Genomic DNA, 96,135 nt, shown 5'->3' on the forward strand with positions numbered 1-96,135 from the left:
AAAGCGCAGCTCCCCGCTCCAGCAGAGCGCGACTCCCCGCCCCAGCAAAGCGCAGCTCCCCGCTCCAGCAGAGCGCGACTCCCCGCCCCAGCAGAGTGCGTGCGGCTCCCCGCTCCAGCAGAGCGACGCTCCCCGCTCCAGCAGAGCGCGGCAGGGAGTTCGATTGGGCTGGACGCGAGGCCGGAAAGTCACGAAAGTTGGACGGGCGATCACCAGGTAATGGTGGCGGCATCGGCCGAGAGGGTGCCACCACCATTACCTGGTGATCGACTGTCCAGCTGTTCAGCGGACAGCGACGACCTGTTTCAAGGGGCGACAGCCTGTGACAGCGGTGCGCTGCGCCGATTCAGGTAAGCAACACCCGGCTCCAGGTGCAGGCGGCTCCCCACTCCAGCCTTGCGCGGCAACCAGTTCCAGCATTGACCGGCCGCCAGTTCCAGCTGTGGGTGACAAGCCAGTTCCAGCAGTGCGCGGCACTCCGCTTCAGCAGATACCGGCCAATTCCAGCAGCACACCGCAGCCGATTCAGCGGTGCGCAGCAGCCGACTCAACAGCACACGGCAGCCGACCCGACAGCACGTCAACGGCACGCGGCAGCCAACTCAGCGGTGCGCAGCAACCGACCCGACAGCACGTCAACGGCACGCGGCAGCCAACTCAGCGGTGCGCAGCAACCGACCCAACAGCACGTCAACGGCAGGCGGCAGCCAGCCCAGCAGTGCGCAGCAACCGACCCAACAGCACACGGCAGCCGACCCAACAACACGTCAACGGCACGCGGCAGCCAACTCAGCAGTGCCCAGCAACCGACCCAACAGCAGCCAACTCAGCGGTGCACGGCAGCCAACTCAGCGGACGCGGCAACCGACTCAGCGGTGGGCGGCGGCTTGTTTGCGGAGGGCCTGGACGGTGGCTGCGGGGTCGGCGGTGTTGTAGACGGCGGATCCGGCGACGAAGCAGTCGATGCCGGCTTCCGCGGCGGCTTCGATGGTGTTGGCGTTGATGCCGCCGTCGATTTCTACCAGCAGGCGCAGTTCGCCGGCGTCGACCAGGCGGCGGACGGTGCGTGCCTTGTCGAGGACGTCGGCGATGAACGACTGCCCGCCGAAGCCGGGTTCGACGCTCATCACCAGCAGGGTGTCGAACTCGCGCAGGATCTCCAGGTACGGCTCGATCGGCGTGTTCGGCTTCACCGAGAGCCCGGCCTTGGCGCCGGCCGCACGGATGTCGCGGGCCACCGCGATGGGGTCGTCGGTCGCTTCGGCGTGGAAGGTCACGTTGTAGGCGCCGGCCTCCGCGTACGGGGGTGCCCAGCGGCCCGGGTCCTCGATCATCAAGTGGCAGTCGAGCGGGATGTCGGTGGCTTTCAACAGGCTTTCCACCACCGGTAGGCCCAGGGTCAGGTTCGGGACGAAGTGCGCGTCCATCACGTCGACGTGCAGCCAGTCGGCGCCCTCGACGGCTCGCGCCTCATCCGCGAGATGCGCGAAATCGGCGGACAGGATGGACGGGGCGATCATCGGGACGGCCGGGCGCGCGTAAGTCGGGGTGGACACAACGCCGCAGTCTATCGGTACTGGGGGTTGCCCAGCGCGGGAGTGGGTAGCCTGCATAGGGTGATCAACATTTCGGCGGAACAGGGGCTCTACAGCACCCCGGTGGAGATTCGGGTGGCCGCATCGGTCACGCAGCTGCCCATCGTTCGTGGGCTCGCCGAAACTCTGGTCCTACTAAGCGATTTCACATTGGACGAGGTGGCCGATATCCGGCTCGCGGTCGACGAGGTCTGCTCCACCCTCATCGCGGTCGCGGGTCCGGGCACGAGTCTGCACTGCCGTTTCACCGTCGGCGAGACCGAATTGCTGGTCCGGGTGAGCGGCATCGCCGACAAGGAGGGCTTACCCGATCAACGCAGTTTCGGCTGGCATGTGCTGCGCACCCTGACCGATGAGGTCCAGGCCACTCAGGATTCATTCGACTCGGCAGTATCCGGATATCCGACGACGGTCGAGTTCCGTCGGGTCCGGGGGAAAGCGTAGTGCCGGACGAGGAGACCGTGTTCGACTCGGAACGAGATGACGCCGAGACTACCGTCGACGATTCCGGAACCACCTCGGCCGAGGCCGAAAAGATCAGCGAGGAAGACGCCGCCGAGGACAGCGAAACCCTCGAAACCGCAAGCACTGTCGCGGGTTACGACGATGTCGGCCTGCTGTTCCAGCAGTTGGGTGCGAGCACGGCGGGCACCGCGCGGCATGCGGCGATCCGCGCCGAACTGATCAGCCGGTGCATTCCGCTCGCCGATCACATCGCGCGCAAATTCAGCGGGCGCGGCGAACCTTTCGATGATCTGACTCAGGTGGCGCGGGTCGGGTTGGTGCACGCGGTGGACCGCTTCGATATCGAACGCGGCTCCAATTTCCTGTCCTTCGCGGTGCCGACCATCATGGGCGAGGTGCGCCGCTATTTCCGGGACAACACCTGGGCGATGCGAGTCCCGCGGCGGGTCAAGGAAACTCATTTGCGCATCGGCGCCGCGATCGACGCGCTGTCGCAACGGCTCGGCCGCTCGCCGACGGCGAAGGAGATCGCGGCCGAACTCGACGTGGACCCGGACGAGGTGACCCAGGCCGTCATCGCGGGCAACGCCTACCAGCCGAGTTCCATCGACGCGGCCACCCTCGGCCGCGACACCGACGCATCGCTGCTCGACACCCTCGGTGAGGAAGAAACTCAGTTCGATCGGGTCGAAGAGTACGTCGCGATCCGTCCGCTGCTGGCCGGGCTGCCCGAGCGGGAACGCCGGATTCTCACCATGCGGTTCTTCGAGTCGATGACGCAGACGCAGATCGCGCAGCAGATGGGAATCTCGCAGATGCACGTTTCCCGTATCCTCGCGAAAACCCTTGCCCGGCTGCGGGAACAGACCAGCCGGGAGTAGTTCACTCCGGTCGGCGCTGGGTGCGGAGCTTCGGCGGGGCGGTGCGCCACCATGCGTCGTCCAGCAGTTCGCGCAGGTGGTCCCGGTCGATATGTTCGAGGTCGATCAGGATGTAGGGGTGGCCGTCGTAGTGCGGGGTGGTGAAGAACGCCGGGTCACCGGACGCGAGCAGTGCCTCCTTCTCGGCGAGATCGCAGGCGAGCACCAACCCGCCCTCCGCCTCCACCCGCAACCTGCCGAACCCTTTCCCGCCGACCTTCAACGCCGGGCTGCGCCACCACGTCGATTCCTCGACACCGGGCAGCTCGGTCGCCACCGCCACCACATCCTGCCAGGTCAGAGCCATACCCCGAGTATGCCGCACCCCTGCGCCGTCACGATTGGACGAATGGAACCCCGAGTCGCGAGGGCGGACGCGGCCCGGTCCGGCGCGCCCGCCTTACGGGTCGACTTCCGCGGCCGAGCCCCGACACCGGTGGCCATGCGGGCGCAACGACTCCGACGGTCGTCCTCGACCGATCCGGCGGGGCCACCCCTCGTCACGGCAGAGGCGGAGCCCGCGACGCGCGAGATCAGCGCTCGGAAGGGCACCCCGGCCCGCCGCAGCCAACTCGTTCCCGACCGAGCACTCGTCCGCAGGACCGCGCGGCCGATCCCTTTGCGCCGGTACTGAATACGGTGGTGGGCCACGAGCGGCAAACCGCTGTGGAGCAGGTCGGTATGTGGGCAATCCGTGGGTGGCCGGTCCACGGAGGGTGGACGACCCGCGGACGACCGGTGGACCGAGCGACTAGTGGGAGTCCGCCTGCAGGAGTCAGGGGGTGGCGGGTTTGCGGAGGGCGGCCATGAACATGGCGTCGGTACCGTGGCGGTGCGGCCACAGTTGGGCGGTGGGGCCTTCGCCTACGTCGGAGACGCCGGGGAGCAGGTCGCGGGTGTCGAGTTGTTCGGCGCCGGTGCGGCGGACCGCGTCGGCGACGACCGCCACCGTCTCGGGGAGATGGGGCGAGCAGGTCGAGTACAGCAGGACGCCGCCGGGGCGGAGCAGATCCCATGCGGCGGTGAGCAATTCGCGCTGGAGCTGGACCAGTTCGGCGACGTCGGCGGGGGTGCGGCGCCAGCGTGCCTCCGGGCGGCGACGCAGTGCGCCGAGCCCGGTGCACGGGGCGTCGACCAGGATGCGGTCGTAGCCGGGCGTCAGGCCGCTGCTGCGACCGTCGGTGACGTGCACGTCGACGGGCAGGCCGTGCACCGCCTTGCGGACGAGTTCGGCGCGATGCTCGGCGGGCTCCACGGCGTCGACGTGAAAACCGTCGATACCGGCGAGCGCCCCGAGCAGGGCGGCCTTTCCGCCGGGTCCGGCGCAGAGGTCGAGCCAGCGGCCGCCGTCCGGTCCGTCGAGCGGCGCCTTGGTCAGTGCCAGGGCGACCAGCTGACTGCCCTCGTCCTGAACAGCGGCCATGCCGTCGCGAACCGGCTCCAGCTTTCCGGGATCACCACCGTCGAGATAGACCGCGTACGGTGACCAGCGCCCTTCCTCGCCGCCGGTCACCAGCGCCAATTCCTCGGCCGTGATATCGCCGGGCCGGGCGACCAGATGGACGGCCGGGCGCGCGTCGTCGGCGGCCAGTGCGTCGCGCAGTTCGCCCGCTCGCGCGCCGAGCGCGTCCGCGAAGGCCTGTGCGATCCACACCGGGTGCGCGAATTCGAAAGCCAAGTGGCCCACGGGATCTCGCGGTGCGAGGGTTTCGACCCACGCCTCGACGGTCTTCTCCCCCGCGCGTCGCAGTACCGCGTTCACGAACCCCGCTTTACCCGCCCCGGCTTCGGTACGCGCGAGCGCCACCGAGGTGTCCACGGCGGCGTGTGCGCCGATCCGCGTCCGCAACAGTTGATAGACGCCGAGCCGCAACACATCCAGCAGTGGACCGTCGATCTCGGCGATCGGGCGCCCCGCACCGGCCTCGATCACCGCGTCGAGCAACCCCTGCGACCGGCACGCACCGTAGGCGAGTTCGGTCGCCAACGCCGCGTCCCGTCCCGTCACCTTCCGGTCCCGAAGCAGGCCGGGCAGCACGAGATTCGCATACGCGTCCCGCTCCCGCACGGCCCGCAACACATCCCGCGCGACAAGCCGAGCCGCATCCACCCCCTCCGGAACCCGATCCTTCCCACCCCGTTTCGCCACCCCTTCCCCCTTGCCGCCGGACCCGCGCTTGGCCCCCTGCGCCGCCCCACCGGCTCGACCACCCACGCGCGCACCACCATTCGCCGCCCCACCCGAACGACCACCGGACCGCGAAGCACCCACGCCACCACCGCCGCCTGGCCCACCGGACCGACCGCCCACGCGCGCACCACCTTTCGTCGCGCCGCTGTTCGGTTGACCCCCGGACCGCGCACGACGCTCCGTCCCGGCCGCACCATTTTGGTCGGGTTGTGCGCTTGCCGAGTTGTCGGCACGCTTCCACTTCGCCTGGGAAGCAGATTGTTTCGCGCCGGAGCGAGCTGCTCCAGAGCGCTCTTCGTTCCGCGCAGCCGAGCGGTTCGGGCCGGCGGGTCGACCGGAATCGCTGCGGCCACGGGACCCCTCGCGGCCCGAGGCCGCACCGGTGTACCCTCGCCCACTTCTCGAACCGCGAGACTCGTTGCCGCCCTTACCTTCCGGCGGGGTCACGCGACCACTCCGCCGAGCCGGGAGCCGACAGTCCGGCCGGGTACCGAGATACTGCGCCGTGCTGTCATATTCCACCGCTCTGGTCGCGGTCGCGGCGCGACGCCGCGAACCTGGTCTGGCTGCTGCGGCGCGGCCGCGCCGCCGGACTCGTCCCACCGCTGAGTCCGATCGAGGATCCTCACTCGAACTCCGCACCGGGTTGCAGGCGGGCGCCGCGGGCCCAGTCGAGGGCTGCCATCATGCGTTTGCCTTGGGGCTGAACTTGGTCGAGGCGGACCGCGGTGGTCGCGGTGCCGACGAAGACCCCCGCTTTGCGCACCTCGATGGTGCGCGGCGGCAGCTGTTCTTCGACGAGTTCGACGGGGCCGAGTTTCAGTCGGGCACCGCCGATTTCGGTCCAGGCGCCGGGTGCCGGGGTGACCGCGCGGATGCGGCGGCCGATGGCGAGGGCGGGCAGGTCCCAGCGGATGTGCGCGGCCTCGGCGGTCACCTTGGCGGCGTGCGAGATACCCTCGGCGGGTTGTGGAACCGAGTGCAGCGTCCCGTCTTCCACACCGTCCAGGGTGGCTTCCAGCAGCCGGGCGCCGCTTTCGGCGAGCCGGTCGAGCAGCACGCCCGCGGTGTCGGTGACGTCGATCTTCTCGGTGACGGTGCCGAACACCGGTCCGGTGTCGAGGCCGGCCTCGATCTGGAAGGTGGACGCGCCGGTGATCTCGTCGCCCGCGTTGATCGCGGCCTGCACCGGCGCCGCGCCGCGCCAGGCGGGCAGCAGCGAGAAGTGCAGGTTGATCCAGCCGAAGCGCGGGATGTCGAGCACCCGCTGCGGCAGCAACGCGCCGTAGGCCACGACCGGACAGCAGTCCGGCGCCAATTCGGTGAGCTGCTCGATGAATTCGGGTTCGGACGGGCGCCGCGGGGTCAGCACCGGTATGCCGTGCTCGTCGGCGAGCAGCCCGACCGGCGACCGGGTCACCTTGCGGCCGCGGCCTGCGACGGCGTCGGGCCGGGTCACCACGGCGATCACGTCGTGCCGGTTGGATTCGAGGAAGCGACGCAGCGACGGCACGGCCGGTTCCGGCGTGCCCGCGAAGACGATGCGCATCAGCGGCCCCGTCCGAACGGACCGGCCTGGCCCGCTCCGCTCACCGACCGCGACGGCCGGGCGGTGACACCCGCACTGAACCAATCGGATTCGCGAATGGTGCGCATCGCGTCCTTGCGGTCGGCCGGGTCGAGCCGATCGATGAACAGCACGCCGTCGAGATGATCGGTCTCGTGCTGTACGCACCGCGCCAGCAGCCCTTCGGCGGTGAATTCGACTGGCGCGCCATGCATGTCGACGCCGCGGGCGCGTACCCGCAGTGCCCGCCGGGTATCGTGGCGCACCCCGGGGATGGACAGGCAGCCTTCCGGCCCGACCTGCTCTTCGTCGCCGATGACTTCCCACTGCGGGTTCACCAGATGCCCCGCCGCGTCATGAGTGTCGTACACGAACACACGCAACCCCACTCCGATCTGCGGTGCCGCCATTCCGACGCCACCGTCGTCGTGCATGGTGTCGGTCAGGTCGGTCACCAGCTGCTGCAGTTCCCGGTCGAATGCGGTGACCTCCGCCGCGCGGGCGCGCAGAATGGGATCGCCGAACAGGCGAACAGGCTGAATGGTCACGGCAAACTCCCGGAAGCGGACGAACACGGTCGTCTCATTCTAGTGAGACGACCGAATGTCCCCGATTCACCAGTCGGAAGCTGGTAGAACTCGAGTGCGGTCGGGCGGGGTGACGGTTCCTCCGCCCGGCCGCCCGCCGCGAGCAAGTCCTCAGGAATGCCCGGCGACGATCACCTCGGGGATCCCGGTGCCGAGCGCGACCGGCCGGCAGACCGGCGCGGGCGCGCTCGGGTCGAGCACGGTCAGCAGCAGTTGCTGCACGAACGGGTCGTAGACCATGTGGAAGTGCCCGGTCAGGTTCGTCGGGCAGCGGTCCTGCAGCACGATGTTGGTCGCGTTCGCTCCGCGCAGCGCGATATTGCTGAACGGCTGGATCATCTCGTCGACCCGGCTGCCGATCGTGGTGTAGCGCGGACCGGGCACGGTGTCGCCGCCCGCGTTCAACTCGACCATGATCGTCGAGCCCTGCGCCTGCTGCACCGCGGCCAGCGAGGTCACCCGGGCGAAGGCCGCCATTCCACCGGGCACCGCCTGCACGATCGGCACCAGGCCGTACATCACGCCGCCGTAGCTGGGCGACGCGAGCCCGACCCACTGCCCGACCTTGGCTGCTCCCCCGAGCTTGTTGATGTAGTACCGCGTGACGGTCGCGCCTTGCGAAAATCCGACCAGGTCCACCTTTTCGGCGCCGGTCGCGGCGAGCACCTGATCGACGAACGCGCCGATCTGATAAGAGCTGAGCACCACGTCTTCGGTGCCGAAGGTTTCGGCGCCCGGCTTACCGCCGTAGTTGAGCGCGAAGACACAGAACCCGGCCGCGGTGAGTTGCGGTGCGATCCCGGACCAGTCCGAGTAGGCGCTGGAGTCGGTGCCGTGCGCGAGGACCACCGGGCGCGGACGTCCGGCGGTCGGCTTGCAGTCGAAATTGTTGGTGCCGATCGGCACCGCGTTCGGATGTGCTTTCTTGTACCACGCCGCGGCCAGATGATCGGACTGCGACGGGCCGGGTTCGGAAGGCACCTCGGGCGGCAGGTAACCGAGGGGCGCGGCCTGCGCCGGCCCGGAGCCGAGAACTACGGCTCCGGCCAGCGCCACGGCCACCCCGGCCCTGCACAAGAGTGACTTTCCCCAACCCCACGAACCCCTAGACTGTTGCATTTCACAATGATCTACCGGATTCGCTTCAAATGTGCACTCCGGCGCGGTGTTTCACACCCCGTTACTTTTCGGGGGTCTCGTCTTCGGCGAGGATCCGGTAGAGCGATTTGCGGGTCTCGGTGAGCAGTTCCGCCGCTCGCGCCGCCTGTTCGGGGGTGCCGACGGCCGCCACCTGTGCGACCGCGCCCATCACCTGGCCGACCAGACCGCGCAGATCGATCGCCTGCGCGCCGACGTCTTCCTTTACGTCCGCCCACGGGTCGCCCAGTTCGTCCTTGTGCTCGGTGACGTACGCGGTGCCCGCCTCGGTCAGCTGCGCGGTCTTGCGACCGGCGATCTTGTCGATGAGGACGAGTCCCTCGTCTTCCAACTGGGCCAGCGCGGGGTAGATCGACCCCGGGCTCGGGCGCCAGACGTCGTCGCTGCGCTCGCGGATCTGCTGGATGAGTTCGTAGCCGTGCATCGGCCGCTCGGTGAGCAGCAGCAGCACCGCGGCACGCACGTCACCGCGCCTGCCCCGGCCGCCGCGACCACGTCCGCGACCGAAACCCGGGCCGAAGCCGGGTCCGAATCCTGGGCCGAAGCCCGGACCGAAATCGGGTCCGTGCCCATGCCCGTGCCTGCCGCGACGGAACCGCTGGCGGGGATCGAAGTCCTCGCCGCCCGGTCGCGACCAGGGGCCGCGCCGTCCGAAATCTCGATGTCCTTGGTTCTCCATGTAAGCCTCCTCAGGCTCTCGTGTTCGTTTCATAGTATCGACGATATATCGGCAATGCATCGAACGCAAGGGCCTTTCGAGAGCGAGGCGACTCAGCTCACGAGGGAGTCGATCCAGCGCACCAGCCGATCCCCCTCCGCCGCCATCAACGCTGGATCGCGAAACGTGTTGGTGAGCAACGAGATTCCCTGATAAGCCGCGATCAGCGCGACAGCCAGCTCCGCCGCGTCGGGGCGACCCATGGCGGCGAACTGCGCCTCGACCCAGTCGACCAATCGCCGCATGACCTCGGCGAGTTCGCGGTCCAGACCGTCGGCCCGCTTGTCCAGTTCGGTCGCGAGCGTCCCCGACGGACACCCGATCCGCGCGGCGGTCTCCCGCTGATCGACCCACCCGCGAATCAGCGCTTCGAGCCGATCCTGCGGCGCGGGCAACTGCTCGAGCAGAGCGATCAGCTCGGTCAACGTGTGGTCGTGCGCACCGATCGCGGCGCGGACCAGTTGATCCTTGGTCTTGAAGTAGTAGTAGACATTGCCGACCGGCACGTCGGCGGCGTGCGCGATATCGGCGATGGTCGTCTTCTCCACCCCTTGCTCGTGGAACACCCGGGCCGCCGCCGCGCCGAGCCGTTCCCGCTTGCCGCCCCTCGGCCGGTCCCCGATCACTGAGTTAGTCACCCAACTCACTATAGACAAGCTGGGTAGACGCGGCTATGTTCGATTTAGTCAGTCAACTAACTCAGAAGGATTCGACACGATGATCGTGGTCACCGGAGCAACCGGAAACATCGGCGCACACCTCGTACAGACCCTGGCCGACGCCGGCGAGAACGTCACGGCGGTATCGCGGGGCAACCGGCCGACCGAATGGCCGGGCGGCGTGCGGCCGGTGCGGGCCGACCTCGCCGATCCCGGCAGCCTCGCCCCCGCGGTCGCGGGCGCCGACGCGCTGTTCCTGCTCATCACCGGCGAGCAACTGGTCGACGGTCCGGCACCGGAGCGAGTGCTCGAGGTCGCCGCGACAGGCGGGGTCCGGCGGGTGGTGTTCGTGTCATCGCAGGGCGTGGCGACCCGGCCCGGCGCCGCAGGTTATGCCCGGTTGGCCGCGTTCGAAGACGCCATTCGACAATCCGACCTGGAGTGGACCATCCTGCGCCCCGCGGGCTTCTATGCCAACACCTACGCGTGGGCCGAATCCGTGCGCGCAGACCGCACGGTCGCCGCACCTTTCGGCGCCGTCGGCCTGCCGTCGATCGACCCGGCCGATATCGCCGCCGTGGCGGCCGCCGCACTCCGCGAAGACGGGCACGCCGGGCAGACCTACACGCTGACCGGCCCGGCGCTGAGCACGCCACAGGAACAGGCGGCGGCCCTCGGGGCGGCGCTCGACGCACCGGTGCGTTTCGTGGAATTGACTCGGGCGCAGGCGTTTACCGGCATGGCCCGGTTCATGCCGGAACCGGTGGTCGAGCACACACTGGCGATCCTCGGCACGCCAACCGCCGCGGAACTCGAGCTCAGCGCCGATGTGCAGCGCGTGCTCGGCCGCAAGCCGACGAGTTACGCGCAGTGGGCACAACGTAATCGCGCGGCGTTCGCCTGAGCCTGGGTGTTCACACCTGGTCGAAGAAGCGAATGTGCTGCTCGCCCTGACGGTCTCGGACATCGACGCCGAGGGTGAGCAGTTCCTCGTCGAGTTCTTCGACCGCGAGCGGCTTTTCGTCGGACAGCGCCCGCCGCCGCGCACGCAGCACCGCGTCGACGGCGGGGCCGGACTCCGGGCGGCCGTCGACCCAGCGCAGAAAATCGGCGCCGAACGGATCGTCCTGGTCGAGCCAGGGATAGCCGTGATCCCGGAACGCCTGCTCGATATCGTTGCGGGACAGGTCCTTTGCGCCGAACCGGGCCAGCGGGCGCCGCGACCGGTCGGTGAGCACCAGGTCCGCGCCTTCGCGGAACACGGCCGCGACGCTCTTACGCGGCACATGGCGCGCGCGGCCGTTCTGCGACAGCTCGACGTGGTCGTCGGCGACGGTGAGCGTGAGCGCCTCGTGGCGGGCCACCTCGAACAGCACGATCCCGGCGACGACGCCGACGACGGAGGTGACCGGGACCAGCCACACCGGCGGCACGGTCATCGCGATGCGCAGCGGACCCGGCGTCGCGTCGAAGGTATCGATCACCCAGTGCCCGATCGGGCGGACGACGAACCCGAGCCCGACACCGAGCAGCAACCCGCCGATCGAGAACGCCCAGGCCCACAGGACGGAAAAGCGCAGGACAGTGGGCGCGGAAGTAGTGGTCATGGTTACTCCGTTTCGGTCGGTCGCAGCAGCCGCGACACGGTCGCGCGCACCAGCGGGCGCGGATCGTGCGGGTGCGCGGGATCGGCGTTGAGAAAGGCCGCGTCGACGACCGCGAGGATCCAGCGCGCGGTTTCCGCGGGCGGGAAACCGGAGTCCAGCTGGCCCGCGCGCACGCCGCGCTCCAGCAGCGTGGTGAGCGCTTCGGCGCTGAGCCGCGCGTCCTCCAGCACCACCCGCGTCAGCTCCTCGTCCTGATCGATGCGCCGCAGCAACTCGACCATCAGGCCGGGCGCCACCGGGTCGAGCGCCTCGGCGGCCAGCGCGTCCACGAGGTCGAGCACGGCGGCCAGGCAGTCGGTCCGATCGATGTGGCGCGCAATGACTTCCGTGTGTTCGGGAATCGAGGCCTCGAAGATCGAGCGGAAAACGGCGGCCTTGTCCTTGAAGTAGTAGAAGACGCTGCCGGAACTCATCCCGGCGACCTGCGCGATCTGCGTGGCGGTGGTGTTCTCGTAGCCGTGCGAGCCGAACAATTCGGCGGCCGCGGCCGTGATGGCGCGCCGGCGCTCGGCGACTCGATCGGGATCCACGGTGCGTGCCATGCGGCGATCGTATCATTAACTGATCGGCCAGTTAAATAATTATTCGAGCGCAGGGTTGTTACCCGCCCGCGGGCTAGAAAATGAGGGCTCCGTCGCGGACTAGAACACCGGAGTGGTCTTGGCACGCAGTTCGCAACTGTTGCTGAACTGCTTCTCCCACTTCACCGCTTTGCCCTGCCAGGTGCCGGTCGCGGTCGCGGTGACCGGGTCGTAGACCTGCGCGCACATCGTGCCGGGATCGCCGGCGAGCTTGTCGAAATCGCCGCCCGCGCCGATCAGCGCGGCACACGCCCCATCGGGATTCGCGTGATCGCCACCGGCCGGTTCGCAGGTGAGCGAGACCCGCGTGGGCTGCACGCCCAGCGTCTGCCCCGCGCTCACCGCGAGATCGAGGGTGGTCCGAGCCGGCGCGGAATCGGACTTCCCGCAGGCAACGGGCAGGGTGAGGGTGGCGAACGCAAGGCACACGGTCGCGAGGATGCGGCGGAGCGGAGTCGTCGGCACGTGGAGAGTTAAGCACGGGCGATCCGCGCGCGGGACCAACGCGCCGGGGGGTGGAGGGACCGGTTTCGTGAGCTTGTGGGCGTGGATCGGCGGACGTGGGAGTGCGGCACTGCGGCAATGCGGTGCTGCCCGGTTCCGGTTTCCTTGGTGCGGCAGCGCTCAGCCGATATCGACCCGGTTCCGGTTTTCTTGATGCGGCAGCGCTCAGCCGATATCGACCGGATCGATCTGGACGCGCAGGGGCGCGTCGGAACGGTGCGTACTGCGGACCGCCTGAGCGGCGGTGAGGGCACGGGCGAGCGCGGCGCCGGACCTGCGGTCCACCCGCAACAGGATCCGTTCGACCTCGGCCGGAGAATCGCCGGAGGAGAACGGTTTGCGGGCAGCGGGCGGCAGCGGAACCGGGCCCAGCACTACGACATCGTCGGGAAGGGTTGCGGTGGAGAGCAATTCGGCGATCGAATCGGAGGTGCCGTCGATCGCCGCCATCCGCACGGCGGGCGGGAAACCGACCTCGGCGCGACTGGCCAACTCGGCCCGGGCATGGCCGACCGGATCCCAGCGCAGCAGTGTCTGCACCGTGGGAATCGAGGGCTCCGCGACGACGAACACCTGCCCGTGCGAACGCACCAGCGTCGCCGCGGCCATCCAGCGACGCAACGCGTCCTCGGCCGCGCGCAGATCGGCGCGGCCGAGCAGGGCCCAGCTGTCCAGCAGCAGCGCCACCCCGTAACCACCGGGCAGCACCGGTTCCGCGCCGACCGTGGCGACCACCACCTGCGGGCCGGGCTCCACGGTGTCGAGCATCGCGCCGCCACTCGAACCACGGATCGGCACACCGGGAAAGGCGCGGCCGAGTTCCTCCGCCGTCCGGATCGCGCCGATCACCACCGCGCGCAACGCCCGCGAACCACAGGCCTGGCAGCGGAACGCCGCCTCCGTGATACCGCACCAGCGACAGCTCGGACTGTGCGCGGGCTCAGGTGAATGTCGTTGCCCCGCACGGCCGTCCGGTAACGCGAGCGGGCCGTTGCAATGGCGGCAGCGCGCCGGGGTCCGACATTTCGCGCAGGCCAGCGCCGGGACATAGCCGCGGCGCGGCACCTGCACCAGCACGCCCGCGCCCTCCTTCAGCGCGGAGCGGGCGGCGGCGAAAGCGACCGCGGGAATACGGACCGCCCGCGCGACCGGGTCCCGTTCCAGCGCGGCATCGGAATCACCGGGCACGCTGATGCGCGGGGAAGCTTTACGCACCACCGCGCGGTCGGCCACCAGGTCGTGCGCCCACCCGGTTTCCACGACCGCCTGGATCTCCGCCGTCCGCGCGAAACCCGCCGCGACGAACGCGGCACCCGTCTCGTGCGAGCGCAGCATGGCCACCTCGCGCGCATGCGGATACGGTGCGCGCGGCTCGGCGTAGGTGTCGTCCCCGTCGTCCCAGATCGCGATGAGCCCGAGATTGTCGGCGGGCGCGAAAACCGCGCTACGAGTGCCGACCACCACCCGTGCCGTCCCGCGCAACACCGAAAGCCAGCGCCGGTACCGCGCGGCCGGACCCAACCCCGCCGACAATCCGACCGCCGAATCTCCCAGCAGCCGTTCGCATTCCGCCAGCACCCGGTCCAGATCCCGCTGATCCGGCACCATCAGAATCGCGCTACGCCCCGCACCCGCCACCGTCGCCGCCAACTCCGCGAGCCGACGCGGCCAATCCTCCCCCGGCAACGCCTGCCAACCCGCCCGCGGACCTTTGCCCTGCGCCAGCGCCGTCACAAACGCCGGCCCATGCACATACCGATACCAAGCCTCCGGAACCTGCACGCTCGGCGATTCCGCAGAGCCGTTGGAGGTCGAATCCTCTTGCGTCGCATCGCCGACGCCGTCTCCGCTCGCAACGGAAGGGCCGCCGGTCAACGCCCCGGCATCGGGCTCCGCCTGCCCACCCTCCCCCGGTGCTCGAGGCGAAGAATCCGCGTCCGTCCGTACCCCAGCAGTCGAATCCGGCTGTTCGGCAGCATGGTCCGGCACACTGGGCGACTCTGCGTCTGCCTGCGAGAACATGCGCGGCGAAACCCGCTGCGGTGCTGCACCGTGCCGCGCTGCGGGCGAAACCCGTTGCGTCGCCTCGCCAGCCATCTCGGACGAAGCGGGATCAGCTGCCGAGTCGATCGCGGGAGCCGACTCGGCTGTGTCGACCGCGGGCCGATCCGACGGCACAACCGCATCCGATCGGACGCTTTCCGTATTGTCGGATACCTCTGCGGCCCTACCTTCGGCAGCTGAGTCAGCCGCAGCACCTTCCGAGGGCGCGAACGAAACCTGCTGTGGAGCTTGCGGATCGGCGGCAGTGGCCGAACCTGCCGCACCGCTGCCCGCGGCACGCGCCGCCACAACACCGGCGCCGCCGAGCAACTCCGCATCCGAAAACGTAGGCGGCGGAACCTGGTCGGGTACTGCGTCTGACGGTATGGCCGGATCCGTCGACGACCCGGGCGCCGGCGGCGGCGATGTGGCGGCCGAAACCCCCTGCGTCGGCACCGAAGACGACGCAGGCTCGAAATCGGCCGTTGGTGCCGAACCCGGTTGGCCGGTGTCAGTCACGAGAGCAGCCGACGACCCGGGATCGGGGGGCGATTGCGTCGCAGCAGACGCCCGCTGCGGCGGACGAGGAGACGGGACGGCATCGGCATCGGCATCGGCATCGGCATCGGCATCGGCATCGGCATCGGCATCGGCATCGGCATCGGCATCGGCATCGGCATCGGACTCAGTATCGGACTCGGCCGATGGTGCCGAATCCGTCAGTTGTGGATCGGATTCCGGACCAACTGATGAGCCGGATGCGAAGTGCGGCAGCGCGGCGGTGGAACCGCTTTGCGTGCCCCCGGGAGCCGACGCAGCGGAGATCTGCTGCGGAGAAGGCGCGGCACCGTCTTGCTCGTCGCTTGCGCCGAGGTGATGAGTGGAGTCGTCCGTGGGGACGGCTTCTTCGGAAAGTTCTTGGGCGGCAGCGGAGTTCTTCTCGGTGCCAGCGGTTCCGGGGTCGGCAGATGACGTGTTCTCGGAGCCTGCCGGTGCGGCGGCGGTGACACGTGATGGCGGTGCCGGGGGTGATGCGTGCGCGGCGCCACCCTGCTCGTCGCGACCGGGGTCGCCGTTCGAGCTGTCTGCGCGATCGGCTTCTGCGGAAAGTTCCTGTGCGGTACCGGACTGCTTCTCCGATCCACCGGCTCCCAGGTCAGCAGATGACGCGGCCGCGGTGTGTGGCACTGCGGCGGCCGGGACGCGCCGCGGGGGTGCCGGAGGGGATGGGCGCGCGGTCCCGCCGTTTTCCGCGCGGCTGGGATCGTCGGTGGTCTCGTCACCGTCGTCTTCCGCGGAAAGTTCTTGCGCGGTAGCGGATTTCTTTTTGCCGCCGGTTTCGGTGCGGGCATGGCGGGGTGGGATGGCGAGGCGGAGGACGTCGGCTCGGGTGCCGGCGTAGCGGGCGGCTACGGCGGTGGTCAGTTGGCGGATTTCCGGAGTCAGGACGCGTTCGGCGGAGACGACGCGTTCGAGTTTCACCAGTTTGCCGCTGTGGTCGCTGCGCGCGCGGCGCTCCAAGAGGTAGCCGTCGACCAACCGACCGGCGAAGCGGACGCGCACGCGCACGCCCGGTTGTGCGAGTTCGTCCAGTTCGGGCGGGACCAGGTAATCGAAGTCACGGTCCAGATGCGCGGGCGACAGCAATGGAAGCACCCGGGCGATCGGGTACTCCATGCTCGCAGGTCCCACCGGCAGAACCCCTTGCGAGGCAGGGGTATCCGCCGTCGGCTCGCTCACGCAGGTCTGGCCGGCTCAGCCGCCGACCGTGGCACGCAAAACATCCGCTCCACCGACAGGTGAACGCGCACCTCGCTCGACAGCGACTTCTGAGCCGGCCGCCCGACCTTCCGTCGCAGCCCTCGGCCAGCGCAACGCCGATCCGACACCACGGCAGGCACCGCGCAGCGAATCCGCGGCGCATCCGCCCGGTGCCACGACGGCACGTAGCCCTTCGCAACGCGCTGGCAACCTTCGTCCAAGCCGAGCTGACCTGCCTCGATGACAGCCGCTACGCAACCCGTCGGCGAGTCACCACCGCTCGGCCGGTAACAAGAATTTTCCCCCGGATCCGGCCGAAATGAACGGCCAGAGTGCGCTCGAATCACCCACCCGGGGATAGCCCCCCTTGACATCACGTGACGGCTCGAGGACCACCGAAAACCCGCCGCCCGACGCTGAACCCCACGCCCCAACAGCGCGTCAGCCCCCCGACGCACACCGCGATTCCCGCACCCCTCCTGCGCTTCCGCACCCACTGCACCACCCCACAGCCCGTGCGAAAACACAGAACCCGTGCGCGAACCCACAACCAACGCGCCCGACCGCGGCGACGACACCACTCCCCCTCGCCAACAGCGAGAACAACCCAAGCGACAGATAGGTACACCGCAGAGAATCCCGCACCCGTTCTGCGCTCCCGCACCCACTGCACCACCCCACAGCCCGTGCGAAAACACAGAACCCGTGCGCGAACCCACAACCAACGCGCCCAACCGCGGCGACGACACCACTCCGCACCCCTTCTGCGCTCCCGCACGCACTGCACCACGCCACAGCGGGTGCGAAGACGCAGAATCCGTGCGGGAACGGACAGTGGGTGCGACGAGCGGCGGGCTCACTCGCGCCGACGGCGCCAGTGAGCCCGCTCGGCGAACGGGAGGGTCGGTCCGCGCGAAGTTCAACCGCGGGAGGTGGAACGGCGCCCGGACCGACGTGTCCATTTACAGGCCGACGGCTGCGCGCAGTTTGTCGGCGCGGTCGGTGTGCTCCCAGGGCAGGTCGACGTCGGTGCGGCCGAAGTGGCCGTACGCGGCGGTCGGTGCGTAGATGGGGCGCAGCAGGTCGAGGTCGCGGATGATGGCGCCGGGGCGCAGGTCGAAAACCTCTTTGATCGCGGTGGCGATGCGTTCCGGGTCGACCTTTTCGGTGCCGAAGGTTTCCACGAACAGGCCGACGGGCGCGGACTTGCCGATGGCGTAGGCCACCTGGACCTCGACCCGCTCGGACAGACCGGCCGCGACGACGTTCTTGGCGACCCAGCGCATGGCGTATGCGGCGGAACGGTCCACCTTCGACGGGTCCTTGCCGGAGAACGCGCCACCGCCGTGGCGGGCCATGCCGCCGTAGGTGTCGACGATGATCTTGCGACCGGTCAGGCCCGCGTCGCCCATCGGGCCGCCGAGCACGAACTTGCCGGTCGGGTTGACCAGCAGGCGGATCTCGGAGGTGTCCAAGCTGGGTAGTTCGAGGTCGGCCAGCACCGCGTCGACGACCTTCTCCCGGATGTCGGGCGCGAGCAGGTTGTCCAGGTCGATATCGGCGGCGTGCTGGGTGGAGATGACCACGGTGTCCAGCCGGACCGGACGATCACCGTCGTATTCGATGGTGACCTGGGTCTTGCCGTCGGGCCGCAGGTAGGGCAGCACGCCGGACTTGCGTACCTCGGTCAGCTTGCGCGACAGGCGATGCGCGAGCGCGATGGGCAGCGGCATGAGTTCGGGGGTGTCGCTGGTCGCGTAACCGAACATCAGGCCCTGGTCGCCCGCGCCCTGCTTCTCGATCTCGTCGTCGGAGCCGCCGACCCGCGCCTCGTGCGAAGTGTCCACGCCCTGCGCGATATCCGGCGATTGCGCGCCGATCGCGATATTGACGCCGCAGGAATTGCCATCGAATCCCTTTGCCGAGGAGTCGTATCCGATTTCGAGCACCTTTTCCCGGACGATGCGGGGAATATCGGCGTAGGCGGACGTGGTGACCTCACCCGCGACGTGGACCTGGCCGGTCGTCACGAGGGTTTCCACCGCGACCCGGCTGCGCGGGTCCGCCCCGATCAACGCGTCGAGGATGGAATCGCTGATAGCGTCACAGATCTTGTCCGGGTGACCTTCGGTCACGGACTCACTGGTGAATAGCCGGCTGCCGGACGTGCGCACAGTTCTTCCCTCTCCCTCACGGGTCATTCGTACGATTTGCGACAGTAACGCGATGCCGTCGCCGCGCAAACCCTTCGTTCCAGACTATGGCAAACCACTGACGCGCTGGACTCGGCGAGAGCTGGCTCTCCCCCAGCGGGATCGATCGTTCACCCTGACGTCACTCGGTTGATGATAGTTCCTGGGGCATTATCCCAGTCGCACAATGAGTTTCAGCGCAACAGCGGCCCGAGCGCGTCGAGCACCCGGCTGGCGAGCAGCGCTTTCGACCCGTGGTCGAGCGACTGTTCGGTACCGTCCGCACCGAGCAACCAGCCGTTGTTGGTGTCGACCTCGAACGCCTTGCCCTCGCCGACCGCGTTGACCACCAGCAAATCGCATCCCTTGCGGGCCAGCTTGGCCCGCGCGTAGGTGAGCACGTCGCCGTGTTCGTCACCGGTCTCGGCGGCGAATCCGACGATCGCGGTGCCGGGCAGCTGCCCGTCCCGCCGGGCCTGCACCAGGCCGGCGAGGATATCGGTGGTCTTGGTCAACGCGATGACGTCGGGTTCGCCGGCGCCCTTCTTGATCTTGGCCGCGGCCACGTCGGTGGGCCGGAAATCGGCCACCGCCGCCGCCATGATCACCGCGTCGGCGCCGACCGCGTGCTTGTCCACCGCGGTCTTCAACTGCTCGGCGGTGGTGATGTGCACCAGGTCGACGGCCGCGGGTGCGGCCATCTCGATCGTGTTGCCCGCGATCAGCGTGACGTGCGCGCCGCGCTGTGCCGCGACCCGGGCGAGGGCGTAGCCCTGCTTGCCCGAGCTGCGGTTGCCGAGGAAACGCACCGGATCCAGCGGTTCCCTGGTGCCGCCCGCGGTGATCACCACGCGGCGGCCCTCGAGGTCACGCGGAATGGCGTCGGCGCGTTCCAGCAGCAGGGTGGCCAGCCCGAAGATCTCCTCGGGCTCGGGCAGCCGTCCCGGGCCGGTGTCGGTGCCGGTGAGCCGGCCCGACGCGGGCTCCATGACGATCGCACCGTGGGCGCGCAGCGTCGCGACGTTGGCGACGGTCGCCGGATGCTCCCACATCTCGGTGTGCATCGCGGGCGCGAACACGATCGGACATCGGGCCGTCAGCAGGGTCGCGGTGAGCAGGTCGTCGGCGCGGCCCTGGGCCGCGCGCGCCATCAGGTCGGCGGTCGCCGGGGCGATGACCACGAGGTCCGCCTCCTGGCCCAGCCGGACATGCGGCACCTCGGGCACGTCGGTGAACACATCGGTGTGCACCGGGCTCCCGGACAACGCCTCGAAGGTGGCCTTACCGACGAACTGCAACGCCGACTCGGTGGGGATCACCCGAACCCGGTGTCCGGTCTCGGTGAACCGCCGGACCAGCGAGCAGGCTTTGTAGGCGGCGATGCCGCCGCCGACGCCGACGACGATCCGTGTGGTGCTCACTGTGCCTCCGGCTGCTGGTTCATCCCCGCGCCGCGGGGAATTCGGTACCGCGGCGTCCATCGGACGACGCGCACACTCGGGCCTACTCGCCTTCGGAGTGCTCGAGCAGGTCGGAGTGGATCTCGCGCATGGCAACCGAGAGCGGCTTCTCCTGCAGGCCGGGCTCGACCAGCGGGCCGACGTATTCGAGGATGCCGTCGCCGAGCTGGTTGTAGTAGTCGTTGATCTGGCGGGCCCGCTTGGCCGCGTAGATGACCAGGGCGTACTTGGACGAAGTGCGCTCCAGCAGCTCATCGATCGGGGGGTTGGTGAGGCCGATCGGGGTGTCGTATGCGGGAACGGTCTTGAGGTCCGTACTGCTCACTAGGAGGGCTCCTGCGCGTTGGAGGTGGTGGCCGGGCGAGGCCCGGCCGGGCTGGTGAACCCGAGCGTGCCGGACCGGCCGCAGCCGGTCGGGGTCACGAACTCGAATTTGTGCTAACGAACAACGATACCAACTGCTCACAGGCGCTGGTCACCTCGTCGTTCACTATGACGATGTCGAACTCGTCACAGGCCGCCAGTTCGGTCCTGGCGGTTTCCAACCTGCGGGCGATCACCTCGGGCGATTCGGTGCCGCGTGCGGTGAGCCGGGAGACCAGCTCGTCCCAGCTCGGCGGCGCGAGAAACGCCAGGGTCGCCTCCGGTATCGCTTTGCGTACCGACCGCGCGCCCTCCAGGTCCACTTCGACCAACACCGGTAGGCCGTCCGCGAGGGCCGCCCGTACCGGCGCTGCCGGGGTGCCCGAACGCTGCAAGCCACCGTGAATATCCGCCCACTCGAGCAGTTCACCCGCCTCGATCATGGCGTCGAACTCTTCCCGGGACACGAACCGATAGTCGAGACCGTCGACCTCCCCGGGCCGCGGAGCCCGGGTCGTTGCCGACACACTGAAGATCAGGTGCGGCAGTCGCTCGCGGACGCAGCGGACCACGGTGGACTTGCCAACGGCCGAGGGGCCGACCAGTACAACCAGCCGACCCTTCCGCGTGTGTTCGACCACCCTCGTTATCAGGCGTCGAAGTCGAACCGGGCCAGCAGCGCCTTGCGCTGCCGATCGCCCAGTCCGCGCAGACGCCGGGTGGGGGCGATCTCCAGTTCACTCATGATTTCCGCCGCCTTGACCTTGCCCACCTTCGGCAGGGCCTCGAGCAGCGCAGACACCTTCATCTTGCCGAGAATCTCATCGGACTCGGCATCGGTGAGGACCTGCTTCAGGTTGGTGCCGCCTCGCTTCAGGCGCTCCTTGAGCTCCGCCCGAGCGCGGCGAGCGGCAGCCGCCTTCTCCAAAGCAGCGGCGCGCTGCTCGTCAGTCAGCTGGGGAAGGGCCACGGTTCCTCCGTCTCATCGTTCATTGCATCAACTCCTGCCGGTAACCCGGCAGTCTCAGCGACCGTACCCACGGCATCCGCAGATTGCGAACCCACCCCCCAGGTCAGCGCATGATTCCGGATGCCGTAGACGCGAGAGCGATGCGAATCGCAAGGGCCCTCTGCCGCTGCGCAGATCGTACCGCCGAAATCGCGAAATGCCCCTTCAGCAGGGAGTTTTCACATCCGACACACGTTAGCCAGCAGGTTGCGGTGACGTGACATGCGACGCTGGCAAACCCGGACGAGTCCGACCAGGAACTTTCTCGGAATTTTCCGCGTGTCGTGCTGTCTTTCAGCGTGTCGCGCGCCACAGTCCAGTCAAATGACCGGTTGGGCGCCGCCGCGGCAGTGCGCCGGACCAAGCCGCGCACCGCGCGCTGACGCCATTCTGCGCGGTTGAAGGCTTGATCGGGCCGGATAGACCGATCCTGGGGAAAATCCGCCTGGCGGGGCGTACAGGCCCCGCTACGGGCCACATGCACGCGTGCACATGACCGCACCCGAGCAGCGCACTTCCGGCCGCAAACGCACCGAGACCGGCGCTGGTGCGCCGGTCTCGGAGTTCGTTTCATTTATTTCTGGAGAAACGCGAACGCTTCCTGGAATCGGGCCAGCCCCGCCTGTAGCGCGGACACGTCCGGTCCGTCGCGCAGCACCTCGCGCGACACCGCGGGCACGGCCGCCCGGAACATGGCCTCGGGGACCAGCTCACGGATGGTTTCCGGCCCGCCGCCCTGGGCGCCGACGCCCGGCATCAGGATCGGTCCGTTGAGCGCCGACAGGTCCGGGGCGTCGGTCAGGGTCGCGCCGATCACGACGCCGACCGAGCCGAAACCCGCACCCACGTTGCGCGCGGCGGCCTCGTCGACCATCAGCTGCGCGACCGTGCGACCCGCCCCCGTGTCGACCCGTTGCACCTGCGCCCCTTCGGGATTCGAGGTGGCAGCGAGCACGAACACCCCGCGGTGCTCGGCCGCGGCGAGGTCCAGAGCCGGTGCGAGCGAACCGAATCCGAGGTACGGCGACACCGTCACCGCATCCGAACCCAGCGGGCCCGCACCCAGCCAGGCCTGCGCGTACGCGTCCATGGTGGAGCCGATGTCGCCGCGCTTGGCGTCGGCGAGCACCAGCGTGCCGGAGGCCCGCAACACCTCGATGGTGCGCTCCAGCACCGCGATTCCGGCCGAACCGTAGGTTTCGAAGAACGCCACCTGCGGCTTGACCATCGCGACCCGGCCGTCGAAGGCCTCGACGCAGATCTCCGCGAACTGCTCCAGCCCGTCCGCGTCGACGCTCAACCCCCAGGACGCCAAGAGTCCCGGATGCGGGTCGATGCCGACGCACACCGGCCCGAAATGCGCCATGGCGTGCTGCAATCGGTCACCGAAGGTCTTCATCGCGCCGGCCTCCTTCCGTGTCCTGCGGCGCGTCCACCGTCGCGATCAGCCACGCAGCACCGAGTGCAGTTCCTGCAGCGACCGCACCCCGATCCCGCCGTTGATGCTGGCCTCGATGCCCTGCACCGCGGCCGCCGCACCCTGCACGGTGGTGATGCACGGGATGTTCACACCCACCGCGGCACTGCGGATCTCGTAGCCGTCCACGCGCGGACCGGAGTTGCCGTAGGGGGTGTTGAACACCATGTCGATCTCGCCGTCGCGGATCTGCTCGACGATCGTGGGCTGCGGCGTGTCCGACTCGCCGGTCACCGTCTCGGGTTCGGAGTGCTTGCGCACCCGCTCGCACGGAATGCCGTTGCGGCGCAGCATTTCTGCGGTGCCCTCGGTGGCCAGGATACGGAATCCCAGGTCGTGCAGGCGCTTCACCGGGAACACCATGGCGCGCTTGTCCCGGTTGGCGATCGAGACGAAGACCGTGCCCTCGGTGGGCAGCGACCCGTAGGCGGCGGTCTGGCTCTTGGCGAAGGCGGTGCCGAAATCGGCGTCGATGCCCATCACCTCGCCGGTGGACTTCATCTCCGGCGAGAGCAGCGAATCCACGCCGCTGCCATCGGCCTTGCGGAACCGATGGAACGGCAGCACGGCCTCCTTCACGGCCACCGGCGCGTCCAGCGGGACGTGCCCGCCGTCGCCGTCACCGGGCAGCATGCCTTCCTTGCGCAGCTGGGCGATGGTGGCGCCGAGCATGATCCGCGCGGCCGCCTTGGCCAGCGGCACCGCGGTGGCCTTGGACACGAACGGAACCGTCCGGCTGGCCCGCGGATTCGCCTCGAGCACGTAGAGCACATCGTCTTTGAGCGCGTACTGCACATTGAGCAGGCCCTTGACCCCGATGCCCTTGGCCAGCGCGACGGTCGAGCGGCGCACCGCCTCGATATCGCTGCGGCCCAGGGTGATCGGCGGCAGCGCGCACGCGGAGTCGCCGGAGTGGATACCGGCCTCCTCGATGTGCTCCATCACGCCGCCGAGGTAGACCTCCTCGCCGTCGCACAGCGCGTCGACGTCGATCTCGATCGCGTCTTCCAGGAAACGGTCCACCAGCACCGGATGTTCGGGGCTGAGCTCGGTGGCCCGGGAGATGTATCCCTCCAGGGACTGCTCGTCGTAGACGATCTCCATGCCGCGCCCGCCGAGCACGTAGGACGGCCGGACCAGCACCGGGTAGCCGATGCTCGCGGCGATCTTCTTGGCCTGCGCGAAGGTGGTCGCGGTGCCGTACTTGGGCGCGGGCAGTCCCGCCGCGACGAGCACATCGCCGAATTCGCCACGGTCCTCGGCCAGGTCGATGGCGGCGGCACTGGTGCCGACCACCGGCACGCCCGCCTCGGTGAGCCGCTGCGCGAGGCCCAGCGGGGTCTGCCCGCCGAGCTGCACGATCACGCCGGTGACCCGCCCGGACTCGCTTTCGGCGTGGTAGACCTCGAGCACGTCCTCGAAGGTGAGCGGCTCGAAGTAGAGCCGGTCGGCGGTGTCGTAGTCGGTGGAGACGGTTTCCGGGTTGCAGTTGACCATCACGGTCTCGTAGCCGGCCTGCGAAAGGGTCTGCGCCGCATGGACACACGAGTAGTCGAACTCGATGCCCTGGCCGATCCGGTTCGGGCCGGAACCGAGGATGATCACCTTGTCCCGCTCGCGCTGCGGCGCGACCTCGGACTCGGCAGCGGGATCGAGCTCGTAGGCCGAGTAGTGGTACGGGGTCTTGGCCTCGAATTCGGCGGCGCAGGTGTCGACCGTCTTGAACACGGGCCGCACCCCGAGCCGATGCCGCAGCGCGCGAACGCCGGTCTCCCCGGCCAGTTCCGGGCGCAGCGCGGCCAGCTGACCGTCGGACAGGCCGTAGTGCTTGGCCCGCCGCAGCAGCGGCTCGTCCAGCACGGGCGCGTCGATGATCTCGGTACGCAGCTCGACCAGTCCGGCGACCTCGGCGACGAACCACGGGTCGATACCCGATGCGGCGGCGACGGTTTCGATGCTCGCGCCCAGGCGCAGCGCGCGCTCGACCTGATAGATGCGGCCCTCGGTCGGGGTGCGCAGGTCGTCCAGGATCGCTTCCACGTCGGTCCACTTGCCGTCGGCCTGGGTCCAGAAGCCCGCGGCCTTGGTCTCCAGCGAGCGCAGCACCTTGCCGAGCGCCTCGGTGAAGTTGCGGCCCAGCGACATCGCCTCGCCGACCGACTTCATCGTGGTGGTCAGCGTCGGGTCGGCGCCGGGGAACTTCTCGAACGCGAACCGCGGCGCCTTGACCACCACGTAGTCCAGCGTCGGCTCGAAGCAGGCCGGCGTCTCCTTGGTGATGTCGTTGACGATCTCGTCCAGGGTGTAGCCGATGGCCAGCTTGGCGGCGATCTTGGCGATCGGGAAACCCGTTGCCTTGGAAGCCAATGCGGACGAACGCGAGACGCGCGGGTTCATCTCGATGACGATCAGACGACCGTCGGCGGGATTCACCGCGAACTGGATGTTGCAGCCGCCGGTGTCCACGCCGACCTCGCGCAGGATCGCGATGCCCAGGTCACGCAGCTTCTGGTACTCGCGGTCGGTGAGCGTCATGGCCGGGGCGACGGTCATCGAGTCGCCGGTGTGCACGCCCATCGGGTCCACGTTCTCGATCGAGCAGACCACCACGACGTTGTCGCGGCCGTCGCGCATCAGCTCGAGCTCGTATTCCTTCCAGCCCAGGATGGATTCCTCGATGAGCACGTTCGCGGTCGGCGAGGCGGCCAAGCCGCCGCCGGCGATCCGGTCCAGGTCGTCGTGGTTGTAGGCCATGCCCGAGCCGAGCCCGCCCATGGTGAACGAGGGCCGCACGACCACCGGGAAGCCGAGCTCGCCGACCGTCTCGCGCACCTCGTCCATCGTGAAACAGACGCGCGAGCGGGCACTTTCGCCACCCACGTTGGCGACGATGTCCTTGAACTTCTGCCGGTCCTCACCGCGCTGGATGGCTTCGAAGTCGGCGCCGATCAGCTCGACGTTGTACTTCTCCAGCACCCCGTTCTCGTGCAGCGCGACCGCGGTGTTCAGCGCGGTCTGCCCGCCCAGGGTGGCCAGGATCGCGTCCGGGCGTTCCTTGGCGATGACCTTCTCGACGAACTCCGCGGTGATCGGCTCCACGTAGGTGGAGTCGGCGAACTCGGGGTCGGTCATGATGGTCGCCGGGTTGGAGTTCACCAGCGAGACGCGCAGGCCCTCGGCCCGCAGCACCCGGCAGGCTTGGGTGCCGGAGTAGTCGAATTCGCAGGCCTGGCCGATCACGATCGGGCCGGAGCCGATGACCAGGATGTGTTCGAGGTCGGTACGACGTGGCATCAGATTCCCTTCCGCTGCGCGGCCGGGCCGCCTGCCATGAGACCGGCGAACCGGTCGAAGAGGTACGCGGCGTCGTGCGGGCCCGCGGCGGCCTCCGGGTGGTACTGCACCGAGAACGCGCGGCCGTCGACCAGCCGGACGCCCTCGACGGTGCCGTCGTTGGCGCAGACGTGGCTCACCTCGGCCTTGCCGAACGGGGTGTCGAACTGTTCGCCCTGCTCGCCCTCCAGCGCGAACCCGTGGTTCTGCGCGGTGATCGAGATGCGCCCGGTCTCGTGCTCGACGACCGGGATGTTGATGCCGCGGTGGCCGAACTTCATCTTGTAGGTGTCGCGGCCCAGCGCCCGGCCCAGGATCTGGTTGCCGAAGCAGATGCCGAACAGCGGCAGCCCGCGCTCCAGCACGCCCTGGGTCAGCGCGACCGCGCCGTCCTGGGTGGCCGGGTCGCCGGGACCGTTGGACAGGAACACCCCGTCCGGGTTCAGGTCCAGGATCTGCTCGAGCGGCGCGTTCGAGGGCACCACGTGCACCCGCATGCCGCGCTCGGCGAACATGCGCGGGGTGTTGGTCTTGATGCCGAGGTCGACCGCGACCACGGTGAAGCGCCGTTCGCCGGTCGGCTCGATGGTGTACACCGCGTCGGTGCTCACCTCCTCGGCCAGATCGGCGCCGAGCATCGACGGCTGACCGGTGACCCGGGCCAGCAGTTCGTCGGCGTCCGCGAGCGCAGGCCCGGAGAAGATGCCCGCCTTCATCGAGCCGCGGGTGCGCAGGTGCCGCACGAGCGCGCGGGTGTCGACCCCGGCGATGCCGACGATGTCCTGACGCTGCATCGCCTCGGGCAGCGTGGTGGTGGCGCGCCAGTTGGACGCGCGCCGCGCGGGATCACGCACCACATAGCCGGCGACCCAGATCTTGCCGGACTCGTCGTCCTCGTCGTTCCAGCCGGTGTTGCCGATCTGCGGCGCGGCGGCGACCACGATCTGGCGGTGATAGCTGGGGTCGGTGAGGGTCTCCTGGTAGCCGGTCATCGCGGTGCAGAACACCGCCTCGCCGAGTGTCTCGCCCACGGCGCCGTAGGCCGAACCGCGGAACACCCGGCCGTCCTCCAGCACCAGAGCAGCTGCTTGCTGTGTCATCCCTCGTCGTCTCCCGTCGTCGTGCTGGTCTGTTCGCTCGGCAGGCCCCGCGTCCAAGCCGGGTACACCGACTTGTCGTCACCCCGGAAACCGGTATCGATCTCGGTCCCAGTGGGCAGCTGCCAGCGAATCACCAGCACACCATCCTGTGTCATTACTTTCCCCGCGTGCCCGCGCTCGGTGCGCACCGCGGTGACAGACTCCTGCGGAATCCAGATCACCGTCGCGCCGTCGCGCTCGAGTAGAATCCCCCGTTCGAACCGGGTCAGCTCCGCGGTGGCGCGAAAACCCAGGTCGCCCACCGTGATCCGGTCCTGCCAGCTCGGCGCGATGGTGCTGCCGAGGTAGAGGCCGGTGGTCGGCTCCAGCACCTGCGCGCCGAGATCGGCGGGCACGGTGGGCAGTTCGCCGATCCGGTCCGTCTGCCGCGCCGCCCGGTTCTGCCAGCCTCGGTACATCAACCAGACGCACAAAGCGAACAGCGCGAGCAGGCCGACCACCCACAGCGTTCTTTCCACTTACGGACCTCCTGTGCCCTGCGGTACCGCTTTGCCCTCACGGGCGGTTACTCGTCCCCTGAGCAACGTCGTTGTCACTCGGGCCGGAAACGTCATGTCCTCGAACGGGGTGTTGTTCGAGATGCTGGCAAGTTCCTTCGCGCGCACCGTCCAGGTGGCGTCCGGGTCGATCAGCGTCAGGTTCGCGGGCTCGCCGACCTCGATCGGCCGGCCGTGCTCGTCGAGCCCGACGATCGCGGCAGGCTGCTCGCTCATCACGCGGGCCACGCCGCGCCAGTCCAGCAGGCCGGGCTGCACCATGGTCTGCACGATGATCGACAGCGCGGTCTCCAGGCCGAGCATGCCGGGGCGGGCGGCAGCGAACTCGCAGCACTTGTCCTGTTCGGCGTGCGGGGCGTGATCGGTGGCGACACAGTCGATCACACCGTCGGCCAGGGCCTGGCGCAGCGCGGCGGCGTCGGACGCCTCGCGCAGCGGCGGGTTCACCTTGTTGACCGCGTCGTAGGTCTCCAGGCGCGAATCGTCCAGCAGCAGATGGTGCGGGGTGACCTCGGCGGTGATCGAGATCCCTTGCGCCTTGGCCCATTTCACCAGCTCGACGGTGCCCGCGGTGGAGGCGTGGCAGATGTGCACGCGCGCACCGGCATCGCGGGCGAGCAGCGCGTCGCGCGCCACGATCGACTCCTCGGCCGCCCGCGGCCAGCCGGCCAGGCCGAGCCGGGCCGCGGTCGGGCCCTCGTGCGCGATCGCGCCGACGGTGAGCCGCGGCTCCTCCGCATGCTGGGCGATCAGCACGCCGAGCGTGTTCGCGTACTCCAGCGCGCGCCGCATGAGCAGCGGATCGTAGACGCAGTGGCCGTCGTCGGAGAACATCCGCACCGCGCCGGCACCCGCTGCCATGGTGCCCATTTCGGCGAGCTGCTTACCCGCGAGCCCGACCGTGACCGCACCCACCGGGTACACGTCGACCAGGCCGACCTCCTGCCCGCGCCGCCACACATGATCGGTGACCACCACCGAGTCGGCGACCGGGTTGGTGTTGGCCATCGCGAACACCGCGGTGTAACCGCCCAACGCGGCTGCGGCGGAACCGGATTCGATCGTCTCGGTATCCTCGCGGCCGGGTTCGCGCAGATGCGTGTGCAAGTCGACGAAACCGGGCAGCAGGATCTGGCCCGCGGCGTCGATGACCTCGGCGTCCGCACCCGCGGCCAGGTCCGTGCCGATCGCGGTGATCACGCCGTCGCGCACCAGCACGTCCACCGGCTCGCCCTCGCCGTAGACCCGCGCTCCCCTGATCAGCAATTCACTCATGACGCCTTCGCTGTTCGTCCTCATGCGATCGCCTCCTGGGTACCGACCAGCAGCCGGAACAGGACGGCCATCCGCATGTGCACTCCGTTGGTCACCTGCTGCAGGATCGCCGACTTCGGCGAATCCGCCACGGGTGACGCGATTTCCATGCCGCGCAACATCGGGCCCGGGTGCAGCACCACCGCGTGCTCGTCCAGCAGCGCCATCCGGCGCTCGGACAAGCCGTAGTTGATCGAGTACTCGCGGGCCGACGGGAAGAACCCGCCGTTCATCCGCTCCGCCTGCACGCGCAGCATGAGTACCGCGTCCGCGCCGGGCAATTCGGCGTCGAGCGAGTGCGCGACCCGGGCGGGCCAGCTGTCCGCGCCCACCGGGAGCAGCGTGCGCGGCGCGACCAGCACCACCTCCGCACCAAGGGTGTTCAGCAGGAAGACATTCGAGCGCGCCACCCGGCTGTGCAGGATGTCGCCGACGATGACGACCCGCTTGCCTTCGATATCGCCGAGCCGCTGGCGCAGCGTGAGCGCGTCCAGCAGTGCCTGCGTCGGATGCTGGTGGGTGCCGTCGCCCGCGTTGATGATCGCCGGACCCGATGTGCGGCCGGACTGCACGGCCCAGGCATCCATCCAGCGCGCGATCTGGTGTGCCGCACCGGAAGCCGGATGCCGGACGATCAGCGCGTCCGCACCGGCCGCGTGCAAGGTGAGCGCGGTGTCGCGCAGCGACTCACCCTTGGACACCGACGAACTACTGGCGCTCACGTTGATCACATCGGCGCTCATCCACTTGCCCGCCACCTCGAACGACACCCGAGTGCGCGTGGAGTTCTCGTAGAACACCGTCATCACAGTGCGACCACGCAAGGTCGGCAGCTTGTGCACCTCCCGGCCGAGCAGCGCCTGCTCGAACCGTTCGGCCTCGTCGAGCAGGGCCGTCGCGCCGGCCCGATCCAGATCAGTGACCGTCAAAAGATGTCTCACGACTCCCCCTCGCTGACGCTCGGTTCCGTCGTAAGCCATTCGGCCGCTGTGTCGATGGTTCCCTCGCTGCGCTCGCTCACGACTCCCCCTCGCTGACGCTCGGTTCCGTCGTAAGCCATTCGGCCGCTGTGTCGATGGTTCCCTCGCTGCGCTCGCTCACGACTCCCCCTCCTGCCGCAGATAAACCCCGTCCCGCCCGTCGTGTTCGGTGAGCAGGACCGAGATGTCCTCGGCGCGGGAGGTGGGCACGTTCTTGCCGACGTAGTCGGCGCGAATCGGGAGTTCGCGGTGGCCGCGGTCGATGAGTACCGCGAGTTGCACGGCGCGGGGCCGGCCGAGGTCGCGCAGCCCGTCGAGGGCCGAGCGCACGGTGCGGCCGGAGAACAGCACGTCGTCGACGAGCACGACGAGCGCGTCCTCGATCCCGCCCTCGGGTACCGAGGTGCGCTCCAGCGGCCGGTGCGGCCGGGTGCGCAGGTCGTCGCGGTAGAGGGTGATGTCGAGCGAGCCGAGCGCGGGCCGGACGCCGGAGAATTCCTCGATCTTGTCCGTGAGCCGCGCGGCCAGCGAGGTGCCGCGGGTGGGAATGCCGATCAGCACCACGCGCGGGGCGTCGATGGCGCCCGCGTCCAGCGCGGTCTTCTCGATGATCTGATGCGCGATCCGCGCGATGGTCCGACTGACATCGGAAGCCGACAACAGCTCCCGTCCCGCCCCCACCCATTCCGGGGTGTGTCGCTGCGATGTCTCGGCAGCGCCGGACTCGGCGGCCCGATCTTCGGGCACAGCCATGCCGACCTCCTTCCCCGCCTCACGGGACGGTCCGTTAAAGGATGTCTTACGGCAAGCAGCGTAACAGCGCCCGCGACGGGGCTTTCACCTGGTATAGGCGGTGTGAGCGGTGCCACGGGCCGGTTGTGAGCGGTGCCACGCGGTCGATCCGATATGCCGGTTTCACCGGGAGATATATACGTAACCGGCAGTAGCGTTAAACGGGACGATATGTCACGCTACAGAGGAAGCCGCGAACCACGGGAGGGTCAATGGCGACCGATATCTCTGCCGACGAGTCCAGCCGGATCACCACTTTCCAGCGCGCCGGTCTGGTGTTCCCGGTGCGGGACACCGGACCGCTCACCGGCGAACCGGTGCTGCTGCTGCACGGCTGGCCGCAGGATTCGCGCAGCTGGACGCCGGTGGCGGAACTGCTGAACAAGGCCGGTTACCGGACCTTCGCGCCGGATCAGCGTGGCGCCAGCCCGACCGCGGCACCCCGCAGCCGCCGGGCGTACCGGATGGACGAACTGGCCGCCGACGTCGAGGCGATGATCGAGCAGATCGGACGGCCCACGCATGTGGTCGGCCACGACTGGGGCGCCGTGGCGGCGTGGGCGGCGGGGATCACGATGCAGGATCGCCTGCTCTCGCTGTCGGCGCTGTCCGTGCCGCATCCCGGCGCGTTCGCCCGCGCCATGGTGACCAGCAAGCAGGGGCTGGCGTCCTGGTACATGTACCTTTTCCAGCTGCCGCTGCTCCCCGAGCTGCTGCTGCGATCGGGCCTGTTTCCCCAATTGCTCCGGCGGACAGGGCAATCCGCAGAAGTCGCCGCCCGCGACAGCGCGCGCGTGCGGGACCGGGTGATCGCCCGCGGCGGGCTGAACTGGTATCGCGGCATGCCTTTCGGCTCACCCCGGATGCTGCGCGGGCACGTCACCGCGCCCGTGCTGCAGATCTGGAGCGACGGCGACACCGCGGTCCTCGACACCGGGAACAAACTGTGTGCACGCTACGCGGACGGGCCGTTCCGGCTCGAGATCCTACCCGGCGTCTCGCACTGGATCCCCGAGGAAGCGCCGGAACCGACGAGCCGGTTGCTCGTCGAACATTTCGCGACGAGCAGCGCGCGCTGATCCACTGGGGCGCAACAACATCACTCGGCGACACGATTCAGCGCGGCGTCGAGCAGGCACTGCACCAGCTCGTCCGCGATGTCCCGCTCGCTCGCTACGGCGACACCCCGGGCGCCGACCGCGTCGACGCACGCCCATGCACGGTCCACATCCTGTTCGAACCGGCGGTTCTCGCTGCCGTCCTCGATCCGCTGATCGATCTCGTTCTGCACGCAACGCACGAATAAGTCTGTGCGCCAACCGGCCTCGCGTACCTGATGGACGCATAAGCGCGCCGCGGGTTTGAAAACTTTGTCCGGCTCCACGGTTCCGGCCTCGGCCACGGCCGCCGCGGTCAGCAGCATCCCGGTCAGTGCCGTGGCGACGGCGAACGGCACGACGGAAAGTTTGCGACCCGCAGCGGACATCCCGGCTCCTTCATCGACGAGCATTTCGGCGCAGCGCTTACGGCCGCACCACAATTCGGGGAGTGATATCGCGTATTCGATGCCGCGACACTTCCGGATGGGCGCAACCACAGCTTCGCCGTGGGCGAGGTAGGCCCGGTCCGCATCGGGGATGCCATGGCCTACATCTCCGGTATCCCCCGACATACGCCGCTGAGGCGATGCCCCGGACCTGCGTCGTGCACAACACTGAGATCGCCCCGCGAATGGCGCGGCACAGGTACGCAGTCGAACGAGGAGCCGGACCGATGGCACAGCGAGAATGGCAAGGGACCGTGGTCGAGAAGTCGCGCGGACTGCTGGACGGGGCGAATCTCTATCGCCGCCTGTTCGTGCGGCTCGATGACGGCAGCACCATCAAAGTGCGGGTGAATCGGTCACTGTGGAATTCGCTCGAACCGGGCGATTCGGTATCCAAACAGGCCGGAGCGGACCCCACGAAGGACTGATCCGCAGCGGCGTTCTCGGCTTGTTCGACAGTTGCGGCGAGTGTCTTGCGTCAAGCTGGTGGCAGGCGGCGATGGTGAGTTCGGTTGTCTGGGCCGGCTCTCGAGAACGCGCTGTAGCCGATTTGAGCGTGTTCGAGTCTGGTCGGCTAGCTGCGTGCCCCTGCGGGTTCACATTCCCGAGCGGAGAGCCGAAGTGGTTGCGCGGCTTGTCGGTATAGACCCACCGTTGTTCGCCAGGGGCGAAATCCGGCAGTGGGCTGGCCCCGCACAGGTCGTCGCCGTGATAGCGCGGGAAGAGATGCCCATGGTAGTGCCAAACATCCTGTCCGCCAGCAGGTTCGTTGTGTTGACGCGTGGACACTCCATCACAGCGGTGGGTGGCCCGCATCGCGACGGCGATCTCGCGCACCACGTCGTGTACTGCTGTCAACGCGCATGCTGAGGCATCCGCACAGCGCATCGTTGACCCGGATGGCGAGGACCGACTACGCGGTCCCAAGTTCCCGCGCCCATGCCGGAGGGTGCCTGACTGGCGCGATACACCTCTACGTCACGGATTCGGGACGACGGAGAGGAATTGCCATGCGCGCGTTGCAGCTTGGAGATTGAACCGGATATTCATATTGCGTAAGTCGAAGCCGGTGAGTTCACGGATGCGGCCGAGGCGATAGCGCAGGGTGCTGCGATGGATGTGTAACGCGGCGGCGGAATGGTCATAGTTGCCGCCACATTCGAGATATTGGGCGAGGGTGGACACCAGGTCGGAGTTCCGCGCGTCGTCGTAATCCAGGAGGGTGCCGAGCCATTCGCGCACGAAATCCTCGACCTGTCCTTCAGCGTGTGCCAGATCGACCAGCCGATAGAAGCCGAGTTCGTCGAATGCCGTCGCGCCGTCCGGTACACGCGACCGTCGCCGAATGTGGAGCGCACGGTGCGCATCGGCGAAGGATCGCACGAAATCGCTCGGTTGCTCGCACCGGCCGCTGATGCCGATTGTTACCGGTCTCGCGTCGGTGCCCTCGCGGAGCGCGTGGTGCAAGCGGGCCGGATCCGGTCTGCGGTCGGTGATCAGCACGAGCATGCCGCCGTGACGGCCTTGGATTGATTGCAGATTCAGAGCCGCCACGGCGCGGCTCGCGGCCTCGGCGATCGCATCGGCGCGGCCCGCGCTGTGCACCAGGACAACGTAGTGCGGGCCGCGCAGGTCGTGTCCCAGTGCTTCTGCGCGGGCGTAGGCGCTGTCGTTGTCGGTGCCGGAGGCGAGATCGTCGACGAGATCGCGGCGTAGCCGCAGCTCGATCTCGGCGAGATTGCGTTGATGTGCGAGCTCGAGGGCGAGCATGGTGCTGCCGAACACCAGCGCGAACAGCTGAGTTTCAGTCACCTGATCGTCAGGGGCGATCAGTGCGAGTATGCCGAGGACCTCGGCACGCGGCTTCACGAGCATGATCACCCGATCGTGGACCCGCAGCGGCGCGTTGTGGGTCGCGAGCCGATGCAGCAGTTGATCACGCTGCTCCGGAGCGGTTTTGGGATATGGTTCCGGTCGACCGGGCCCAGACCAGGCCCGCAGATTGCCGAAGGGGTCCTCGACCGCGACCGGCACATCGGTCAGCTGGGCGATGGCGTCGGCGATACCCTGTTCGCCCTGTCCATAGGCGGCTGCTCCGGAGAGCACCTCGAATACTCGCGTCTGACGTTCGAGGCGTAGGACTGTGCCGACCAAATGTTGGTTGATTTCGGCGAGTTCGGTCGCGTGGACGGAGAGGTGTTCGTGAGTGGCCGCATTGGCCAACGCCGCACCGGTGACCTGCGCCAGCACTTCCAGCAGGAATATCTCGTCGGGCCGCGGCGCACCGTCGGAGGCAACAATGAGCGAACCGACGGCTCCTGACAAACTCCCCAAGGCGAACGCCCACCCCCATTTCTCGTCGACCAGGGTCACGCTGCCCGCGCCGTCCTGGGCGTTGACCTGCGCGTCCAAGCCGGGCTGTGCGGGTCGCACCTGCGGGTACTGCTCGAATTCGCCGTCCACTCGGCGGTAGCTCGCCAGCGTGCGACACGAGCCGAGGGACGGGACTGCTGCACGTGCTAGACGAAGTATTTCCACGACTTCGTGCTCGCTCGACAGTGCTGCCGACAGCGCGCACAGCCCACGCAGCGACGCCAGTTGGGCATCGGCCAATCCGTCAGCGATGGGATAACTCAAAAGTTTCTGGTTCATAGCGAGGGGTGTGCCCGTCGACGGTCGGACCCGGCGTTGCGGCGGCCTCAGCCACGCCCACCCTGAAATCTTCGGCCGATCAACTCGCCGCCATACGCACCGATCCATTGCGAATGAAAACATCCGGGTGCGGATAATTCTGCGGGCGTTGATCATTGACGTTACACCGATCGTTCCGGCGGTTACAGCTCCGGGCTGATATGCGTCATTGTTGCATCAGAGCAGCAAATGGAATATCTCGAATACCACCGACCATTCGGCGGTTCCCGGATGCTTGGCCTTCGGGGCGATCGCGACGAACGTCTGCGCGAGCGCCACGCTCAGGCCACCGGCGATCAGCGGCAGCCTATGCTCGGTCTCCTGCGCGAGCGCCAAGTCCAGCGGCGGACGGGCGGCGAGTTGGTCGAGCAGCGGCTTCAGCTCGATCTCCTCATCCAGCTTCTCGAACCGATGGATGCTCTGCTGCAGGCCTGCGGTGATCGGCAGATCCCACGGTTCGATCACGTCACGCGTGTTCGCCTTCGCTGACGCCTTGGCGACGAGGAACAGGTCGTAGATCTTGTCGTCGATGAACTCGGTATAGCGCTCGAGATCATTGCGATGCACCTGCAGCCCGGCCGCGGCACGGAAGAAACGCTGAAATTTGACAACGCCCATTACCGGCATTTCGGTCAGCTCCTCTCGAAGTATTCGTGAATGTGGCGTACCGCCATCGCGCCTTCACCGACGGCGGACGCGACTCGTTTGACCGAGCCGCTCCGGACATCGCCCACCGCGAAGACGCCGGGCCTGCTTGTTTCGAGCGACAGCGGCCGACGCCCGGAATCGCGCTGATCCTCGGCCGGGTACACCGCGTCCGGGCCGGTGCGGACGAAACCGTGCGCGTCGAGCGCCACGGAATCGGCCAACCACGCCGTGCACGGCGTCGCGCCGATGAACACGAACAGGGCGCGCACGGCGAGCGTCTCCCGTTCCGCGGTGCGATTGTTCTCGACCACGATGGCGTCGAGCTCGCCGACCCCGATCAGCTCGCGCACCTCGGTGTTGCGGTGCACCGTCACCCGCGGATGCTGCTCGATCCGCTCGACCAGATAGCGGGACATGCTCTTGCCGAGATCGCCGTCCCGGATGAGCAGGTGCACGCGCTCGACGCGGCCGGCGAGAAAGATCGTTGCCTGCCCGGCGGAATTGCCGCCGCCGACGATCGCCACCGGGTCCACGCCGCACCTCGATGCCTCCTGGTGGGTCGCGGCGTAGTACACCCCGGTGCCTTCGAAGCGTTCGATCCCGGTCACGGCGAGTCTGCGATAGCGGGCGCCGGTGGCCAGGACGACGGTGCGACCGAGCACCGCGCCGCCACCGGACAGTCGCAGCAGGTGGTGTCCCTCTTCGGTTTCCAGCCCGGTTACCTCCGCGGACACCAGCAACCGGGCACCGAACTTTCCGGCCTGGATGACCGCTCGCTCGGCCAGTTCGGTGCCCGAGATGCCTGCGGGAAAGCCGAGGTAGTTCTCGATACACGAGGAGGTGCTCGCCTGCCCGCCCGCCGCGATCGCCTCCAGCACCGAGGTATCGAGCCCGTCCGAGGCACCGTACACCGAGGCGGCCAGACCGGCCGGGCCGGCACCCACCACGATGAGGTCGCATACCTCGCGTCGAGTCCGCGGCACCGGTAGGCCGATGAGGCGCGCCAATTCGGCATTCGTCGGATTGCGCAGCACTCGCTCGCCCCGCCAGATGACGACCGGAGTGTCCTCGGCCGCGATACCGAGATCAGCGAGGAGTTGCTCGGCTCGGCTGTCGCGCTCGAGGTCGATCCAGTTGTGCGGCAGCCGGTTTCGCACGGCGAACTCACGAAGCCGCCGGGAGTCGGGCGAGTAGCAGGAACCGATGATCCGGAACCCGGAGACCATACCGAGCAGCAGGCAGCGGCGGATCAGGTACGCGCGCAGAATGAGGTCGCTGAGTATCGGATCGTGTTCGACCAGTGCGCGTATGCGGGGGACCGGGACGACCAGTACCTCGCCGTCCTCGATCATCTGCGCGGTGTAGAACGCGACCTGACCTTCCAGCAGGCCCAGCTCGCCGAGGAACCGGCCCGGTCCGTGGATACGCAGCACCCGGCCCGCATCGTCGTCGACGATAGCGACGGTGCCGGACAGAATCACGAAGAACTCGTCGCTCCGCACTCCGGCCCGAACCAATGTCGCACCGGCACGTACCGCGCGCCGGGTACCGCCGACGGCGAGCGTCACCACCTGCGCCTGCGACAACCGCGGAAACGCGCCAACATCATCCGGGGTTTCGGCGCTCATCAGACGAAGTTCTGGTGGACGTAGCACCAGCGCCAATTCTCGCCGGGTTCCATCGATTCGACGATCGGGTGGCCGACCCCGCCGGCGTGCGCTCGTGCGTGCCGCATCGGGGACGAGTCGCAGCAGCCGACGTGCCCGCAGGTCAGGCACAGCCGCAGATGCAGCCACGGCGTGCCGAGCTGCAGACACTCTTCGCAACCCTGCGGTGTCCGCGGCGCTACCGGCCGGATCGCCGCGACGTGGGGATCAGTGTGGATCGAGGTCATGCACTCACGTCCTTATCCGTTCGGTCGGACAGGTTTTGGTCCAGCCATCTCCGCAGTTCCGGCATCGGAGCGGCGCCGGCTTGCCGGGCCAGCACCTCGCCATGGTCGAGTACGAGCAAGGTCGGTACCGCTCGCACGACGAACCGCTCGGCGGTGCGGGGTGCGGCATCGACGTCGACCTTGACCAGTTTCAGCCGACCGGCACGTTCGGTCGCGAGTTGTTCGAGCGCCGGGCTGACCAGCACGCAGGGCCGGCACCAGGTCGCCCACAGGTCGACAAGGACCGGGACCGGGGACGATCCGGTCACCTCGGTGAAGTCGTCATCGCCTGCCGCGACGATCCACGGCAGCGGTTTGTGGCAGTTGCCGCAGCGTGGTGTGCCCGCCGCCGCGGCCGGAACCCGGTTGTACTTTCCGCAATTGGGGCATTTGATCTGCGCGGTTTCCATAGTCGTACCTCGTTTCATGCCGCGACCGCGGGGGCGGTGTACGCGACGGCGAGATCGTCACCGGCGACGGTGACAGTGACGGTGCCGCCCTGGCTGATATCGCCGCGCACGAGCGCCCGGCCGATCTTCGTCTCGACTTCGTGCGCGATGTAGCGGCGCAACGGCCGCGCACCGTAGACCGGATCGAATCCGTGCTGGGCGATGAGCCTGCGCGCCTCGGGGGTGATGTCGAGCGTGATCTGCCGTTCGGCCAGGCGATGTCGGAGTTCTTCGAGTTGCAGCACGACGATGTGCTCGATCTGGGGCAGCGTCAGCGGCGTGAACAGCACGATGTCGTCGACGCGGTTGAGGAACTCCGGGCGGAAGTGTCCCCGCAGCTCGGCGAGCACCCGATCGCGTGCGTCCGGCTTGATTTCGCCGTCGGCGGTGACACCGTCGAGTAGATGGTGGGAGCCGATATTCGAGGTCATGATGACCACGGTGTTGCGGAAATCGACGTGCCTGCCTTGTGAATCGGTGATCCGGCCGTCGTCGAGCACCTGTAACAGCGTATTGAACACGTCGGCGTGTGCCTTCTCGATCTCGTCGAACAACACCACCGAGTACGGCTTGCGGCGCACCGCCTCGGTGAGCTGCCCGCCCTCGTCATAACCGACATAGCCGGGCGGCGCGCCGATCAACCGGCTGACCGTGTGCCGCTCCTGGTACTCGCTCATGTCCAGGCGCACCATATTGTCTTCGGTGTCGAAAAGTGTTGCGGCCAAGGTCTTCGCGAGTTCGGTCTTGCCGACGCCGGTGGGTCCGAGGAAGATGAACGAGCCGATCGGCCTGCGTGGATCGCGGATGCCCGACCGGGCTCGGATCACCGCATCGGCGACGAGTTGCACCGCCTCTTCCTGCCCGATCACCCGCTCGTGCAGGATTTCGTCGAGCCGTAGCAGCTTCTCCCGCTCGCCCTCTTGTAGCCGGGCGACCGGGATTCCGGTCCACGCGGCGACGATTTCGGCGATCTCGTCCTCGGTGACCACCTCGCGCAGCAGCGGCTGCTTACCCTGCTTGGCCTGCAATTGTTCCTCTGCCGCTTGCAGATTGCGTTCCAGCTTGGTGATCTCGCCGTAGCGCAACTCGGCCGCGCGATTGAGGTCGTAGTTGCGTTCGGCCTCTTCGGCTTCGTGGCGCAGTTGCTCGAGTTGTCCACGCAGTTCCTGCACCCGGCGGATCGCTTGCCGTTCGGCCTCCCATTGGGCGTGCCGAGAGTCGGCCTCGGCCCGCAGATCGGCAAGTTCGCGCCGGAGCTCATCGAGACGAGCCTTGCTTGCCGCGTCGGTCTCCTTGGACAGTGCCGCCTCTTCGATCTCGAGCCGGGTCACCTTCCTGGTGAGTTCATCGAGTTCGGCTGGCATGGAGTCGATTTCGGTGCGCAGCCGGGCACAGGCCTCATCGACCAGGTCGATTGCTTTGTCTGGCAGGAAGCGGTCGGTGATGTAGCGATGCGACAGGGTTACCGCGGCCACCAGTGCGCCGTCCTGGATCTTCACGCCATGAAAGACCTCGAGGCGTTCGCGCAGCCCGCGCAGGATGGACACCGCGTCCTCCTCGCTGGGCTCGTCCACCAGCACCGTCTGGAATCGGCGTTCCAGTGCCGCATCGGATTCGATGTGTTTGCGATACTCGTCCAGGGTGGTCGCGCCGATCATGTGCAACTCGCCGCGGGCGAGCATCGGCTTGAGCATGTTGCCGGCGTCGAGGGATCCATCCCCGCCGGCCGATCCCGCTCCGACCACGGTATGGAGCTCGTCGACGAAAAGCAGGATGCCGCCCTCGGCCGCCTTGACCTCGGACAACACCGCTTGCAGCCGCTCCTCGAACTCGCCTCGATACTTCGCACCCGCGACCAGTGATCCCATATCGAGGGAGAAGATCGTCTTGTCGCGCAAGCCTTCGGGCACATCACCACGGACGATGCGCTGAGCCAAGCCCTCCACGATCGCGGTCTTGCCGACGCCGGGATCACCGATCAATACTGGATTGTTCTTGGTCTTCCTGCTCAAAATCTGTGTCACCCTGCGGATCTCGGCGTCTCGGCCGATGACCGGGTCGAGCTTGCCCGCGCGGGCTTCGGCCACGAGATCGCGGCCATACTTCTCCAGTGCCTCGTAAGCGCCCTCCGGAGTCGCCGAGGTCACCCGCTGATTACCACGAACCGTGGTCAGCGCCTGTAGGAACGATTCCCTGGTGATGCCCTGGCCCGCGAGGATCCGGCCCGCCGCAGTGCCCGATCCCTCCTCGGCCAGCGCTATGATCAGGTGCTCCACCGAAACGTAGGAGTCCTTGAGTCGCTTGGCTTCTCGCTCGGCCGATGCGAGCAGCGCGGCTAATCGCCGAGTGATCATCACCTGCCCGGGCGCGGCGCCAGGACCGCTCACCTTGGGCCGGCGGGCTAGCTCGCGGTTCAGGTCGGCGCGCAGCACGTCGAGGTCCGCGCCCGCGTGGTCGAGCAGCCGGGGCACCAGTCCGTCCGGCTGGTCGATCAAGGCGAGCAGCAGATGCTCGCCGTCGACCTCGCTGTGCCCCAATCGCGTCGCCGCGTTCTGCGCTTCGCTCAAGGCTTCCCGAGACTTCTCCGTCAACTTGCTGGTGTCCATCGCGACGTCCTCCTTCGAGGATCGGCTTCGAGTTCTTCGATTCGGTCCAGCAGATCGAGCACCAACCCGATTGCCGCGTAGTTCAATCCGAGCCCGGACCGTAGGCGCTGGATTCGGGCGACAACGGCCACCGCGGACGGTTCGAAGCGAAGATCGGTGCCTTCGCAGGCAACGTCGAGCAGCCCGAGTGCGACCCATCTGCGCACCACACTCGGATGCAGACCGCAGCGCCGGGAGAACTCGTCGAGCCGCAGCCCCGCTCGGCGCACGATCACGTATCGGGGTGTAGGCGCGCTCATTGCTCTCTCCTCGGATCGAAGGTCGACGCGGCGGCCAACTGCTCGAACAGCTCGCGTTCCCGCGCGGTCGGTTTCGCCGGCACCATGACCTTGACCTCGGCGTACAGGTTGCCGTCGGCGCCGCGGGGATTGGGCATGCCCGCGCCACGCAATCGCAGCTTGCGCCCGGTCGAGGAGCCCGGTGCCACTTTGACTTTCGCCTCGCCGCTCGGGGTCGGGATCGCGACAGTGGCACCGAGCACCGCCTCCCATGGGGACACGGGCAGGGCGAGGTAGATGTCGCGGCCGACCAACCGGAAGCGCGGGTGCGGTGTGATGTGCACGACCAGGTAGAGATCTCCGGCAGGCGCGTCACCGCTGCCCTTGCCGCCCTGCCCGGCCAACCGGATCCGCTGGCCGTCGATGACCCCGGCCGGGATATCGACGTCGTAGGTGCGCTCGCCGAGTCGTAGCTTGCGCTTGCCGCCCCGGTAGGCCTCCTCGACGGTCAGCTCGAGGACGGCCTCCTGATCGGCGCCGGGAATCGGCCCGTAGCCGCCGCCACGGCCACCGAAGATATCGCCGAAGATGTCACCGAAGTCGACGTTGCCGTCGAAACCGCGACCGAAGTGCACGCGGGTCCCGCCGCCGAATCCGCCGCTGTCGCCACCGAATCCACCGGTGGCCGCGCCGACCCGTTCGTCGTAGTCCTGTGGCACCCGCCGGAAGTCCGCACCGAAGCGGTCGTAGCGAGTCCTCGTCGAGGGATCGGAGAGGACCTCGTAGGCCTCACTGACCTCCTTGAACCGATCCTCCGCCGCCGGATCGACATTCACATCCGGGTGATATCGCCGCGCCAGCTTGCGATATGCCTGTTGAATCTGGTCCTTGTCGGCGTCGCGGGAAACCCCGAGGACCTCGTAGTAGTCGCGCGCCACCGACGCTCACCCCGCAGCTCTGCTGACGATCACGGCCGCTGGGCGCAGCTGGCGTCCGCTCTCGCCGTAGCCGGGGCGTAGCACCTCGACCACGGTCCCCGTCGGGAAATCGGGCCGGTCGACCACGCTGACCACCTCGTGCATTTCCGGGGAGAACGGGACTCCCACCTCCGAATGTCTCGGGTAGCCCAGCTGTTCGAGTACCTGCACCGCCTGGTCCCGGATCGCGCGGACGCCCGCGACGAGTGGGGCCGTCTCGCTGTTCGCGTGTGCCAGCGCGAGTTCCAAGTTGTCCAGCATCGGTAGCCAGGCACCGGCCACCTTCGCTCGTTCGGCCACGCGCTCTCGATCGAGATCCCTGGCGTAGCGCTTGCGTAGGTTGTCCAGATCGGCGGCGGTGCGCCGCCAACGGTCTTCCCACTGGGAGCTCTGGGCCTCGGGTTGTTCCTGGTCCGGGTCGGGGGTGTCGGTGATCGACTGGTCCGCGGAGGTTTCCATCGCCGAAACCTCCTCAGCTCTGGTCGAACTCGGCGTCGATCACGTCGTCGTCACCGGGCGAGCCCGCCCGCGCGCCCGCGCCCGCGTAACTGGACTGTGCGTCGCCGCCACCGGATTGCGTGGATTGCAACCCGTACAGCAATTGCTGCAGTTCCGAGGTGAGCGACTGCACCCGATCCAGCGACGCTTCTTCTTTGACGGCCTGTCGGGCCTCGGCGATCAGCATCTCGGCGCGTGCGCGCTCATGTGGCGGCGCGCTCTCGCCGAGTTCGGCAAGCCGCCGCTCCACCTGGTACGCGGCCGAATCCAACGCGTTGCGGGCATCAACGGCCTTACGCAGTTGTTCGTCTTCGCGGCGGTGCCGCTCGGCCTCGGCGAGCATCCGGTCGACTTCGCTCTGGTCCAGATTGGACTGCTCGCTGATCGTGATGCTCTGCTCTTTACCGGTGTCCTTGTCGCGAGCGGTGACATTGAGGATGCCGTTGGCGTCGATGTCGAAAGTGACTTCGACCTGTGCCTGGCCGCGTGGTGCCGGCCGGATGTCCTCCAGCCGGAACCGGCCGAGCACCCGGTTGTCGGCGGCACGCTCGCGTTCGCCTTGGAGCACCACCACATCGACCGCGGGCTGGTTGTCCTCCGCGGTGGAGAACACCTCGCTGCGCCGGGCCGGGATGGTGGTGTTGCGTTCGATGATCTTCGTCATCACCCCGCCCTGGGTCTCCACGCCCAGCGACAGCGGCGTGACGTCCAGCAGCAGCACGTCGGAGACCTCGCCCTTGAGCACGCCGGCCTGGACCGCCGCGCCGAGCGCGACGACCTCGTCGGGGTTGACGCTCATGTTCGGGTCCTTGCCACCGGTCAGCCTGCGCACCAGCGCCTGGACCGCCGGGATGCGGGTGGAACCACCGACCAGGATCACCTCGTCGATGTCATTGGCGGTGACCTTGGCGTCGGTCATGGCCTGCTCGACCGGGCCGAGGCAGCGCTGTACAAGATCCGCGGTCAGGTCCTCGAACTTCGAGCGCATCAGTGTGGTGGTGAGATGCTTGGGTCCATTCGCGTCGGCGGTGACGAAGGGCAGATTCACCTGTGTCTGTGTCACCGAGGACAGCTCGACCTTCGCCTTCTCCGCCGCCTCGAAAAGTCGTTGCAGCGCTTGCGGATCGGCCCGCAGGTCGATGTGCTCGGCGCGCTGGAATTCGTCGGCGAGATAGTCGACGATGCGCCGGTCGAAGTCATCACCGCCCAAATGCGAATCACCCGCGGTGGAGCGGACCTCCACTACGCCTTCGCCGACGTCGAGCAGACTGACATCGAAAGTGCCACCGCCGAGGTCGAATACGAGCACGGTCTCGTGGGTCTGTTTGTCCAATCCGTACGCCAACGCGGCGGCGGTCGGCTCGTTGATGATGCGCAGGACGTCGAGTCCCGCGATCCGGCCCGCGTCCTTGGTGGCATTGCGCTGCGCGTCGTTGAAGTAGGCGGGCACGGTGATCACCGCTTCTTTGACCCGCTCCCCCAGATATTTGCTCGCGTCGTCGACCAGCTTGCGCAGCACCAGCGCGCTGATCTCCTCGGGCGCATACAACTTGCCCCGCACATCGAATCGGGCAACACCGCCCTCGCCCTCGACGACGTCGAAGCTCACTGCCTTGGCTTCGGCCGAAATCTCGTCGAAGTGACGCCCGATGAATCGCTTCGCCGAATAGATCGTGCCCTTCGGATTCAAGATCGCCTGTCTGCGCGCGAGTTGACCGACGAGTCGCTCACCGCTTTCGGTGAAGGCAACCACCGATGGCGTGGTACGCGCGCCCTCGGCATTGGCGATCACCACCGGCTCGCCGCCCTGCCAGCTCGCGATGACAGAGTTCGTAGTTCCCAGATCGATTCCTACCGCAGTCGCCATATCAATTCCTTCGGATCGGCGCGACCGGCCGGCCGCCGGATATTCGATACCGCCAATCCTTCCGACCGCGCCCGAGCCGCGAAACGGCCTGGCAAGGCGAAAAATCACTTACCGGTTGGTCCTGTGGGGACAAGGAGAAATGACGTGTGCTCAGCGCGCCATGATCGTCACGCCTCGCGCGACCGCCGGTACTTCTCGAGGCGATGGCGCTGCCGGACCCCGTACGCCGCCTCTTTGACCGCGGCGTCGTCCTCGAGACCCGACCCGAGCGCCCCACCGATCGTCGCGATGGACGCCAGCAGCCAGGCAAGGGTGAGGTAGTCGGAGAAGTTCACGCCGTGCCCGAGAATGCGCGACAGCAGTTCCGCGGGAAGAGTGAGGCACGCGGTAAACAGCAGCAGGCAGAACAAAGCCGCGTGCAGAACGCCGACGCCGGTGCCGAGGGTGATCACGGTGGCGATGTTGTACAGCACCGATCGCTCGCGTTCCGCCGGCGATTTCGGTCGCTCCCACAGTTCGTGGTCGAGGATCAGCCACAGGATCATCGCCACGATCGACAGGACCGTCGCCGCCCCCATCCGCCATGGGCCCATCGTGTCGGCGAACATCCAGATCGTGCTGGTGGCCAGCGCGACCGCACCCGTGGCGAAAGCACCGACGAGCACCTTCGACAGTCCGGTGACCAATCGCCATGGCCGGTTGGCCCGCACCATCCCCGACAGCAGGCGTAGTCGCCGAAGTCCAGGGGGCGCAAAGTACCGAACGCCGTCCGTGATCGGTGCAGACGGGAACAGTCGCGCCGCGCCGGGAGGCGTGAGTTCCGGATCACCGAGCATGTGGGTGATCGCGAGTTCGGTGATTGCGCGGACGCGTTGCTCGATGTGGATGCCGCCCACTCCAGCAACGGAGATGAGCGCGAATTTTTGGTCGGCACTGACATCGGCCACCACCGGCAAAGTGTCCTCGCGGCGCGGCAGATCGGTGAGGTACACGACCAGGTCTTCCGCTTCGGAAGATGGATCGACTGTGTCGATCACATCGGCGAAATCCGCTTGCTCGTCAGGCAGATAGGGCTTGCGACGCACGCACGTCGTCCACCGGCGTTGCGAACGGTCACGGTTTCGCAGGCGTCCAGGCAGACACTCCGCGAGGCGTTCCGCGACAGCGGCAGGCTTGCCCGGATCCGCGATCAACAACACCGAAATCCGCTCCCCGGCTGGACTGGATTGTCCCGCCGTCCAGTGCTCGTTCGCGTCCACCGGCATCACATACCCGCTCGACCTGTCCCCAAACTTCAGGCAGCGTTCGAAGCAAGTGACTCGCAAACAGCTTCAGTTCTGGAGGGGCACGAATCGTCCGGTGCGCGCGGCGTCGAGGAAGGCGGCCCATTCCCCACGGGTGAACCGCAGGACGGGGGCGTCGTCGTCGCCATGGGTGTCGAAGACCGCGATCGTGCCATCACCCAGCGGCGCGTAGGCCACGCAGTTGCCGTCGTCGTGAGCGCAAAAAGGCCGCCAACCGCCAAGCTCTGGCCGACGCGGCGCTGCGGCTGTTTCTGGAGCGCGGCTACGACGCGGTCGGTGTCCGTGAGATCGCCGATGCCGCCGACGTCTCGGTGGCCACGCTGTTCAAGCACTTCCCCGGCGGCAAGGAAGCGCTGGTCTTCGATCAGGACGCCGGGCGCGAGGCAGCGCTCGTCGCCGCCGTCCGCGAACGCCCCACCGGCCAGTCCATCCCCCAGGCACTACGTGAGCTCCTGCGCGACGAACCCTCTCGACAGGTTCGCGAAGACCCGCGCTTCGCCGACTTCCGCCGCCTGATCGACACCACGCCCGCATTGCGCGAATACGCCCGCCGCATGTGGCTACGCCACGAAAACACCCTGGCCACAGCGATCGCCACCGACAGCGGACTACCCGAGAACGACCCCGCCTGCCATGCCTTGGCCCACTTCACCCTCGAGGCCGTCACCCTTGTCTACGGACGAGACGACGCCGAATCCGCACTCGACCGGATCTTCACCCTCCTCGACACCGGATGGACCGCCACCACGACCGCCCCCGCACCCCACGGCGACACCTGACCGCCAAACATCCGCTACGCCGCATGGAGCGCGCTCTCAGTCGGTTTGATGCTGGAGGTAGGCGAACTTGGGTGTCCGGTCTCCGAGTGCTTGATGCGGTCGGAGAGTGTTGTAGATGACGCGGAAGCGGTGGACTTCCATGTCTAGGGCGTCACCGTCGGCAATGACACCGCGATACAGATGCTCGTATTTCAAGGTGCCGAAGAACCGTTCGATCACCCCGTTGGTCTGCGGCGAGCGAACCCTGGTCCGCACGTGCCGCAGCAAAGGATCGGTGCCGAGGAAGGCCGTCTTGAAGACCTCGCCGCGGAAACACGAGCCGTTGTCGGAGACCACCGCGATCGGCGCCGGTGCCATACCGACCGGCTCGCCGTCGGGTCCGAGGACCTCGGCAAGGCCCCGGTCGACACGCAGGTCGTCCAGACCCAGGACGTGTTCGGATTCGGCGACGGCGAGCTGAAGACATTTGAGCGCGTCGTGGCCGCGGGCGGTCGTGGTCACGGTAATGGCGAGGCAGTATTTGGTGACGTAGTCGATGACCGCGCAGATCCTCCAGATCCCGCCCCCGCTGGTTTCGAACTCGCTGAAATCGGTCTGCCACACAGTATTACGCCGCGTCGGTGGCTCCCGGAAAACCTTGCGCCGCAACGCTGCCCACGACTTCCGATCCGCGCGAAACCCGCGCGGCAACAACAACCGGCGACGGCGCAGTGCCCGCTCGACCGCCGAGGTCGACACCTCGTAACCGTCGGCACGCATCAATGCCGCGATCTTGCGGTGCCCCCACGCCGGCCACGCCTCGGCGTACTCCACCGCGATCGGCTCGAACCGATCGAGCTGCGGTGATGGCCACGGTCCGCGATGCGGCTCACCGGCACGGTGCCGGGCCAGGCGTCGGCGGTAGGTACGTTCCGGGATTCCGGCCAGTGGGGCGAACCTCGAAACCGGCAATCGTTGTGCCGCTCTCAGGGCTTCGAGGTCGGTGAAGGGACACGCTCGACACCGCCGTGCCGATGGATCCGCAGCTGCACCGTGGCCTCGGCGAGGGCAAGTTTGAGCTGTTCGTTCTCGATCCGCAACCGTCGCTCTTCCGCTCCGCCGCGAGCACCAGCCGGCCCACTCGGGCGCGGCTCGAGAGCTTTCGCACCTGCCTCGAGGAAGGCTTGCTTCCATTTCGATACCGCGACCGCGCTCACGCCCCGCCGCCGCGCGGCTTCGGACACGCTCATCTCACCTCTGAACACCGATAGCACGATCCGCAGTTTGTCCTCGACCGGGATCCTCGACTTCGCCGACCGTGACATCGCGGTTCCTCCTGGCTCATGGGCCAGGACCTAAACCTGGCGACCCTGCCAAGAATTTTGACGCACCAGACAGAAACCGCTAGCACATATGTTCGAGCAAAGGTACTGTCGGCACCATGTCGACACCGTTGCAGGGATCACTGCTCGACGGGTTCGGTGACACCGAATTCGGGTCGCTGCGGCATGCGCGCCGCACGACGTTGGACCACGGCGCCTGGGTGGACGTGCTGCCCGGCTGGCTGTCCGGCGCCGACGCGCTGTTCGAGCGGCTGGTCGACGACGTGCCGTGGAAGGCCGAGCGCCGGCCGATGTACGACCGCGTCGTCGACGTCCCCCGCCTGCTCAAGTTCTACGAGGAACACGAACCACTCCCCGATCCGGCCCTGGCCGACGCGCGCCAGGCCCTCACCGAGCACTATCACCGGGAACTCGGCGAGCCGTTCCGCACGGCCGGGCTCTGCTACTACCGCGACGGCCAGGACAGCGTCGCCTGGCACGGCGATACTTTCGGCCGCGGCGCCACCCACGACACCATGGTCGCGATCGTCTCCGTCGGCGCGCCCCGCGCGCTGCTGCTGCGCCCCCGCGGCGGCGGCGAAAGCCTGCGCTATCAGGTGGGTCATGGCGATCTGCTCGTGATGGGCGGCTCCTGCCAGCGCACCTGGGAACACGCGGTCCCCAAAACCCGGCGCTCCGCCGGCCCGCGGATCAGCATCCAGTTCCGCCCCCGCGGCGTGCGCTGACGTGTGAGCCGGACGACATGCGGTTGACCTGAACCTATATTCAGGTCGGAAGCTGATTCCCATGAACGCGAAGACTTTTGAGCCGCCGGTCCTCGGGGACGCGAGCACCGACCACAGCGCCGACATCGCCGCCATCGAGCAGATCGTCACGAATGTGGAGACCGCCTACAACACCAACGACGCCGAGTTGATGACCGCCGACTTCGCGGCGAATGCCATGGTGGCCAACGCGATGGGCGCGTTGCTGACCGGTCGCGCCGACCTGCTGGCCGCGAATCGCGCAGGCCTGGCCGGTTTCCTGCAGGACCAGTACGTCCGCTACGAGGTCACCGACATCACGTTCCTGCGCCCCGATATCGCCTTCGCGCACAAGGTCGCCCGCGCGACGAGCGCCACCGGCGCACTCATCGACACCGACCCCGCGATGATCGCGCTCTACGTGCTGGTCAAGGAGAACGGTCGCTGGTGGACCGCCGCCCGCCAGAACACGCTCATCCCGCAACCCGATTAGCCGAGGCGGCCGGGCGCGCTGCTCGCCACGCCCCGATCGCGACGACCACGGTCCACACCCAGGTGAGGATCGTGAACGGCACGACGACGGCGAATTCGACCAGCAGCGCACCGACCAGCCACCCGAGGCCCGCGACGACACCCACCCAACCGAGCCAGCCTGACAGGCGCACCGAGCGGGTGAGGACGTAGCCCGCCAGCAGGACCGCCGCGCCGAGCAGCGCCTGCGCAGTGAAGGCGATGCTGCCGAGCACGATCAGGATCGTTTCGGTCCGTTCCAGGATGGCCGCGCGGTTCGCGCCCGTGTCGAAGTACTGCTCGGCCGCGGTGGGCAGCCCGAACGCGTGCAGACTGAAGTACACCGCGAATGTCGCTGCGGCCGTGGCGAACACGAGGCCGAGCAGCTGCCGAGCCCAGACGGGTGTGCCCGCCACCCGGGCCAGCGCGGCGAAGCCGAACGCCCAGACGATCACCGCGGCGATGTTGACCAGGTGCCCGAGCCGCCAGGACGGACGCGCTCGCACATATTCGAGGGTCGCCGACGCGGACTCGATCGGCGGATTGCCGTGCAGTGCACTCGGAAGTATGTAGAGCAAAGTACCCACGAGCAGGACACCTGCCGCCCATCGCCACATCGTCTCGCCGTACCGGATATCAGTCATGTTTCCTCCCGGCACCATATTAGTCATAATATGACCAATCGGTAAAGTCGTGCCCGTGCCGACTTCCCCGCGCTCGCCCTTGAACCTGACGGTGCTGGCGTTGCTGTTCGAAGGACCGATGCACCAGTACCGGATGCGGAAGTTGATCACCGACCGCGGCAAAGGCGCGGTGGTGAACATCCGCAGCAGCAACAGCATCCAGCAGACCGTGCAGCGCCTGGAGCGCGACGGACGCATCGCGGCGGTGCAGACCGAACAGGTCGGCGGCCGCCCGGCTCGCACGGTCTACCGCCTCACCGACGCGGGACGGACAGAGCTGTTCGACGCGATGTACACCGCGCTCACCACCCCGGCGCGCGAGTACCCGCTGTTCCCCGCGGCGCTGTCGTTCCTGGCGATTCACAGTCCCGTCGAGGTCGCGCGCATGCTTCGGCAGCGGCGCACCGAACTGCAGCGAATCGTCGAGGCGCAAAAGCACGGCGCACAGGACGCCCCCGCGACCTTGCCGCCGGTGTTCCTCATCGAGAACGACTACACGATCTGGATGACGCAGGCCGAAATCGACTGGGTCGATCGGACTTTGGCCGCGTTGGACAGCGGCGAACTCGCGTGGAACACCCGGGAGCTGATCGAGCGCGCCGTTCGATACGAACACGACGCCGGCGACGGGCCCCGATAACAGCGCGCGCGGAAACCGTCAGATCGTCGCGTCGGATGGTTCGGCGAGTCGGGGTAGCCGGCTGCGGCGGTACGCGGCGGCATGGGACCAGAGGGCGCGCTCGGTTTCCTCGGTGATCGGCCCACGGTGCGCGGGGCCCAGCAGGTCGGCGCGGGCGCGCCGGGCAGCGGTGACCTGGTTGCGGTACTGACGGAAGATCTGGACCTCGCCGTTGCGGTCGGCGTCGTCGAGGTAGTGGTAATCCATGCCGTAGTAGGCATAAGTGCCCAGGGTGGCGAGCTGCTCGGCCATCTCCCGTAACTGGCCGGGCGCGCCGAAGATCGTGATCAGACCGCCGATGCGGTCGACCCGCAGCCATCCGCTCGGCCGCGGGTGGTAGTCCGACGACCGCTCGCCCCAGCTCAGCGCACGCCACGCCGCGTCGGCGGCCACCGCGCCCGCGAGGCCGAACGTCTGCCAGCGCACCGTCCCCTCGGACCGATCGCGCCACGGCAGCCGACGCCGCAGCGCGGTCGCCGCATCCCTGGTGAGCACGGTCAGCTCCGACGGCACCAGCACGATCGGATCCGAGGGCGCGCCGTCGAACGGGTTGGTATCGAGGTGCGCCGGATCGATCACGACCAGCGTGCCGGGCCTGCGCTGATACGCCAGCCCCCACAGCAGCCGGGCGAGCACCCGCGCACCCCGCCAGTCCGAGAGCACATGCCAGGTGTCGTGAAAACGGTTGGTGGCGAAGCGGAAATCGCTGCCCGGGCGCAGGGTGAGGACGGTGTACATCCGCCCGTCGAGCACCATCGTGCGCCGATGCAGTTTGAGCATGTCGTCGGTGGCCGAACCCGGTCGCGGCCGTTTGTGTTGCGCGGCCACGTACACCTCCGGTTTCTGCCTCGCGTGGTATCCAGGACACCACGACCCGACGCAGCGCGGCAACGGATTTTCGGGCGGGCGCGCGGCGCGCGACCCCGTTAGATTGACAGCATGAGCAATCCTGGGGCGGGAGTTCTGGCCGTGATGCCGCTGCACACGATCAGCGAGGTCTACGGCGAATCCGGACTGCGCGAAAGATTCCTATTGGAAATCGCGGATCTCCCGGATACCGATCGGCTCACCGCGGCGCTGGAATTGGCCGCCGCATTACATCGCGACGACCGCTACGGCCGCGAGCCGTATCTGAATCATCTACTGCGCGTGTCTATCCGGATCATCAGCCACTACAAGGTGCGCGACAGCGAGCTGGCGATCGCAGGTCTGCTGCACGATGCGGTCGAGGACCATCCGGCCGAACTCGCCGGTGACCGGCCGGGCCCGCCGGTCGCCGCGGCGCTCGCCGTCCTGGCCGAGCGATTCGGCGATCGGGTCGCCGACATCGTCGCCGCCGTCACCAATCCCGCCCCGGACCCGTCGATCGACCGGCACGTGCAATACCGCGAGCACGTTGCGGCGAATCTGGCGGACGCACCGTGGGCGCGCATCGTCAAACTCTCCGATTTCACCGACAACGGTGTCGGCATCCTCTACGCGACAGGTTCGGCGATGCACAAGCTCGCCGTCAAATACCGCCCGCTCACCGCGGTGTATCGCGATCTCGTCACCCGCGCCGACACCCCGCTGTCCGACGACGTCAAGCAGTACATCCTCGATCAGCTCGACAGCGCCGACGAACGCTTCGACGCGATCCTCGCGCGGGACTGACCGGTCGAATCCTCCGTTCGGCGGAGGCGGCGACCGGCCCGACGATGGCAGGGTTGCCGGTCATGGGGACACGGCGCATCGACAAGGTACTGCTGGCGGCGGGCGTGGCGGCGTTTCTCGCCGCGCTGCTGACGCTCATCGCGACCGGCCATACCGCGCTGCGCTATTCCGCCGACAGCGACGACACGGTGCCGTTGTGGACCGTCTGGGTGACGGTCGGCGCCGCGCTCGCCATGGCTCGGTTGGTACCGCCGAAGCAGCGGGGCGAGGGTCCGGCCGTGGATTCGCGCGTTCTCGCCCGGCAAGGCTGGTGGCTGTATGCGCTCGGCGCACTCTTCGCGATCGGCTTTTACCTCTCGGGCGGGGACGACCTGTGGTTCCTCGGGCTGAAATGCACACTGCTGCTTGCGATTCCCTTGCTGCTGCGGCTGGTGTCCTGGCGCGAGTGGTACCGCATCGGCACCCGGGGCCGCTGGCTGCGGCCCGCCCCCGCCGTGCTGACCTTCCTCGTGCTGGTCACCGTGTTCCATCCGAGCTTCACCGGCACGCCGCCGCCGATCGTGCTCGTCGTTTTCCTCTTCGTGCTGAACGCCGTGCTGGAGGAGATCTTCTACCGAATCTGGTTGCAGACCCGACTGGAAGCCCGGTACGGCCGCTGGCCGGCCATCCTGCTGACGTCACTGCTGTGGGCCGGATGGCATGTGGCGATCCAGGGCGGCAACGGTTTCGGCGTCGACCTCGCCACCGTGGTCGCGCGACTCGGCGCCGAGGGGTTGTTCTTCGGCTACCTCTGGTCGCGCTATCGGAATCCGTGGCTGCTGTTCGTGGTGCACGGCGTGACCAACGCGTCGGTGGGCATGCTCGCCGCGATGCTCTGAAAACACAGCATGTTTCGGGAATCAGACGGGGCGTAGCACCGATTCGACCAGTTCGCGCACCGCGTCCAGCAGCCGCTCGGTCTCACCCGCCCGGATCATCGCCTGCACCAGTTCGCCGCCGATCGCCGCCAGCAGTAACCGCCCGACCGTTTCGGCGTCGAGATCGGGCCGGGCCGCGCGCAGCAGCGCGGTGATGTGGTTGTCCCAGAACGCATGGAACTCGCCGGTGCGCGGATGCGGCGGCACCGTGCGGTAGGCCACCATGAGCTCCGAGTTCGCGATCACCAGCCGGGTCATCGCGTCGAAGTACGCGAGCAGCCGCTCTGCGGCGGGCGCGCCCGGCCCGAGCGGTGGCGGGCCGGTGGCGATCGCGTCCATCAGGGTGAGCGCGCTTTCGGCGACCATCTCGTGCAGCAGGCCGGCGCGGTTACCGAAGCGATGGAAGATGGTGCCCTTACCCACCCCGGCCGCGGCGGCGACCCGGTCCATGGTGATCGCCTCGGCGCCGTGCTCGGCGAGCAACGCGCTGGTCGCGTCGAGAATCGCCCGGCGATTGCGTGCCGCGTCGGCCCGTTCCTTCGGACGCTCGTCGGTCATCACACCCACTTTCGTTGACAACTTGACCGTCGGTCCATATCGTTGCCGATACAACTGGACCGATAGTCAACTTATGGAGTTCATGATGCAGGCAATCGTAATGACGGCGACCGGCGGACCCGAGGTCCTGGTCGCCACGCAGGTGCCGGTGCCGACCGCGGGTGCGGGCGAGGTGGTCGTCCGCGCCGAGGCGATCCCGGTCCTGTTCCCCGAGACGAAACTGCGTTCCGGCGCGTTCCCGCTCGCCGTCGAACCGCCGCTGGTCTTCGGTTTCCAGGCGGCAGGCGTGGTGACCGAGGTGGGCGACGACGTCGACCCGGCACTGCTCGGTCGCCGAGTTGCCTTGAGCACCAAGGGATTCGGCTCCTATGCCGAATTCGTCGGCGCGCCTGCGAGTTCGGCCGTACCCATCCCGGACGGACTGTCATCGGTGGACGCGGCGGCAGTGCTCATGAGCGGTTCGGTGGCCATTCCCCTGCTGGAAACGGCCCGGCTCACGGGCACCGAAACGGTGCTGATCGAAGCGGCCGCAACAGGAATCGGCAGCTACCTCACCCAGCTCGCCAAGGAGTACGGCGCGGCCCACATCGTCGCCACCGCGGGCGGTGCCGCCAAAGCCGAGCGGGCGCGGGCGCTCGGCGCCGACGAGGTCATCGACCACAACGATCCCGCCTGGCCGGACCGGCTGCGCGAAACCCTGGGCGGCACCACCCTCGACGTCGTGTTCGACTCCATCGGCGGCGAGACCGCCCGCGACGTGCTCGCGCTGACGACACCGCTGCATGGCCGAATGCTCAGCTACGGCTGGCTCTCCGGCGCTCCCGCCCAATTCGGCGCCGCCGACCTGATCACCACCGGACGTACGCTCATCGGCTGCGCGGGTCCCGACTGGCTCGCCCGAGTAGCCGGCTCCCGCAACACGATTCTCACGCGTGCGGCAGCAGGCGGCATCGATCCCTCGGTCGACTCGGTTCTCCCACTGGACCAGGCAGGCAAAGCGCACCAGCTGCTGGAAGACCGCACTCCGCTGGGCCGAATCATTCTGCGCCCCTGAGCGAGCGCACCCGGTCTCGCGCGGACGCCGCCGGCCCGGCCGCAGCGAGGGCGGAGCGGACAGTCTGATGTCGTGCAGACCGGGGTAGCGGCGCACGTCGGTGCGCCGATGCGCTGACCGCGCGACAGTGCCGAGCGGCGAGCGATGCGGATTTCGTGTTGTCGGGGGCTGGGGTTTGGCCCTTGCCCACCACCGAGGGCGGTACGCCGAGCTGATATCGCGCACCGGCCCGGACTCTCCGACCATCCGTTTCGAATACGTAGTCCGCCGAATGGCGAAGGTGCGCGGTCCCGTTCAGGGTCGGCGGGCGAAGGCGGGGGCGTGTTCGGGGCGGATACCGCGGGCGACCAGGTACGGCGGGATGCTGCGCACGATGGGGATGCGGCGGAAGATGCGCACAGGCAGCGGGGCGGTGGGGGTGCCGGCGATATCGATGGTGCCGGACAGGGCGGGACGGATGGCGCGGGCGTGCAGGAAGCGCTGGATGCCCTGGGTGACCGCGGTCGGCAGGGTGCGGCGGCGTTGCACCCTGGCCAGTTCACGCACGCCCGCGGTACCCGAAAGCAGCGGCGCGGCAAGAATTCTCGCGGCGGCGACGGCGTCCTGGACCGCGAGGTTGATGCCGACGCCCGCGACCGGGGACATGGCGTGCGCCGCATCGCCGATGCACAGCAGCCCCCGGTGTACCAGGTGGTGAGCCGATCCAGTTTCACGTCGAGCAGCTTCACCTCGTCCCAGTTGGTGAGCACGTCCACGCGATCGCGCAACCACGGCACCGCATCCGCCATCTGCCGCATGATCTCCTCGACCGGCCCGCCCCGCGCGGCGGCGTCGGTGCCTTTGGCGATGAGCGTGGCGCACTGCCAGTAGTCGCCGCGATCCAGCAGCACGGCGGCCCGGCGCGCGGTGACGATCGGGATCGCACCCGCGGGGTCGGTGTCGTTGCGCGGCAACCGGAACCACCACACGTCCATCGGCGTGGGCCAGCTGCGCGCGGGCAGATCGGCGGCGGCGCGCAGCACCGAGGAGCGCCCGTCACAGGCGACGGTGAGGTCGGCGCGGATCTCTCCCGTGGCGCCGTCGGTGGTCCGATAACCCACACCGACGACTTTGCCGTCCGACCACACCGGTGCTGTCGCTTCGGTATTCATCCGCAGCGTGAAGGTCGGCTCCTGGGCCGCGGCACGGGCCAGCAGGTCGAGCAGATCCCACTGCGGCACCATGGCGATGTATTTGTGTTTGCCGGGCAGGTTTTTCAACGAGGCGAGCGTCTGCAATCCGCCCGCGGTCGGCAGCGCGACCTGTTCGAGCTTGCGCGCGGGCAGTTTCGCGAATTCGGCGCCGAGACCCAGCTCGTCCAGCAGGTCGAGGGTGGTGGGATGCACGGTGTCGCCGCGGAAGTCGCGCAGGAAGTCCTTGTGTTTCTCCAGCACGGTCACTTCGACACCGGCCCGGGCCAGCAGCAATCCCAGCACCATGCCGGCGGGTCCACCGCCGACCACCAGACAGGTCGTGCATTCCATCGACTGCCTCCCCCTCGGTCGCCCGCGCGGATACCTCCATGCTAGTCCGTGCACGAACCGGACTGCCGCGGAACGGATCCGAGTGTCGCCCAGCCGAATTACCGGTACAGGACGAAGAAGTACGGTTCGGCCAGCCCGCGCATGTCCATCACGCCGAGCAGCGTGCGCTCGTCGACCCGCCGGAAGTGATCGATGATCGGCAGGTGGTCGTAGATCATGGCGGCACTGGTCACACCGCGGTACTCGATATCGCGCAGTCGGGCGGTGGGCTTGCTCGTGCGCAACACCGGTCGCAGCAGCGGGAGCGCGCGCCGGCCGGCCTGCACCACGCCGGCCGGTACTCGCCCGGCCAGTCCCAGCGGCACCCGCCGCGGGTCGACGGGGAAGACGGTGCCGTCGGCGGTGGCGAACAGCAGCGGATGCACCGTGTCCGCGTCGTCGAACTGCTTGCCGTACCAGCCCGACGCGACGAGCACGCCGGCGAACGGATGTCCGGTGTCGACCTCGTCGCCTTGCCAGCGTCCGACGGTGACCTCGGTGACGGGCGCGGCGGGCAGCCGGTCGAACAGTTCCCACGCCTCGGCCGAGGTGACGCGGCGGGCCCGCAGCGCAGCCAGGTCGACCGCCGGTCCATTCTTCGCAGCCATCCGGTTTCTCCTCAGCACGGCAACATTGCAAGAAATACTGTATCTATCTCTCACGACGGCTCGCCAGCCGGGCGGCGCTCAGAACGGCGCGTCCGATGGCAACCGTCCGACCTCCGGCAGATACTGATCCAGCTCCCCTGACTCGAACCGCGACATCCCGATCACCTGCCAGAACTGTCCCGCCGTATTGCCCTCGGACTTGTACCGGCCGTCGGGCGCGAGCGCGGCCCACCCCTCCGGCAGCCCCAGCAGTTCCGCCCGCACCGCGGGCGCGGCGTCGCCGGCCGGCACCGTCCACAGTATCGCGTTGCCGTCGTCGCCCCCGCTGGCCAGCAGTTGCCCGGACGGATGGAACGCCAGCGCCCAGACCCGGCGCTTGTGCCCCTCCATCGTGTGCAGATGCCGCCCGGTCGCCATGTCCCACAACCGGATCACGAGATCGTCGCCCGCGGTCGCCAGCAGGCCGGTGCGCGGATCGACGGCCGCCGACCAGAGCCGTCCGGTGTGCCGGGTCAGCTCGTGCAGGCTCACCCCGGCCTCGGCATCCCAGATCCGCGCCGTCGTGTCCCAGGAAACGCTCGCGAGCCGATCTCCCTGGAAGGCAACGGCATACACGCGATCGCCGTGACCGTGCAGCTCGCGCAGCAGTCTGCCGGAGTCGACATCCCACAGCCGCACCACGGAGTCGTCACAGCCGGTGGCCATCAGCGAGCCGTCGGCGTTGAAGGCGATCGACCGCACCCGCCCGCGATGCTCGCCGCACACCATGTGCAGCGCGCCGGTGGTCCGCGTCCAGATGATCACCGTGTCATCGTCGTTCGCGGTGGCCACGTACTGATCGGTGGGATCGAACGCGATCGCCCACACCGGCGCGGCCTCGATATTGATGTGCCGCTGGAAATCCCCGGTGTCCAGATTCAGCAGGCTCAGCCTGCCGTCGTTACCGACCAGGCCGAGCTGCTGCGGTTGCTTCCCGCTGAACAGCGCGGTTTCGAAGGTGAGCAGTCGGTCCTCGCTGCCGACCACCCGCCGGATGAGCCTGCCGGTCACCGGATCCCACAGCCGGACCACGCCGTCGTTACCGCCCGCCGCCAGGATCGTGCCGTCCGCGTTGAAGGTGACCGATTTGACCTGCCTGCCGTGGCCGGTGAGCACGTGGCGGCACACACCGGTCGCGGGATCCCAGAGCCGGGTGGTGAATTGGTCGTCGGTGACGGCGAGCTGCGCGCCGTCCGGCCGGAACGCGAACGGCCAGATGGAACCGGCGTGCGCGGTGATCCGATGCCGCAGTTCGCCGGTCACGCTGTCGCGCAGGCAGAGCAGGCCCGCGCTGTCACCGGAGGCGAGCACCTCGCCCGCCGGATCGAAGGCGAGCCAGTAGATCGCCGCATTGTGTTCGGGGGGCACGTATTTCGCCACACCCGCGTCCACGTCCCAGACGCGCAATCCGCCGTTGGTATCGCCGCTGGCCAGCAGCGGCAGGCGCGGATGGAAGGCCAGCGTGTAGACCCGGCCGTCGTGACCGGGCAAGGTGCGAATCAAGGTGCAGCGCACCGGATCCCACAGCGCGACGGTGCCGTGTGCGCCGCCGACCGCGAGGACGTCACCGGCGGGGTTGAACGCGATCCGGAAGACCGAGCCCGTTTCGCCGACGAATTCGCCACGCTGCGTACCGGTCTCGACATCCCAGAGCCGGACCACCCCGTCGCGATACGCGGCGGCGAGCACGCCCTCGTGAAAAGCCAAGCTGTAGATCAGTTCCCGGCGGCCCTCGGGCGCGCACTCGTGCAGCAGGTCGCCGCTGGGCAGCGACCAGAGCCGCAGCAGGCCCTGTGCGTCGCCGGTGGCGAGCAGGCTGCCCGCGCGGTTCAGCTCGACCGGCCACGGCCATTCGCTGTGCCCGTGCAGGATGCGGCGCGACTCGCCGGTGACCGCGTCCCAGATGCCGACCGCGCCGTCGGCCGCGCCGCTGATCAGCACCGTGTCGGTGAACGCCACCGCGAACGAACGATTCCGATGGCCCTGCAGCGTGCGCAGCGGCAGGCCGGTCTCGGTATCGCAGATCAGCACGCCGCCGTCGTCGCTGCCGATGGCCAGCGTGCCGCCATCCGGGCTGTAGGCCAACGGTTTCGGCAGTCGGCCGTGCCGGGCGTGGAAGCCGTGCCGCACGCCGATCGCAGCGGGGGCGAATTCGGTCCGCGCGACCGACCCGGGCACCCACGCCGCACCGTGCAGATCGGTCCCCGCGGGGGTGCCGATCACATCCAGCAGCGCGGCGCGATTCCAGCGGCTGTCCGGCGCGCGGGTTCCGGTCAGATCGGTGCGGGCCAAGCGCGCCCTGGTGAAGTCGGCGCCGGTCAGGTCCGCGCCGACCAGGCTCGCCTCGTCCAGTCGCGCGCCGACCAGGCGGGCGCCGCGGAGCACGGCCCGGTCCAGATTCACCCCGACCAACCGGGCCCCGGTCAGGTCCGCGTCGGTCAGATCGACCTGTTGCATATCGCGATACGACAGATCCTCGCCGGCCAGCACCGCGCCGCGCAGATCCGCCGACGGCGCGGTACGCAGCCGGGTGGTGATCCGGACCGCGTTGGTCTTGGCCACCTCGACGGCGGCCGGGTCGTCGAGCACACCGCCGGCCCAGCCGCGCGCGGCCCGGACGTCGGCGAGGTCGCAGAGGAAGTCGATGGACAGCTGCGAGAGCGGCACCTGCGAAAGCTGGGGCGGCGCAGCCACACCCGCGGCGAACTGCTCGGCGATGTGATTGGCGACCAGCCACTCGGTGACCGAGGAGTGGATGAACCCGAACAGGTTGTCCTCGGTGCGCACCAGCAGGCTACCGGAACCGATGGCGTGTGCGGACTGCTGCACCGACATCCGGTTCGAGCCGGTCATCTCCACCAAACTCTGCGCCACCTCGGTCAATTCGGACAGGCGCAGATACGGCTCGCCGGTCTCCCAGATGCGCAGCGCGAATGCCGTGACGGCCAGCCACAATTCGTGCAGCCGCAACCCGGGTAGGGAACCCGCGGCGCTCGCCGTGCGATCGGTCTCGTAGGCCAACCAGGATTCGAGGATCTCCCGATACAGCCCGGCCGCGCCCACGGTCTGTTGAGCGCCCGCGGCCGCCCGCAGGCGGCGCTCGTCCAGGTCGGCGATGAAACTGAGCATGCGCGGGTTCTGCGCCAGACCGAGCAGATCCTGGATGCCGGTGATCAGCCGCATCCTGGCGTCGGCCCGGGCCACGTCGCCGCCGTACCGGTTGGCGAGGAAGGCATGCACCTGCGCGGGCGCGAAATCCTCGACGGACAGGATGTGGCGATCCTGCAGCAGCCCGACCCGCTCCCCCAGCGCGGTCAGCACCTGGGCGCGCGAGGCGAAGTGCTGAGTACGGCTCGCCACAATGATTTTCGCCTTGCCGACCGCGGCTTGCAGCAGCGTTTCCAGATGGTCGGTGGCGAACTCGTAGCTGATCCGGGTGACGAGTTCGTCGAAGCCGTCGAACAGCAGCACCACCCGGCCCTCCCGCAGCATGTAGCGCAAGGCCTTCAGGTCGATCCGCTCTTCGCCATGGTTGGCCAGGTGCGCGGCGACCAGTCCGTCCACCGAATGGGTCTTGTCCAGATGCCGCAGTTCGATCAGGATCGGGATCAGCGCGGGCATGGTCTCGGTGATCCGCCGCGCCACCTCGTGCAGCGCGAAGGTCTTGCCGCGCCCGAAATCGCCGAGTACCAGCACGAATCGGCCGTGATCGGCGGCGACCAGGCGCAGCAGCTCGGCCACCAGGTCGTCCTGGACCACCTGATCGCCGTGCTCGAGCATCCGGAACCGCTGCGGCACATAGAGCTCCGGCGGATAGCGGCGGTCCGTGCGCAACCGCTCCACCTGCTTGACCAGGTAGTCGTCCAGATCGAGCAGACCCTGGAATTCGGTGAAACTGCGCACCCGCAGGCCGTGACTGGCGGCCTCGTCGCGCAGCGAACGTGGCGGTGGCGCACCGCGATACACCAGTTCGGAGCCGTATTCCGGGTCGTGGCCGAGGAAGTCCTCGATCACCTGCCTGGTCATGTCGCCGACGTGCGCGCCGATCCGCCACTGGGCGATCACCTCGTCCCGCTGATGGGTGATGATCAGATGCGGCGGTTCGGATTCGACGCGCCGGATCTTCGCGTCCGGATACCGGGTTTCGCAGACCTCGGCCAGCCGCTCGAGCAACCGGCCGTGCGGGTCGATCACCGTCGGGGCTTCCGGCGCGGTGTCCACCGGCTCGTCGGGACCGGTCAGTTCGGGCAGGGCGTGCGGGGACAGCGCCGCGACGGCATTCGGCCAGGGCAGTGCGAGGCGAGCGGTCGGCGCGCCCGGGTCCTCCGCGGTCGCGCTGTAGCGGGCCAGCCCCTCGGCGGTCAGGTGGATGATCTCGTCCCGGCCCGGCGCGGCGGCGGGGATCACGGGCAGCCTGCCGTCCAGCCGATCCAGATGTGGCCCACCGGGTCCCGGGCCGTGCAGCAGCAGGTTCAGCCGCCCGCCGAGCAGCCGCGACAGCGTGTCGACGTCGCGCAGCAGTGCCGGATCGCGCGGCGACGCCGCCGTGCCCGGCAACGGGTCGTGCCGGACCACCCCGAGCCGCAGCCAACCGTTCTCCTCGAACGGTCGCAGCCGCTCGGCGAACCACGCGGCCTGCGGTTCGCCGATCCGGCCGTAATCGTCGTCGGGCAGATGGGTCGCGGCCATGGTGGAGTTCAAACCCGCGACCACCACTCGCAATTCGGGGATCGGGAACAGCGTCCACGGCTGCCCGACATCGAAGACCAGATGATCCAGGCCCTGGTACAGCTCGCTGAACAGGCGCGCGTACTGCTCCAGCTTCGGGAAGTACGGCGGCTGCGGTTTCCGGTCGCGCGCTTCACAATTCAGGAAGTAGGCATGGCACGCGATCTTGGACACGTCGTGGTTGCCCGGCACCACGACCAACCGGTCCGGCTCGAGGCCGAGCAGCACGCGCAGGCCGGTCAGGAAGGTCAGCGCCTCGTCGACCTCACGCGGCTTGCCGGATTCGGTGAGATCGCCGGTCACCACGATCAGATCCGGTTTCGGCACACCGCGATCGATCGACTGGGTGACATTCGACCAGATCCGGGCCTGGAGTTCGCGCGCCGTGCTCGGTTCGTCCGGCGCGAGCAGACCCCGGCCGAAACGCGGACCCGCGACATGCAGCACGCTGACTCCGGTGCGCGGTTCGGCATGCGGCGTGCCGCCCGGAAAAGCCGGGGCCGCAACGGGTGTGCGCCGGCTCGTCGGCGACGCGACCGGGCCGGACTCCTCCTCGTCGGCGTAGCGGTCCGGTTGCGTCGCCCCCAGTTCGTTCGGGAAGCCCGGTGCGGTCGCCGGTTTCGCCCGGCCCGCGAGCAGATGCCGCACCCGCTCCAGCAGAATGCGGCGCGCCTCGTCTGCGGCCGCGACTGGCACCAGGTCGATGTAGGTGAGGGTGGCCAGCAGCCCCTCCAACTGACAGTCGGCGATCCGGACCGGCATCAGCTTGCCCGGATCGGTGCGGAACGCGGCCTGCCATTCCATTGTCCCGTAACGGGATTGGAGATAGTTGTCGGAGAGCACAAGCAGTACGACCGCCGAATCGCGTACGCCGCGGTCCATGAAGTCGATGAAGTTGGTGCCCGGCACGAAATCCCAGGCCTGGATCAGGGTGCGGAAACCGGCACTCTCCAACTGCCAGGCCAGCCAGGTGGCCCACCGCTCGTCCGCCGGGGAATAGCTGATGAATACGTCCCGCGCTCGCCCACCCTGCTGTGTCACGCCCCCAGTATGGCCCAGGCCAATAGCATGGCAGTCGTGCCCGAACAGGTCGACTCCCCCGAGCGCAACATCCCGCCGCACCCGTCGGCGGCCGCCGAGCGGCCCCGCTGGGGCCTCAGCGTGCTGGATTGGGTCCGGATCGCGCTGCTCGTCGCCGGTGTGCTCTGCGTGCTGACCGGGCTGCTGCCCAGGGCCGAAGCCGCGGACAACATGCGCCGGATCGGTCCGCTGCTGCTGTTTCTCGGCAGCGTGATCGTGCTGGCCGAACTGACCCGGCAGGCCAAGGTGTTCGATGTGATCGCGCACCGGCTCGCCATCCTCGGACGCGGCTACTATCCGGCGCTGTTCCTGCTGTGCGTCCTGTTCGCCTCGGCGACCACGATCCTGCTCAATCTCGACACGACCGCCGTGCTGATCACTCCGGTGATGCTCGCACTGGCCGTGCCCGCCCGCATCCCCCCGCTGCCGCTGGCCATGACCACGCTCTGGCTCGCCAACACCGCCAGCCTGCTGCTGCCGGTCTCCAATCTCACCAACCTGCTCGCCGCCGACCGGGTCGCACTGACCGCGACCGAGTTCGCCACGAAAATGTGGGCGCCCCAGCTGGTTTCGATCGGCGCGACGATGTTGTGCCTGTGGCTGTGGTACTGGCGGCGGGGCCGGCGCGACACCGACCGGTACCTGCCGCCCGAACCGGTGCGCCCCGCGAACGCGAAAGAGCGTGCGCTGCTGTACACCACGGCGGGCGCCTGCTTGCTCTTCATCGTCGCGATCCCGTTCGTCGGTGATCGCATCGGGATCGCCGCGACCATCGCCGCCGCCATCGCGGTGCTGGCGTTCGCGGTGTTCGACCGCCGATCCCTGCGGTGGTCGCTGATTCCTTGGCAGCTGCTGGTTTTCGTCGTCGGCCTGTTCCTGGTGGTGCCCACCCTCGGCAGGCTCGGGCTCTCGGACCTGATGCACACCTTGATCGGCGACGACTCGGGCGCGGCAGGCGCGTTCCGCGCGGCAGGCGCGGGCGCGGCGCTGTCGAATATCGCCAACAACCTGCCCGCCTACACCGCGGGCGAGGCGGTGGTACCTGCCGCGAATCACGCTCAGCTGCTGGCCCTGCTCATCGGCACCAACATCGGGCCGGTGGTGACGCCGTGGGCGTCCCTGGCCACCCTGCTCTGCCTGGAGTTCTGCCGCACGCACAACGTGCGCGTCCCGATGCTGCGCTTCGTGCTCACCGGGTTCGGGCTCGCGCTGCTCGGTACCGTCGGCGCGGTCGCGGCACTGCTCGTCGCCGGATGACGGTGGGCACGAGGCTATCCCGGCCCCGGCAGGCCCGTCACCTGGACCGCACTCGCCGATTTCACCAGCAGGGTCAGCTCGGGCAGCACCGCAGGACCGCCCGCGATGAAATCCACCTCGCCCGTCGGCAGATCCAAGCGCTCGTCGAGGGCCGCACCCTCGAAATCGGTGATGTGCATCCCGGATTCGCGGGCGAGCAGCGCACCGGCCGGGAGGTCGACCAGTCCGGCCCGATAGCCGACGAAACCGTCGATATCGCCGCTGCTCAACATGACCCAGCACAGCAGCGGTGACCAGAGCTGGATCAGGCGGCGCGAGGACGATTCCAACGTCAGCCGCAGTGCACGGGCGGTCGAATCGGTGCGGGTGACGGGATACCCCTGGAGCCACGCGAGGACCGGAGCCGCGCTGGGCTGGGACGCCGTCGGCACGAGCGGCCCGTTCGGTCCGGTGGCGCCGCGCCCGCGCACCGCCGTCCAGGTGCGGTCGGCGATCGGCTCGTGCACCACCCCGACGACCGGAGTCCCGTTGTGACACAGCGCGATACCGACCGTGCAGACGGGCAGCCCGATCGCGATGTTGTTGGTCCCGTCCAGCGGATCCACCACCCAGCACCAGGCGTCGTCGCCGCTGTCGAGCACACCGGATTCCTCGGCAAGGATGCGGTGCTGCGGGAACACGCGCCGGATGTGGCCGAGGATGATCCGCTCGGCCCGCAGGTCCAGATCGGTCACCACGTCACCGCTGGCGTCCTTGGTGCTGACGGTCAGCGCCCCGAGCAGACCGTCCCGGATCGCCCGGCCCGCTTCGACCGCGGCGGTGACCGCGACATCCGCGGCCACGTCCAGCAGCGTGCCGGGCAGCACCTGATGCATCACGTCGCCTGTTCGCATCGGTTCTCCAGTTGATTCGGTCGGGTGTGCAGATGATCGAGCACGGTTTGCGCGGCCCTGCGGGATTCGGCCGGGGTGCAGGGGGTTCGGTACACCCAGTGGTCGGTGGTGGCGAGTGTGCCGAGGGACAGGTCGGGGTGGCCGCGGTTGTCCTCGCCGAGTACCACGGTCGCCGCCGCACCGCGCACGTCGGACACGTGGAACGCGCCGTGCGGCAGGGTGTAGACCTCGCCCGCGCGGAACTCCTCCCGGGAACGGGTGCGATAGGTGGCCAGACGTTGCGTCGCACGGACCAGGTCACCGTCCGCGGCGCTCTGGATCTCGAACAGCCGATGCGTGGGACGTGCGGGGGCACTGTCGATTTCGAGGATCTCGTTGCCGACCGTGCCGTACAGCACGGTGCTGAGCAGATCCCAGCTGTGCGCGTGCATCGGCGAGGTGGTCGGCTCGGCGAGCCCGCCCTCGGTCCAGACGTGCACGCAGACGCCGAGGCCCTCCCCGCGCCACACCGGAAAACACAAGAACCCCAGCGGATGTCGCACGGCGGTCAGTTCGGAGCTACCGTCGACCACGCCCGCCAACACGTCACGCGCCCAGCGACGCACCGCATTCGCGGCGTCCTCCGCGGCGAGCAGCGTGCGTAGTCGGGCGTATTCGTTCATCAGTACGGATTCCTGGGCTGCAGCGCGCGACGCACGATATCGGCGACGTCGCGATCGGTGAAAGCGGCCGGTAACTCCAGACCCAACGTCTGGAACACGCCGCGAACCTGGTCCACGGTCGGCTCGTCGGAGAGCGGCAGTTCCTCCGTGCGACTCAACGGAACCTGTTTGGTCTGCTTGAAACTGGCGACCAGCTCGCGATTGAAATCGCGGTAGTAGGGCTTGTCCCGCTCGAACATCATGGCCGGCGTGTTCGGATTGTCCTGCGTGACAATGACGCAACTGGAGGACAGATCCCAGCGGAAGGTCGTCATCACCGCCGACAACCCGATATCGATGGTGAGGAAGGTGAATCGCTGCCGATACCAGCAGCCCGCGAGCACCGTCGCGTACGCCTCCTTGCGGGTGCGCTCGGTGGTCCACAGCTCACCGGTGCGGTCGGCTTCGGGCTGCAGCGACGAACGGAACTGCGCGTAGGTCTTGCACAGCTGCTCGTCGGTGGGGTCCAGGATCTCCAATTGCACGCGCAGCGGGCGTTGTTCGCGCCGGGCGTTCTCCACGCATTCGCGCAACGTGACCGCACGAATGTAGGTTCCGGTGCCGCCCTTGAACATCCACTGCTCGGTGCCGCGCCGGGCGAGGGTGTGCGCGTGGCCGATCTCGGGCCCGTACAGCAGATGCACCGAGGTCGCGTCGCGCACCGCCTTCGCCGACAGATGCCGATCGCGCAGCAGCGTGATCGCGACCAGGCCGAGCACCAGCAGCATCGCGGCGTTCACCTGGTCGGTACCGATGACGTCGAGGAACTGCAGCAACCCCACGGTGATCGCGAGAAGCACCGCGAAAGAACCGTCGACATTGTTGCGGAACCAGATCAGAAACCGTGCCATGCGCTCCCCTGCGTTTCCACCAGAATAGGCGGCCCGAATCGCTCCGGACGAGGGAAACGAGAAGTCGTGCGCGCCAACGGACGTCCCTGGCATGGTCGCACGGCCGCGGTTTCCCGGCACGGGTGGCCCACGGCACAGCCCGCCGACTTGACCTCGAGTGCGGTTGAGCTAGCAGGATGACAACCGGCCGCAGAGAACACTCGGCGGCCGGATGCCCGGCGATCCGGGCGGCCCGCTCCCGCCGGTTCCCGTACACCCCCGGCGGGAGCGTACGGGCCCGAACGCGAACGCACCCCTGCGGTTTCCCGCACGACCGGAATGGGTGCGCAGAATCGGCAGGGGTGCGTGCGGAACGCGCTATGCGGGCGTCGTCGGTTCCCACTCGTAGACGGTGACGTCCGAGGACCCGGTGGTGTGCACCGGATCGGCGAACGCGAGAGCCTTTGCCGCGTCGAGATTTTCGGCGGTCACGAAGTACGCGCCGCCGGTCCCGTCACCGAACTTGGCGCTCTCCACCAGCTGCGCGCCCAGATCTTTCAGGAACTGCTTGTGCGGTGCGATCACGGCCGGGTCGAAACGCGGCGTGCGCATCGCCAGCACGAGGAACTTCTTCACGCCTCGGGCTCCGGACGCGGCGCGCGGGTCGCCGCCGCGGCGGCCCGGACCTGCGGCGCGACCAGCACCACCTGGCCGAGCACGCCGTTGACGAACGACGGGGAGTCGTCGGTGGACAGCTCCTTGGCCAGCTCCACCGCCTCGTCCACCGCGACGACCGGCGGAACATCGTTGGCGTGGAACAACTCCCACACCGCGATGCGCAGGATGGCGCGGTCGACGGCGGGCAGCCGGGACAGCTCCCAATCCTTCAGATAGGACTCGATGGTGCCGTCCACCCGGTCGAGGTCGTCGGCGACGCCCTCGACCAAAGTGTGGGTGTAGGCGTGCACCGGCGCGACCGCCTGGTCGCGCGTCGCCAGCTCGGTCCGCTCGTCGAGCAGGTCGGCCGGATCCACGTCGCGCGCCTCGGCCTCGAAGAGCAGGTCGACGGCCCGGCGCCGCGCCTTGTGCCGCGTGCCGAGCTTCTTGAACGTGGACTTCTTGTCCAACGGCTGTTCAGCCACAGTCACCATTATCCTGCTCGCGCGCGGCGATCAGGCGTTGACTCGGCCGAGGTAGCTGCCGTCGCGCGAGTCGATGCGCAGCTTGTCGCCGGTGTTGATGAACAGCGGGACCTGCACCTCGGCGCCGGTCTCCAGGGTGGCCGGCTTGGTGCCGCCGGTGGAGCGGTCGCCCTGCAGGCCGATATCGGTGTGCTGCACCTCGAGCTCGACCGTCACCGGGAGCTCGACGTAGAGCGGGGCGCCCTCGTGCGTGGCGACCTGGACGGTCATGTTCTCCAGCAGGAACCGGGCGCCGGGGCCGATGGTCTCCTCGGAGATGGAGATCTGATCGAAGGTGTCGCCGTCCATGAAGACGTAGTCCGAACCGTCGTGGTACAGGTAGGTCATGTCCCGCCGGTCGACGGTGGCGGTCTCCACCTTGACGCCGGCGTTGAAGGTCTTGTCGACGACCTTGCCGGACAGCACGTTCTTCAGCTTGGTCCGCACGAAGGCGGGGCCCTTGCCCGGCTTGACGTGCTGGAATTCGACGATCTGCTGAAGCTGACCGTCGATCTTCAGCACAAGGCCGTTCTTGAAGTCGCTGGTGTCCGCCACTGTCCTCGGATCTCCTAGTTCGTAAACAACATGGGGGTCGAACCGGCGTCAGTCGACGACGGTCAGGTCTTTGCCGGTGTTGGTGAGCAGCTCCGGGCCCCCTTCGCGCACCACGAGCGTGTCCTCGATCCGGACCCCGCCGCGGCCGGGAAAGTACACACCAGGTTCGACGGTCACCGCCACGCCAGACAGAAGTGTACCGGTTCCGTTTTTCGCGAGTCCGGGCGCTTCATGGATCTGCAGCCCGACCCCGTGGCCGAGGCCGTGCACGAACAGCGCCCCGTGCCCCGCGGCCTCGATCACACCGCGCGACGCGGCGTCCACGTCGGCGGTCTTCGCGCCCGGCCGCAACGCCTCGCACCCGGCCTGCTGTGCGGCCCGCACCAGCTCGTACACCTCGCGCTGCCAGTCGCTGGGCACGCCGAGGACGAAGGTGCGGGTCATATCCGAGTGGTAGCCGCCGACCGTCGCGCCGAAGTCGAGCTTGACGAAGTCACCGGCGGCCAGCACCGCCTCGGTGGGCCGGTGATGCGGGACAGCCGAATTCGCGCCCGCCGCGACGATGGTCTCGAACGACACCGCGTCGGCGCCGTGCTCGAACATCGCCCATTCCAGATCCCGGGCGACCTGCCGTTCGGTACGGCCCGGCCGCAGGCCGCCGCGCTCGAGCAGGGTGGCCAGTCCCGCGTCACCTGCCGCGCAGGCCGCCCGCAACTGTTCCACCTCGTAGGCGTCCTTGACCATCCGCAGCTGCTCGACCAGGCCGGGGGTGGCGACGAACTCGAGCCCGGTGCGCTGCTCGACGAAACCACGATGCTGATCCACCGTGACGATGTGGCTCTCGTAGCCGATCCGGCCGAGCTGCCACTCCCCGGCCAGCTCGATGATGCGGCGGGCGGTGGCCTTGGCGATCTCGGCGCGCAGATCCGGCACCTGCTCGGCGACCTGGGTCCGGTAGCGGCCGTCGGTGCCGATGACCGTGCGATCCTCGGCGTTGCGCATGTCCCAGGAGTGCACCAGCAGCGCCGCGTTCGAACCGGTGAAGCCGGTGAGGTACCTGAGGTTCACCAGATCGGTGACCAGCAGACCGTCCACTCCGTTCTCCACCAGCAGACTCCGCAGCGCGCCACGCCGCGCGGCGTAGTCGGGTGCATGGCCCACGTGATCAGCACACATGTGTCAAAGCTACCGCCGACACGCCGAATGGCCACATACAACACGTGTACCGAGCGCTGCCCGGACGCTGACCCGTCGCCGTTTCGTGGCCACGGCGTGCCGGAATTCCGTTGCCGCTCATCGATTTACCCATACCGGTCGGCATGCGAGGTGCTGGATGTTCACATCCGGAAAAGTTGTCCCCATTTTGTGCCCGAGGGGTGGTTCCGGGGCGCGAGCGGACGAGGCTGGACGACATGACTTTCCTCGCGTTCGCCGCCCTCCTCGCGTGGTGCGCGGTGCTGAGCGTCAGCGATCTCCGGCACCGGCGGCTACCGAACGAACTGACCGGTTCGGGCGCCCTCGCGGTCCTCGGATATGCCCTGTCCACAACACAATTCACAGCCGCGCTGCTGGGCGCGGGCCTACTCGCACTCCCCTATCTTGTGATCCACCTACTCGCTCCCGCAGCGTTCGGCGCGGGAGACGTGAAGCTCGCGTTCCCGCTGGGTGCGGCCGCCGCGCTCGGCGGTGGTCAAGCCTGGGTGTTCGCCGCCCTCGGCGCACCTGTGCTCACCGCCGTTGCCGGCCTCGCCCTGCTCGTCACCCGCCACCTCCGAACACCCACCGTCCCGCCCCCTCCCCTACCGCACGGCCCCGCAATGTGCCTGACCACGATCACCGCCCTCGCAGTCGCTTACGTCCACTGAGGTACCCGGTTCACGCACCGGTTTCGTGTTCGCGCACCCGCTGCAGCCAGCCATAGCGAGTGCGGGAACGCAGTAGGGGTGCGGCTGGTAGCGACGAGGGCACGGGCGGGTGGACCAAGTGACAGGTCCACAGAAGGTTCGTACGGTTCACAGGGGTTGTAGTTGCTGTGAACCGTATAGAAGGTCTGTGGGTCCTCGGCTCGCGGTGAAACACGCCGAGGCGCAACGCCACCCGCTCGATACCGCCGGCGACCCGTCGGTGCACTCCCGAAACAGCATCACCGCCCGGTGACCACGGTGGAACACGGCACCGCCGTCTGACACGCGAACCTCACCTGACGCACACAGCACCATCCCTGCCAATCGCGGGGTTCAGCTGCGGGTCGGCGGGGGAACGGGCGAACGTGCCTGCCATCACGGCGGGCCGCGTGCCGGTCCTGGGGCGTCCACATGGGAAGATGGAGCACGTGTTGCGCTGGATAACTGCCGGAGAATCCCATGGTCCCGCTCTCGTCGCCCTCCTCGAAGGAATGGTGGCCGGAGTCGAGGTGACGTCCGACGAGATTTCCGCGCAGTTGGCGCGCCGCCGACTGGGCTACGGGCGTGGCGCCCGGATGAAGTTCGAGGCCGACAAGGTGACCATCATCGGCGGTGTCCGGCACGGGCGCACCATGGGCGGCCCGGTCGCGATCGAGGTGGCCAACTCGGAATGGCCGAAGTGGACGACCGTCATGTCCGCCGACCCGGTCGACCCGGCCGAACTCGCCGACCTGGCCCGCAACGCCCCGCTCACCCGTCCCCGCCCCGGGCACGCCGACTACTCCGGCATGCTCAAGTACGGCTTCGACGACGCCCGCAACGTGCTCGAACGCGCGAGCGCCCGAGAGACCGCGGCCCGGGTGGCCGCAGGCACCGTGGCACGCAATTTCCTACGCCAGGCGTTCGGCGTCGAGGTCGTCTCGCACGTCGTCTCGATCGGCACGGCGCAGAACAGCACCGGCGTGGTCCCGACCGCGGCCGACCTCGCGGCCATCGACGAGAGCCCGGTGCGCGCGTTCGACAAGGACGCCGAAGCCGCGATGATCGCCGAGATCGAAGCCGCGAAGAAGGACGGCGACACCCTCGGTGGCGTCGTCGAGGTGGTCGTCGACGGCCTGCCGGTGGGGCTCGGCTCGTTCATCAGCGGCGCGGACCGCCTCGACTCGCGACTCGCCGCGGCGCTCATGGGCATTCAAGCGATCAAGGGCGTCGAGGTCGGCGACGGTTTCGAGACCGCGCGCAGGCGGGGCAGCCAGGCGCACGACGAGATGCGGCCGGGCCCCGACGGCGTGCTGCGGTCCACCAACCGCGCGGGTGGTCTCGAGGGCGGCATGACCAACGGTGAAGCGCTGCGCGTGCGTGCCGCGATGAAGCCGATCTCGACCGTGCCGAAGGCGCTGGCCACCGTCGACATGACCACCGGTGAAGAAGCCGTCGCGATCCATCAGCGCTCCGACGTGTGCGCGGTGCCCGCCGCGGGTGTGGTCGCCGAATCCATGGTCGCGCTCGTGGTCGCGCAGGCCGCGCTGGAGAAGTTCGGCGGCGACTCGATCAGCGAGACCCTGGAGAACATCACCAGCTACGTCAAGCGGATCGGCTCCCGCCCGCACCTCACCCCCGCCGACACCAGCCCACAATGATCGTGCAGACCGATCCGCGCGCGCCGCGCGTGGTGCTGGTCGGACCGCCCGGCGCGGGGAAATCGACGATCGGCCGCAAGCTCGCGAAGGAACTCGGCGTCGAACTCTACGACACCGACGCGGGCATCGAACGCGAGACCGGACGCACCATCCCCGAGATCTTCGCGACCGACGGCGAGCCCGAATTCCGCCGCATCGAAGAGCGGGTGGTGCGGCGCGCCATCCTCGCCGAACGCGGAGTCGTCTCGCTCGGCGGCGGTGCCGTGCTGTCCAAGGACACCAGGGCGCTGCTGCGCAACCGCACCGTCGTCTACCTGGAAATCAGTGTGGGCGAAGGACTTCGGCGGACCGGCGCGAGCACGAGCAGGCCGCTGCTCAACGGCGCCGATCCCGCCGCCAAATACCGCGAACTGATGCGCAAACGCCGCCCGCTCTACCGCGAGGTGGCCACCGTCCGGGTGCGCACCGACGGCCGCAGCCCCGGCCGAGTGGTCAAAATGGTGCTGGCCAAACTCGGCCTCGAACCGGTGCATCCCGCTACCGGAACCGAATGCGACCCCACCACACCACCCCTGATCCAGAGTGCGCCGGACACCGCAAAACCACAGGGCAGCAGTCGCTCCCGCGCCCGCCGCCGCGCCCGCGCCCGTGCCGCAGCCCGCCGCGCAGCCGGCCTGACCCAACCCGAAACCACCGACACACCGTCGGTCCCCACCGGCAAGTCCGACACGACCTCGACCGCCCGCAGCTGGCGATCCCGTCGCGCCACCTCATCGAAAAAGACCACCCCGGAACAAATCCCACCCCCCGACCACCCCACCGACACCGCACCCACAAAACCCGAAGGCCCACTGACCCGCCGCTGGCGCGCCCGCCGCCCCGCCGGCCCCCCAACCGCGTCAACGAGCGCCGTCGAACCGAGCGGCACAGGCAGCGCGGACGGCACGGTCGGCGCAAGCAGCGCGAGCGGCACGGTCGGCGCAAGCAGCGCAACCGGCACAGTCGGCGCAAGCAGCGCAACCGGCACAGTCGGCGCAAGCAGCGCAACCGGCACAGTCGGCGCAAGCAGCGCAACCGGCGCGAGAGACTCGGGCAGCGCGAGCAACACGACCGGCATGAGCGGCGCGAGCAACGCGACCGGCGCAAGCAGCGCGACCGGCATGAGCGGTGCGAGCGATGCGGGCGGATCGACCGGTGCGCACAACATGACCCGCGCGGGCAACGCAACTCACGCGGGCGACGCGGCCGTTGCAGGTGACGCGATCGCGGCGGGCAACGCTGGCGAATCGAATGAGCAGTCCGGTGCAGCGGAGGAATCCGGTGCCGGTGGGTCGAGTGGGCGGGCGCGGCGGGCGCGGGCTCGTCGGGCACGGGTTCGGGCACGGAAACAGCAAGAAGCAACTACAGAATCGGAGCAGTAGTCGTGAATGAGCCGAGTCGTATCGAAGTTCGTACCGCCGACCCGTATCCGGTGATCATCGGCCGCGGGTTGCTCGGTGAACTCGTCGAGTCGGTCAGCGGCGCGACGAAGGGCGTGCGGACGGTGGCGATCTTCCATCAGCCGCCGCTCGCCGAAACCGCCGAGGCGGTGCGTAAAGCGTTGGCCGACACCGGCCTCGACGCGCACCGCATCGAGATCCCGGACGCGGAGGCGGGGAAGGAACTGGCGGTCGCCGGGTTCTGCTGGGAGGTGCTCGGCCGGATCGGCTTGACCCGCAACGACGTCGTGGTGAGCCTCGGCGGCGGCGCGGCCACCGATCTGGCCGGTTTCGTCGCCGCCACCTGGATGCGCGGCGTCCAGATCGTGCACGTGCCGACCACGCTGCTGGCGATGGTGGACGCGGCGGTCGGCGGCAAGACCGGAATCAATACCGAGGCGGGCAAGAACCTCGTGGGCTGCTTCCACGAGCCTGCCGCGGTGCTCGTCGATTTGGCGACGCTGGAGACGGTGCCGCGCAACGAGATCGTCGCGGGCATGGCCGAGATCATCAAGGCCGGTTTCATCGCCGACCCGGTGATCCTCGAACTGGTGGAGCGCGATCCCGAGGCGGCGCTCGACCCGAAGGGCGAGGTACTGCCCGAGTTGATCCGGCGCGCGATCCAGGTCAAGGCCGATGTCGTCGCCGCCGATCTGAAGGAGTCCAGCCTCCGCGAGATCCTCAACTACGGCCATACGCTCGCGCACGCGATCGAGCGCCGCGAGCGCTACCGGTGGCGTCACGGGGCCGCCGTTTCCGTCGGCCTCGTTTTCGCCGCCGAACTCGGCCGTCTCGCGGGCCGCCTCGACGACGCCACCGCGGACCGGCATCGCGCGGTGCTGGAAAGTGTCGGCCTGCCGGTCAGCTACGACGCCGACGCCCTCCCCCAACTGCTGGACTCGATGCAAACCGACAAGAAGACCCGCTCGGGTGTGCTGCGCTTCGTCGTCCTCGACGGACTCGCCAAGCCCGGCCGGCTCGAAGGCCCCGACCCGACGCTGCTCGCCGCCGCCTACTCCGCGATCGCCCGCGAAGGCACCCCGAGCACCGGCGGCATCCTGCTCTAGGCCACGCGCGAATCCGCCTCCCGCGTAACAGATTTGCCTCCTACGCAGGAATTCATCGACGGATTCCTGCGCGGGACGCCAGTCTGTACGCACCAGTCACGACCGACCCGTCCAGTGTGCCTCTCACACACGGGATGCACCGACAAAGTCATACGCAATCGGCCACATTGCGCAGCACCCACGACCGACAGAGTCGGATTCGCCTCTCACGCAGGGCATCGCCGAGAAGTCGTCGACCTCGGTTCGGCTGTAACCCGCCCGTCCGGCTCAACCGTCACCCGTCCGACTACAACAGCGTCCGCATACCGCGCTGACCGAACCGGCCTGGTGCAGCGAAGACCAAGCAGCTGTGGCCCATCCACTGACCGCTTGCCGTACCAGCGAACCAACGCGGAACATCGCGTCGGGAGCGGAAGCGCCCAGACACGCGCGGCGAGATCTTCTGCCGTGCAGAACATCCGATAGTGCCTGCAGGCTCACCCGGACGGCTTCGACTGCAATGGGTCGTGAAGATCTTGCATCAGTCACGATGTCGGCCGCAGAACCTGCGTTACCTTCATTCGGTCGGCGTCGAAGTGCGCCGTGATTTCCCGGCCGTTGTAATCGATGATGCTGACCGTGCCGCGTCCGGTGAAGGACACGCGCTGCGGACATGGCTGACTTTCCGGTGCCTCCCACAGATCGGTCTGCCTGCTGAACAGGCCGCCGCGCTCCCGCAGCCGGACGCCGCAGATGGTGTCGATCATGGCATCTGCGCGGTATCTGACCACCTCGTGGCGACCGTCCGGGCTCGCCGCGACGACCACGTGCCTGCTGTCGTTCGAACCCGCGAGCGGCCACAACAGCAACGACAACAGCACCAGCGGCAGGAGGGGCAGCACCGACAGCGTCAGAACGACGGTGGGCACCAGCCAGTCCCGCGTGCGCCGCCACCCCATCCTCGATGCGAGGCAAACCAGTACCGCCGTCGCGATCCAGCACACCGGCGCAGCCCAAACGGGAAACGCCTGAAACCGATAGAAGCGATCCGACTGCTGGATCACCGGCACTGCCGCGAGATCGACAATCAACAGCGCAGCGACCGAGAGCACCCAGACAATCCGCCGTCGGCGCGACACCCGATCCTTTGCGTGCCCTTGCCCACTCGGCGCGGGAATCGTCTCGTCGGTCGCCTGCTCTGCCAACGTTCAGCCCAACTCATTCGATCGACGTTCGGCTCCGGCAACCGAAACCAGCGCCAGTCTACCGACGTCGTCCGCCGAGCCCGATCTCGTTGAGACGTCACCTATTTCGCAACATTGGCGGCGCGGGAGGTTTGGATATTGCGGTTCGGGCAATGCCCGAATCGTCCGATGTCGGCCCGCGGTTGCGGTTTTGCCCTGGTGTGGTGGTGATGAGGAACTCGAATCAGGTCCATCACGCGGTGGCCGGGAGCGCGCCGTTCCAGTCGGCTGTGCGGGTGGGGCTGGTGGCGTATGGCGTAGTCCATCTCCTTGTGGCCTGGGTCTGCGTTCAGGTCGCGCTCGGTGACCTCGACGGCGGTGGCGTCGGGAAGGCGGACAAGACCGGCGCGCTGCAGCACTTCGCGGAGTACCCAGGCGGCGGGTTCGTGCTCTGGCTCATCGCCGGCGGGCTCGGCTTCGCCGTGCTGCGGCAGTTGCTGAAAACCTTCGCCGGCGCGCGGGACAGCCTGAAGGAGACGCTGCTTCGCGTGATGAACTTCGGCGAGGCAGTCCTGTTCGGCTACCTCGCCTACAGCGCGGCCAAGCTGGCGAACGGGGCGCCGGCCTCGTCGATGGACGAGGCGCAACTCGGTCTCGTCGGCAGCCTGCTCAGCCGGGAATGGGGCAAGCCGGTAGTGATCGGCATCGGGCTCGCCATCGTTGTCGCGGGCCTGTTCATCGCCCGCCACGGGTGGGCGAGGCGGTTCCATGAGGAGCAGGACTTCCGCAAAGTGAGCCGATCGATGGAACGGGTCGTGATCCGGCTCGGGCAAGTCGGTTACGCCGCGCTCGGTGGGGTGTATGCCGGCGCCGGCATACTCGTCGTCGTGGCCGCAGTGCAGAGCCAGCCGCAGAAGGCGACCGGACTGGACGTGGCGCTCAAGACCCTGGCGGTCCAGCCGTACGGCACCGTGCTGCTGCTCATCGTCGCGATCGGCCTGGCCACGTTCGCGATCTTCACCTTTTTCGACGCCCGGTTCCGCAAGATCCACTAGGTTCGCCTGCCACCCCGATATCGACTGCACGGTCTTCCGTCCGCGCCATCGCCCGGCGGCGTGCCATGGCGGCGCAAGGGCAAAACGCCGCGTGGGACCTCAGGTTTCGTCTCCGATATCGGGTTCACCCGGAACGCAACATCGGCCGAAATCGACCGAGGACACACGCAGCAGGCCGAACTGCGCGCTACAGCCACCAGGACTGGCCGCGCCAGATTCGCTTACCGCACAGAGCATTGCCTTCCGCGCACGTATTCGCCGATGACGTCGTACGCAGCGCACCGATACTCGTGCGGCCACGATGCGTCGGGGCCAGATCGCAGGAACGGCGCACCCGGATCGCCCGGGGTGCGCCGTTCGTTGTGCGGACTCAGTAGTTGGAGATCCAGAGGTCGTACCGTCCGTTGCCGTCGTTCCGCGCGACGCACTCGGCCGGCTTCCCCCGCTCGTCCTTGTTCTTCAAGCAATACGACAGTTTGACGTTCGAATCGCCAGGCACACAGACCCAGTTCCAATGCGGCGCGTTCGACGAACAACCGTTCTGCGCGCTCGCCTGCCCGCCCAGCACGATCGCCGACGCAGCGATCGCCATCGCGGCGGCGACCCCGATTCGAGTGATCATGAAATGTCCTCCCCAGGTGAAATCCGTTGGATGACAACACGTTATCGCCTGCATCAGGGTGAAACACGGTGCTCATCGATGAGGGCACGAAGTTGGCAGCACGTCACCGCTGCCAGAACGCGACCGGGAGCAGAACGTCACGAAGTTGGCAGCACGACGCGTCGACGCCACACCCGAGCAGGACTTCATCCCAACGGCCCATCCCCCGGACCCATCCGCGCCTTCGCGGAGGGGCAACCAGGCGACTCACGTCTTGGTCAACCGATCACCAGGCAATGGTGGCGGCATCGGCCGAGAGCCCCCCGCCACCATTACCTGGTGATCAACCGTCCAGCTCGAGCTGAGCACACGAAAGCACGACCGCCGGCTTCGACCGGTCCTCGACGGCGGTCGCGTCGGCCGGGCCGAGGTCGTGTCGGCCGGTGCCGAGATCACATCGGCCGGTGCTGAGGTCGTGTCGGCCGGGCCGCGCGAACCAGGTCACCTTCTCGATACGGAGCGTCTGCTCACCCGGACCCACTCACCATGCCAGCTCGGCAGACCGTCTCGGTCGATCCGCAGACCCCGACGCCGCATCGTCCGGAGCCACGGCCGCACTGGTGGCGCGCCGGGAGCGGGTGCCGCATAGAGCGATCACCGCGGACCACACGTCACGCCGCGCGACAGATCAACCCGGACAACACTTCCGACCACAACGACTCGCGCTACGCGTGCCGAACGCTTGCGTCGGCCGATCACTGCGGACAACACATCACCCCGCGCGACAGATCAACGCGGACAACACCTCCGACCACAACGACTCGCGCTGCGCCACGGCGGCGCGGCCGCCGCCGTGCTGGTCGCGCTGCTGTTCACGCGCTCGCTCTCGGCCGCGCAGGGTGCTGCGGCATCTACTCGCGGCCGCGGTGGTGCTCACGGTCGGCGCCGCGACATTGTGGCTGCTGCGTAATCCGCGTGCCGGACGCTTGCGTCGGCCGATCACCGCACCTTCTCGATGCCGACCGGAAACTTCAGACGCCCGTACTCACCGGTGTCGGCTCGGCGGACCCTTTCGCGGACCGGCGATCGGCCAGCCCGCGTCCGATCCCGACGCCGATCAGGGCGGGGATGAAGACCAGCAGGACGATGAATGCCGCGCCGGCGGTGAGTTCGAAGAGCAGACCGTTGTCGCCGAGGTCGAATTTCGGCAGCCAGTCGAGGATCCAGGCGCTCAGTCCGCTGCCGAGGCCGGCTGCGACCGCGGCCTTCAACCACAGCAGGGTCAGGTCGGTGCCGTACTCGGGGTTGGGGTTGGCCGTGCGATCTTTGCGTCCGTCCAGGAAGCCCCAGTACACGATGGCCGCCAGCAGAACGATCAGGCTGAGCGCCCGCATCCAGACCCCGTGGGTCGGCCAGTACACCATCGCGAACCCGAGCACCGCGCGCAGGAAGACGACCAGCGCGCCGAGCACGATCGCCCGCAACACCCAAGCATTCATGCGCACCACCATAACCCCACGTCCCGCCGAACCAAACTAGAACCGGTATCAGTTTTCTGGCGGGTCGGTCGCGCCGAGGCGGCGCATTCGGTCGTTGAGGTAGCGCTGCTCGGGCACGCTGACGGTCAGTCGCGCCGCCTGCCGATAACTTTCCAGGGCCGCGCGCTCGTCACCGCTCATTTCGAGCAGGTGCGCGCGCACCGCGTGGGTCCGATGGTGACGGCGCATGGACGGGTCGTCGAGCAACGGCGTGATCAGCGCCAGACCCTGGTCCGGACCGAACGCCATACCGACGGCCACCGCGCGGTTCAGTGTGACGATCGGACCGGGCGCGACCTGGTCGAGCATGGCGTACAGGATGCTGATCTGCCGCCAGTCGGTACTCTTCCAGGTCGGCGCCTCCGCGTGCACCGCGGCGATCGCGGCCTGCAACTGGAACCGTCCGACGTGACCGCGCGGCAGCACCCGCTCCAAAATGCCGACGCCCTCCGCGATCAAGGCCCGGTCCCAGCGGGAACGGTCCTGCTCGGCGAGCGGAACCAGATTGCCGCCGTCGGTCCGGGCCGCCACGCGCGCGTGCGTGAGCAGCATCAACGCGAGCGCCCCCGCGACCTCGTCGTGTTCCGGTATGGCGGCGTGCAGCTGCCGGGTGAGGCGAATCGCCTCGTCGGTCAGGCTCGAATCCACCAGTGCGCCACCGGCCGAACGCGTATGCCCCTCGGTGAACAGCAGGTGGCACACGTCCAGTACCGACGCGATGCGCGCGGGCAGCTCCGCCGCGCCGGGGAGTTCGAACACCGCGCCGGCTCCCCGCAGCGTCGACCGTGCTCGCGAGAGCCGTTGCGCCATGGTGCGTTCCGGCACCAGGTAGGCGGCCGCGAGCTGACCGGTGCCGAGGCCGCACACCGCGTGCAAGGTCAACGCGACCTGCGAGGGTCTGCTCAGGCTCGGATGGCAGCAGAGCAGCAACAAGCGCATCGTGTCGTCTTCGTCGCCGATCCGCGCCTGATCGGCCGACGGCGCGACGTGCGCGTCCCCCGGCTGTGCGACGGCCACCGCCGTTTCCCGCCCGGCCCGCGCCTCGTCGGCCCGCACCCGATCGATCAACCGCCGGGACGCGACCCGGATCAGCCAGCCGCGCGGATTGTCCGGCATTCCGTCACGTTCCCACTGCACCGCGGCCGCCTCGGCCGCCTCTTGGGCGGCGTCCTCGCAGTCACCGAGATCACCGTGCCTGCGCAGCAGAGCGGCGAGGACGTAGGGCGACTCGCGCCGCCACACGTCCGCCACCCGCACGCTCATTCGGTGTCGCTGCCCGGCCACATCATGGGTCGCAACTCGATCGTCTCGCCCGGTCCGGCGAACTGCGCGGCGATCTCCTCGGCCCGGGCCTGGCTCTCCACGTCGATCAGGAAGAACCCGGCCAGGTGCTCTTTGGCTTCCGAGTACGGTCCGTCGGTGGCCAGCGGCGCCCCGTCACCCCACCGGTACAACCGCGACGACTCGGGCGCACCCAGCGCCTCCCCGCCGATCAGTTCCCCCTTCTCCTGCATCTCGCCGAGCAACTTCTCGAAGTCCGAACCCCACCGATCCCGCTCCTGCTGCGTCATCGACTGGTACTCGGGCAGGTAATCACTCGTCGGATGCCCCCACGGCTGCGGGTTGGAGTGAATCATCACCACGTACTTCATCACGACTCCTTCGACATCGTGGATGCGTCCTGCTGACCCATCCTCACCCCGAACGTCGGAGCCGAGAGCGTGCTGTCTACACGGCCGGGTCTGCCAATGCCGCGGCCATCTCCGCGCGCGGGGCCGGACGGCCGGTGAACTGCTCGACCTGCCCGTAGGCCTGGTTCAGAAGCATCTGCAATCCGCTGACCACCGTGTGCCCGGCCCGGGCCACCGCCTCGGCGAGCGGCGTCGGCCACGGGTTGTAGATCGCGTCGAGCACCACGGGCGCGGTCGCGACCGCTTCGGCCACCTGGGCGGCGGCTTCGGCCGGAATCGTGCTCACCACAACGCCCGCGCGCTCGCACAGGCCGATGAGAGCGGCCGGATCGAACGCGGTCACCGCCGCGTTCATGCCGAGCCGTTCCGCGAGATCCAGTGCGCTGCTTGCCCGTCCGGCGTCGCGGGCGATCACCGTGACGGTCTTCGCGCCGAGTTCGGACAGTGCGAGCAGCGCGGGCCGCGCGGTGCCACCGGCCCCGAGCACCACCGCCTCGTCCAGGTCGACCACCCCGCCGCCGCGCAGCGCGCCGAGCACGCCGTCCACGTCGGTGCAGTCGGCCCGCCAACCGCCGTCGTGCCGGACGAGCGTGTTGGCCGAACCGACCAGCACCGCCCGCTCGGTGCGCTCATCGGCCCGCGCGAGCGCGGCCTCCTTGCCCGGCATGGTCACCGACAGCCCGACCCATTCGGGGCCGAGCCCGTCGACCAGTCCGGGCAGCTGCTCGGCCGTGCACTCGATGCGCTCGTAGCTCCAGTCGAGTCCGAGCGCGCGGTACGCGGCCAGGTGCAGGTGCGGCGAGCGGGAGTGCGCGATGGGCTTGCCGAGCACCGCCGCTTTGCGTTCAACGGCCACTGTCGAGGATTCCGCTCGCCTGGGCCTGCTGGATGTAGCGCTGGTGCTGCTTGTAGTCGTCGGTGAACAGGGTGGTGCCCTGCTTGTCGACGGTCACGAAGTACAGCCACGGGCCCACTTCCGGATTCTCCATGGCGCGCAACGCGTTCAGCGAGGGCGCCGAGATCGGCGTCGCGGGCAGACCGGTCTTCGCGTAGGTGTTCCACGGGGTTTCCGCGGCCCGGTCAGCGTCGGTGGTCTGCACCTCGGTGCGGTCCAGTGCATAGTTCACCGTCGAGTCGAACTGCAGCATCTGCGGCACCCGGAGCCGGTTCACGATCACCCGCGCGACCTTGCCCATGTCCTGCGGCTTGGCCTCGCGTTCGACGAGCGACGCGGCGATCAGCGTCTGGTACGGCGTCAGCTTGGTCTCCCCGCCGGACTGCAGCAGCCCGGTGGATTCGTAGCTCTTGGCACTCGCGGTGACGACCTGGCGGATCATCTGCTCCGGCGTGCCACTCGGATCGAAATCCAAAGTGCCCGCGGCGATCAAACCCTCCAGCTGCCTGGTGCGATCCGGGCAGTCCTTGACGCCCTGCGCGGCCCAGGACGGCACACCGAGCGCGGCCAGGTCGACGCTGGAACCCGCGGCCTCGAGTTGTTCATAGGTCGCGCACTTCTGGTTCGGGCCGATGCCGATGCAGCTGGCCTCGGCCATCATCCGATAGATGCCGTCGGTGCGCCGGTTGGTGCCGACCTCGAACTGGTCGTGCAGCAGCCGTCCCTCGGGGATCACCAGGTTCCCGACGCGGGCCTGTTTGCCGACCAGCGCCGCGACCGCCTGCACGGCCGGGCTGCGCGTCGGGATCGCGTAGTAGCCCGGCTGCACCGACTGCATATTCGAATTGCGCACGGCCGCTTCGATGAACGCGCCGGTGCTCGCGACGATGCCTTTCTCCTTCATGCTCGCCGCGATCTGCTGTGAGGTGTCGCCGTCGTGCACCTGCACCACCGCGATCGGACCGACCGGCCCGGCGAAATCCTCGGGCGGGCCGAGCTTTTCGATCAGCTTCATGCCCGCGAACACCGCGGCGCCCGCGAACAGCACCACGAAGACGCCGGCGACCAGCCACATCGTCCGCCTGCGCCGCTTGCGTTCCTGCGCTTTGCGCGAGGCCGCGCGGGAGCGCTTGCCGCGCTGCGCGCTGCGCGAGCGGCGAGTGTTCTCCTCCGGCTCGTCGTCGTCCTCGTGCCGGGCCGCTTCCCGGCGACCGGCGCGCGTACGCTGCCCGGCCCGGCGCTCCGCGTCGGCACGAGGCCGCGCGCGGGGGCGCGGGGCGGGCTCGGGCGGGTCCATGTCGTCGGTGTAGCGCGGGATGACGGTGGTGTCGTCCTCGTAGTCGTCCCAGTCGTCCTGCTCTCGACCGACCACCCGGTTCGTTCTGGCGTGCGTGTCTCTGCTGTTCTGCCCACCCCAGGCTCGGTCGTCCCGCCGGTAACGCCGATCAGCTTCGCGCTGTCGGTACCGTTCCTCGGCCCGCGCCCATCGATCCGTCATGCATCGTCCTCCGACGACGCAGGAGCGGACCCTGCGGCGTGCCCGACAGCCTCAGGACGCACCGCTTCACCCGACCTCAACACCGCACTCCGTTCGTCCAACCATCCTTGCAGGATCGAGACGGCCGCCGCCTGATCGATCACCTGCCGCTGGCCACGCGCGCGAACTCCACTGTCCCGCAATGCACGTGCAGCTGACACCGTAGTCAAACGTTCGTCGGAAAGCCGTATAGGCACCGGCGACACGGCGGCCCGCAATTGCTCCGCGAATGCGGTGGCAATGGTAGCGGCACTGCCCTTCTCCCCGCGCAATGTTCGCGGGAGCCCGACGATCACCTCGACCGCCTCGTACTCCCGCACAATTTCAGCAATTCTGGAAATATCGCTTCCGGGCCCGCCGGGCTTGCCGCCGCGCGCGTTCGGCTTGGCGCGCGGCACGGTCTCCACCGGCGTGGCGAGGATGCCGTCCGGGTCACTGGAGGCGACACCGATGCGGACACTGCCGACATCGATGGCGATCCGCCTGCCGCGCCCGGGATCGGTGTCCGGATGGGGCCGGTCGGCGTCGGTGCCCGCCGCCCGGCCGCCCCCTGCGGAATCGCTCGGCGATGCCATCACTGGGTGAGTTCAGCCACCCGAGCGCGGACCGCGGCCAGGCCGGTCGGGATGCCCGACGGATCCGACCCGGCGCCCTGGGCCATCTCGGGCTTGCCGCCGCCACGTCCGGCGATGCTCGGCCCGAAGGCGGCCACCAGATCGCCGGCCTTGAACCCGAGATCCTGCGCGCCCTTATTGACCGTGACCACGAACGGCACCTTGCCCTCGGCATTGCCGAGCAGCACCACCACGGCGGGCACGGTACCGAACCTGCCGCGAATGTCGGTGGCCAGCGTGCGCAGATCACCCGCGGGCACGCCCTCGGGCGCGGCGACCGCGACGAGCAGCACGGCGCCGATCCGCTCGGCCTCGTCGACGAACTTCCCGGCCGAGGAGAGCACGGCGGCCATCTTGGTGCGCTCGAGTTCCTTCTCGGCCACCTTGAGCCGCTCCACCAGCTGCTCGACCCGGGCGGGCACCTCGTCCGACGGCACCTTCAGCGACGCGGCGACACCGGCCAGCAGCGCCCGCTCCTTGGCCAGGTACTGGTAGGAATCCAGACCGACGAAAGCTTCCACGCGCCGGATACCGGAGCCGACCGACGACTCACCGAGCACCGTGATCGGGCCGATCTGCGAGGAATGCTGCACGTGCGTACCACCGCACAGCTCCATCGAGAACGGGCCGCCGATCTCCACGACGCGCACCTCGTCACCGTAATTCTCGCCGAAGAGCGCCATCGCGCCCATCTCCTTGGCCTTGGCCAGGTCGGTGACGAAGGTGTTCACCGGGAAATCCGCGCCCACCGCGTCGTTGGACACGGCCTCGATCTCGGACTTCTGCTGCTCGGAAAGCTGCCCCTGCCAATTGAAGTCGAAACGCAGGTAGCCCGGCTTGTTCAGCGAACCGGCCTGCACCGCGTTCGGGCCGAGGATCTGGCGCAACGCCGCATGCACCATGTGCGTACCGGAGTGCCCCTGAGTGGCACCACGCCGCCACGCCGGATCGGCTTGCGCCAGAACGACATCGCCCTCGGTGATCTGCCCCTGCTCGACCGTGGCCTTGTGCACCCACACCTTCTTGGCGATCTTCTGCACGTCGTTGACGGTCAGCTTCACCCCCGCCGCGGTGATGGAGCCGCGGTCGGCGATCTGGCCACCGGACTCGGCGTAGAGCGGGCTGCGATCGAGAATCACCTCGACATCCTGACCGGCCTGCGCGACCGGCACCCGCACGCCGTCGGCGATCAGGGCCAGCACATGCGCCTCGGAGGTCAGCTCGTCGAAACCGGTGAACTCGGTCGCGCCACGATCGACCAGCTCCTTGTACACCGACAGATCGGCGTGCGCATGCTTGCGGGCCTGAGCGTCGTCCTTGGCGCGCTTGCGCTGCTCGGCCATCAACGACCGGAAACCGTCCTCGTCCACCGACAGACCCGCCTCGGCGGCCATCTCCAAGGTGAGGTCGATCGGGAAGCCGTAGGTGTCGTGCAGGGTGAACGCGTCCGAACCCGCGATCGTGCTGCTGCCCTTGGCCTTCACCGCGGCGGCCGTATTGTCGAACAAGGTCGAGCCGGTGTTCAGCGTCTTGAGGAACGCGGTCTCCTCGCCCACCGCGACCGTCTCGATGCGCCGGAAATCGGTGGCGAGCTCCGGATAGGACGGCGACATCAGGTCACTCACGACCTTCATGAACTCGCCCATCACCGGCTTCTCCGCGCCCAGCAGCCGCGCCGAACGCACGATCCGGCGCAACAGGCGGCGCAGCACGTAGCCGCGGCCGTCGTTGCCGGGGTTCACGCCGTCGGCGATCAGCATCGCGCCGGTGCGGGCGTGATCGGCGATCACCCGGAATCGCACGTCGTCCTCGTGCGTGACGCCGTAGGACCGGCCGGTCAGCTCCTCGGCCTTGTCGATGATCGGGCGCAGCAGGTCGGTCTCGTAGACGTTGTCCACGCCTTGCAGCAGGAACGCCACCCGCTCGACGCCCATGCCGGTGTCGATGTTCTTGCGCGGCAGCGGACCGAGGATCTCGTAGTCGTCCTTGCTGGTGCCCGCACCACGCTCGTTCTGCATGAAGACGAGGTTCCAGATTTCGATGTAGCGGTCCTCGTCGGCCTCGGGACCGCCCTCGACGCCGTACTCCGGGCCGCGGTCGAAATAGATCTCCGAGCAGGGACCGCACGGGCCGGGGATGCCCATCGACCAGTAGTTGTCGGCCATGCCGCGCCGCTGGATGCGGTCGGCGGGCACGCCGATCTCCAGCCAGATCTGCTCGGCCTCGTCGTCATCGAGGTAGACGGTGGCCCACAGCCGCTGCGGGTCGAACCCGAAGCCGCCGTCCTCGACGCTGTTGGTCAGCAACGACCAGGCGAAGGTGATGGCCTCGCGCTTGAAGTAGTCGCCGAAGCTGAAGTTGCCCGCCATCTGGAAGAAGGTGTTGTGCCGCGTCGTCACGCCGACGTTCTCGATATCGCCGGTGCGCACACACTTCTGCACGCTGGTCGCGGTCGCATACGGCGGAGTCTGCTGACCGAGGAAAAAGGGGACGAACTGGACCATGCCTGCGTTGACGAACAGCAGGTTCGGGTCGGCCAGGATCAGCGAGGCACTGGGCACCTCGGTGTGTCCGGCACGGACGAAATGGTCCAGGAAGCGCCGTCGAATCTCGTGGGTCTGCACAGATATCCAGCCTACCGGTGCCGTGCACGCGGTTTTTCATCGACTGGGGTGCTGCGCGCCACCCGGGAAGTCGGTCGAATGATCGGGTGCGCCGGGGTCTGGTCCGCGAGCGGGGAGACCTACTCGGTGCCGGCCGTGTGTCGAGCGACGGTGGCGCTCCCGTGCGGGGACAACAACGCCTTTCGCCCTCGATGCCAGCTCCCTTGGCGGCGTCAGCAGCGCCCACCCAGCGCCGACTCCGCCGGCAGCAAAGCAATGCCCGCTCGGCTACGGTCCGTTCGCCGCCCTACCGCCCGCGGATGATGCGGCGCAGTTTGTCCACGCGCGGGCCGACCTCGCGTTCGTGCCCGTGGTCGGTGGCCTGGTAGTAGTCGACGCCGACCAGCTCGTCCGGCGGGTACTGCTGGGCGAGCACGCCGTCCTTGTTGTCGTGCGGGTACCTGTAGCCCTGGGCGTTGCCGAGCTTCGCCGCGCCCGCGTAGTGCCCGTCGCGCAGATGCGGCGGAACCGCCCCCGCCTTACCCGCCGCGACATCGGCCATCGCGGCGCCGATCGCGGCGACCACCGCACCCGACTTCGGCGCGCTCGCCAGATGAATGGTGGCCTGCGCCAAGGCAAGCCGCCCCTCGGGCAGTCCGACCAGCTGGACCACCTGTGCGGCAGCGGTAGCGGTCTGCAATGCCGTCGGATCGGCCATGCCGATGTCCTCGCTGGCGTGGATCATCAGCCGGCGCGCGATGAAACGCGGGTCCTCCCCCGCCGTGAGCATCCGCGCCAGATAATGCAGCGCGGCATCGACATCGGACCCGCGGATGGACTTGATGAAGGCGCTGATCACGTCGTAGTGCTGGTCGCCCGCGCGGTCGTAACGGACGGCGGCCTTGTCCACGCTGGCCTCGACCAGCTCGACACCGACCGTGCCGTCCAGCGAGGATTCCGCCGAGGCCTCCAGTGCGGTGAGCGCGCGCCGGGCGTCGCCGCCCGCGATGCGGACGATGTGCTCCAGCGCCTCGTCGGAGACCGTGTACTGGTCGTCGAGGCCGCGCGGATCGTGGATGGCCCGCTGCAACACCTGCCGGATGTCGTCCTCGGTGAGCGACTGCAACTGCAACACCAGCGAGCGGGACAGCAGCGGCGACACCACCGAGAACGACGGGTTCTCCGTGGTCGCGCCGACCAGCAGCACGATCCGGTTCTCCACCGCGGCGAGCAGGGCGTCCTGCTGAGTTTTGGAGAAGCGGTGCACCTCGTCGATGAACAGCACGGTCTGCTCGCCCACCGACAGCCTGCGCCGCGCCACATCGATCACCGCGCGCACCTCTTTGACACCCGCCGACAACGCCGACAGCGCCTCGAACCGTCGCCCGGTGGAATGCGAGATCAACGACGCGAGCGTCGTCTTGCCGGTGCCGGGCGGACCGTACAGCAGCACCGACGCCGCCCCCGATCCCTCGACCAGTCTGCGCAGCGGCGAACCCGGGCCGAGCAGATGCTGCTGCCCGACCACCTCGTCCAACGAGGCAGGCCGCATCCGCACCGCCAGCGGGGCCCCGGCGTCCCGGCGCACCACGGTATCGATGCTGTGCTCGGCGGGCACATCACCGCCGGGCACGTCGAACAAGCCATCGCTCACGACTGCGCCCCGCTGACACGCGGCTCCGTCGCGAGCGATACCCCGCCGCGTCCCCGGTTCGCTCGCAGAAGCTCACTCACATTTCCCAACGTTACCGAGCCACACCGACAAACCCCGCACACCAGCCGAACCACACCACGGCGCCACCGGGTCAGCGGGTCAGCGGGTCAGCGGATCAGCCGAGCCTCCGGTCAACCGCGCCCCCGCGCCACCGCGCCACCAGTCAGCCCGACCACCGCTCAGCCGCACCACCGCACCACCGCGCCGCCAGTCAGCCCGACCACCGCTCAGCCGCGCCCCCGCGCCACCGTCAGTCGCACCTCAGCGCCACCGTCAGCCGCATCTCCGCACCTCCAGTCAGCCCGACCACCGCTCAGCCGCGCCCCCGCGCCACCGTCAGTCGCACCTCCGCACCTCCGCACCACCGTCAGCCGCACCTCCGCGCCACCACGCCGCCAGTCAGCCCGACCACCGCTCAGCCGCACCACCGCACCACCGCTCAGCCGCACCTCCGCGCCACCGTCAGCCGCACCTCCGCACCTCCGCGCCGCCAGTCAGCCCGACCACCGCTCAGCCGCACCACCGCGCCACCACGCCGCCAGTCAGCCCGACCACCGCTCAGCCGCACCACCGCGCCACCACGCCGCCAGTCAGCCCGACCACCGCTCAGCCGCGCCCCCGCGCCACCGCTCAGCCGCGCCCCCGCGCCACCGCTCAGCCGCGCCCCCGCGCCACCGGTCAGCCGCGCCGCCGCGCCACCGGTCAGCCGACCACCGGTCAGTCGCGCCCCCGCGCCACCCGGTCAGTCGCGCCTCCGCGCCGCCGGACCGCGCGAACGCAACCTGGTCGAGGGATCAGGGGGAACTGACGGCGCACACCTCTCGACCGATGCCGCCACCAGTTCCTCCTGATCACCCGACCACCCACGGCGTCCGCACCTACGGACACCGCGGTACCGCTGGATCACCTGATCACCAGGTGCTGGCGGCGCACACCTCGGCCGATGCCGCCATCTCCCTTGGTCACCACACCATCTCCCTTGGTCACCCGGCCACCCCACGGCGACGCACTTGCGGAAGCCGGGTGATGCCACTGATCCCATGATCACCGGGTAGTAGTGGCGGACGCCTCTTGGTATATGCCGCCATCACTGCCTCCTGATCACCGCCCGACTTCGGCTGAGCCGGTTGGCGCCGCCCCAACGGCCCGTGCGTGCACTCCGGCGTCCGAATCGCCAGGAGCGACCCCCGTTTGTCGCCACGGAGACGGCCAACTCAGCGCAGCACCCCCCTGGTCACCTGATCACCAGGTGATGGTGGCGGCATCGGCCGAGAGCCGTCCGCCACCATTACCTGGTGATCGTGCGACCAGGTCGCGAATCCAGACGACCCGCCTCCACGAACTCCGACCAGCACGGCGGGTTCTGGGCGGTTTCGGCGAGCCGATTTGCGTGGGACCCCCGGATCGGATGTGATCAATACTCGTGGCTGAAAACGTGACTGTTTCAGATTCTGTGCAGCTCGGACCCATTGCGCGCCGCACCCTGCTCAAGGGTGGTGCGGCGGTGGCGGCCACCGCGACGGCGGTCTTCGCCGCCGGTTCCGCCGCGGCCGCCGCGCCCGTGTTCCGGCACGGCGTCGCCTCGGGCGATCCGCTGCCGGACGGCGTCATCCTGTGGACCAGGGTCACCGTGTCCGAGGACGCCGCGCCCGGGTCGGGTGTGGGTGAACCGACGAACGTGCGCTGGGAGATTTCCGCCGACGAAGGCTTCTCCGCGATCACTGCCTCCGGAACCGTCACTGCCACAGCGTCTTCCGACCACACCGTCAAGGTCGACGTAGCCGGCCTCACCCCGGGCACCGACTACTTCTACCGGTTCAGCGCGCTCGGCGAGACCTCGCCGGTCGCCCGGACCAGGACCGCGCCGGCCACCTCGGCCGCACTGGAGCGCCTGCGGTTCGGCGTCGTGTCGTGCGCCAACTGGGAGGCGGGCTACTTCGGCGCGTACCGGCACCTGGCCGCGCGCGCCGACCTCGACGCCATCATCCACCTGGGCGACTACATCTACGAGTACGGCCGCGGAAAGTACGGCGGCCGCAACGGAACTGTGCGCCCGCACGACCCGGCGAACGAGACCGTCACCCTCGCCGACTACCGAATTCGGCACGCGCAGTACAAGACCGACCCGGATCTGCTGGCGTTGCACACACTGCTCCCGTTCATCTGCACCTGGGACGATCACGAATCCGCCGACAACTCCTGGTCCGGCGGTGCGGGCAACCACGATCCGGTCACCGAAGGCAACTGGGCCGATCGCAAGGCCGCCTCCGCGCAGGCCTACCTGGAGTGGATGCCGGTGCGCGCCAAGGGTTCCGGCACCGAGGTGCAGATCTATCGGCGACTGCGCTTCGGCACCCTGGCCGAGTTGTCCATGCTCGATCTGCGCAGCTACCGCGACCAGGAGGCGAAGCCGGGCGCGGGCTGGCGTGAGGCGGACAACCCGGCGCGCACGATCACCGGCAAGGCCCAAATGGATTGGCTCACCGCCGGTTTGGCTTCCGCTCCGGTGCAGTGGAAGCTCGTCGGCAATTCCGTGATGATCGCGCCGCTGGTGTTCCCGCCACTGGAACCGGCGACCACCGCGGCCATCACCGGCACTATCGGAGTGCCACAGTCCGGCGTCATCGTCAACGGTGACCAGTGGGACGGCTATACCGCGGACCGGCAGCGGCTGTTCCGCGCGATCACCGAACAGCAGGTCGGCGACGTGGTGTTCCTGACCGGCGACATCCATTCTTCCTGGGCCGCAGACCTTCCCGTCGATGCCGCCAACTATCCGGGCGGCCCCACGGTCGGCGCGGAGTTCGTCGTCCCGTCGGTCACCTCGACCAGTGTCGGCGATCTGCTGAAGGTGAATTCCGCGCCGATCGCCGAGTCGATCAAGGGCGTGAACCACCACATGCGCTACGTGGAACTGGATTCGCACGGCTACGGAGTACTGGAGATCACCCCCGCCCAAACCCAAATGGACTGGTTCTACCTTCTCGACGTGGCAGACCCGAATTCCGCAGTCCGCCACGCCACCTCGCTCGCCGTCCCCACCGGTGGCCGCCTGGAACCCCGCCCCTCCCCCATCACCTGAGGGTCGACCCATCCGCCACTCCGAGCGCGACCGCTGCGCGCCACCGAACTGTGGACGCGATCGAAACAGGATGTGGCACTAGGCGTTATAGCCAGGCCCGACAACCACCGAGAGCCACCCAGCGTGCACGCGAACGACGCTGCCGAGTCGCGACTCATTTGACTTGCGGGCTGCGCGCCGTGTGGCCGACGGCCGTGTGCGATCGAGCAGAGGTCGCACGTCGAGGGCGCTATTCACCGCCCCGCCGCAACCACCACCGCCGCGCCGTGTGGCCAACGGCCGCGTGCCTGCGCGCGACCGAGCCGAGATCGCACGTCGACGGCGCTATTCACCGCCCCGCCGCAACCACCACCGCCGCGCCGTGTGGCCAACGGCCGTGTACCTGCGCGCGACCGAGCCGAGATCGCGCGTCGACGGCGCTATTCACCGCCCCGCCGCAACCACCACCGCCGCGCCGTGTGGCCAACGGCCGTGTACCTGCGCGCGACCGAGCCCAGATTGCGCGTCGACGGCGCTATTCACCGCCTCCACCACCACCACCACCGCAACCACCACCACCTCCGCAGCTGCCGCCGTCCCCTCCGCTGCAACCTCCGCCGATGCCGATACCTGCGCTGCCGAGGGCCCACCAGCGGGCGTCTTTCTTGCGGAGACGTCGGTTTCGCCGGCCTCGCCGGTAGTCGCCGCTCAGCGCGCTGCCTGCGGCGCGGGCGCGGGTCATGGGGTCGCCGGCTTCGATTCGGTAGGCGCTGCGTCGGCGCCGCACCAGCACGATCGCTACCGCGATCAACACCAGCACGACGATTCCCACCACGACATAGATCATCGGACCGTTCCTCTCCCACACGCGTTCACAGTCCGCCGCCCCCGCAACCCCCACCGCCGGAGCCGCCGAGGTCCGTACCGGCGCCGCCCATGGTCTTGTCAGCGAAGTCTTTCTTCTTGCGGCGGCGGCGATTTCGGCTGCGCACGTAGCCTCCGCTCAAGGCGCTACCACTACGCCGGGCGCGGGTGAGCGCATCCTCGGCGGCAGCTCGGCGACGCGCTCGCCCGCGCACCACCAGCGCCGCCGCGCCCGCACCGACCGCGAGCACAACAACGACAACGATGACAATCAGCAGGACATCGCTCATCGGGCTACCTCTTTCCCCACCCTGGCGAACAGCTCAGGATACGGCGAGACAGCAGTTCTCGGAAACCCTCAATTATGTGGTGGCCGTGGGGTTTACTCGGACCAGCGCTCTTCCAGCATGGCCGACACGTCCTCGGCGAAGTCACCGATGATGTCGTCGCCGGTGCATCGGGCGTCTTCGGCGAGCGCGGCCCAGCGGTTGATCAGCGCTTCCGAGCGCGGCACGGACAGTCCGTGTTCGCGGGCGGCGGCGATGCGCGCGTGGTCGGCGGGCAGGAACCAGTAGGTCGACAGCCAGACCCAGATGAGCCGAGCCTCGAGAATGCGCTCCGAGAGCAACTCGTCGTCGGCCAGCGCCGGCCAGACGCCGACGACCTCGGACCGCCACGCCTCGACCATCTGACTGGCCCGTTCCCGGGACAGTTCGAAATCGCAGAGGCAGCCGGGGAACGAGACCAGCGCGTAGGCGATGTCGAGCGTGGCATCGCGGAAACCGCCCCACTCGTAGTCCAGGAAGCGAGCGCCCTCTTCGTTGAGAATGACGTTGTCGGGGCACAGATCCGACGGGCTGAACGCCCGGAACCGTCCCGCAGAGAACAACCGGTTACCGCGCACGATGCGCTCGGCGATCTCGCCGGGCACCTCGATGCCGAGTTCGCGCTGCAGCAGGCCGGGCACCTCGGCGATCGCCGATTCGGCCTGCTGCGCGATGCCGTCTACCCGATGCACCACGTCGACCCGGCGCAGCAGCGCGACGAAATCGGCCTCGCGGCCGACCGTGGCGGCGTGCATGCGACCGAGCGCCTGCGCGAACGCCATCAGCGCGTTCCTGGTCGCGGGTTCGGCGCCGGACTGCAGCACCTGCGTGAGTAGCGAGTTCTCGCCGAGGTCGCTGAGGATGAGCAACCGTTCCGGCAAGCTGTGCGCGATCAGGTAGGCACCGGGCCGGTGTTCCCGGCTCAAGGCGGTGGTGAACTGATACGACACGGCTTCACGGAGGAACGCGGAGTCGATGCTGGCGACTCCGGGGGCAAGACCACCCGTGGTGCGGTCCTGAGCGTGTCCGCGGACCTGTTTGACGATGAGGGTACGCGGCAACGAGAAGGCGTTTTCCGCAACACGCACACGGAGAACCGTCGTTCTACCACTACCGCTGAGTTCGATCGGATCGCTCAGCTTTACCGGAGCACCCATTCGCTTTGTGAGCAACTGTTGCGCTGCGGACACGACTTCGGCGGCGCGTTCGGCCAATAGTGCGGTCATCGCCATTCAAGTTACTCGCATCGGGTCACTTCTAGCGAGCGGTTACACAACCTTTCCGCGTCGTTCGGCGTGTCTCGCTCGAGGTTACCGAACGCGGGCTCGTTGCTTGACACCATTGCACCCGTCAGGTTTTCTCATCGTCAACTGCTCTGCGCCACACCGCAAACCAGTTGAGTGGAAAGGTCTATGGCATGACCGGCACACCGCCTCCCCCGCCCCGCGAATCCACTGGCGACGCTCCCGATCACGGAGACGACGAGCGCCGCGCAGCGCGGTCCGGCCAACACGAAAGTCCCACTCCGCCGCCCGCGGAGCCGAGCGCCGGACACGGCAGGCACGAGATGGCAGGGTCGGCCGGATACCCGCAGTTCGAGGGTCCGGGCGCGGCGCAGTACGGCAGCGAACCGGTCGAATCCGCGCCGCCGATGGCGCCTCGGCAACAGTCCAGCTATGAGCCGGGTGGTGCGCCGCAGCCGCAGTCCGCAGCGCCGAGTCACGATCCGTCGGGACCGTCCGCGCAACCGGGCTATGCGCCGCCACCCGGTACGCCATCACAACAATCCGCACAGCCGAGTTATGCGCCAACCGGAATGCCGCCGCAGCAATCCGAGCAATCGGGCTACGCGCCCACCGGAACACACGCGCAGCCGGGCTACCCGCCCTCCGGAACGCCTCCGCAACAATCCGCGCAACCGAGCTACGCGCCCTCCGGAACGCCGCCACAGCAATCCGCGCAACCGGACTACCCGCCCACCGGAACGCCTCCGCAGCCGAGTTACACGCCGCAGGAGCCGGGTTACGGTCCGTCGGGACCGCCGCCGCAACAGACCCCGCAACCGAGCTACGGCCCGCCCGGAACGCCCGCACAGCAGCCCGTGGAACCCAGTTACGGCCCGCCCGGAACCGGTGCGCCTTACGGGCCGCCGCCGGACCAGTACGCGGCCCAGCCCGGCATGGCGCCGCCGCCCGGCGCACTGCCGCCCGACCAGCCGGTCTACGGCTATCAACAGGCCGCGACCGCACCCGGCACGCTCGATGTCGGCCAGGCGCTCAGCTACGGCTGGGAGCGTTTCCGCTCGAATTTCGGCCCGTGGCTGGCCGTCGTCGCCTGCGGTCTGGTGATCTATCTGGCGTTCGTGGTGCTCGTGCAGCTGACGAACCCGACATCGATGTTGCCGCTGCTGCTCATCTTCCTCGCGGTACTCGCGGGGGTGTGGCTGCTCCAGGCGGCGATGGTGCGCGGCGCACTGTACGAAACCGACGGCACCAAGCCATCTTTCGGCTCGTACTTCCGTTTCGTGAACGCGGGCAACGTGTTGCTCACCGCTTTGCTGGCGTTCGCGTTGACCTGTATCGCGTCCGCAGCCTGCCTGCTGCCGGGTCTGGTCGTCGGCATCCTGTGCATGTTCTCGCTGCACTTCGTCGTCGATCAGAACGAGGGACCGTTCGAGGCAATCAAATCCAGTGCGATGCTGGTGATCGCGAACATCTGGCCGGTGCTGCTGCTCACCCTGTCGGTGTTGTTGGTGACCTTCGTCGGCGCGCTGCTCTGCGGTCTCGGCTTACTGATCGCGGGTCCGGTCTCGGTCATCGCGGTCACCTACGCCTACCGCACCCTCACGGGGGGCGTCGTCGCGGCACTCTGATCCCGCAGTGTCCCTGCGTCTTTCACCGCTCGCACTACCGCTGTGAAAGACGCGGGGGCGCAGTGGATCCCACCGCGCGCATGCCGAGCCAATGCTTGAAACGCTCGACCGGGCCCGCCGCTCTGCCCGCGCGCGGACGCAGTTGCAGCACGATCACGCCCGCGATCACGATGCCCGCGAGGTTCACCGCCAACTGACCGGCGGACATGAACGCGACCTGCCATTCCCCCAAAGTCGCTGCCACCACAGCGAATCCGGCCGCAGGCACGGTCGTCACCGAGATGAACACCCCGATCAGCGCCGCCGATTTCGCGGTCACCAGCGAGAGCATGCCCGCCGCGCCCGCAAGCAGCGCGACCACCAGCGAGAACGGCCCGACCTCATAGATGAAGTCGACGTTCTTGACGCTTTCCACCCCGTGCAGCGTGATCCATCCGAACTGCTCCCACAGCAGGGTCGCGACCAGTGTGGCCAGCATCGCCACCGGGAATCCGATGGCGAGCGCCAGCGCCGACCGGCGCGCGAGCCGGAAATCGCGCAGCACCAGGCCCACCGCGAACGCGGCCAGCGGACCGAACTCCGGACCCACCACCATCGCGCCGACGATCGTCACCGGCGAGTCGGTGGCCACACCCACCGCGGCGAGCAGGCAGGCGATGGTGAGGAACGCGAGGAAGCTCGAATTGAGCGTCGACTCCTCGTGCACCTGCGCCAGCAGTTCCTCCCACACCACCGCGTCCGTCGGATCGCCCGGCGCGTCCTCCACCGCCCGATCCCCCGCCTCGGACAGCACGGTCTCGACCGGGCCCAGCGTGATGCCACCGGTTTTGCAGATGCCGAGCGCGGTCAACTCCTCGAGCACGTCGTTGGCCGCCTCCCGGGCCACGTCGGCCTGAATCAGGTCGCCGGCCGGTTCCAGCGCCACCCCGCGCGCCAACGTCACATGCGTGGCACCCGGATTCGCGGCGAGCACCGACAACACGTCATCGGTCGACTCCGGCGGGCTGATCATGCGCAAGTGCAGCAACGTATTCCCTCTGGTCGGTGCCCACCTGAAGAAGGCAACGGATCGAACTGACCAGAAGGTACCGTTCACACGCGCGCCAAGGCGCACCCTGCACACCGACTGCCCCCGTGTCGGGGTCGGCACCAGCCATGCAGGCGACGCGACGTATACCGGCAGGCCTAGTGTCGGGCGACACCGGTCCCGCACCGGCGACGCGACACACGCCGCACGCCATCTGGTTTCGTGTCGAGCGGCACGGTCCGCGCAAGCGGCACAGCGCACCCCGCCACGCCAAAGGGTCTCGTATCGAGCGGCACGGATCCCGTGCGAGCAGGCGCGGTGTACCCCCGCTCCCCGACCGCCCTCATGACGGGCCACACCGGT

The 96,135-nt window shown here is 68.5% G+C and carries 87 protein-coding genes and 3 pseudogenes; 21 read left to right on the plus strand and 69 right to left on the minus strand.

Going from position 1 to position 96,135, the window contains the following annotated elements:
* Positions 1–869 precede the first annotated feature (869 nt).
* Positions 870–1,520 carry a ribulose-phosphate 3-epimerase gene (rpe, locus tag NVU01S_RS29110; RefSeq protein WP_029903161.1) on the minus strand — a complete coding sequence of 217 codons (651 nt, stop codon included), beginning with the start codon at positions 1,518–1,520 and terminating at the stop codon, positions 870–872.
* Positions 1,521–1,616: 96 nt separating this feature from the next.
* On the opposite strand from rpe, the gene NVU01S_RS29115 reads away from it, so the two are divergent.
* Both NVU01S_RS29115 and NVU01S_RS29120 read left to right on the plus strand, forming a co-directional pair.
* Positions 1,617–2,039 carry an ATP-binding protein gene (locus NVU01S_RS29115; RefSeq protein WP_014986430.1) on the plus strand — a complete coding sequence of 141 codons (423 nt, stop codon included), beginning with the start codon at positions 1,617–1,619 and terminating at the stop codon, positions 2,037–2,039.
* A complete protein-coding gene (locus tag NVU01S_RS29120) occupies positions 2,039–2,941 on the plus strand; it encodes an RNA polymerase sigma factor SigF (RefSeq protein ID WP_156161987.1) in 903 nt (300 codons plus the stop codon). The genes NVU01S_RS29115 and NVU01S_RS29120 overlap by 1 nt, the downstream gene beginning before the upstream one ends.
* Position 2,942: 1 nt before the next feature.
* Here the strand turns inward: NVU01S_RS29120 and NVU01S_RS29125 are convergent, their stop codons facing one another.
* The 7 genes from NVU01S_RS29125 to NVU01S_RS29155 all read right to left on the minus strand — a co-directional run bounded on the left by NVU01S_RS29125 (position 2,943) and on the right by NVU01S_RS29155 (position 9,839).
* Positions 2,943–3,287, minus strand: coding sequence for an MmcQ/YjbR family DNA-binding protein (locus tag NVU01S_RS29125; RefSeq protein ID WP_043682044.1), 345 nt, complete (start codon positions 3,285–3,287; stop codon positions 2,943–2,945).
* Positions 3,288–3,755: 468 nt separating this feature from the next.
* Positions 3,756–5,195, minus strand: coding sequence for an RsmB/NOP family class I SAM-dependent RNA methyltransferase (locus NVU01S_RS29130; protein WP_082032459.1), 1,440 nt, complete (start codon positions 5,193–5,195; stop codon positions 3,756–3,758).
* A 601-nt stretch (positions 5,196–5,796) separates the two neighbouring features.
* A complete protein-coding gene (fmt, locus tag NVU01S_RS29135; protein ID WP_043682038.1) occupies positions 5,797–6,720 on the minus strand; it encodes a methionyl-tRNA formyltransferase in 924 nt (307 codons plus the stop codon).
* Complete coding sequence (gene def, locus NVU01S_RS29140; RefSeq protein WP_043682056.1) at positions 6,720–7,286, minus strand: peptide deformylase; 567 nt, start codon at positions 7,284–7,286, stop codon at positions 6,720–6,722. The genes fmt and def overlap by 1 nt, the downstream gene beginning before the upstream one ends.
* Before the next feature lie 150 nt (positions 7,287–7,436).
* Entirely contained in the window at positions 7,437–8,444 is a 1,008-nt protein-coding gene (locus NVU01S_RS29145; RefSeq protein ID WP_373864220.1) for an esterase/lipase family protein, read from the minus strand.
* A gap of 61 nt (positions 8,445–8,505) precedes the next feature.
* Entirely contained in the window at positions 8,506–9,162 is a 657-nt protein-coding gene (locus tag NVU01S_RS29150; RefSeq protein WP_043682031.1) for a PadR family transcriptional regulator, read from the minus strand.
* Positions 9,163–9,254: 92 nt separating this feature from the next.
* Positions 9,255–9,839: a TetR/AcrR family transcriptional regulator gene (locus NVU01S_RS29155; protein ID WP_244467548.1), complete on the minus strand. Its 585-nt coding sequence runs from the start codon at positions 9,837–9,839 to the stop codon at positions 9,255–9,257.
* 79 nt (positions 9,840–9,918) lie between these two features.
* Here NVU01S_RS29155 and NVU01S_RS29160 point away from each other — a divergent pair, with 79 nt between their 5' ends.
* Positions 9,919–10,764, plus strand: coding sequence for an SDR family oxidoreductase (locus tag NVU01S_RS29160; protein WP_043682028.1), 846 nt, complete (start codon positions 9,919–9,921; stop codon positions 10,762–10,764).
* 10 nt (positions 10,765–10,774) lie between these two features.
* Here the strand turns inward: NVU01S_RS29160 and NVU01S_RS29165 are convergent, their stop codons facing one another.
* The 4 genes from NVU01S_RS29165 to NVU01S_RS29180 form a co-directional block, all read right to left on the minus strand.
* Entirely contained in the window at positions 10,775–11,467 is a 693-nt protein-coding gene (locus tag NVU01S_RS29165; RefSeq protein WP_052281396.1) for a YqeB family protein, read from the minus strand.
* 2 nt (positions 11,468–11,469) lie between these two features.
* Positions 11,470–12,069 carry a TetR/AcrR family transcriptional regulator gene (locus tag NVU01S_RS29170; protein WP_043682026.1) on the minus strand — a complete coding sequence of 200 codons (600 nt, stop codon included), beginning with the start codon at positions 12,067–12,069 and terminating at the stop codon, positions 11,470–11,472.
* 99 nt (positions 12,070–12,168) lie between these two features.
* Positions 12,169–12,573, minus strand: a complete 405-nt coding sequence (locus tag NVU01S_RS29175; protein ID WP_043682023.1) for a subtilase-type protease inhibitor — start codon at positions 12,571–12,573, stop codon at positions 12,169–12,171.
* A gap of 204 nt (positions 12,574–12,777) precedes the next feature.
* Positions 12,778–14,346 carry a primosomal protein N' gene (locus NVU01S_RS29180; protein ID WP_373864222.1) on the minus strand — a complete coding sequence of 523 codons (1,569 nt, stop codon included), beginning with the start codon at positions 14,344–14,346 and terminating at the stop codon, positions 12,778–12,780.
* An 861-nt stretch (positions 14,347–15,207) separates the two neighbouring features.
* Between NVU01S_RS29180 and NVU01S_RS44320 the strand changes: the two genes are divergently transcribed.
* A complete protein-coding gene (locus tag NVU01S_RS44320) occupies positions 15,208–15,405 on the plus strand; it encodes a hypothetical protein (RefSeq protein ID WP_052281394.1) in 198 nt (65 codons plus the stop codon).
* A gap of 588 nt (positions 15,406–15,993) precedes the next feature.
* Here the strand turns inward: NVU01S_RS44320 and NVU01S_RS42675 are convergent.
* From NVU01S_RS42675 to pyrR, 13 genes and pseudogenes are all read right to left on the minus strand, one after another.
* Positions 15,994–16,332 (minus strand): annotated as a pseudogene (locus NVU01S_RS42675) (primosomal protein N' family DNA-binding protein); the annotation flags it as partial.
* A gap of 1,046 nt (positions 16,333–17,378) precedes the next feature.
* Entirely contained in the window at positions 17,379–18,590 is a 1,212-nt protein-coding gene (gene metK / locus NVU01S_RS29195) for a methionine adenosyltransferase (RefSeq protein ID WP_043682014.1), read from the minus strand.
* 212 nt (positions 18,591–18,802) lie between these two features.
* Positions 18,803–20,089, minus strand: coding sequence for a bifunctional phosphopantothenoylcysteine decarboxylase/phosphopantothenate--cysteine ligase CoaBC (coaBC, locus tag NVU01S_RS29200; RefSeq protein WP_373864221.1), 1,287 nt, complete (start codon positions 20,087–20,089; stop codon positions 18,803–18,805).
* Positions 20,090–20,111: 22 nt separating this feature from the next.
* The gene (gene rpoZ, locus NVU01S_RS29205) at positions 20,112–20,393 is read right to left on the minus strand and encodes a DNA-directed RNA polymerase subunit omega (RefSeq protein ID WP_014986448.1); all 282 of its coding nucleotides are present in this window, start codon (positions 20,391–20,393) and stop codon (positions 20,112–20,114) included.
* Between the two features lie 94 nt (positions 20,394–20,487).
* Positions 20,488–21,072, minus strand: coding sequence for a guanylate kinase (gene gmk, locus NVU01S_RS29210; protein ID WP_042262657.1), 585 nt, complete (start codon positions 21,070–21,072; stop codon positions 20,488–20,490).
* A gap of 8 nt (positions 21,073–21,080) precedes the next feature.
* Entirely contained in the window at positions 21,081–21,401 is a 321-nt protein-coding gene (gene mihF / locus NVU01S_RS29215) for an integration host factor, actinobacterial type (protein WP_014986450.1), read from the minus strand.
* Between the two features lie 613 nt (positions 21,402–22,014).
* The gene (pyrF, locus tag NVU01S_RS29220) at positions 22,015–22,839 is read right to left on the minus strand and encodes an orotidine-5'-phosphate decarboxylase (RefSeq protein ID WP_043682011.1); all 825 of its coding nucleotides are present in this window, start codon (positions 22,837–22,839) and stop codon (positions 22,015–22,017) included.
* Positions 22,840–22,884: 45 nt separating this feature from the next.
* Positions 22,885–26,211 (minus strand): carbamoyl-phosphate synthase large subunit, encoded by a 3,327-nt coding sequence (gene carB, locus NVU01S_RS29225; protein WP_043682008.1) that lies wholly within the window; start codon positions 26,209–26,211, stop codon positions 22,885–22,887.
* Positions 26,211–27,350, minus strand: coding sequence for a glutamine-hydrolyzing carbamoyl-phosphate synthase small subunit (gene carA, locus NVU01S_RS29230; protein ID WP_043682005.1), 1,140 nt, complete (start codon positions 27,348–27,350; stop codon positions 26,211–26,213). The genes carB and carA overlap by 1 nt, the downstream gene beginning before the upstream one ends.
* Positions 27,347–27,868 (minus strand): PH-like domain-containing protein, encoded by a 522-nt coding sequence (locus NVU01S_RS29235; RefSeq protein ID WP_043682002.1) that lies wholly within the window; start codon positions 27,866–27,868, stop codon positions 27,347–27,349. The genes carA and NVU01S_RS29235 overlap by 4 nt, the downstream gene beginning before the upstream one ends.
* Entirely contained in the window at positions 27,869–29,206 is a 1,338-nt protein-coding gene (locus tag NVU01S_RS29240) for a dihydroorotase (protein WP_244467547.1), read from the minus strand. It lies immediately after the preceding gene.
* Complete coding sequence (locus NVU01S_RS29245; RefSeq protein WP_014986456.1) at positions 29,203–30,162, minus strand: aspartate carbamoyltransferase catalytic subunit; 960 nt, start codon at positions 30,160–30,162, stop codon at positions 29,203–29,205. Before NVU01S_RS29245 ends, NVU01S_RS29240 begins: the two co-directional genes overlap by 4 nt.
* 156 nt (positions 30,163–30,318) lie before the next feature.
* Entirely contained in the window at positions 30,319–30,954 is a 636-nt protein-coding gene (gene pyrR, locus NVU01S_RS29250) for a bifunctional pyr operon transcriptional regulator/uracil phosphoribosyltransferase PyrR (protein ID WP_043680161.1), read from the minus strand.
* Between the two features lie 251 nt (positions 30,955–31,205).
* Here pyrR and NVU01S_RS29255 point away from each other — a divergent pair, with 251 nt between their 5' ends.
* A complete protein-coding gene (locus tag NVU01S_RS29255) occupies positions 31,206–32,072 on the plus strand; it encodes an alpha/beta fold hydrolase (RefSeq protein WP_043680165.1) in 867 nt (288 codons plus the stop codon).
* 20 nt (positions 32,073–32,092) lie between these two features.
* Here NVU01S_RS29255 and NVU01S_RS29260 read toward each other — a convergent pair whose 3' ends face one another.
* Entirely contained in the window at positions 32,093–32,479 is a 387-nt protein-coding gene (locus NVU01S_RS29260) for a hypothetical protein (RefSeq protein WP_043680168.1), read from the minus strand.
* 287 nt (positions 32,480–32,766) lie between these two features.
* Between NVU01S_RS29260 and NVU01S_RS29265 the strand changes: the two genes are divergently transcribed.
* Positions 32,767–32,967, plus strand: coding sequence for a DUF7489 domain-containing protein (locus tag NVU01S_RS29265; RefSeq protein ID WP_043680171.1), 201 nt, complete (start codon positions 32,767–32,769; stop codon positions 32,965–32,967).
* Here the strand turns inward: NVU01S_RS29265 and NVU01S_RS43640 are convergent.
* The 13 genes from NVU01S_RS43640 to NVU01S_RS42680 form a co-directional block, all read right to left on the minus strand.
* Positions 32,876–33,427: an HIT family protein gene (locus NVU01S_RS43640; RefSeq protein ID WP_156161916.1), complete on the minus strand. Its 552-nt coding sequence runs from the start codon at positions 33,425–33,427 to the stop codon at positions 32,876–32,878. The genes NVU01S_RS29265 and NVU01S_RS43640 overlap by 92 nt on opposite strands.
* A 90-nt stretch (positions 33,428–33,517) precedes the next feature.
* Positions 33,518–35,191, minus strand: a complete 1,674-nt coding sequence (locus NVU01S_RS29270) for a PucR family transcriptional regulator (protein WP_043680174.1) — start codon at positions 35,189–35,191, stop codon at positions 33,518–33,520.
* Between the two features lie 216 nt (positions 35,192–35,407).
* Entirely contained in the window at positions 35,408–35,848 is a 441-nt protein-coding gene (locus NVU01S_RS29275; RefSeq protein ID WP_175068923.1) for a DUF1931 family protein, read from the minus strand.
* Positions 35,849–35,862: 14 nt separating this feature from the next.
* Complete coding sequence (locus NVU01S_RS29280; protein ID WP_156161917.1) at positions 35,863–37,506, minus strand: FAD-dependent oxidoreductase; 1,644 nt, start codon at positions 37,504–37,506, stop codon at positions 35,863–35,865.
* On the minus strand, positions 37,506–37,772 hold the full coding sequence (locus NVU01S_RS29285) for a UBP-type zinc finger domain-containing protein (protein WP_043680182.1): 267 nt from the start codon (positions 37,770–37,772) through the stop codon (positions 37,506–37,508). Before NVU01S_RS29285 ends, NVU01S_RS29280 begins: the two co-directional genes overlap by 1 nt.
* Complete coding sequence (locus NVU01S_RS29290) at positions 37,769–38,221, minus strand: thioredoxin family protein (RefSeq protein WP_043680185.1); 453 nt, start codon at positions 38,219–38,221, stop codon at positions 37,769–37,771. The genes NVU01S_RS29285 and NVU01S_RS29290 overlap by 4 nt, the downstream gene beginning before the upstream one ends.
* Before the next feature lie 14 nt (positions 38,222–38,235).
* Positions 38,236–40,866 (minus strand): ATP-dependent chaperone ClpB, encoded by a 2,631-nt coding sequence (clpB, locus tag NVU01S_RS29295; protein ID WP_043680188.1) that lies wholly within the window; start codon positions 40,864–40,866, stop codon positions 38,236–38,238.
* Positions 40,848–41,165: a chaperone modulator CbpM gene (locus tag NVU01S_RS29300; protein WP_043680190.1), complete on the minus strand. Its 318-nt coding sequence runs from the start codon at positions 41,163–41,165 to the stop codon at positions 40,848–40,850. The genes clpB and NVU01S_RS29300 overlap by 19 nt, the downstream gene beginning before the upstream one ends.
* Positions 41,162–42,082, minus strand: a complete 921-nt coding sequence (locus tag NVU01S_RS29305) for a DnaJ C-terminal domain-containing protein (RefSeq protein ID WP_043680194.1) — start codon at positions 42,080–42,082, stop codon at positions 41,162–41,164. Before NVU01S_RS29305 ends, NVU01S_RS29300 begins: the two co-directional genes overlap by 4 nt.
* Before the next feature lie 6 nt (positions 42,083–42,088).
* Positions 42,089–42,580 (minus strand): nucleotide exchange factor GrpE, encoded by a 492-nt coding sequence (locus NVU01S_RS29310; protein ID WP_043680198.1) that lies wholly within the window; start codon positions 42,578–42,580, stop codon positions 42,089–42,091.
* A gap of 13 nt (positions 42,581–42,593) precedes the next feature.
* Entirely contained in the window at positions 42,594–44,486 is a 1,893-nt protein-coding gene (gene dnaK, locus NVU01S_RS29315; protein ID WP_043680201.1) for a molecular chaperone DnaK, read from the minus strand.
* A 167-nt stretch (positions 44,487–44,653) separates the two neighbouring features.
* Entirely contained in the window at positions 44,654–45,745 is a 1,092-nt protein-coding gene (locus NVU01S_RS29320) for a membrane protein (RefSeq protein ID WP_043680237.1), read from the minus strand.
* A 72-nt stretch (positions 45,746–45,817) separates the two neighbouring features.
* A complete protein-coding gene (locus NVU01S_RS42680; RefSeq protein ID WP_082032389.1) occupies positions 45,818–45,967 on the minus strand; it encodes a DUF397 domain-containing protein in 150 nt (49 codons plus the stop codon).
* A 62-nt stretch (positions 45,968–46,029) separates the two neighbouring features.
* Here NVU01S_RS42680 and NVU01S_RS29325 point away from each other — a divergent pair, with 62 nt between their 5' ends.
* Complete coding sequence (locus NVU01S_RS29325) at positions 46,030–46,569, plus strand: TetR/AcrR family transcriptional regulator (RefSeq protein ID WP_280140884.1); 540 nt, start codon at positions 46,030–46,032, stop codon at positions 46,567–46,569.
* 36 nt (positions 46,570–46,605) lie between these two features.
* Here the strand turns inward: NVU01S_RS29325 and NVU01S_RS29330 are convergent, their stop codons facing one another.
* Both NVU01S_RS29330 and NVU01S_RS29335 read right to left on the minus strand, forming a co-directional pair.
* Positions 46,606–47,520, minus strand: a complete 915-nt coding sequence (locus tag NVU01S_RS29330; RefSeq protein WP_052281277.1) for an integrase core domain-containing protein — start codon at positions 47,518–47,520, stop codon at positions 46,606–46,608.
* A gap of 14 nt (positions 47,521–47,534) precedes the next feature.
* On the minus strand, positions 47,535–47,873 hold the full coding sequence (locus NVU01S_RS29335) for a helix-turn-helix domain-containing protein (RefSeq protein WP_052281278.1): 339 nt from the start codon (positions 47,871–47,873) through the stop codon (positions 47,535–47,537).
* 116 nt (positions 47,874–47,989) lie between these two features.
* Here NVU01S_RS29335 and NVU01S_RS29340 point away from each other — a divergent pair, with 116 nt between their 5' ends.
* Together NVU01S_RS29340 and NVU01S_RS29345 are read left to right on the plus strand one after the other, a co-directional pair.
* A complete protein-coding gene (locus tag NVU01S_RS29340; RefSeq protein ID WP_042262643.1) occupies positions 47,990–48,616 on the plus strand; it encodes an alpha-ketoglutarate-dependent dioxygenase AlkB in 627 nt (208 codons plus the stop codon).
* A 61-nt stretch (positions 48,617–48,677) separates the two neighbouring features.
* Complete coding sequence (locus NVU01S_RS29345; RefSeq protein ID WP_043680208.1) at positions 48,678–49,127, plus strand: SgcJ/EcaC family oxidoreductase; 450 nt, start codon at positions 48,678–48,680, stop codon at positions 49,125–49,127.
* On the opposite strand, the gene NVU01S_RS29350 is transcribed toward NVU01S_RS29345, so the two are convergent.
* On the minus strand, positions 49,108–49,788 hold the full coding sequence (locus NVU01S_RS29350) for a DUF4386 family protein (RefSeq protein WP_043680246.1): 681 nt from the start codon (positions 49,786–49,788) through the stop codon (positions 49,108–49,110). The genes NVU01S_RS29345 and NVU01S_RS29350 overlap by 20 nt on opposite strands.
* Before the next feature lie 55 nt (positions 49,789–49,843).
* On the opposite strand from NVU01S_RS29350, the gene NVU01S_RS29355 reads away from it, so the two are divergent.
* Positions 49,844–50,467 (plus strand): PadR family transcriptional regulator, encoded by a 624-nt coding sequence (locus NVU01S_RS29355; protein ID WP_244467506.1) that lies wholly within the window; start codon positions 49,844–49,846, stop codon positions 50,465–50,467.
* A gap of 18 nt (positions 50,468–50,485) precedes the next feature.
* Here the strand turns inward: NVU01S_RS29355 and NVU01S_RS29360 are convergent, their stop codons facing one another.
* A complete protein-coding gene (locus NVU01S_RS29360; RefSeq protein ID WP_156161918.1) occupies positions 50,486–51,334 on the minus strand; it encodes a hypothetical protein in 849 nt (282 codons plus the stop codon).
* Between the two features lie 111 nt (positions 51,335–51,445).
* Between NVU01S_RS29360 and NVU01S_RS29365 the strand changes: the two genes are divergently transcribed.
* Together NVU01S_RS29365 and NVU01S_RS29370 are read left to right on the plus strand one after the other, a co-directional pair.
* The gene (locus NVU01S_RS29365; RefSeq protein WP_043680214.1) at positions 51,446–52,159 is read left to right on the plus strand and encodes an HD domain-containing protein; all 714 of its coding nucleotides are present in this window, start codon (positions 51,446–51,448) and stop codon (positions 52,157–52,159) included.
* A gap of 62 nt (positions 52,160–52,221) precedes the next feature.
* The gene (locus tag NVU01S_RS29370; RefSeq protein WP_043680216.1) at positions 52,222–53,037 is read left to right on the plus strand and encodes a CPBP family intramembrane glutamic endopeptidase; all 816 of its coding nucleotides are present in this window, start codon (positions 52,222–52,224) and stop codon (positions 53,035–53,037) included.
* 21 nt (positions 53,038–53,058) lie between these two features.
* Here the strand turns inward: NVU01S_RS29370 and NVU01S_RS29375 are convergent, their stop codons facing one another.
* Positions 53,059–53,634: a TetR/AcrR family transcriptional regulator gene (locus NVU01S_RS29375; RefSeq protein WP_043680254.1), complete on the minus strand. Its 576-nt coding sequence runs from the start codon at positions 53,632–53,634 to the stop codon at positions 53,059–53,061.
* Positions 53,635–53,716: 82 nt separating this feature from the next.
* On the opposite strand from NVU01S_RS29375, the gene NVU01S_RS29380 reads away from it, so the two are divergent.
* Entirely contained in the window at positions 53,717–54,688 is a 972-nt protein-coding gene (locus NVU01S_RS29380; protein WP_244467507.1) for a quinone oxidoreductase family protein, read from the plus strand.
* Positions 54,689–54,982: 294 nt separating this feature from the next.
* Here the strand turns inward: NVU01S_RS29380 and NVU01S_RS29385 are convergent.
* The 3 genes and pseudogenes from NVU01S_RS29385 to NVU01S_RS29395 all read right to left on the minus strand — a co-directional run bounded on the left by NVU01S_RS29385 (position 54,983) and on the right by NVU01S_RS29395 (position 62,666).
* Positions 54,983–56,211: pseudogene (locus NVU01S_RS29385) on the minus strand (FAD-dependent oxidoreductase).
* Between the two features lie 98 nt (positions 56,212–56,309).
* Positions 56,310–56,858, minus strand: a complete 549-nt coding sequence (locus NVU01S_RS29390) for a DUF4334 domain-containing protein (RefSeq protein ID WP_043680218.1) — start codon at positions 56,856–56,858, stop codon at positions 56,310–56,312.
* Positions 56,859–56,936: 78 nt separating this feature from the next.
* A complete protein-coding gene (locus NVU01S_RS29395) occupies positions 56,937–62,666 on the minus strand; it encodes a WD40 domain-containing protein (protein WP_043680223.1) in 5,730 nt (1,909 codons plus the stop codon).
* Between the two features lie 27 nt (positions 62,667–62,693).
* On the opposite strand from NVU01S_RS29395, the gene NVU01S_RS29400 reads away from it, so the two are divergent.
* Positions 62,694–63,962 (plus strand): ArsB/NhaD family transporter, encoded by a 1,269-nt coding sequence (locus tag NVU01S_RS29400; protein WP_052281282.1) that lies wholly within the window; start codon positions 62,694–62,696, stop codon positions 63,960–63,962.
* Between the two features lie 14 nt (positions 63,963–63,976).
* Here the strand turns inward: NVU01S_RS29400 and NVU01S_RS29405 are convergent, their stop codons facing one another.
* From NVU01S_RS29405 to NVU01S_RS29435, 7 genes are all read right to left on the minus strand, one after another.
* Complete coding sequence (locus NVU01S_RS29405) at positions 63,977–64,855, minus strand: inositol monophosphatase family protein (protein WP_244467508.1); 879 nt, start codon at positions 64,853–64,855, stop codon at positions 63,977–63,979.
* A complete protein-coding gene (locus NVU01S_RS29410) occupies positions 64,837–65,517 on the minus strand; it encodes a hypothetical protein (protein WP_052281281.1) in 681 nt (226 codons plus the stop codon). The genes NVU01S_RS29405 and NVU01S_RS29410 overlap by 19 nt, the downstream gene beginning before the upstream one ends.
* Positions 65,517–66,407 carry a hypothetical protein gene (locus tag NVU01S_RS29415; protein WP_014986475.1) on the minus strand — a complete coding sequence of 297 codons (891 nt, stop codon included), beginning with the start codon at positions 66,405–66,407 and terminating at the stop codon, positions 65,517–65,519. Before NVU01S_RS29415 ends, NVU01S_RS29410 begins: the two co-directional genes overlap by 1 nt.
* Positions 66,408–66,764: 357 nt before the next feature.
* On the minus strand, positions 66,765–67,022 hold the full coding sequence (locus NVU01S_RS29420; protein WP_043680227.1) for a YciI family protein: 258 nt from the start codon (positions 67,020–67,022) through the stop codon (positions 66,765–66,767).
* Positions 67,019–67,528, minus strand: coding sequence for a transcription antitermination factor NusB (nusB, locus tag NVU01S_RS29425; protein WP_014986477.1), 510 nt, complete (start codon positions 67,526–67,528; stop codon positions 67,019–67,021). The genes NVU01S_RS29420 and nusB overlap by 4 nt, the downstream gene beginning before the upstream one ends.
* Positions 67,529–67,558: 30 nt before the next feature.
* The gene (gene efp / locus NVU01S_RS29430) at positions 67,559–68,122 is read right to left on the minus strand and encodes an elongation factor P (protein ID WP_042262614.1); all 564 of its coding nucleotides are present in this window, start codon (positions 68,120–68,122) and stop codon (positions 67,559–67,561) included.
* 48 nt (positions 68,123–68,170) lie between these two features.
* Positions 68,171–69,298: a M24 family metallopeptidase gene (locus NVU01S_RS29435; RefSeq protein ID WP_043680232.1), complete on the minus strand. Its 1,128-nt coding sequence runs from the start codon at positions 69,296–69,298 to the stop codon at positions 68,171–68,173.
* A 236-nt stretch (positions 69,299–69,534) separates the two neighbouring features.
* On the opposite strand from NVU01S_RS29435, the gene NVU01S_RS29440 reads away from it, so the two are divergent.
* The 4 genes and pseudogenes from NVU01S_RS29440 (at position 69,535) to aroB (ending at position 74,211) form a co-directional block, all read left to right on the plus strand.
* Positions 69,535–69,987: a prepilin peptidase gene (locus NVU01S_RS29440; protein WP_043680235.1), complete on the plus strand. Its 453-nt coding sequence runs from the start codon at positions 69,535–69,537 to the stop codon at positions 69,985–69,987.
* 458 nt (positions 69,988–70,445) lie between these two features.
* On the plus strand, positions 70,446–71,666 hold the full coding sequence (gene aroC / locus NVU01S_RS29445) for a chorismate synthase (RefSeq protein WP_175068924.1): 1,221 nt from the start codon (positions 70,446–70,448) through the stop codon (positions 71,664–71,666).
* Positions 71,663–72,181: pseudogene (locus NVU01S_RS45020) on the plus strand (shikimate kinase); the annotation flags it as partial. The gene aroC and the pseudogene NVU01S_RS45020, both read left to right, overlap by 4 nt.
* 908 nt (positions 72,182–73,089) lie before the next feature.
* Entirely contained in the window at positions 73,090–74,211 is a 1,122-nt protein-coding gene (gene aroB, locus NVU01S_RS29455) for a 3-dehydroquinate synthase (RefSeq protein ID WP_043682941.1), read from the plus strand.
* A gap of 524 nt (positions 74,212–74,735) precedes the next feature.
* Here the strand turns inward: aroB and NVU01S_RS42685 are convergent.
* Positions 74,736–75,260: a hypothetical protein gene (locus NVU01S_RS42685; protein ID WP_167829472.1), complete on the minus strand. Its 525-nt coding sequence runs from the start codon at positions 75,258–75,260 to the stop codon at positions 74,736–74,738.
* Positions 75,261–75,604: 344 nt separating this feature from the next.
* On the opposite strand from NVU01S_RS42685, the gene NVU01S_RS44325 reads away from it, so the two are divergent.
* Complete coding sequence (locus NVU01S_RS44325; protein ID WP_167829473.1) at positions 75,605–76,429, plus strand: DUF1206 domain-containing protein; 825 nt, start codon at positions 75,605–75,607, stop codon at positions 76,427–76,429.
* Between the two features lie 370 nt (positions 76,430–76,799).
* Here the strand turns inward: NVU01S_RS44325 and NVU01S_RS29470 are convergent, their stop codons facing one another.
* The 10 genes from NVU01S_RS29470 to NVU01S_RS29520 all read right to left on the minus strand — a co-directional run bounded on the left by NVU01S_RS29470 (position 76,800) and on the right by NVU01S_RS29520 (position 87,562).
* Positions 76,800–77,051 carry a hypothetical protein gene (locus NVU01S_RS29470; protein WP_043682948.1) on the minus strand — a complete coding sequence of 84 codons (252 nt, stop codon included), beginning with the start codon at positions 77,049–77,051 and terminating at the stop codon, positions 76,800–76,802.
* 751 nt (positions 77,052–77,802) lie between these two features.
* Positions 77,803–78,033, minus strand: a complete 231-nt coding sequence (locus tag NVU01S_RS29480) for a hypothetical protein (protein WP_043682955.1) — start codon at positions 78,031–78,033, stop codon at positions 77,803–77,805.
* A 28-nt stretch (positions 78,034–78,061) separates the two neighbouring features.
* Positions 78,062–78,529 carry a B-4DMT family transporter gene (locus tag NVU01S_RS29485; protein ID WP_244467570.1) on the minus strand — a complete coding sequence of 156 codons (468 nt, stop codon included), beginning with the start codon at positions 78,527–78,529 and terminating at the stop codon, positions 78,062–78,064.
* A gap of 48 nt (positions 78,530–78,577) precedes the next feature.
* Positions 78,578–79,831: an RNA polymerase sigma factor gene (locus NVU01S_RS29490; RefSeq protein ID WP_043682985.1), complete on the minus strand. Its 1,254-nt coding sequence runs from the start codon at positions 79,829–79,831 to the stop codon at positions 78,578–78,580.
* Positions 79,828–80,220 (minus strand): YciI family protein, encoded by a 393-nt coding sequence (locus tag NVU01S_RS29495; protein WP_014986492.1) that lies wholly within the window; start codon positions 80,218–80,220, stop codon positions 79,828–79,830. Before NVU01S_RS29495 ends, NVU01S_RS29490 begins: the two co-directional genes overlap by 4 nt.
* A gap of 76 nt (positions 80,221–80,296) precedes the next feature.
* A complete protein-coding gene (locus tag NVU01S_RS29500) occupies positions 80,297–81,115 on the minus strand; it encodes a shikimate dehydrogenase (protein ID WP_043682957.1) in 819 nt (272 codons plus the stop codon).
* Complete coding sequence (locus NVU01S_RS29505; protein WP_043682960.1) at positions 81,105–82,652, minus strand: endolytic transglycosylase MltG; 1,548 nt, start codon at positions 82,650–82,652, stop codon at positions 81,105–81,107. Before NVU01S_RS29505 ends, NVU01S_RS29500 begins: the two co-directional genes overlap by 11 nt.
* Positions 82,649–83,266, minus strand: coding sequence for a Holliday junction resolvase RuvX (gene ruvX, locus NVU01S_RS29510; protein ID WP_043682963.1), 618 nt, complete (start codon positions 83,264–83,266; stop codon positions 82,649–82,651). The genes NVU01S_RS29505 and ruvX overlap by 4 nt, the downstream gene beginning before the upstream one ends.
* Entirely contained in the window at positions 83,266–85,929 is a 2,664-nt protein-coding gene (gene alaS, locus NVU01S_RS29515) for an alanine--tRNA ligase (RefSeq protein WP_043682968.1), read from the minus strand. The genes ruvX and alaS overlap by 1 nt, the downstream gene beginning before the upstream one ends.
* A gap of 286 nt (positions 85,930–86,215) precedes the next feature.
* On the minus strand, positions 86,216–87,562 hold the full coding sequence (locus NVU01S_RS29520) for a replication-associated recombination protein A (RefSeq protein WP_043682972.1): 1,347 nt from the start codon (positions 87,560–87,562) through the stop codon (positions 86,216–86,218).
* Positions 87,563–89,057: 1,495 nt separating this feature from the next.
* On the opposite strand from NVU01S_RS29520, the gene NVU01S_RS29525 reads away from it, so the two are divergent.
* Positions 89,058–90,704, plus strand: coding sequence for an alkaline phosphatase D family protein (locus tag NVU01S_RS29525; RefSeq protein ID WP_043683441.1), 1,647 nt, complete (start codon positions 89,058–89,060; stop codon positions 90,702–90,704).
* Positions 90,705–91,218: 514 nt separating this feature from the next.
* Here NVU01S_RS29525 and NVU01S_RS29530 read toward each other — a convergent pair.
* The 3 genes from NVU01S_RS29530 to NVU01S_RS29540 all read right to left on the minus strand — a co-directional run bounded on the left by NVU01S_RS29530 (position 91,219) and on the right by NVU01S_RS29540 (position 93,099).
* Complete coding sequence (locus NVU01S_RS29530; protein ID WP_043683348.1) at positions 91,219–91,530, minus strand: hypothetical protein; 312 nt, start codon at positions 91,528–91,530, stop codon at positions 91,219–91,221.
* 25 nt (positions 91,531–91,555) lie between these two features.
* A complete protein-coding gene (locus NVU01S_RS29535) occupies positions 91,556–91,837 on the minus strand; it encodes a hypothetical protein (protein WP_043683350.1) in 282 nt (93 codons plus the stop codon).
* A 92-nt stretch (positions 91,838–91,929) separates the two neighbouring features.
* The gene (locus tag NVU01S_RS29540) at positions 91,930–93,099 is read right to left on the minus strand and encodes a phosphotransferase family protein (RefSeq protein WP_029899096.1); all 1,170 of its coding nucleotides are present in this window, start codon (positions 93,097–93,099) and stop codon (positions 91,930–91,932) included.
* 191 nt (positions 93,100–93,290) lie between these two features.
* On the opposite strand from NVU01S_RS29540, the gene NVU01S_RS45025 reads away from it, so the two are divergent.
* Positions 93,291–94,745, plus strand: a complete 1,455-nt coding sequence (locus tag NVU01S_RS45025) for a hypothetical protein (RefSeq protein ID WP_244467579.1) — start codon at positions 93,291–93,293, stop codon at positions 94,743–94,745.
* Between the two features lie 34 nt (positions 94,746–94,779).
* Here the strand turns inward: NVU01S_RS45025 and NVU01S_RS29550 are convergent, their stop codons facing one another.
* The gene (locus NVU01S_RS29550) at positions 94,780–95,772 is read right to left on the minus strand and encodes a DUF389 domain-containing protein (RefSeq protein ID WP_244467580.1); all 993 of its coding nucleotides are present in this window, start codon (positions 95,770–95,772) and stop codon (positions 94,780–94,782) included.
* Positions 95,773–96,135 lie beyond the last annotated feature (363 nt).

Origin of the sequence: Nocardia vulneris (assembly GCF_001613425.1) — a bacterium.
Classification (GTDB): domain Bacteria; phylum Actinomycetota; class Actinomycetes; order Mycobacteriales; family Mycobacteriaceae; genus Nocardia; species Nocardia vulneris.

Coding starts and splice junctions, on each gene's coding strand:
- rpe (WP_029903161.1), bottom strand. CDS start 1,520: ATGATCGCCCCGTCCATCCTGTCCGCCGATTTCGCGCATCTCGCGGAT.
- NVU01S_RS29125 (WP_043682044.1), bottom strand. CDS start 3,287: ATGGCTCTGACCTGGCAGGATGTGGTGGCGGTGGCGACCGAGCTGCCC.
- fmt (WP_043682038.1), bottom strand. CDS start 6,720: ATGCGCATCGTCTTCGCGGGCACGCCGGAACCGGCCGTGCCGTCGCTG.
- NVU01S_RS29145 (WP_373864220.1), bottom strand. CDS start 8,444: ATGCAACAGTCTAGGGGTTCGTGGGGTTGGGGAAAGTCACTCTTGTGC.
- NVU01S_RS29150 (WP_043682031.1), bottom strand. CDS start 9,162: ATGGAGAACCAAGGACATCGAGATTTCGGACGGCGCGGCCCCTGGTCG.
- NVU01S_RS29160 (WP_043682028.1), top strand. CDS start 9,919: ATGATCGTGGTCACCGGAGCAACCGGAAACATCGGCGCACACCTCGTA.
- NVU01S_RS29165 (WP_052281396.1), bottom strand. CDS start 11,467: ATGACCACTACTTCCGCGCCCACTGTCCTGCGCTTTTCCGTCCTGTGG.
- NVU01S_RS29170 (WP_043682026.1), bottom strand. CDS start 12,069: ATGGCACGCACCGTGGATCCCGATCGAGTCGCCGAGCGCCGGCGCGCC.
- coaBC (WP_373864221.1), bottom strand. CDS start 20,089: ATGGACGCCGCGGTACCGAATTCCCCGCGGCGCGGGGATGAACCAGCA.
- pyrF (WP_043682011.1), bottom strand. CDS start 22,839: ATGAAGACCTTCGGTGACCGATTGCAGCACGCCATGGCGCATTTCGGG.
- carB (WP_043682008.1), bottom strand. CDS start 26,211: ATGCCACGTCGTACCGACCTCGAACACATCCTGGTCATCGGCTCCGGC.
- carA (WP_043682005.1), bottom strand. CDS start 27,350: ATGACACAGCAAGCAGCTGCTCTGGTGCTGGAGGACGGCCGGGTGTTC.
- NVU01S_RS29240 (WP_244467547.1), bottom strand. CDS start 29,206: ATGAGGACGAACAGCGAAGGCGTCATGAGTGAATTGCTGATCAGGGGA.
- pyrR (WP_043680161.1), bottom strand. CDS start 30,954: ATGGCTGTGCCCGAAGATCGGGCCGCCGAGTCCGGCGCTGCCGAGACA.
- NVU01S_RS29255 (WP_043680165.1), top strand. CDS start 31,206: ATGGCGACCGATATCTCTGCCGACGAGTCCAGCCGGATCACCACTTTC.
- NVU01S_RS29260 (WP_043680168.1), bottom strand. CDS start 32,479: ATGTCCGCTGCGGGTCGCAAACTTTCCGTCGTGCCGTTCGCCGTCGCC.
- NVU01S_RS29265 (WP_043680171.1), top strand. CDS start 32,767: ATGGCACAGCGAGAATGGCAAGGGACCGTGGTCGAGAAGTCGCGCGGA.
- NVU01S_RS43640 (WP_156161916.1), bottom strand. CDS start 33,427: ATGCGCTGTGCGGATGCCTCAGCATGCGCGTTGACAGCAGTACACGAC.
- NVU01S_RS29270 (WP_043680174.1), bottom strand. CDS start 35,191: ATGAACCAGAAACTTTTGAGTTATCCCATCGCTGACGGATTGGCCGAT.
- NVU01S_RS29275 (WP_175068923.1), bottom strand. CDS start 35,848: ATGGGCGTTGTCAAATTTCAGCGTTTCTTCCGTGCCGCGGCCGGGCTG.
- NVU01S_RS29280 (WP_156161917.1), bottom strand. CDS start 37,506: ATGAGCGCCGAAACCCCGGATGATGTTGGCGCGTTTCCGCGGTTGTCG.
- NVU01S_RS29285 (WP_043680182.1), bottom strand. CDS start 37,772: ATGACCTCGATCCACACTGATCCCCACGTCGCGGCGATCCGGCCGGTA.
- NVU01S_RS29290 (WP_043680185.1), bottom strand. CDS start 38,221: ATGGAAACCGCGCAGATCAAATGCCCCAATTGCGGAAAGTACAACCGG.
- clpB (WP_043680188.1), bottom strand. CDS start 40,866: ATGGACACCAGCAAGTTGACGGAGAAGTCTCGGGAAGCCTTGAGCGAA.
- NVU01S_RS29300 (WP_043680190.1), bottom strand. CDS start 41,165: ATGAGCGCGCCTACACCCCGATACGTGATCGTGCGCCGAGCGGGGCTG.
- NVU01S_RS29310 (WP_043680198.1), bottom strand. CDS start 42,580: ATGGAAACCTCCGCGGACCAGTCGATCACCGACACCCCCGACCCGGAC.
- dnaK (WP_043680201.1), bottom strand. CDS start 44,486: ATGGCGACTGCGGTAGGAATCGATCTGGGAACTACGAACTCTGTCATC.
- NVU01S_RS29335 (WP_052281278.1), bottom strand. CDS start 47,873: ATGTCACGGTCGGCGAAGTCGAGGATCCCGGTCGAGGACAAACTGCGG.
- NVU01S_RS29340 (WP_042262643.1), top strand. CDS start 47,990: ATGTCGACACCGTTGCAGGGATCACTGCTCGACGGGTTCGGTGACACC.
- NVU01S_RS29345 (WP_043680208.1), top strand. CDS start 48,678: ATGAACGCGAAGACTTTTGAGCCGCCGGTCCTCGGGGACGCGAGCACC.
- NVU01S_RS29350 (WP_043680246.1), bottom strand. CDS start 49,788: ATGACTGATATCCGGTACGGCGAGACGATGTGGCGATGGGCGGCAGGT.
- NVU01S_RS29365 (WP_043680214.1), top strand. CDS start 51,446: ATGAGCAATCCTGGGGCGGGAGTTCTGGCCGTGATGCCGCTGCACACG.
- NVU01S_RS29370 (WP_043680216.1), top strand. CDS start 52,222: ATGGGGACACGGCGCATCGACAAGGTACTGCTGGCGGCGGGCGTGGCG.
- NVU01S_RS29375 (WP_043680254.1), bottom strand. CDS start 53,634: ATGACCGACGAGCGTCCGAAGGAACGGGCCGACGCGGCACGCAATCGC.
- NVU01S_RS29380 (WP_244467507.1), top strand. CDS start 53,717: ATGATGCAGGCAATCGTAATGACGGCGACCGGCGGACCCGAGGTCCTG.
- NVU01S_RS29390 (WP_043680218.1), bottom strand. CDS start 56,858: ATGGCTGCGAAGAATGGACCGGCGGTCGACCTGGCTGCGCTGCGGGCC.
- NVU01S_RS29400 (WP_052281282.1), top strand. CDS start 62,694: ATGGCAGTCGTGCCCGAACAGGTCGACTCCCCCGAGCGCAACATCCCG.
- NVU01S_RS29405 (WP_244467508.1), bottom strand. CDS start 64,855: ATGCGAACAGGCGACGTGATGCATCAGGTGCTGCCCGGCACGCTGCTG.
- NVU01S_RS29410 (WP_052281281.1), bottom strand. CDS start 65,517: ATGAACGAATACGCCCGACTACGCACGCTGCTCGCCGCGGAGGACGCC.
- NVU01S_RS29415 (WP_014986475.1), bottom strand. CDS start 66,407: ATGGCACGGTTTCTGATCTGGTTCCGCAACAATGTCGACGGTTCTTTC.
- NVU01S_RS29435 (WP_043680232.1), bottom strand. CDS start 69,298: ATGTGTGCTGATCACGTGGGCCATGCACCCGACTACGCCGCGCGGCGT.
- NVU01S_RS29440 (WP_043680235.1), top strand. CDS start 69,535: ATGACTTTCCTCGCGTTCGCCGCCCTCCTCGCGTGGTGCGCGGTGCTG.
- aroC (WP_175068924.1), top strand. CDS start 70,446: ATGGAGCACGTGTTGCGCTGGATAACTGCCGGAGAATCCCATGGTCCC.
- NVU01S_RS44325 (WP_167829473.1), top strand. CDS start 75,605: ATGAGGAACTCGAATCAGGTCCATCACGCGGTGGCCGGGAGCGCGCCG.
- NVU01S_RS29470 (WP_043682948.1), bottom strand. CDS start 77,051: ATGATCACTCGAATCGGGGTCGCCGCCGCGATGGCGATCGCTGCGTCG.
- NVU01S_RS29485 (WP_244467570.1), bottom strand. CDS start 78,529: ATGAATGCTTGGGTGTTGCGGGCGATCGTGCTCGGCGCGCTGGTCGTC.
- NVU01S_RS29490 (WP_043682985.1), bottom strand. CDS start 79,831: ATGAGCGTGCGGGTGGCGGACGTGTGGCGGCGCGAGTCGCCCTACGTC.
- NVU01S_RS29495 (WP_014986492.1), bottom strand. CDS start 80,220: ATGAAGTACGTGGTGATGATTCACTCCAACCCGCAGCCGTGGGGGCAT.
- NVU01S_RS29505 (WP_043682960.1), bottom strand. CDS start 82,652: ATGACGGATCGATGGGCGCGGGCCGAGGAACGGTACCGACAGCGCGAA.
- ruvX (WP_043682963.1), bottom strand. CDS start 83,266: ATGGCATCGCCGAGCGATTCCGCAGGGGGCGGCCGGGCGGCGGGCACC.
- NVU01S_RS29530 (WP_043683348.1), bottom strand. CDS start 91,530: ATGATCTATGTCGTGGTGGGAATCGTCGTGCTGGTGTTGATCGCGGTA.
- NVU01S_RS29535 (WP_043683350.1), bottom strand. CDS start 91,837: ATGAGCGATGTCCTGCTGATTGTCATCGTTGTCGTTGTTGTGCTCGCG.
- NVU01S_RS29540 (WP_029899096.1), bottom strand. CDS start 93,099: ATGACCGCACTATTGGCCGAACGCGCCGCCGAAGTCGTGTCCGCAGCG.
- NVU01S_RS45025 (WP_244467579.1), top strand. CDS start 93,291: ATGACCGGCACACCGCCTCCCCCGCCCCGCGAATCCACTGGCGACGCT.